This is a genomic window from Dactylosporangium salmoneum (assembly GCF_039532525.1).
GTDB classification, from domain to species: domain Bacteria; phylum Actinomycetota; class Actinomycetes; order Mycobacteriales; family Micromonosporaceae; genus Dactylosporangium; species Dactylosporangium salmoneum.
The window spans coordinates 1-112,357 of sequence record NZ_BAAARV010000006.1; the positions used below are offsets into that span (position 1 = coordinate 1).

General features: G+C 71.1%; 99 protein-coding genes and 4 pseudogenes (1 of these 103 cut by a window edge). 52 read left to right on the forward strand and 51 right to left on the reverse strand.

The window, feature by feature from the left end; translation table 11 throughout:
• Positions 1 to 157 precede the first annotated feature (157 nt).
• Positions 158 to 901 carry an aminoglycoside adenylyltransferase domain-containing protein gene (locus ABD352_RS04865; protein WP_344610982.1) on the forward strand — a complete coding sequence of 248 codons (744 nt, stop codon included), beginning with the start codon at positions 158 to 160 and terminating at the stop codon, positions 899 to 901.
• Positions 902 to 942: 41 nt separating this feature from the next.
• On the opposite strand, the gene ABD352_RS04870 is transcribed toward ABD352_RS04865, so the two are convergent.
• The 4 genes from ABD352_RS04870 to ABD352_RS04885 all read right to left on the reverse strand — a co-directional run bounded on the left by ABD352_RS04870 (position 943) and on the right by ABD352_RS04885 (position 5,158).
• A complete protein-coding gene (locus ABD352_RS04870; protein WP_344610983.1) occupies positions 943 to 1,677 on the reverse strand; it encodes a class I SAM-dependent methyltransferase in 735 nt (244 codons plus the stop codon).
• A gap of 49 nt (positions 1,678 to 1,726) precedes the next feature.
• Positions 1,727 to 2,134 (reverse strand): hypothetical protein, encoded by a 408-nt coding sequence (locus ABD352_RS04875; protein WP_344610984.1) that lies wholly within the window; start codon positions 2,132 to 2,134, stop codon positions 1,727 to 1,729.
• Between the two features lie 814 nt (positions 2,135 to 2,948).
• Complete coding sequence (locus tag ABD352_RS04880; RefSeq protein WP_344610985.1) at positions 2,949 to 3,842, reverse strand: hypothetical protein; 894 nt, start codon at positions 3,840 to 3,842, stop codon at positions 2,949 to 2,951.
• A complete protein-coding gene (locus ABD352_RS04885) occupies positions 3,839 to 5,158 on the reverse strand; it encodes an ATP-binding protein (RefSeq protein ID WP_344610986.1) in 1,320 nt (439 codons plus the stop codon). Before ABD352_RS04885 ends, ABD352_RS04880 begins: the two co-directional genes overlap by 4 nt.
• A gap of 149 nt (positions 5,159 to 5,307) precedes the next feature.
• On the opposite strand from ABD352_RS04885, the gene ABD352_RS04890 reads away from it, so the two are divergent.
• Positions 5,308 to 6,909, forward strand: coding sequence for a tetratricopeptide repeat protein (locus tag ABD352_RS04890; RefSeq protein WP_344610987.1), 1,602 nt, complete (start codon positions 5,308 to 5,310; stop codon positions 6,907 to 6,909).
• Positions 6,910 to 7,171: 262 nt separating this feature from the next.
• On the opposite strand, the gene ABD352_RS04895 is transcribed toward ABD352_RS04890, so the two are convergent.
• Genes ABD352_RS04895 through ABD352_RS04905 form a run of 3 tightly spaced genes read right to left on the reverse strand, consistent with a single transcriptional unit; the run spans position 7,172 to position 10,277 of the window.
• The gene (locus ABD352_RS04895; protein ID WP_344610988.1) at positions 7,172 to 7,900 is read right to left on the reverse strand and encodes an ABC transporter permease; all 729 of its coding nucleotides are present in this window, start codon (positions 7,898 to 7,900) and stop codon (positions 7,172 to 7,174) included.
• The gene (locus ABD352_RS04900; RefSeq protein ID WP_344610989.1) at positions 7,897 to 9,372 is read right to left on the reverse strand and encodes an ABC transporter permease subunit; all 1,476 of its coding nucleotides are present in this window, start codon (positions 9,370 to 9,372) and stop codon (positions 7,897 to 7,899) included. The genes ABD352_RS04895 and ABD352_RS04900 overlap by 4 nt, the downstream gene beginning before the upstream one ends.
• Positions 9,369 to 10,277 (reverse strand): ATP-binding cassette domain-containing protein, encoded by a 909-nt coding sequence (locus ABD352_RS04905; protein ID WP_344610990.1) that lies wholly within the window; start codon positions 10,275 to 10,277, stop codon positions 9,369 to 9,371. The genes ABD352_RS04900 and ABD352_RS04905 overlap by 4 nt, the downstream gene beginning before the upstream one ends.
• A 65-nt stretch (positions 10,278 to 10,342) precedes the next feature.
• On the opposite strand from ABD352_RS04905, the gene ABD352_RS04910 reads away from it, so the two are divergent.
• Both ABD352_RS04910 and ABD352_RS04915 read left to right on the forward strand, forming a co-directional pair.
• Complete coding sequence (locus ABD352_RS04910; RefSeq protein ID WP_344610991.1) at positions 10,343 to 11,005, forward strand: response regulator transcription factor; 663 nt, start codon at positions 10,343 to 10,345, stop codon at positions 11,003 to 11,005.
• A 1-nt stretch (position 11,006) separates the two neighbouring features.
• Positions 11,007 to 12,074, forward strand: a complete 1,068-nt coding sequence (locus ABD352_RS04915) for a sensor histidine kinase (protein WP_344610992.1) — start codon at positions 11,007 to 11,009, stop codon at positions 12,072 to 12,074.
• Between the two features lie 179 nt (positions 12,075 to 12,253).
• On the opposite strand, the gene ABD352_RS04920 is transcribed toward ABD352_RS04915, so the two are convergent.
• Positions 12,254 to 12,703, reverse strand: coding sequence for a hypothetical protein (locus tag ABD352_RS04920; protein ID WP_344610993.1), 450 nt, complete (start codon positions 12,701 to 12,703; stop codon positions 12,254 to 12,256).
• A gap of 138 nt (positions 12,704 to 12,841) precedes the next feature.
• Here ABD352_RS04920 and ABD352_RS04925 point away from each other — a divergent pair, with 138 nt between their 5' ends.
• Positions 12,842 to 13,648: a class I SAM-dependent methyltransferase gene (locus tag ABD352_RS04925; protein WP_344610994.1), complete on the forward strand. Its 807-nt coding sequence runs from the start codon at positions 12,842 to 12,844 to the stop codon at positions 13,646 to 13,648.
• On the opposite strand, the gene ABD352_RS04930 is transcribed toward ABD352_RS04925, so the two are convergent.
• From ABD352_RS04930 to ABD352_RS04940, 3 genes are all read right to left on the reverse strand, one after another.
• Complete coding sequence (locus ABD352_RS04930) at positions 13,593 to 14,201, reverse strand: hypothetical protein (protein ID WP_344610995.1); 609 nt, start codon at positions 14,199 to 14,201, stop codon at positions 13,593 to 13,595. The two genes, ABD352_RS04925 and ABD352_RS04930, sit on opposite strands and share 56 nt — an antisense overlap.
• Positions 14,202 to 14,237: 36 nt before the next feature.
• Positions 14,238 to 15,092 (reverse strand): hypothetical protein, encoded by an 855-nt coding sequence (locus ABD352_RS04935; RefSeq protein ID WP_344610996.1) that lies wholly within the window; start codon positions 15,090 to 15,092, stop codon positions 14,238 to 14,240.
• A 236-nt stretch (positions 15,093 to 15,328) separates the two neighbouring features.
• The gene (locus ABD352_RS04940) at positions 15,329 to 15,616 is read right to left on the reverse strand and encodes a YggT family protein (protein WP_344610997.1); all 288 of its coding nucleotides are present in this window, start codon (positions 15,614 to 15,616) and stop codon (positions 15,329 to 15,331) included.
• A 168-nt stretch (positions 15,617 to 15,784) separates the two neighbouring features.
• On the opposite strand from ABD352_RS04940, the gene katG reads away from it, so the two are divergent.
• Complete coding sequence (gene katG, locus ABD352_RS04945; RefSeq protein ID WP_344610998.1) at positions 15,785 to 18,028, forward strand: catalase/peroxidase HPI; 2,244 nt, start codon at positions 15,785 to 15,787, stop codon at positions 18,026 to 18,028.
• Between the two features lie 43 nt (positions 18,029 to 18,071).
• Here the strand turns inward: katG and ABD352_RS04950 are convergent, their stop codons facing one another.
• The gene (locus tag ABD352_RS04950; RefSeq protein WP_344610999.1) at positions 18,072 to 18,920 is read right to left on the reverse strand and encodes an NAD-dependent epimerase/dehydratase family protein; all 849 of its coding nucleotides are present in this window, start codon (positions 18,918 to 18,920) and stop codon (positions 18,072 to 18,074) included.
• A 74-nt stretch (positions 18,921 to 18,994) separates the two neighbouring features.
• On the opposite strand from ABD352_RS04950, the gene ABD352_RS04955 reads away from it, so the two are divergent.
• Complete coding sequence (locus ABD352_RS04955; protein ID WP_344611000.1) at positions 18,995 to 19,768, forward strand: mechanosensitive ion channel family protein; 774 nt, start codon at positions 18,995 to 18,997, stop codon at positions 19,766 to 19,768.
• Here ABD352_RS04955 and ABD352_RS04960 read toward each other — a convergent pair.
• Entirely contained in the window at positions 19,765 to 20,640 is an 876-nt protein-coding gene (locus ABD352_RS04960) for an RNA polymerase sigma-70 factor (RefSeq protein ID WP_344611001.1), read from the reverse strand. The two genes, ABD352_RS04955 and ABD352_RS04960, sit on opposite strands and share 4 nt — an antisense overlap.
• A 95-nt stretch (positions 20,641 to 20,735) precedes the next feature.
• Between ABD352_RS04960 and ABD352_RS04965 the strand changes: the two genes are divergently transcribed.
• Positions 20,736 to 21,488 carry an SDR family NAD(P)-dependent oxidoreductase gene (locus ABD352_RS04965; protein ID WP_344611002.1) on the forward strand — a complete coding sequence of 251 codons (753 nt, stop codon included), beginning with the start codon at positions 20,736 to 20,738 and terminating at the stop codon, positions 21,486 to 21,488.
• Here ABD352_RS04965 and ABD352_RS04970 read toward each other — a convergent pair.
• The 4 genes from ABD352_RS04970 to ABD352_RS04985 all read right to left on the reverse strand — a co-directional run bounded on the left by ABD352_RS04970 (position 21,460) and on the right by ABD352_RS04985 (position 26,359).
• Positions 21,460 to 21,924: a nucleotide triphosphate diphosphatase NUDT15 gene (locus ABD352_RS04970; protein ID WP_344611003.1), complete on the reverse strand. Its 465-nt coding sequence runs from the start codon at positions 21,922 to 21,924 to the stop codon at positions 21,460 to 21,462. The genes ABD352_RS04965 and ABD352_RS04970 overlap by 29 nt on opposite strands.
• Positions 21,925 to 22,286: 362 nt before the next feature.
• Positions 22,287 to 22,766, reverse strand: coding sequence for a hypothetical protein (locus ABD352_RS04975; RefSeq protein ID WP_344611004.1), 480 nt, complete (start codon positions 22,764 to 22,766; stop codon positions 22,287 to 22,289).
• Between the two features lie 79 nt (positions 22,767 to 22,845).
• On the reverse strand, positions 22,846 to 25,440 hold the full coding sequence (locus tag ABD352_RS04980; RefSeq protein WP_344611005.1) for a beta propeller repeat protein: 2,595 nt from the start codon (positions 25,438 to 25,440) through the stop codon (positions 22,846 to 22,848).
• A 235-nt stretch (positions 25,441 to 25,675) separates the two neighbouring features.
• On the reverse strand, positions 25,676 to 26,359 hold the full coding sequence (locus ABD352_RS04985; protein ID WP_344611006.1) for an SDR family NAD(P)-dependent oxidoreductase: 684 nt from the start codon (positions 26,357 to 26,359) through the stop codon (positions 25,676 to 25,678).
• A 104-nt stretch (positions 26,360 to 26,463) separates the two neighbouring features.
• On the opposite strand from ABD352_RS04985, the gene ABD352_RS04990 reads away from it, so the two are divergent.
• Positions 26,464 to 27,318: a helix-turn-helix transcriptional regulator gene (locus ABD352_RS04990; protein ID WP_344611007.1), complete on the forward strand. Its 855-nt coding sequence runs from the start codon at positions 26,464 to 26,466 to the stop codon at positions 27,316 to 27,318.
• 52 nt (positions 27,319 to 27,370) lie between these two features.
• Here the strand turns inward: ABD352_RS04990 and ABD352_RS04995 are convergent, their stop codons facing one another.
• Genes ABD352_RS04995 through ABD352_RS05005 form a run of 3 tightly spaced genes read right to left on the reverse strand, consistent with a single transcriptional unit; the run spans position 27,371 to position 29,881 of the window.
• The gene (locus tag ABD352_RS04995) at positions 27,371 to 27,880 is read right to left on the reverse strand and encodes a nuclear transport factor 2 family protein (RefSeq protein WP_344611008.1); all 510 of its coding nucleotides are present in this window, start codon (positions 27,878 to 27,880) and stop codon (positions 27,371 to 27,373) included.
• A complete protein-coding gene (locus tag ABD352_RS05000; RefSeq protein WP_344611009.1) occupies positions 27,873 to 28,757 on the reverse strand; it encodes an LLM class F420-dependent oxidoreductase in 885 nt (294 codons plus the stop codon). Before ABD352_RS05000 ends, ABD352_RS04995 begins: the two co-directional genes overlap by 8 nt.
• Positions 28,758 to 28,816: 59 nt before the next feature.
• Complete coding sequence (locus ABD352_RS05005) at positions 28,817 to 29,881, reverse strand: Gfo/Idh/MocA family oxidoreductase (protein ID WP_344611010.1); 1,065 nt, start codon at positions 29,879 to 29,881, stop codon at positions 28,817 to 28,819.
• Positions 29,882 to 29,930: 49 nt separating this feature from the next.
• Between ABD352_RS05005 and ABD352_RS05010 the strand changes: the two genes are divergently transcribed.
• Positions 29,931 to 30,356 (forward strand): HIT family protein, encoded by a 426-nt coding sequence (locus ABD352_RS05010; RefSeq protein ID WP_344611011.1) that lies wholly within the window; start codon positions 29,931 to 29,933, stop codon positions 30,354 to 30,356.
• 124 nt (positions 30,357 to 30,480) lie between these two features.
• Here ABD352_RS05010 and ABD352_RS05015 read toward each other — a convergent pair whose 3' ends face one another.
• Positions 30,481 to 31,095, reverse strand: coding sequence for a DUF2306 domain-containing protein (locus ABD352_RS05015; protein ID WP_344611012.1), 615 nt, complete (start codon positions 31,093 to 31,095; stop codon positions 30,481 to 30,483).
• A gap of 232 nt (positions 31,096 to 31,327) precedes the next feature.
• Between ABD352_RS05015 and ABD352_RS05020 the strand changes: the two genes are divergently transcribed.
• On the forward strand, positions 31,328 to 33,718 hold the full coding sequence (locus tag ABD352_RS05020; protein WP_344611013.1) for a glycoside hydrolase family 3 N-terminal domain-containing protein: 2,391 nt from the start codon (positions 31,328 to 31,330) through the stop codon (positions 33,716 to 33,718).
• Positions 33,719 to 33,981: 263 nt separating this feature from the next.
• On the opposite strand, the gene ABD352_RS05025 is transcribed toward ABD352_RS05020, so the two are convergent.
• The 6 genes from ABD352_RS05025 to ABD352_RS05050 form a co-directional block, all read right to left on the reverse strand.
• Entirely contained in the window at positions 33,982 to 34,836 is an 855-nt protein-coding gene (locus ABD352_RS05025; protein WP_344611014.1) for an amidohydrolase family protein, read from the reverse strand.
• Between the two features lie 66 nt (positions 34,837 to 34,902).
• The gene (locus tag ABD352_RS05030; protein ID WP_344611015.1) at positions 34,903 to 36,762 is read right to left on the reverse strand and encodes a ricin-type beta-trefoil lectin domain protein; all 1,860 of its coding nucleotides are present in this window, start codon (positions 36,760 to 36,762) and stop codon (positions 34,903 to 34,905) included.
• A gap of 60 nt (positions 36,763 to 36,822) precedes the next feature.
• Positions 36,823 to 37,878: an ABC transporter permease gene (locus ABD352_RS05035; protein ID WP_344611016.1), complete on the reverse strand. Its 1,056-nt coding sequence runs from the start codon at positions 37,876 to 37,878 to the stop codon at positions 36,823 to 36,825.
• A complete protein-coding gene (locus ABD352_RS05040; protein WP_344611017.1) occupies positions 37,868 to 38,872 on the reverse strand; it encodes a sugar ABC transporter substrate-binding protein in 1,005 nt (334 codons plus the stop codon). The genes ABD352_RS05035 and ABD352_RS05040 overlap by 11 nt, the downstream gene beginning before the upstream one ends.
• Complete coding sequence (locus tag ABD352_RS05045) at positions 38,869 to 39,852, reverse strand: ABC transporter permease (protein WP_344611018.1); 984 nt, start codon at positions 39,850 to 39,852, stop codon at positions 38,869 to 38,871. Before ABD352_RS05045 ends, ABD352_RS05040 begins: the two co-directional genes overlap by 4 nt.
• The gene (locus tag ABD352_RS05050; RefSeq protein WP_344611019.1) at positions 39,849 to 41,309 is read right to left on the reverse strand and encodes a sugar ABC transporter ATP-binding protein; all 1,461 of its coding nucleotides are present in this window, start codon (positions 41,307 to 41,309) and stop codon (positions 39,849 to 39,851) included. Before ABD352_RS05050 ends, ABD352_RS05045 begins: the two co-directional genes overlap by 4 nt.
• A 259-nt stretch (positions 41,310 to 41,568) precedes the next feature.
• Between ABD352_RS05050 and ABD352_RS05055 the strand changes: the two genes are divergently transcribed.
• The 6 genes from ABD352_RS05055 to ABD352_RS05080 all read left to right on the forward strand — a co-directional run bounded on the left by ABD352_RS05055 (position 41,569) and on the right by ABD352_RS05080 (position 47,691).
• Positions 41,569 to 43,098: a UxaA family hydrolase gene (locus ABD352_RS05055; protein ID WP_344611020.1), complete on the forward strand. Its 1,530-nt coding sequence runs from the start codon at positions 41,569 to 41,571 to the stop codon at positions 43,096 to 43,098.
• A gap of 34 nt (positions 43,099 to 43,132) precedes the next feature.
• The gene (locus tag ABD352_RS05060; protein ID WP_344611021.1) at positions 43,133 to 43,894 is read left to right on the forward strand and encodes an SDR family NAD(P)-dependent oxidoreductase; all 762 of its coding nucleotides are present in this window, start codon (positions 43,133 to 43,135) and stop codon (positions 43,892 to 43,894) included.
• Positions 43,891 to 44,643, forward strand: coding sequence for an SDR family NAD(P)-dependent oxidoreductase (locus ABD352_RS05065; protein ID WP_344611022.1), 753 nt, complete (start codon positions 43,891 to 43,893; stop codon positions 44,641 to 44,643). Before ABD352_RS05060 ends, ABD352_RS05065 begins: the two co-directional genes overlap by 4 nt.
• Positions 44,640 to 45,011 carry a heterodisulfide reductase-related iron-sulfur binding cluster gene (locus tag ABD352_RS05070; protein ID WP_344611023.1) on the forward strand — a complete coding sequence of 124 codons (372 nt, stop codon included), beginning with the start codon at positions 44,640 to 44,642 and terminating at the stop codon, positions 45,009 to 45,011. The genes ABD352_RS05065 and ABD352_RS05070 overlap by 4 nt, the downstream gene beginning before the upstream one ends.
• Positions 45,008 to 46,000 (forward strand): LysR family transcriptional regulator, encoded by a 993-nt coding sequence (locus ABD352_RS05075; RefSeq protein ID WP_344611024.1) that lies wholly within the window; start codon positions 45,008 to 45,010, stop codon positions 45,998 to 46,000. Before ABD352_RS05070 ends, ABD352_RS05075 begins: the two co-directional genes overlap by 4 nt.
• A gap of 311 nt (positions 46,001 to 46,311) precedes the next feature.
• Positions 46,312 to 47,691, forward strand: a complete 1,380-nt coding sequence (locus ABD352_RS05080; protein WP_344611025.1) for an amidohydrolase family protein — start codon at positions 46,312 to 46,314, stop codon at positions 47,689 to 47,691.
• Here the strand turns inward: ABD352_RS05080 and ABD352_RS05085 are convergent.
• Together ABD352_RS05085 and ABD352_RS05090 are read right to left on the reverse strand one after the other, a co-directional pair.
• Positions 47,672 to 48,592 carry a LysR family transcriptional regulator gene (locus tag ABD352_RS05085; RefSeq protein ID WP_344611026.1) on the reverse strand — a complete coding sequence of 307 codons (921 nt, stop codon included), beginning with the start codon at positions 48,590 to 48,592 and terminating at the stop codon, positions 47,672 to 47,674. The genes ABD352_RS05080 and ABD352_RS05085 overlap by 20 nt on opposite strands.
• Before the next feature lie 91 nt (positions 48,593 to 48,683).
• Positions 48,684 to 49,508, reverse strand: a complete 825-nt coding sequence (locus ABD352_RS05090; protein ID WP_344611027.1) for a PaaX family transcriptional regulator — start codon at positions 49,506 to 49,508, stop codon at positions 48,684 to 48,686.
• A 154-nt stretch (positions 49,509 to 49,662) separates the two neighbouring features.
• On the opposite strand from ABD352_RS05090, the gene ABD352_RS05095 reads away from it, so the two are divergent.
• The 10 genes and pseudogenes from ABD352_RS05095 (at position 49,663) to ABD352_RS05135 (ending at position 61,569) form a co-directional block, all read left to right on the forward strand.
• Positions 49,663 to 51,279, forward strand: coding sequence for an FAD-dependent monooxygenase (locus ABD352_RS05095; protein ID WP_344611028.1), 1,617 nt, complete (start codon positions 49,663 to 49,665; stop codon positions 51,277 to 51,279).
• Complete coding sequence (locus tag ABD352_RS05100) at positions 51,272 to 53,362, forward strand: acetate--CoA ligase family protein (protein WP_344611029.1); 2,091 nt, start codon at positions 51,272 to 51,274, stop codon at positions 53,360 to 53,362. Before ABD352_RS05095 ends, ABD352_RS05100 begins: the two co-directional genes overlap by 8 nt.
• Positions 53,359 to 55,494: a hydantoinase/oxoprolinase family protein gene (locus tag ABD352_RS05105; RefSeq protein ID WP_344611030.1), complete on the forward strand. Its 2,136-nt coding sequence runs from the start codon at positions 53,359 to 53,361 to the stop codon at positions 55,492 to 55,494. Before ABD352_RS05100 ends, ABD352_RS05105 begins: the two co-directional genes overlap by 4 nt.
• The gene (locus tag ABD352_RS05110; RefSeq protein ID WP_344611031.1) at positions 55,491 to 57,782 is read left to right on the forward strand and encodes a hydantoinase B/oxoprolinase family protein; all 2,292 of its coding nucleotides are present in this window, start codon (positions 55,491 to 55,493) and stop codon (positions 57,780 to 57,782) included. The genes ABD352_RS05105 and ABD352_RS05110 overlap by 4 nt, the downstream gene beginning before the upstream one ends.
• Entirely contained in the window at positions 57,779 to 58,696 is a 918-nt protein-coding gene (locus ABD352_RS05115; RefSeq protein ID WP_344611032.1) for a beta-keto acid cleavage family enzyme, read from the forward strand. The genes ABD352_RS05110 and ABD352_RS05115 overlap by 4 nt, the downstream gene beginning before the upstream one ends.
• A 339-nt stretch (positions 58,697 to 59,035) precedes the next feature.
• Positions 59,036 to 59,431, forward strand: a complete 396-nt coding sequence (locus tag ABD352_RS05120) for a hypothetical protein (RefSeq protein ID WP_344611033.1) — start codon at positions 59,036 to 59,038, stop codon at positions 59,429 to 59,431.
• 84 nt (positions 59,432 to 59,515) lie between these two features.
• Positions 59,516 to 59,866: a hypothetical protein gene (locus tag ABD352_RS05125; protein WP_344611034.1), complete on the forward strand. Its 351-nt coding sequence runs from the start codon at positions 59,516 to 59,518 to the stop codon at positions 59,864 to 59,866.
• Positions 59,841 to 59,945 (forward strand): annotated as a pseudogene (locus tag ABD352_RS57505) (hypothetical protein); the annotation flags it as partial. The gene ABD352_RS05125 and the pseudogene ABD352_RS57505, both read left to right, overlap by 26 nt.
• Positions 59,946 to 60,120: 175 nt before the next feature.
• On the forward strand, positions 60,121 to 60,471 hold the full coding sequence (locus ABD352_RS05130; RefSeq protein ID WP_344611035.1) for a hypothetical protein: 351 nt from the start codon (positions 60,121 to 60,123) through the stop codon (positions 60,469 to 60,471).
• Between the two features lie 9 nt (positions 60,472 to 60,480).
• A complete protein-coding gene (locus ABD352_RS05135) occupies positions 60,481 to 61,569 on the forward strand; it encodes a tyrosine-type recombinase/integrase (protein ID WP_344611036.1) in 1,089 nt (362 codons plus the stop codon).
• Between the two features lie 134 nt (positions 61,570 to 61,703).
• Here the strand turns inward: ABD352_RS05135 and ABD352_RS05140 are convergent, their stop codons facing one another.
• Positions 61,704 to 62,507: a class I SAM-dependent methyltransferase gene (locus tag ABD352_RS05140; RefSeq protein ID WP_344611037.1), complete on the reverse strand. Its 804-nt coding sequence runs from the start codon at positions 62,505 to 62,507 to the stop codon at positions 61,704 to 61,706.
• A 709-nt stretch (positions 62,508 to 63,216) separates the two neighbouring features.
• On the opposite strand from ABD352_RS05140, the gene ABD352_RS05145 reads away from it, so the two are divergent.
• From ABD352_RS05145 to ABD352_RS05155, 3 genes are all read left to right on the forward strand, one after another.
• Positions 63,217 to 63,852 (forward strand): ATP-binding protein, encoded by a 636-nt coding sequence (locus ABD352_RS05145; RefSeq protein WP_344611038.1) that lies wholly within the window; start codon positions 63,217 to 63,219, stop codon positions 63,850 to 63,852.
• A 28-nt stretch (positions 63,853 to 63,880) separates the two neighbouring features.
• A complete protein-coding gene (locus tag ABD352_RS05150; RefSeq protein WP_344611039.1) occupies positions 63,881 to 64,216 on the forward strand; it encodes a hypothetical protein in 336 nt (111 codons plus the stop codon).
• Between the two features lie 291 nt (positions 64,217 to 64,507).
• Positions 64,508 to 64,630 (forward strand): hypothetical protein, encoded by a 123-nt coding sequence (locus tag ABD352_RS05155; RefSeq protein WP_344611040.1) that lies wholly within the window; start codon positions 64,508 to 64,510, stop codon positions 64,628 to 64,630.
• A gap of 162 nt (positions 64,631 to 64,792) precedes the next feature.
• On the opposite strand, the gene ABD352_RS05160 is transcribed toward ABD352_RS05155, so the two are convergent.
• Positions 64,793 to 65,185 carry a BlaI/MecI/CopY family transcriptional regulator gene (locus ABD352_RS05160; protein ID WP_344611041.1) on the reverse strand — a complete coding sequence of 131 codons (393 nt, stop codon included), beginning with the start codon at positions 65,183 to 65,185 and terminating at the stop codon, positions 64,793 to 64,795.
• A gap of 108 nt (positions 65,186 to 65,293) precedes the next feature.
• Here ABD352_RS05160 and efeO point away from each other — a divergent pair, with 108 nt between their 5' ends.
• The 3 genes from efeO (at position 65,294) to ABD352_RS05175 (ending at position 70,365) form a co-directional block, all read left to right on the forward strand.
• Positions 65,294 to 67,216, forward strand: a complete 1,923-nt coding sequence (gene efeO, locus ABD352_RS05165) for an iron uptake system protein EfeO (RefSeq protein WP_344611042.1) — start codon at positions 65,294 to 65,296, stop codon at positions 67,214 to 67,216.
• Between the two features lie 397 nt (positions 67,217 to 67,613).
• A complete protein-coding gene (locus ABD352_RS05170) occupies positions 67,614 to 68,513 on the forward strand; it encodes a COG4705 family protein (RefSeq protein ID WP_344611043.1) in 900 nt (299 codons plus the stop codon).
• Between the two features lie 307 nt (positions 68,514 to 68,820).
• Positions 68,821 to 70,365 carry a tannase/feruloyl esterase family alpha/beta hydrolase gene (locus tag ABD352_RS05175; RefSeq protein ID WP_344611044.1) on the forward strand — a complete coding sequence of 515 codons (1,545 nt, stop codon included), beginning with the start codon at positions 68,821 to 68,823 and terminating at the stop codon, positions 70,363 to 70,365.
• Between the two features lie 157 nt (positions 70,366 to 70,522).
• On the opposite strand, the gene ABD352_RS05180 is transcribed toward ABD352_RS05175, so the two are convergent.
• A complete protein-coding gene (locus ABD352_RS05180; protein WP_344611045.1) occupies positions 70,523 to 70,696 on the reverse strand; it encodes a hypothetical protein in 174 nt (57 codons plus the stop codon).
• A gap of 82 nt (positions 70,697 to 70,778) precedes the next feature.
• Positions 70,779 to 71,549: an endo alpha-1,4 polygalactosaminidase gene (locus ABD352_RS05185; RefSeq protein WP_344611120.1), complete on the reverse strand. Its 771-nt coding sequence runs from the start codon at positions 71,547 to 71,549 to the stop codon at positions 70,779 to 70,781.
• A 263-nt stretch (positions 71,550 to 71,812) separates the two neighbouring features.
• Between ABD352_RS05185 and ABD352_RS05190 the strand changes: the two genes are divergently transcribed.
• Positions 71,813 to 72,772, forward strand: coding sequence for a carbohydrate kinase family protein (locus tag ABD352_RS05190; protein ID WP_344611046.1), 960 nt, complete (start codon positions 71,813 to 71,815; stop codon positions 72,770 to 72,772).
• On the opposite strand, the gene ABD352_RS05195 is transcribed toward ABD352_RS05190, so the two are convergent.
• The 6 genes and pseudogenes from ABD352_RS05195 to melA all read right to left on the reverse strand — a co-directional run bounded on the left by ABD352_RS05195 (position 72,753) and on the right by melA (position 78,700).
• On the reverse strand, positions 72,753 to 73,589 hold the full coding sequence (locus ABD352_RS05195) for a carbohydrate ABC transporter permease (protein WP_344611047.1): 837 nt from the start codon (positions 73,587 to 73,589) through the stop codon (positions 72,753 to 72,755). The two genes, ABD352_RS05190 and ABD352_RS05195, sit on opposite strands and share 20 nt — an antisense overlap.
• Positions 73,589 to 74,518: a carbohydrate ABC transporter permease gene (locus ABD352_RS05200; protein ID WP_344611048.1), complete on the reverse strand. Its 930-nt coding sequence runs from the start codon at positions 74,516 to 74,518 to the stop codon at positions 73,589 to 73,591. Before ABD352_RS05200 ends, ABD352_RS05195 begins: the two co-directional genes overlap by 1 nt.
• On the reverse strand, positions 74,515 to 75,837 hold the full coding sequence (locus ABD352_RS05205; protein WP_344611049.1) for an ABC transporter substrate-binding protein: 1,323 nt from the start codon (positions 75,835 to 75,837) through the stop codon (positions 74,515 to 74,517). The genes ABD352_RS05200 and ABD352_RS05205 overlap by 4 nt, the downstream gene beginning before the upstream one ends.
• A gap of 90 nt (positions 75,838 to 75,927) precedes the next feature.
• Complete coding sequence (locus ABD352_RS05210; protein WP_344611050.1) at positions 75,928 to 76,806, reverse strand: SIS domain-containing protein; 879 nt, start codon at positions 76,804 to 76,806, stop codon at positions 75,928 to 75,930.
• Positions 76,807 to 76,975: 169 nt separating this feature from the next.
• Positions 76,976 to 77,359, reverse strand: a pseudogene (locus ABD352_RS05215) (transposase family protein); the annotation flags it as partial.
• Between the two features lie 33 nt (positions 77,360 to 77,392).
• Positions 77,393 to 78,700 carry an alpha-glucosidase/alpha-galactosidase gene (gene melA, locus ABD352_RS05220; RefSeq protein ID WP_344611051.1) on the reverse strand — a complete coding sequence of 436 codons (1,308 nt, stop codon included), beginning with the start codon at positions 78,698 to 78,700 and terminating at the stop codon, positions 77,393 to 77,395.
• Positions 78,701 to 78,805: 105 nt separating this feature from the next.
• Here melA and ABD352_RS05225 point away from each other — a divergent pair, with 105 nt between their 5' ends.
• Positions 78,806 to 79,585, forward strand: a complete 780-nt coding sequence (locus ABD352_RS05225) for a DeoR/GlpR family DNA-binding transcription regulator (RefSeq protein ID WP_344611052.1) — start codon at positions 78,806 to 78,808, stop codon at positions 79,583 to 79,585.
• Positions 79,586 to 79,699: 114 nt separating this feature from the next.
• Positions 79,700 to 80,107: pseudogene (locus ABD352_RS05230) on the forward strand (IS6 family transposase); the annotation flags it as partial.
• 270 nt (positions 80,108 to 80,377) lie between these two features.
• Here the strand turns inward: ABD352_RS05230 and ABD352_RS05235 are convergent.
• The 5 genes from ABD352_RS05235 to ABD352_RS05255 all read right to left on the reverse strand — a co-directional run bounded on the left by ABD352_RS05235 (position 80,378) and on the right by ABD352_RS05255 (position 84,481).
• A complete protein-coding gene (locus tag ABD352_RS05235; protein WP_344611053.1) occupies positions 80,378 to 81,052 on the reverse strand; it encodes a response regulator in 675 nt (224 codons plus the stop codon).
• Positions 81,049 to 82,356: a sensor histidine kinase gene (locus tag ABD352_RS05240; protein ID WP_344611054.1), complete on the reverse strand. Its 1,308-nt coding sequence runs from the start codon at positions 82,354 to 82,356 to the stop codon at positions 81,049 to 81,051. Before ABD352_RS05240 ends, ABD352_RS05235 begins: the two co-directional genes overlap by 4 nt.
• The gene (locus tag ABD352_RS05245; RefSeq protein WP_344611055.1) at positions 82,353 to 83,207 is read right to left on the reverse strand and encodes an ABC transporter permease; all 855 of its coding nucleotides are present in this window, start codon (positions 83,205 to 83,207) and stop codon (positions 82,353 to 82,355) included. Before ABD352_RS05245 ends, ABD352_RS05240 begins: the two co-directional genes overlap by 4 nt.
• Positions 83,204 to 84,130 (reverse strand): ABC transporter ATP-binding protein, encoded by a 927-nt coding sequence (locus ABD352_RS05250; protein ID WP_344611056.1) that lies wholly within the window; start codon positions 84,128 to 84,130, stop codon positions 83,204 to 83,206. Before ABD352_RS05250 ends, ABD352_RS05245 begins: the two co-directional genes overlap by 4 nt.
• 192 nt (positions 84,131 to 84,322) lie before the next feature.
• Complete coding sequence (locus ABD352_RS05255; protein ID WP_344611057.1) at positions 84,323 to 84,481, reverse strand: hypothetical protein; 159 nt, start codon at positions 84,479 to 84,481, stop codon at positions 84,323 to 84,325.
• A 228-nt stretch (positions 84,482 to 84,709) separates the two neighbouring features.
• Here ABD352_RS05255 and ABD352_RS05260 point away from each other — a divergent pair, with 228 nt between their 5' ends.
• From ABD352_RS05260 to ABD352_RS05280, 5 genes are all read left to right on the forward strand, one after another.
• The gene (locus ABD352_RS05260; protein WP_344611058.1) at positions 84,710 to 85,225 is read left to right on the forward strand and encodes a SigE family RNA polymerase sigma factor; all 516 of its coding nucleotides are present in this window, start codon (positions 84,710 to 84,712) and stop codon (positions 85,223 to 85,225) included.
• Positions 85,222 to 86,463, forward strand: coding sequence for a rod shape-determining protein MreC (locus ABD352_RS05265; protein ID WP_344611059.1), 1,242 nt, complete (start codon positions 85,222 to 85,224; stop codon positions 86,461 to 86,463). The genes ABD352_RS05260 and ABD352_RS05265 overlap by 4 nt, the downstream gene beginning before the upstream one ends.
• A 345-nt stretch (positions 86,464 to 86,808) precedes the next feature.
• The gene (locus ABD352_RS05270; RefSeq protein ID WP_344611060.1) at positions 86,809 to 87,033 is read left to right on the forward strand and encodes an IS3 family transposase; all 225 of its coding nucleotides are present in this window, start codon (positions 86,809 to 86,811) and stop codon (positions 87,031 to 87,033) included.
• Positions 87,034 to 87,601: 568 nt separating this feature from the next.
• Entirely contained in the window at positions 87,602 to 91,780 is a 4,179-nt protein-coding gene (locus ABD352_RS05275; protein WP_344611061.1) for an AAA domain-containing protein, read from the forward strand.
• On the forward strand, positions 91,773 to 92,591 hold the full coding sequence (locus ABD352_RS05280; RefSeq protein WP_344611062.1) for a hypothetical protein: 819 nt from the start codon (positions 91,773 to 91,775) through the stop codon (positions 92,589 to 92,591). The genes ABD352_RS05275 and ABD352_RS05280 overlap by 8 nt, the downstream gene beginning before the upstream one ends.
• Before the next feature lie 534 nt (positions 92,592 to 93,125).
• Here ABD352_RS05280 and ABD352_RS05285 read toward each other — a convergent pair.
• The gene (locus ABD352_RS05285) at positions 93,126 to 93,692 is read right to left on the reverse strand and encodes a DUF5994 family protein (protein ID WP_344611063.1); all 567 of its coding nucleotides are present in this window, start codon (positions 93,690 to 93,692) and stop codon (positions 93,126 to 93,128) included.
• A 748-nt stretch (positions 93,693 to 94,440) separates the two neighbouring features.
• Between ABD352_RS05285 and ABD352_RS05290 the strand changes: the two genes are divergently transcribed.
• Both ABD352_RS05290 and ABD352_RS05295 read left to right on the forward strand, forming a co-directional pair.
• Entirely contained in the window at positions 94,441 to 95,322 is an 882-nt protein-coding gene (locus ABD352_RS05290; RefSeq protein ID WP_344611064.1) for a sigma-70 family RNA polymerase sigma factor, read from the forward strand.
• A gap of 14 nt (positions 95,323 to 95,336) precedes the next feature.
• Positions 95,337 to 96,263 carry a nitroreductase family protein gene (locus ABD352_RS05295; RefSeq protein ID WP_344611065.1) on the forward strand — a complete coding sequence of 309 codons (927 nt, stop codon included), beginning with the start codon at positions 95,337 to 95,339 and terminating at the stop codon, positions 96,261 to 96,263.
• A 233-nt stretch (positions 96,264 to 96,496) separates the two neighbouring features.
• Here ABD352_RS05295 and ABD352_RS05300 read toward each other — a convergent pair whose 3' ends face one another.
• Both ABD352_RS05300 and ABD352_RS05305 read right to left on the reverse strand, forming a co-directional pair.
• Complete coding sequence (locus ABD352_RS05300) at positions 96,497 to 97,642, reverse strand: response regulator (RefSeq protein WP_344611066.1); 1,146 nt, start codon at positions 97,640 to 97,642, stop codon at positions 96,497 to 96,499.
• A 298-nt stretch (positions 97,643 to 97,940) separates the two neighbouring features.
• On the reverse strand, positions 97,941 to 98,144 hold the full coding sequence (locus ABD352_RS05305; protein ID WP_344611067.1) for a cold-shock protein: 204 nt from the start codon (positions 98,142 to 98,144) through the stop codon (positions 97,941 to 97,943).
• A gap of 538 nt (positions 98,145 to 98,682) precedes the next feature.
• Between ABD352_RS05305 and ABD352_RS05310 the strand changes: the two genes are divergently transcribed.
• A complete protein-coding gene (locus ABD352_RS05310; protein WP_344611068.1) occupies positions 98,683 to 98,856 on the forward strand; it encodes a CsbD family protein in 174 nt (57 codons plus the stop codon).
• Positions 98,857 to 98,987: 131 nt separating this feature from the next.
• Positions 98,988 to 99,137: pseudogene (locus tag ABD352_RS05315) on the forward strand (inorganic diphosphatase); the annotation flags it as partial.
• A gap of 184 nt (positions 99,138 to 99,321) precedes the next feature.
• On the opposite strand, the gene ABD352_RS05320 reads toward ABD352_RS05315, so the two are convergent.
• The gene (locus ABD352_RS05320) at positions 99,322 to 99,819 is read right to left on the reverse strand and encodes a DUF5994 family protein (protein WP_344611069.1); all 498 of its coding nucleotides are present in this window, start codon (positions 99,817 to 99,819) and stop codon (positions 99,322 to 99,324) included.
• A 452-nt stretch (positions 99,820 to 100,271) separates the two neighbouring features.
• On the opposite strand from ABD352_RS05320, the gene ABD352_RS05325 reads away from it, so the two are divergent.
• The 7 genes from ABD352_RS05325 (at position 100,272) to ABD352_RS05355 (ending at position 108,424) form a co-directional block, all read left to right on the forward strand.
• Positions 100,272 to 101,654: an AI-2E family transporter gene (locus ABD352_RS05325; RefSeq protein ID WP_344611070.1), complete on the forward strand. Its 1,383-nt coding sequence runs from the start codon at positions 100,272 to 100,274 to the stop codon at positions 101,652 to 101,654.
• A 301-nt stretch (positions 101,655 to 101,955) separates the two neighbouring features.
• Positions 101,956 to 102,243, forward strand: a complete 288-nt coding sequence (locus tag ABD352_RS05330; RefSeq protein ID WP_344611071.1) for a DUF4193 family protein — start codon at positions 101,956 to 101,958, stop codon at positions 102,241 to 102,243.
• A gap of 926 nt (positions 102,244 to 103,169) precedes the next feature.
• On the forward strand, positions 103,170 to 103,322 hold the full coding sequence (locus ABD352_RS05335) for a hypothetical protein (RefSeq protein WP_344611072.1): 153 nt from the start codon (positions 103,170 to 103,172) through the stop codon (positions 103,320 to 103,322).
• Between the two features lie 398 nt (positions 103,323 to 103,720).
• Positions 103,721 to 104,284, forward strand: a complete 564-nt coding sequence (locus ABD352_RS05340) for a hypothetical protein (RefSeq protein ID WP_344611073.1) — start codon at positions 103,721 to 103,723, stop codon at positions 104,282 to 104,284.
• A 793-nt stretch (positions 104,285 to 105,077) separates the two neighbouring features.
• Positions 105,078 to 105,788, forward strand: a complete 711-nt coding sequence (locus ABD352_RS05345) for a hypothetical protein (protein ID WP_344611074.1) — start codon at positions 105,078 to 105,080, stop codon at positions 105,786 to 105,788.
• Between the two features lie 367 nt (positions 105,789 to 106,155).
• Entirely contained in the window at positions 106,156 to 107,277 is a 1,122-nt protein-coding gene (locus tag ABD352_RS05350) for a ferredoxin reductase (protein ID WP_425553471.1), read from the forward strand.
• Positions 107,278 to 107,299: 22 nt separating this feature from the next.
• The gene (locus ABD352_RS05355; RefSeq protein WP_344611075.1) at positions 107,300 to 108,424 is read left to right on the forward strand and encodes a fatty acid desaturase family protein; all 1,125 of its coding nucleotides are present in this window, start codon (positions 107,300 to 107,302) and stop codon (positions 108,422 to 108,424) included.
• A 197-nt stretch (positions 108,425 to 108,621) separates the two neighbouring features.
• Here the strand turns inward: ABD352_RS05355 and ABD352_RS05360 are convergent, their stop codons facing one another.
• From ABD352_RS05360 to ABD352_RS05370, 3 genes are all read right to left on the reverse strand, one after another.
• Positions 108,622 to 109,908, reverse strand: coding sequence for an ABC transporter substrate-binding protein (locus ABD352_RS05360; RefSeq protein WP_344611076.1), 1,287 nt, complete (start codon positions 109,906 to 109,908; stop codon positions 108,622 to 108,624).
• The gene (gene fucP, locus ABD352_RS05365) at positions 109,905 to 111,248 is read right to left on the reverse strand and encodes an L-fucose:H+ symporter permease (protein WP_344611077.1); all 1,344 of its coding nucleotides are present in this window, start codon (positions 111,246 to 111,248) and stop codon (positions 109,905 to 109,907) included. The genes ABD352_RS05360 and fucP overlap by 4 nt, the downstream gene beginning before the upstream one ends.
• 587 nt (positions 111,249 to 111,835) lie before the next feature.
• Positions 111,836 to 112,357, reverse strand: partial view of an RNA polymerase sigma factor gene (locus ABD352_RS05370; protein ID WP_344611078.1) — the 3' portion only. It continues 63 nt past the right edge of the window; 522 of the gene's 585 nt are visible here — the last part of the coding sequence; its start codon lies off the right edge, out of view; it ends in the stop codon at positions 111,836 to 111,838.

Below are 112,357 nucleotides of genomic sequence, written 5' to 3' on the forward strand. Positions count from 1 at the left end.
CCGCGCCGCCCCTCACGCGCCGCGCCGCCCCTCACGCGCCGCGCCGCCCCTCACGCGCCGCGCCGTCGCCAGTCGCGGGCAGCCGACGATCGGCACCGCCAGCGGGTCGAGCCATACCATTGACTGTCAGGGTGACGTCGGCGGTTATCGTGGCGGCATGCGCCTCGACGGCTACCTCGGTGCGGTCGTGTACCGGCTGCAGGGCATCTTCCGCGGGCGGCTGGTCGGCGTGTACCCGGCCGGCTCGCTCGCCTTCGACGCGTTCCAGCCCGGCCGCAGCGACATCGACCTGCTCGCGGTGGCCGAGGAGCCGACCGCGGAGGAGATCGACGCGGTGGTGGCCGCGCTCGGACACGACGCCCTGCCGTGCCCGGCCGCCGGCCTCGAGTTCGTCCTCTACGACCGCGCGACGCTGGCCGGCCTGGGCACCGAGGCCGGGTTCGCGCTCAATCTCAACACCGGGGCGGAGCTGCCGTACAAGGCCGAGACCGACCCCGGCGACGGGCCCACCTTCTGGTATCCGATCGACCGGGACATGGTCCGCCAGCAGCGGCGCGCGCTGATCGGCCCGCCGTTCACCGACCTCGTCACCCGGGTGCGGTCGCGGCAGCTGCTGCCGGTCGTGGCCGAATCGGTCGCCACGCAGCTGGCGGCGCTCGGGGACCACGGCGACAATGCGGTCCTCAACGGGTGCCGGGCGCTGCGGTACTGCGTGGAGCGCACCTGGTCGCCCAAGCGCGTGGCCGGGGCGTGGGCGGCCGAGCACCTGCCGGAGGAGGCGGAGCTGATCCGCGCCGCCCTGGACAGCCACGCCCGCGGCCGCGAGGCGGGCCAGGAGCTCGACCGCGAGGCGGCCGCCGCCTTCCTGACCCGCGTCCACGAGCTGCTGACGACCGGATAGCGGCTACCCGGCGGTGTCCGGCGCGGGGCCGGCGGCTCGGGTCAGTCCTTGCGGTACACCGAGACATGGCTGCGGCTGCCGGGCCCGAACGGCTCGCGGTGCCAGTTCGCGTACCTGGCCTCGAGCGTCAGCCCGGCGCCGGCGGCCAGCTCGTCGATCTGCTCCGGCCAGCGGTAATGCATGCCGAACGGCTTGAGCCGCACGCCCTCGTTGGTGAACGTCACGGTCTGCCGCACGAACGTCTGGGCCTGACGGTCGTACTGGTGCAGCCGGATCGTCACCGCGTCCTCGGTCACCGACCGGACCTGGACCTGCTGCTCGTCCCGGTCGAAGTCGGCCGGGTCGGGGACGAAGGCCTCGACGACGAACCGCCCGCCCGGGGCCAGGACCCGCGCGACGTTGCGGAAGCAGTCCTCCTGCCGGCCCTCGCCGGTCAGGTTGAACAGCGTGTTGAACACGAGGTAGACCAGCGGATAGGGGCCGGGGAGACCGACGTCGGCCATGTCGGCGACGAGCACCGGGATGCCGTCGCCGCCGGGCTTGGTCCGCATCAGCTCGACCATCTCCGGCGAGGCCTCGATGCCCTCGACCGGCACGCCGTGCGCGGCCAGGGGCAGGGCGACCCGGCCGCTGCCGATGGCCAGCTCCAGCGCGGGGCCGCCGCCGGCTAGGCCGGCCAGGAACTCGGCGCAGGGGCCGGGGTCGGGGTTGTCGGTGGAGTCGTAGGTGGCCGCCCATTGGCGCCCGAACAGTCCAGGATCGTCGAGTATCGCCATGGCCTCACCACAGCAGAGGTCCGTCGATTCCGCCACCGCAATTGCTGATTCACGGTCGTCGACGCAGCAGCAGGGTGGTACCGCTGACCGCGGCGATCCGGCCGTCGGCGAGGCGCAGCAGCGCGGTCGGCACGCCGTGGCAGCCGAGCGGCTCGGGGACCCAGGCGTGTTCGTCGCGGCGCCACGCAGTCGCGCAGTCCTGGCCGGCGGCGGGGCCGACGGCGTAGATCGCCGGCGGGGGCGCTGGCGGTCCGCCGAGCACCTGCGTCGCGTCCGGGTCGGTCGGTGGGCGCAGCGCGAAGACGGCCCGGAACGGCGGCGCGTCGTCCGGCACGGTCCGCCGGTCCGGCGCCCAGCCCGCGCCGCTGTCCGACGTCAGCACCCGGGCGCTGCGGCCCGCCGCGCCGACGGCCACGAACGCCGAACCATCGTGGACCACGCCGGTCAGCTCGGTCACCCCGGCCGGGATGTCCGCGGACCATTCGGCGCCGCCGTCCCCGGCTGGTCCACATGACCGCCTTGTCGGCGGACCGGCCGACGGCGACGGCCGGGCCGATGTCCTCGACGGGGCGCCGGGTGCCGGACTCCAGCCGGTACCTGCCGGGGGCGCCGGCTACGGCGAGCGGCCGGACGTCGTCGCCGGCGTTCGGGGGCAACGGCAGCGGGCGGTCGTCCCACGGTCCGTAGCCGGGGGAGAGGTACACCGTCGGCGCTTTCCCGTGCAACCCGACCACGGCGAACTGGCCGCGCACGACACCGACCCCGGCCGGCACGTCCCCGGCGGCGTCCCGCGGCGTGCGCAGCTGGCCGGCCTCCCAGTGCTCCGGCGTGCCCTTCACCGTGGCGCCCCAGGCGGCGTCCCCGGCGGTCGTCGCGGCCACGGTCAGCCAGCCCTGCGGCCCCTCGGCCGCGCCGACGACCGTCTCCCGCTCGGTGATCTGCGGCGACGTCGGGGGCAGCTGCACCGGCCACTCCCGACGCACCGTGACACAGTCGCCGGTGCCCTGCCACGAGCCGGTCCACCGCCGCCGGCCGGCCTCGACCGGCCCGACGGCCCAGAAGCACCCGCCGGGCGCCGGCATGAGCAGGGTCGCGGTGGCCGTGGCCCCGGCCGGCACGGTGAACGCGTCCGGATACGCCCGCCAGGCCGCCGCGCCGTCGCCCTCGCCGGTCGCCGCCCCGCAGGCCGCGACCGCGGCGCCGGTCAGTGCCAGCAGCGCCAGCGCGCCCGGCCGCCACCGCCCGGTCCGCATCACCCCGACGCTACATGATCAACCACCGGTCGTGACCGGAACCGGGGTTCCCTGCTGTACCTCCAGCACCGCCCGGTCGCCGAGGGGCTTCGCCAGGTCGACGGTCGTGCTGCGCGGGGCGCCGATGGCCGTACAGGCCTCACCCGGGGCGTGCGGGTGCTCCACGACGATGACGACCACGGCGTTGTCCGACTCGACGGCCTCGGCGGTGTAGTCCGAGCCGCAGGGCTGGTCGCCCCCGCGTGGGGCGCCGGTGAACTTCACCGTCAGCCGCTTGCCGTCCGCACTCGCCGTCGCCGACTCGATGGCCATGCCGCCGGGCGCGTTGTACGGGTCCCACGACGGTGGCACCACCTGAACGGCGGCGGACGCGGCCACGGCCACCCGGGTCACCAGGACCGCGGAGCCCTTGATCGTGTACTGCCACGCCGGCGCGGTCGCGTCGCCGCGCGTGGTCCGGATCGCGGTCGTGCCGAGGCGGGCGCCGGTGACCTCCAGCGGCCGGCAGTTGCCGCAGTCGCCGGGGGCCGCGGCGGCGACCAGCTGCCGGAGGGCCTCGCCGGCCGAGATCAGGGGCAGCGTCTGCCGGGCGCCGGCGGCCCAGATCACCTCGCCGGTCGGCTGCGGCGCCTCCGGCAGCGTCGCGGCGGTGATCACCCTGCCGGTCAGCAGCGCCGCCTTGCCGTCCTGGATCTGCGCCTCCCAGTCGCCGACCTGGCCGGTCAGCTCGCCGACGGGCGCGAAGCGCTGCGTGCCGCCGGCGTCGGCGACGGCCTTGTCGTAGCGGGCCAGGGCCTCGTCGGCCTGCCGCCGCAGCCGTTCCAGCCCCTCCTCGCCCGGCCCGGCCCCGCCGCCCCTGGCGCAGCCGGCCAGCACCACGAGGACGACGGCGAGCAGCGATGCGCGTTTCACAGCAGCCGGTTCCGTTTCAGGTAGGCGACCAGGTCGTCGTACGCACCGCCCTCGTTGGCGAAGAGCGCGACGTTGCGCGCCGTGGCGAACCACGGCCCGGTCGAGGACCGTACGTCGGGCAGCGCGCGGTCGAAGTCGCGCTGCTCGATCATCCGCACCTCGCCGCTGCGGATCGAGTCGGCCATCGCCAGCTCGGCCGCGCTCTCGCACAGATGGGCCAGATCGGCGCCGGAGAAACCGGCCGTGGCGGCCACCAGCTTCGGCAGGTCGATGCCCGCGATCGGCCGTTCCCGCACGTGGTACCGCAGGATCGCCTCCCGGGCCGGCCCGTCCGGCGGCAGCACCAGCGCGATGCGGTCGAGGCGCCCGGGCCGGCGCAGCGCCGGGTCGACGTCCCACGGCGCGTTGGTCGCGGCCAGCACGAACACGCCCTCGTTGTCGCCCTCGAGGCCGTCGAGCTCGGCGAGCAGCTGGTTGCTCAGCGTGCGCATCGCCGACGAGCCGAGCTGTCCGCGCTTGTGGCCGAGCGCGTCGATCTCGTCGAGGAACAGCACGCAGGGCGCGTTGCGGCGGGCCGCCTCGAACAGCTCGTGCAGGTTGCGCTCGGAGCTGCCGATCCACATGTCGAGAACGTCCACGATGGACAGCGACATGAACTGGGCACCCAGCTCGCCGGCGACCGCTCGGGCGAGGAAGGTCTTGCCGCAGCCCGGCGGGCCGTAGAGCAGGAGGCCGCCGCGGAGGCTCTTGCCGTACAGGCGGCGCAGTTCCGGGTATTGCATCGGCCCGAGGAACGCGAGCTCCAGCCGCTGCTTCACCTCGGCCATGCCGCCGACGTCGGCGAGCCTGACGGTGGGGGCCTCCACGTCGAACACGCGGTCGGCCGGGCCCCGGACCGGATCGGGCTCGCCGCCGGTGCTGAATCGGGGCGGCAGCAGGTCTTCGAGCTCGCGCTCGTACGCCGCGAGCGGGTCCTCCGCCCGCCCCTGCCGGGCCGGCGCGGCCCTCGGCGGTTCGCCGGCCGGCACTGCTGTGGGTGGTTCGCCGGCCGGCACTGCCGGGGCCGGTTTGCTGGCTGGCGCTGCTGTGGGCGGTTCGCCGGTCGGCGACCGGTCGGGCTCGAGGCAGCGGCGCATCAGGGCGAGGGCCTCGGGGTTGGCCGGTTCGCTGGTGAGGACGTGGCCGACGTGGGCGATCGCCTCGGGGCGGCGCCCGGCGTCCAGCAGCAGCGCGGCGAGGTGCAGCCGCAGCACGGCGTCCCCCGGCCGGGCCTCCACGGCGGCCTGCAGCGAGGCGATCAACGGCGACTCGGTCATGCACTCTCCCCGATGTGTACGGCGGCAGTCTATTTCGCCCGCGGCCGCCTCCGGAACGCCGTGACGCATCGTGGTTGATCGAATCGCGGTGGGTAACGGGCAGCGCGGTGGGACGGAAAATTGTCGGTGGCGGCGTCTACCTTGGACCCGTGATCGAGCCGGGGTGGCAACAGCAGGAGATGTTGAAGGCCGCGGCGCTGCTGGAAGTGGGGCGCGCCGCGGCGGCGAGACAGCGCGCGGCCGCGGTGCTGGCCGACGATCCGGACAACGTCGAGGCGTGGTGCCTGATGGCCCGCGCCCACCACGCCGACGACGACTTCCCCGCGATGCGCGCCGCCGCCGCGCGGGCCGTCGCCGTCGCGCCGGATCAGGCCGCGGGCCACGTGCTGCTCGCCTTCGCCTGCGTCGGCCTGCAGGAGGGCGAGCCGGCCCGCACGGCGGCGCTGGAGGCGGTCCGGCTGGCACCGCACGACTGGCGCGCGCACACCGCCCTGGGCCTGGCCGAGCTGGGCACCGGCCACCCGCGGCGCGCCTTCCGCTCGGCCGGCCGGGCCGTCGCGCTCGCCCCGGACGAGTCCGCGCCGCACCGCATCCGCGCCATGATGCTGCAGGCCGTCGGCCTGACCATGCCGGCCTCGAAATCGTTCCGCAAGGCCCTGGCCCTCGACCCGCAGGACACGACGGCGCTGGTCGGCCTGGCCCGCGCCGCCATCCGGTCCGGCCGCCTGGTCACCGCCGCCCGCCACCTCGGCGCCGCCCTGTCCTTCGCCCCGACCGACGGGGATGCCCGCACCCAGCTCGACCGCCTCCTCATCGGCGCCGTCGGCGGCTGGACCGTCGTCGTGGTGTGGTGCGCCGGCCTGCTCGGCGGCTTCGCGATGCTCCCGTGGATGTGGCCGGCCCCGCCGCTGCTGATCGCCCTCTGGGCCGGCGCCGCGGCGAGGGTGTGGGGCGCGCTGTCGCCGGGGCTGCGGGCATACGCGGCGGCACAGCTGCGCACCGACCCGCGGGCCCGCACCCGTGTGGCCGCCGCCGCCCTGTGCCTGGCCACGGGTGCCGCCCTGACCGTGGACGCCGCGCGCCAGGACCCGGCGGGCACCCTGACCGCGGCGATGGCCGTCCTGTTCGGCGTCCACATCCTGGCGCTGCTGCTGTCGGGCGCCGCCGTCATGATCGCCGACCGCCTGATCGCCGGTCCGCCCCGCGCGGGGACCACGCCGTCCGGCGCGGCCACCGGCACCGATCTGCTGGCCGAACACCGGGAGGACTCGTTCGCCGGGAGGTGGGCGCTGCGGGTGACGCGGGTCGGCGCGCTGTGCGCCGCGGCGCCGTGGGTGATGAGCGTCGACCCGCCGCGGGCGTGGCCGGACCGTGCGCTGGCCGCCGCCGCCGGGCTCGTGGTCCTGGCCGGTCACGCGGTGTGGTCCCGGCGGCGCCTCATCCGCCGCCCTGGGCCGCCCAACGCGGTGCTCGGGGTGCTGCTGCTGCCGCTCAGCCTGGCCTTTACGGCCGAGGTGGTCACCATCGCCGCCGCCGCGATCCTGCCGACGGGGTGGCTGCCGCTGCCCGACGTCATCGCGGTGCCGGGCTTCGTGTCCATCGTGGGCGGCGTGCTGGCGTGGCTGGGGTGGCTGGCGTGGTTGCCGTACGCGGCAGTGCGCCACCTGGTGCCATCGCGCCGGCCATCGTCTCCCGGCGCCGGGACGAGCCCGGGCCCGGGTTCCGCGTGGGGTGAGGCCATGCCGCCGTAGCGCGACGCGGGGTGCCGGGTGGGCCTGCTGCGTGCAGAGCGGCTCGTCCGTGTCGGCCACGGACCTCGTTGGCGGACATGCCAGCCTCCGGGGGTCCCAGTTCAGCCCCGGAGGCTGGCATCCGCCGGCGACGCCGGTCGCGCGGTGCGGGCCGGTCGCGTGGCGGGGGCCGGTCGCGTGGCGGGGGCCGGTCGCGTGGCGGGGGCCGGTCGCGTGGTGCGGGCCGGTCGCGTGGCGGGGGCCGGTCGCGTGGCGCGGGCGGTCAGGCGTCGCGGCGCAGCAGCAGGAGCCAGCCCGCCAGCATGCCGGCCAGGGCCCACAGGGACAGCACGCCCAGGCCGGACCACGGGGCGATCGGCAGGGACGCGAGGTCCCGGGTCGCCTGCACGGCGGTGCCGGCGCTCATCGGGCCGATCTGCTCCAGGCGCCGCGACCACGTCGGGTCGGTCACCACGCGGGCCACGACCGGCCACGCGTAGAGCAGGCCGAGCACGATGCCGACCGCGGTGGCCGGCTGGCGGGCCGCGGTCGCCACGCCCAGGCTCAGCAGGGCGATCAGCTCCAGGTACAGCACCGACCCCACCGCGGGCCGCCAGAGGAACCCGTGCGCGGGCAGCAGCAGGTGACCGGTCAGCACCGAGCCGGCCACGCCGAGGACCGCGGCGGCGAGGACGACGGCCGACGTGACGACCGCCTTGGCCAGCAGCAGGCGGGTGCGGCGGGGCACGGCGGCCAGGCTGACCCGGACCATGCCGTTGCTGTACTCGTTGCCGATCGCGAGCACCGCCAGGATCGCGACCACGGCCTGGCCGAGCTGGACGCCGGTCAGGGAGACCTTGGTGAGGTCGGCCGCGCACTCGCCGCGGCAGGAGATCGCCGCGGCCGCCCCCGCGCTCAGCCCGATCGTCGCCGCGACCACCCCGGCCAGCAGCCACCAGGTGCCGGGGGACGTGCGCAGCTTGGTCCACTCGGCCAGCAGGGCCCCCTTCACGCGTCCCTCCGGCGCAGCGCGACGGCGGCGCCGCCGAGCACGGCGGCGATCCACAGGGCGAGCACCGCGAGGCCGCCCCAGGCGCTCAGCGGGAAGTACCCGTCGGCGGGCGAATAGACGGTGTCGATCTGCGCCCATCGCGGCTCGGCCTGCTGCAGCGCGAAGGCCGCCGCCGGGGTGACCCGCAGCAGCCAGTCGGAGGCGCGCAGCGGCAGGACGGTGACCGACAGCAGGTACGGCAGCACGATCACCACGATCGACACGGTGACGGCGGTGACGCCCCGGCGCAGGAGTGCGCCCAGCCCGACGGCGAGGACCGCGCAGCCGGCCAGGAGCGCGGCCGTGCCGACGATCATCCGGGCCTCGGTCGTGGCGGGGACCGGGGCGACGTGCACCCCGTTGTCCCGCAGGACGCCGACGCCGAACTTCACCACGATCCACGCCGCGACCAGGCCGGCGGCGAAGGCGGCCGCGCCGATCACGAGGGCCTTGGCGGCGAGCACCCGGGCGCGGTGCGGGCCGGCGGCGAAGGTGGTGCGGATGAGGCCGCGGCGGAACTCGGCGGTGACGGACATGGCCCCGACGACCACCATGAAGATGAGGCCGACGAAGGTGCCGATGAGGGTCTGGCTGAGGCTCACGCCGCCGCCGCCCGCCGTCGAGGGGGCGATGTCGCCGGAGCCGGTGATCGTCCAGCCGTCGGCGGTCTGTTCGAAGCCGGCCATGTCGCGGGCGGCGGGGCCGGTCGGCGCGCCGAGGACGGTCCCCTCCCAGGCCGGGGACCACGAGCCGGCCGTGGCCAGGTGGTCGAACGCGGCCGTGGCCTGGCTGGGGCCGCCCTGGATGCCAGTGAGCACCACGGCCTGGTTGACCTGGTTGGCGTACTCCGGGGAGGTCACGAACAACCCGGCCGTCACGGTCTGCGGCAGCCCGGGCAGCCGCGCGGTCCCGACCGTCGTCCACGCCGAGCCGTCGGCGGACTGCTCCGCCTTGATGACGTCGCCGGTGCGGGTCAGGCGCAGCCACGCGGCCCCGCCGGCGGAGGCGCCCGCCTGGTCGTGCGTGTAGTCGTACTGCAGCCGCACCCCATGCTCGCCGGTGCGCATGACTGCCGCGTACGCCGAGCCCTGGGTCGTGCCGTCCTTCACGATGAGGCCGGCCTTGGCCCACGGGGCGAGCTTGTCGCCGCCCTCGAACAGCTTGCCGCTCATGTCGGCGACCCGGGCGGTGATGGTGCCGTCGCCGGTCAGGGTGCGGTGCACGAACGTGAACGAGTCCGTGACCTCGCCGCCCTCGGGGCCGTGCACCGGGGTGCAGTCGGAGTCCGGGCCGTGCTGGCCGCAGGAGCCCTGCCGGCCGGGGGCGAGGCCGAAGGCGAGGATGACCAGGCCGCCGGCGAGCAGCCCGATGATCCAGCCGCGCACGGTGCGCAGCTTCGTCCACTCGGCGCGCAGCAGACGCAGGAAGCTCATCGGGCGGCCCCCCGGAACTCGACAGCGTCGCGGGTCAGCTCGAGGTAGGCGTCCTCCAGGGTGGCCCGGTGCGCGGCGACCTCGGAGAAGGGCACGCCGGCCTTGCCGAGCGCGGCGACGACGTCCTCGGCCGCCGGTCCGGCCACGGTGAGGGTGCCGTCGCCGTTGCGGGTCACGGTGGCGCCGGCTGCCCGCAGTACATCTGCGGCATCGTCGATCGCCGAGGAGCGCACGGTGATCCGGCCGTTGGCGGCGCCGGCCAGCAGCTGCGCCACGCTCGCGTCGGCGATCACCCGGCCCCGCCCGACCACCACGACGTGGTCGGCGGTGCCCTGCAGCTCGCTCATGAGGTGGCTGGAGACGAGCACCGCCCGGCCGTGGGCGGCCAGGTCGCGCAGGAAGGTGCGCATCCAGATGATGCCCTCCGGGTCCATGCCGTTGAACGGCTCGTCGAGCATGAGCGCGGGCGGGTCGCCGAGCAGGGCGGCGGCGATGCCGAGGCGCTGGCGCATGCCGAGGGAGTAGCCCCCGGCCCGGCGGCCTCCGACGCCGCCGAGGCCGGTCAGCTCCAGCACCTCGTCGACGCGGCGGCCCGGCAGGCCCTGCGAGTGAGCGAGCCACAGCAGGTGGTTGCGGGCCGTGCGGCCGGGCTGCAGGGCGGAGGCGTCCAGCAGCGAGCCGAGGTGGCACAGCGGCCGGTCCAGGGTGCGGTACGGCTTCCCGCCGACCAGCGCCGTGCCCTCCTCGGCGGCGTCGAGGCCGAGCACGACCCGCATGGTGGTGGACTTGCCGGCGCCGTTCGGGCCGACGAACCCGGTGACGTGCCCGGGGCGGACGGTGAACGTCATCCCGTCCAGCGCGAGATTGGGCCCGAACCGCTTGCGCAGGCCCTCAACCGTAATCATGGTGTCCGGTCTACGCGCCGGTCGGTGACACCACGGTGTCACCGCGCGTTTGGCATGGTGGAGCCATGCGCGTGCTCGTCGTGGAGGACTTCGGAATCCTCGCCCGGACCATCGGCACCGGCCTGCGCCGGGAAGGCCTGGCCGTCGACGTGGTGCTCGACGGCGCGGACGCGCTGGAGCGCCTCGCGGTCACCCGGTACGACGTGGTCGTCCTCGACCGGGACCTGCCCGGCGTCGGCGGCGACGACGTCTGCCGCCACATCGTGGCCGCCCACCCGGCCAGCCGGGTGCTCATGCTGACCGCGTCCGGCACCGTGCGTGACCGGATCGAGGGCCTGGGCCTCGGCGCCGACGACTACCTGCCCAAGCCGTTCGACTTCGACGAGCTGGTGGCCCGCATCCGGGCCCTCGCCCGGCGCCCGTCGACCGCGCTGCCCCCGGTGCTCACTGCCGTCGACCTCACCCTCGACCCCGCCCAGCGCGTCGCCACCCGGGCCGGGCGCCGCCTGGAGCTGACCCCCAAGGAGTTCGGCGTGCTGGAGTGCCTCATGGCGGCCGGCGGGCGTCCGGTGTCCGCCGAGGAGCTGCTCGAGCGGGTCTGGGACGAGGCCGCGGACCCGTTCACGACCACGGTGAAGACGACGGTACGGCGGCTGCGCGCCCGCCTGGGTGACCCGCCCGTCGTGCACACCGTCCGTGAGGCCGGCTACCGGATCGGGGAGGCCTGACGTGGCCCGCCGCACGACGCTGCGCCGACGGCTCACCCTCCTCTACGCCGGGCCGTTCCTCGTCTCCGGCGCCGCCCTGCTCATGGTGCCGCTGCTCGGTGTCAGCCGCACGAGGCCCGCGGAAGGCCAGGGCGGCCCGCCGCTGCCGGGGCAGGGCACCGAGGTCGGCAACCACCTGCTCGGGGTGACGGCCATCGCCTTCGCCGCCATGGTGCTGATCTCGATCGTGCTCGGCTGGGTGATCGCCGGCCGGTTCCTCCGCCCACTGCGGATCATGATCGACACCGCCCGGGACATCTCGGCCACCAACCTGCACCGCCGGCTCGGCCTCACCGGCCGCCGCGACGAGTTCGCCGAGCTGGCCGGCACCCTCGACGATCTGTTCGGCCGCCTGGAGGCGTCGTTCGTGGCCCAGCGGCGCTTCGTGGCCAACGCCTCGCACGAGCTGCGCACCCCGCTCACCGCCCAGCGCACCCTGCTGCAGGTCGCCCTGGCCGACCCGGCCGCCTCCGCCGAGACCCTGCGCGAGGCGGGCCGCGAGGTCCTGGCGCTGGGCGAGACGCAGGCGCGGCTGATCGACGCGCTGCTGACCCTGGCCACGGGCGAGCAGGGCATCGAGCGCCCCGCGCCGTTCGACCTGGCCTCGGTGACCCGGCGGGTGGTCGGTGCCCGCTCGGAGGAGCGCGTCCCCTTCGTGCTGTCCCTGGCGCCGGCGTCCGTGACCGGTGACGAGCAGCTCGCCGAGATCCTGGTGACCAACCTGGTCGACAACGCGATCAAGCACAACGTCGACGGCGGGCGGGTGGACGTCACCACCGAGGGCTCGACGCTCACGATCGCCAATACGGGTCCACCGGTACCGCATGAGGAGCTCGACCGCCTCTTCCAGCCCTTCCAGCGCCTCGGCACCCAGCGGGTCCGCACCGGCGCCGACGGCTACGGCCTCGGGCTGGCCATCGTGCGCGCGATCGCCCAGGCCCACGGCGCCGAGGTGCGCGCCAGCCCACTCGCCGGCGGCGGCCTGAGCGTGACCGTCACGTTCCCGGATCGCCGTACCGCTGGCCCGTGACCGCGGCGCGGCGGGTGGGCGGCGCCCATCGCCTGATCCGCGACGCGTGGGACGCCACGGCCGCCGTCCGCCGCGAGAACTGGCGCCTGATCCTGCTCTCCCCGCCTGACCCACACCACCGTCCCGGACCGCTCCGCAAGGGCGGACAAGCGCCCGGGCGTGCATTAGTACGACGCCGATCAGCCGATGCGTAGCAGGAGTACCTCGTCGTCGGAGAGCCTCGCGATGGCGTCACGCAGCAGCGACAGTGTTTCCTCCATCGCGTAGCGGGCTTCCTCGTCGTCCAGTTCCAACTCGATCGAGCCATCGAGCAGGTCGCCGGGTTCGTGGGCGGCCGGGTCGAGGCGGTCGAGGTACGCCTTGGCGTCGCTCGTGATCAGCGTCGTGTAGCCGTGGTCCTTGTTGAGGGCCGCGGATGCTTCGTGCAGGCCCGGACTCTCCAGCAGGATGTTCAGCGTGTCCAGGCTCTCCAGGACGTTGAGCATGACATAGCCGGACCAGCCGTACTCCTCGTCGAGTTCCGCACCGAATCGGTGGACCGCCTCCCAGGTGCGTCCCGAGCCAGCGGCGCTGATGATCGCGGGCAGGTCGCTGGTCTGGACGACATGGAGCGAGGCGATGGACGACACCGGCGGATCGTACCGGTCGGCCGGCCGCAGCCGGCGTCCTGCGGCGCGCCAACGGGCCTGATCCAGCACCATCGCCGTCGGCGGGGCCGGCGGCATATTCAGTGGTACCCGCTGCATCGCCGTCAGTACGGTCGGCGGATGGACAGCTTCGAGCGGCTGGTGGCCGAGGCCGTCGCGGTACCGCTGCAGGGTTGGGACTTCAGCTGGCTCGACGGCCGCGCCGAGGGCTCGCAGCCGTCGTGGTCGTACCCCGCCCTGGCCCGCGAGCTGCTGCGGGACTGCGCCGCCCTGCTCGACATCGACACGGGCGGCGGCGAGTTCCTGGCCTCCCTGGCCCCGCTCCCGGCCCGCACCACCGCGATCGAGGGCTGGCCGCCGAACGTGCCCGTCGCCCGCGACCGGCTCGCCCCGCTCGGCGCCGAGGTGCGCTTCGCCCCCGGCGCGACGCTGCCCGTCGAGTCCGGCTCCGTCGACGTCGTCCTCAACCGCCACGGCCGCCTCGACCCGCAGGAGGTCGCGCGCGTCCTCCGGCCCGGCGGCACGCTGCTCACCCAGCAGGTCGGCAGCGACGACTGCGCGGCGATCAACGCTGCCTTGGGAGCCCCGACCACCCACGGTACGGCGTGGAATGCCGAAACGGCGGCCCAGGCGCTGACGGACGCCGGTCTCACCGTGACCGGCGTGCGCGAGGAGTGGCCGCCGTTCACCTTCTTCGACGTGGGCGCGCTGGTGTACCAATTGCGCGCCGTGCCCTGGCAGGTCCCGGACTTCACCGCCGACCGGTACGACGCCGCCCTGCGCCGCATCGACCAGCGGATCCGCGCCGAGGGCGCCTTCCGCGTCCACGCCCACCGCTTCCTCATCCAGGCCTCGCGCCCGGACCCGGGGATCAATCGTCCGGCGAGCCCGGCGCTCGGGGCAGGCCCAGGTGGTCGAGCAGGGTGAAGTACAGGTCCTCGGCGACTTCGTAGCGGGCCGACGGGAGCCGCAGCCGGCCGCCGAGGCCCGGGCGGCGCGCGGTTCGCAGAAGCCGCCGGATCGGGGCGGGCGGGACCCGGTAGCCGGCCTCGGCCGCCCAGTCGACGGCGTGACGGGTGGCCTTCGCGGGCGGGCAGCCGAAGCCGGCGATCATGTCGCGGGCCCGCCGGCGGGCGGCCGCGCGGGAGGCTCCGGACATCACGTGGTGGTCGCGCTCGAAGGCGTACGCGGTCTGCCGGTCGAGCCAGACGCCCCACGGGTCGCCGTGCGGACTGGCCGCGATGACCTGGCCGTGGTCGCTGTCGGCGATGTAGGCGGTGAGCACCGGGCTCGACGTGGCGGCCACCAGGCCGAGCAGCGGGTCGAGGGAATCGCCGAGCAGGTTGTCCGGGATGCCGAACACGCGCCAGCCGTCGCCGCGGCGGGCGCCCTCGTGGTCGCGGACCACCGCGCCGTGGGCCTCGAGGGCCGGCGGCAGGCGCTCGGCGCGGGCCGTGATCAGCGTGCCCCAGAAGCCCATGGCCGAGAACTCTAGACAGGCCGTGTGATGGGGGCGTCACGGTCGTGGGGGTACGTGCTCCCCGACGGCTTCCATCGCTTCGACCGCCCACTCCGGCAGGGGTGGCGGCCAGCTGTCGGGGTCCCAGCTCATGAGGATCAGGCGAACCCGGCAGTGGGGGCCCGTCCTGGCCATCGCGCGGAGGCAGTGGCGGGCGGCGGGCGGGTCGTCGAAGGCGTACACGAACTGGGCGACCAGGCTTTCCAGCAGGTCGGCGGCTTCGTCGTGCATGAGCCGCGCCAGCGCGTCCACGATGTGGTCCAGGCGGGGTGGTCTGGTGTCCGAACGGAGCACGTCGCACAGCACCGGGGCCACGTCGGCGAGGTCGGCCGCAGTGGCCATGCGCACGACCGTCTCGAAGTCCTCCCAGCGCCGCTCGCCGGCGAGCCGGCGCACCACCGCGGGGGCGGACGCCTCGAACTCGGGGATTTGGGCGCACGCGAGGACGTGCTTGGTCAGGAGGTCCGTCGCTGCCGGGTCCGGCACCGATCCGTCGAACGGCCTGGGGCCGAGGACCTCGCATGGTGGATCGCCCCAGCCGTCCTCGACCAGCCACCGGATGTGGCGCCATGGCGGCTCGATCTTGCCGGCGGCGATCAGGGCGCGCGACTCGCGGTTGTTGCGGGCCGCCAGCGGTATCACCGACAGCGGCAGGTCCTCGCCCGTCGACCGCGAGCGGGCGCGTCTCGGCCTTCTCCCGTGCCGCGGCCCGGGGCCATGGGCCATCCACTCGGCCAGCGGATATTCGTCCTCGACGTCCTTCCAGTAGTAGTTGTCGAACACGGCAATGACGTCGTCGGGAGCCCGGTCCATCAGCAGGGGGCCCGGAATGGTGATGGGTGCGGGGGACACGGCGTCCAAATAGGGCCGGTTGCTCACTCGTCCGCTGACCCTTCGGTGTGGGTTACCTGGCGACCGGGCGGGCGGAGCACCACGCCGCCGGCCAGGTAGCCGATAAGCTCAGCCAACGGGGCGTCGCGCAGGGCCGCGACGGCCGTGTGGTGCGCGGACGTAGCCGGGAAGCGTCAGGACGGCTCCCGGCCCGTTCGTGCGGCGACGGCGCGGCGAATATGAGCCGGCGGCGGGGGTTAGTACAGAGCGCCGATCACCGCGCGAAGCAGGATGATGGCCAGGAAGACCACGATGAACGCCAGGTCCAGGGAGACGCCGCCCATGCGGACGGGTGGCAGGGCGCGGCGCACCGGGGCCAGGACCGGCTCGGTGATGGCGCGCACGCCGACGGCCAGGCGGTTGCGCACCGAGCCGGCGGCGGCCGGGCCGGCGAGCACGAAGCTCCAGTCCAGCGCGACGCGGGCCAGCAGCAACACCTGGAACGCCAGCAACGCCAGGCTCACGAGCCAGAGCACAAGACCCATCTGGTACCTCCAACAAACCGTCGAGACCCTGCAGCCAACTGTGCGTCATGACGGTGTGAATTCGCTGAGTGCCAGCTGAGAGCCCGCTCGAGTGGGGGAAGCGGGCAAAAGTTGAACGCTTCCAGAAAATCGGCATATGGTTCGTTATGTGACTTCGGAGGGACTGAGATGAGCGATATCAAGGACCAGAATGCGGCCGGGTGTCCGGTCGCGCACGACTCCGTAACCGCACACGGCAGTGACAGTGAGAACCCGGCGATCGACTCGCCGACGCCCCCGCCCGGTCGGCGGGCGCACACGAACCGGGACTGGTGGCCCAACCAGCTGGACCTGTCGGTGCTGCGCGCCCACGGGGACAAGAGCAACCCGCTGGGCGAGGGCTTCGCCTACGCCAAGGAGTTCGCGAAGCTCGACGTGGACGCGCTCAAGCGCGACATCGTCCAGGTGCTCACCACGTCGCAGGACTGGTGGCCGGCCGACTTCGGCCACTACGGCGGGCTCATGATCCGGATGAGCTGGCACGCGGCCGGCACGTACCGCATCTCCGACGGCCGCGGCGGGGCCGGCGACGGCGCTCAGCGCTTCGCCCCGCTCAACAGCTGGCCCGACAACGCCAACCTCGACAAGGCGCGCCGGCTGCTGTGGCCGGTGAAGCAGAAGTACGGCCAGAAGATCTCGTGGGCCGACCTGCTCGTGCTCGCCGGGAACGTGGCCCTGGAGTCGATGGGGTTCAAGACCTTCGGCTTCGGCTTCGGCCGCGTGGACGTGTGGGAGCCCGAGGAGATCTTCTGGGGCCCGGAGGACGCCTGGCTCGGCGACGAGCGCTACGTGAGCGACCGCGAGATGGTGCCGGACGTCGGCGCCACCGAGATGGGGCTCATCTACGTCAACCCCGAGGGGCCGCGCGGCAGCGCCGACGCGCGGGCGGCGGCCCACTTCATCCGGGAGACCTTCGGCCGGATGGCGATGAACGACGAGGAGACCGTCGCCCTCATCGCCGGCGGCCACACCTTCGGCAAGACCCACGGCGCCGGGGTCGCCGACGACCACGTCGGGCGCGAGCCGGAGGGCGCCCCGATCGAGGCGCAGGGCCTGGGCTGGCTGAGTGACTACGGCACCGGCAAGGGGGGCGACGCGATCACCAGCGGGCTGGAGGTCACGTGGAGCGACCGGCCGACCCAGTGGAGCAACCGGTTCTTCGAGATCCTCTTCGGCTACGAGTGGGAGCTCACCACGAGCCCCGGCGGCGCGAAGCAGTGGGTCGCCAAGGACGCCGAGGCGATCATCCCCGACGCGCACGACCCGTCGAAGAAGCACAGGCCGACGATGCTCACCACCGACCTGTCGCTGCGGGTGGATCCGGCGTACGAGAAGATCTCCCGCCGCTTCCTGGCGAACCCCGACGAGTTCGCGCTGGCCTTCGCCAAGGCCTGGTACAAGCTGCTGCACCGCGACATGGGCCCGGTCAGCCGCTTCCTCGGGCCCTGGGTCCCCGAGGCCCAGCTGTGGCAGGACCCGGTGCCGGCGGTCGAGGGCGACCTCGTGGGCGACGCCGACATCGCCGCCCTGAAGGCCAAGGTGCTCGAGTCCGGCCTCACGACCGCCCAGCTGGTCTCGACCGCCTGGGCCGCGGCCGCGAGCTTCCGCTCCACCGACAAGCGCGGCGGGGCCAACGGGGCCCGGCTGCGCCTGGAGCCCCAGCGCTCCTGGGCGGTCAACCAGCCCGAGCGGCTCGCCCCGGTGCTGCGCACCCTCGAGGGCATCCAGCGCGAGTTCAACGAGGCCGGCGGGGCCAAGATCTCGCTGGCCGACCTGATCGTGCTGGCCGGCTCCGCGGCGGTGGAGAAGGCGGCGCGCGACGCCGGCGTCGACGTGACCGTGCCGTTCCACCCGGGCCGCACCGACGCCACGCAGGAGCAGACCGACGTCGAGTCGTTCGCGGTGCTCGAGCCGCGGGCCGACGGGTTCCGCAACTGGGTGCGGGCCGGCGAGAAGCTCCCGCCGGAGACGCTGCTCGTCGACCGGGCCTACATGCTCGACCTGACCGCGCCGGAGATGACCGTCCTCGTCGGCGGCCTGCGCGGCCTCGGCGCCAACGTCGGGGACGCCAAGCACGGCGTGCTCACCGAGCGTCCCGGCCGGCTCACGAACGACTTCTTCGTCAACCTGCTCGCCCCGGGCACCCGCTGGAAGGCGTCGGCGTCCGAGGAGAACGTGTACGAGATCCGGGACGTGAGCACGGACGAGCTGAAGTGGACGGCCACCGCGACCGACCTCGTCTTCGGCTCCAACTCCCAGCTGCGGGCCCTCGCCGAGGTCTACGCCAGCCAGGACGCCCGCGACAAGTTCGTCGCCGACTTCGTCGCGGCGTGGACGAAGGTCATGGAGCTGGACCGCTTCGACCTGCAGTAGCGCCGGCGCGGCCGCGGCCACCCGAACGGTGGCCGCGGCCGCGTCACAGCGGCGGGACGTCGAGCAGCCGGGTCGCCCCGAAGCCGAGCAGGCGCTCGATGGCGCCGGTGTCGATCGGGGTGGCGCGGCCCGGGATCGGGCGGCGGACCTCGGCGCCGGGGTGGAACTCGGCGATGAGCTCGGCCGTCGGGCGCGGGTCCAGGGTGCGCGGCGCGGCCAGGAACACCGGGTGGAAGCCGCTCACCGGCCGGGTCAGGGCCAGCCAGGCGGCCTCGGCGGCGTCGTCGATGTGCAGGTACGACCACGAGTCGGCGGCCATCCCGGCCGGGTCGTCGCGGCTGGCGCGGGCCACTCGCTCCAGGTCCGGCCAGTCGACGGTGAACGGCAGCCGCAGCGCGACGACGTCCATGCCGTAGCGGCGGTGCATCATCGCCGCGGTCGCCTCGTCGACCTGCTTCGACAGCGAGTACGGGTCCTCGACCTGCAGCGGGGTGGCCTCGTCGATCGGGTAGTACGCCGGGTGCAGCACGTGCGGGGCGAAGCGCAGCCCCAGGATCGAGTAGCTGCTGGCGATCACGGCGCGCCGCACGCCCCGCCGGGCCGCCTCCTCCAGCACGACGAACGTGGCCCGCGTGTTGCCGGCGAAGACCTCCACCGGCGAGCCGAGGTCCGGGCTGCGCAGCGCGGCCAGGTGGACCACGGCGTCGACGCCGCCGGCCAGCGCCCGGCCTACGGTTTCGGGGTCGCCCGCATCGCCGACGACGACGTGGGAGGCCGCGGGGAGCGGGGCATCATCCAGTACCAATGCGGCAATGTCGGCTCCTTCGGCGGCCAGCCGGGCGCAGACCGCACGCCCGATGCTGCCCGCGGCGCCGGTGACGAGGACGCGCACGGTCGAACCATAACCCCGAAACGGACCCGGGTATGGTCACGAACGGTGCCGGATCGGACGAAGGAGGAGCGGCTATGGTTTGGCGGGCACGGCGCGTGGGCGAGCAGCACCACACCGCGGCAATGGACGCGTGGCGGGCGATCGACCTGCGGGTGCGGCCCGACTTCCGCAAGACCGTGGTCTTCGGCACACTCGCCCTGGCCACCCTCGTCACCGGCCACGACATCGGCGGGGTGCACGCCGAGTCCCTCCGCGTCCGGCTGGTCGCCTACGGCTGCGCGCTGCTGACCGTGCTGCTCGGGCTGGGCGCCACCCGCAGCGCGGCCCGCGAGGTGCGCCGGGTCACGATGGCCCGAGCCGGCGACGCGGCCGCCACGCCGCTGCGGCTCATGGTGCTGCTGGCCGGGTACCTGATCACCGCCCTAGCCGTCTGCGACCTGCTCGGCGTCCAGCTGCGCCAGGTGCTGGTGGGCGGGGCGATCACCGGCATCGTGGTCGGCCTGGCGGCGCAGCCGGTGCTCGGCAACCTGTTCGCCGGCCTGGTACTGCTCTTCGCCCGCCCCTACGTGCCGGGCCAGCAGGTGCGGGTCATGTCCGGCGCCATCAACGGCCCGCACGTCGGCGTCGTCGTCTCGGCGGGCCTGCTGTACACCATGCTGGAGACCGCCGACGGGCCGCTCAACATCCCGAACTCGGCCCTGCTGGCCGCGGCGGTCGGCCCGGCGCCCAAGGACGCCGACGAGCCCGCCGCGGACCCCGGCGGCATCGCCCCGCCCGACGAGGGCGCCGCGCTCGCCACCGTGATCGCCGGCGCCGAGTCGGGCGAGGAGCCCAAGCCCGTCCGTTAGCGGCTCAGCGCCGTCTCGCCGCCGATGAAGGCGAGCTTCTCGGGATTGCGCACCGCATAGACGCCGGCGATGCGGCCGTCCTCCACGTGCAGCGCGAGGACCGTGTCGATCCGGCCGCCGATGCGCAGTACCAGCGCCGGGTGGCCGTTGACCTCGACCGGCTCGAGGATGCCCTCGGCGGCCATCCGGCCCGCCCCGGCGGCCAGGATGCGGGCCACCTTGGCGGCGCCCTCGATCGGCACCGGCACGGCCTTCACGACCCCGCCGCCGTCGCCGAGGAGGACCACGTCGGGCGCGAGGATGTCGAGCAGCTGCTGCAGCTCGCCGGTCTCGACCGCCCGCTGGAACGCCGCGAGCGCGGCGCGGGTCTGTGCGGCGGTCACGGTCCCGCGCGGGCGCCGGGCGGCGACGTGGTCGCGGGCCCGGTGCGCGATCTGGCGGACCGCCGCCTGGCTCTTGCCGACGGCCTCGGCGATTTCGTCGTACTCCAGGCCGAACACCTCGCGCAGCACGAACACGGCCCGCTCGGTCGGCCCGAGGGTCTCCAGCACCAGCAACATGGCCATCGACACGCTGTCGGCCAGCTCGACGTCCTCCGCCACGTCGGGCGCGGTCAGCAGCGGCTCGGGCAGCCAGGGCCCGACGTAGGACTCCTTGCGCCGGCGCAGGGTGCGCAGCCGCATGAGGGCCTGCCGGGTGGTGATGCGCACCAGGTACGCCCGCTGGTCCTGCACGGTGCCGAGGTCCACGCCCACCCACCGCAGCCACGTCTCCTGCAGGACGTCCTCGGCGTCGGCGGCCGAGCCGAGCATCTCGTACGCGACCGTGAAGAGCAGGTTGCGGTGAGCGACGAACGACTCCGTGTTGGTCATACCCACTCAGATGCCGGAAGCCGGGCGCCTGTGACAGGCGCGGGTGGTGGCCTGCATCACGTCACAGCCAGGGACGCGTCGGCATCTTCAAGGGCATGACCGAGTACACCACACCGCAGAAGGTCGCGCTGGTCACCGGCGCGAACAAGGGACTGGGCCGGGCCGCCGCCGCGCGGCTCGCCGCGCTGGGCATGACCGTGCTGCTGGGCGCCCGCAACCCCGCGCTGGGCGCCGAGGCCGCCGCCGCGATCGACGGCGACGTCCACGCGGTCACCTTGGACGTCACCGACCCGTTCTCGATCGAGGCCCTGGCCGGCCTGGTCGAGCAGCGCTACGGGCACCTCGACGTGCTCGTGAACAACGCCGGCATCTCCGGTTCCGGCCCGGTCGACCCGGTCAAGGCCGTGGACCAGCTGCCGAGCACCGTCGACGTGGACATGGTCCGCCGCGTCTTCGAGACCAACGTCTTCGGCGTGATCTCGGTGACCAACGCCATGCTGCCGCTGCTGCGCCGCTCGCCCGCGCCGCGGATCGTGAACATGAGCAGCCACGCGGGCTCGCTGACCATCTGCAGCAGCCCGGCCTTCGCGGGCCTGCCGCAGTCGGCCGCCTACTCGCCGTCGAAGTCCGCGCTCAACGCGCTGACCGTGCAGTACGCCAGTGAGCTGCGCTCGTCGGGAATCAAGGTGAACGCGGCGGCCCCGGGCTACTGCGCCACCGACAGCAACAACCACACGGGCACCCGCACCCCGGACGAGGGCGCCGCGATCGTGGTCGAGCTGGCCACCCTCCCGGACGACGGGCCGACCGGCGGCTACTTCAGCGACGAGGGCCCGATCCCCTGGTGACGGAGTTGCCGAGCTCCACCTGCCGCCGCACGTCGGTCAGGAAGGGGGAGCTCAGCAGCTGTACCCAGGGAAGGAACAACGGCTCGGGAAGGTGCTCGAACCCGAACCACCCCTGGTCCACGAACTTGGCGGGCTCCAGGATCTCCGGCTCCCCGTCCGGGCACTCGCCGACCATCCACACCGTCACGTAGTGGCGCCCCTCGGCGGCAAAGACGTCGTTGGTGACCGCGGCGACGCGCAGGCCGCCGACCTCCAGGCCGGTCTCCTCGACGACCTCCCGGGCCGCGGCATCCTCGAACGACTCGCCGTACTCGAGGTGCCCGCCCGGCACGGACCACGTCCCGGCCCCGTGCGCCCCGCGCCGCCGCCCCATGAGGAACTGCCCGTCCCGCACCACGAACACCCCGACCCCGACCCGCGGCTGCCCCTGATCCATGCCACCCAGTGTCCCCGAACGGAGAACAATCGGAGGCATGAGGCGGCGGTGGCTGTTCGCGGACCAGCTGGGGCCGCACTTCCTCGACGACGCCGGCCGGCCGGTCCTGATGGTGATCTCCAGGGCGGTTTTCCGGCGTAAGGCCTACCACCGGCAGAAGGCGCACCTCGTGCTGTCCGCGCTGCGGCACCGGGCGGCGGAGCTCGGCGACCGGGCCGAGCTGGTCACCGCCGAGCGGTACCGCGATGTGGTCGGCCGTGAGCCGTTGGAGGTGTCGCATCCGACGTCCCGCGCGGCGCGGGAGCTGGTCCGGTCGCTGCCGGACGTGCGGATGCCCGCGCCGCGCGGTCCCGGCGCCGCCGCTACTGAGCGGCCCCGGCGAGGACCCGGACCGGGGCCGGTCGGTGGAGCAGGGCGCGGTAGGCGGCGAGCCGGCGCAGCACCATGCAGGCGACGGGGAGCGTCGCGACGTACACCGCGCAGGGCACGGCGAGCAGGTGGAGGCGCGACATCTGCGTGGCGCAGGTGGTGGCGGCCGCCACGTTGGCGGCGACGTAGCACCAGGCGAGGGCCCGGGCCGTGCGCAGGGCCCACGGGCGGTACGAGCGCAGCCCCCGCCAGACGGCGAACGTCACGAGGGCGAGCAGGGGCGAGACGCAGTTGTCCGCGATCCAGAGGGCCGAGGCGGCGTCCTCGCCGATCGCCGGCGACGACAGGTAGGCGACCGGCCCCAGCAGCGGCGTCACGGTCAGGAACGTGGCGAGCCAGAGCAGCCCGCGCAGGAGCACCGAGCCGATCAGTCCGGCCAGCAGCCAGGTCGCGGCCGTTCTGTACTTGAACACGTTCAAATGATGCGCGCGGGCTTGGGGTCTTGGCAAGAGGCGGGGGCGCGGAAGACACTTCCGCGCCCCCGGTAGCGGGTCAGCCGAAGAGCAGAAGCTGCCACAGGTCGTAGGAGCGGATGCCGCGGCCGTGGGTGGCGGCGTACAGGCGGAGGCCCTGCAGGCCGGTGCGCAGTTCCATCGTGGTGGTCGTGGGCAGGTTGCGGCCGAGGACCTTCCAGCCGGTCTGGCCCGGCGCCCGGTACAGCACGCCCAGGTCGGTGCCGACGATCAGCCCGCCGCCCCAGATGACCTTGACGGCGTTGGCCGGGATGTCGGGCAGGTTCGCGGAGATGTCGGTCCAGTGGGCGCCCGCGTCGCGGGACTCGAAGACGTGGCCGACGCCAGCGCCCGGGCCCTCGGTCCACTTGCGGGAGTAGCCGTTCATGGCCACGAAGACGTGGTTCGGGTTGGCCGGGTCGACGTCGAAGCCGGAGACGTACCGGTTGGGAACGACGCCGTCGACCGGCAGGCTCAGCTGGTGCCAGCCGGTCCCGTCGGCCTTGCCGACCGCGATGCCGCGGGTGAAGCCCTGGTTGTTGCAGGGGCCGCACCAGCCGGCGTAGACCATGCCGCCGGAGATCGCGACGCCGGTGGCGACGTGGCCCGCGCCGAGGTCGAACACGTTGACCCAGTCGGCGCCCGACTGGATGTCGAAGCCCTGGTGCTGGACCCACACGTGGGTGCCGCCGGCCACCCAGTCCTTGCCGTCGGCGGCGATCGGCGCGATGAACCTGGCGCCGGCCGAGCCGAGGGCGTTGTCGGGCGGGGCGATGTTGCGGCTGGAGACCTTGCTCGGGTCGGTCATCCAGGAGCCGTCGTTGACGGCGCAGTTGTTGGTGACGGACAGGGCGAGGTACACGTACTCGGCGGCGATGTTGCAGCCGTTGGCCGGGTCGACGATGGTGTCGCCGCCGTCGCCGCCGAAGTTGGAGCCCATCACCCGGTCGCCCGGGCGCAGGATCGACTGGCCGTTGTCCTGCAGGCCGCCGCTGATGGCCAGGCCGGCGGTGCGGCCCTGCCGGTCGGCGCCGACGCCCACCGAGTAGTACTGCAGCACGTCCATGCTGCCGTCGTTGAGCGACGCCCAGTCGGTGGCGTGGCCGGACGCGTCGGCCTTGCCGTTGACCGGCCGCCGGTAGATGCCGCCGTCGTCGCCGACGATCAGGTACGGCTTGCCGCCGTTGCTGCCGATGGCGGCGGCGTGCTGGTCGGCGTGCACGGTCTGGTGGCAGTCACCGGTCTGCTTCGACGGGTCGATGCTCCAGCACGGGAAGTTGAAGTTCCAGTACGGGCCCGGCGTCGTCCACGTGGCCCCGGCGTCCTTGGTCTCGAAGACCTCCTCGAGCCCGATGTACAGGTGCCGCGGGTCCTTCGGGTCGACCTGGAGGAACTGGTTGTACCAGGCCTGGATGCCGGGCATGTAGCCGGGCGCGGTGTTCGCCGAGCCGGACGCGGCCAGCTTGTGGTAGTCGGCGGCCAGTCGCCACGGGCCGAACGGCGAGCCGGTGTCGGAGACGAAGACGCCGTACAGGTTGCTGTCGCCGTTCGTGGCCAGCATTTCCGGGGACTGCTCGATGGCGTAGTACTTCGAGCCGTCGGCGGAGCGGCCGAACGTGACCGCGCCGACGTTGTCGGGGTCGCTGGCGATGTCGCCGGCGAGCGTGATCTTCTGCCAGGCGCCGCCGACCTTGGTGTAGAAGCCGTTGTAGTCGTCGCCGCTGCGCCAGCCGACGGCGAGCACCACCTTCGACGGGTCGCGCGGGTCGATGGCGACGTCGTTGGTGATGTTCTTGTACGGGGCGTCCTCGTCGCCGGCGTCCGCGCCGCCCGGCAGGAACGTCGGGTTGGGCGCGAACTCCAGGTGCCACGGCCCCGCGAGGTTGGTGGTGGAGTGCGTCCACACGCCGCGGCTGGTGGCCGCCCACACGGTGTCGCCGCCGAAGCGCAGCGCCCGGATCGTGGTGTTCTCCAGCTCCGTGCCGCCGACCCGGTCCGACGGGGAGAACTCGCCGTGGCGGGGGTCGCCGAGCACGTACACGCCGGTGCCGACGAAGCTGGTCGAGCTGGTGTTGGCCTCGCCGGTGGCGAACCACAGCCGGCCGCGCCCGTCGAGGCGCAGGTCGCCGGTGGCCGGCGCGGGCAGCCTGTCGGAGATCGGCTGCCAGCGCCCGCCGCCGGTGGTGGAGCGCCACACGCCGCCGTTGGCCGAGCCGGCGTACACGTAGCCGCGGTCGTCGGCGGCCATGCCCACGACCCGGCCGGTGACGTTGCCGGCGCCGCCCGACGAGTTGGAGTTGATGTCGCGGTACCGCGGGTCGTCCGAGTTGTACGGCAGGCCCGTCTCGTCGACCCAGCGGCCGCCGGTCCGCGGCAGCGACTGCAGCTGCGCCCACGCGGCCGAGTAGGCGCCCGGCGCGACGATGCCGGGAGCGCTGCGGGCCTCGTTCCACTGGTCCGCCTGCTCCATGATGTCGCTGGTGCCCTCTTCGTCGTCGTCGCCCGGCGCGAAGCCGCGCACGGTGCCGTGGCGATGCGCGGTGGCCGCCCGGTCCCCGGCGTGCACGGGCCGGGGCGATCCCGGCGGCGCCGCGCCGGCGGGCAGCCCGCCGAGGATCAGGACCGTCGCCGACAACCCGGCGACGAGAGGTACACGTCGGTGCATGCTGGGCCGCAATGCCCGCTCCCTCCGTGACGAGCGCCGGCCGCGGGAGGACGGCGCACTCACGCCTGATCGTTCATGCGGCGCATTCCCGCGCAATGCAAACCGATCAATACCGGAATGGCAGAGGGTGCGGGAAAGGGTAGAACGATATCAATTTCCTACACCATGACGTGAAAGTGATTGGTTGAGGCGTTCCCAGGCGCCGTCACCAGCCCAGCTCCGCGTCGTCCTCCTGGAACGTGCCGGTCGGGCCGTCTGGGCCGATGGTGGCCACGCGCACGACGGTCCGCGCGCTCACCTCGACCGGGCGGCCGTGGCTGTTGTCCACGCCGCCGAGGCCCGTGTTGGTGTAGCCCGGCTCGACCGCGTTGAACTTCACCTCGGGGACCGCCCTGGCGTACTGCACGGTCAGCATCGACACCGCGGCCTTGCTGGCGCCGTAGACGATCGCGGCGACCTTCGACGCCGGGCGGGCCGGGTCGTGGTTGGCCGCGAAGGAGCCGAGCGCGCTGGAGACGTTGACGACGACCGGGTTGGCCGAGCGCCGCAGCAGCGGCAGCGCCGCCTCCGTGACGCGCACGACCGAGACGGCGTTGGTGTCGAAGACCTCGAGCGCCTCCGGGCCGTTGAGCCCGAGCTTGGCGATGCCGGCGTTGTTGACGAGCACGTCGAGGCCGCCGTCGGCGTCGATCCGCGCGATGGCCGCGGCGACGGAGGCGTCGTCGGTGACGTCGAGCCGCACGAACCGGGCGCCGAGCTCCTCCGCGGCCGCGGGGCCGTTGGACTCGTCGCGGGCGCCGACGTACACGATGTGCCCCAGGGCGATCAGTTGCCGGGCCGTTTCCTTGCCGAGGCCTCGGTTGGCCCCGGTGATCAGCGTGGTTGTCATGGTTTCGAGCCTGCGGTACCGCGCAGTCGCCAGGCAGTCGTCGGGTTTTCGTAGGAATGACAGGGCCAGGACAACGGCCGCGGACCGCGCGCAGACTGGGTGGCATGGAGTCGTGGGAGTTCGGGCGGGCCGTGCGCCGCTGGCGTGACCGCGTCGCCCCCGACACCGTCGGCCTGCCGGTCGGCCGCCGCCGCCGGGCCAGCGGGCTGCGCCGCGAGGAACTCGCCGGGCTCGCCGGGATCTCGGCCGACTACCTGACCCGCCTCGAGCAGGGCCGCGCGACCGCGCCGTCGGCCCAGGTCGTGGAGTCCCTGGCGCGCGCCCTGCGCCTGTCCGACCAGGAGCGCGACCTGCTGTTCCGGCTGGCGGGCCACGCCGCGCCGGGGCTGGACGTCGTACCGTCGCGGGTCACTGCGAGCGTGCAGCGTCTGCTCGACCGCCTGTCCCACACACCTGTGGTGGTGTACGACGCGAGCTGGACCCTGGTGCTCGCCAACGCCCCGTACGACGCCCTCATGGGCGAGACGACCTCGTGGCGCGGCCTGGAGCGCAACGCCGTCTGGCGCAACCTCGCGGGGCCCGGCAACCGCACGGTACACACGCCGGAGGAACAGGCGGACCACGAGGCGCGCCTGGTCGCGGACCTTCGCCTGACCGCCGCCCGGTACCCAGCCGACCGCGCGCTGCGCCGGCTGATGGGCGAACTGGCCGCGGCCTGCCCGCGCTTCACCGAGCTGTGGGAGTCCGACACCCCGCCCCCGCTCCCGGACCCGTCGAAGCGGAAGGTCATCGACCACCCGGCCGTCGGGCGCATCACGCTCGACTGCGACACGCTCATCGTGGCCCTGGACGACCTGCGCATCACGGTCTACACGGCCGAGCCCGGCACCGAGGACGCCGACCGCCTCGCCCTGGCCGTCGTGCTGGGCACCCAGACGCTGGTGGACCGGAAGGCTTAGCCCAGGTCGAGTGCGAGTGCGAGGGTCTCCCGAGCCGGCTGCCGGACGCGCGTCAACCGCCGTCCTGGGCGCGGCCCTCGTCGACCGCCGCGCCGAGCAGGTTCCGGGCCTCGGCGTCGCCGTTGAGCTGGCGGTTGACCCGGTGGGTGACCTGCCAGCCCTGCGCGGTGCGGACGAACTCCCAGCGGTTGACGCCCGTGCGCCAGATCCGGAAGCTGTCGGTCGCCTCGTCGCGAAGTACCAGCTGCGAGTAGGCGGTGGCGACGGCCCGGTCGCCGTCCACCTCCAGGTGCGGCAGGCCCTGCAGGTGGGCGGCGCCGGCGTGGATCAGCCGCTGGTGCAGCTCGCCGGACACCATGCCGGCGATCGCCGCACGGCCGTGCAGCACCGCCGGAAAGGTGTCGTAGACGCCGTCGTCGGTCCACAGCCGCGCGGTCGGGGCCGCCGAGCCGCTGTCCACGGCGGGGCCGTACGTGGCGAGGATCTGCATGAGGGCGAGCCGGTCCTCGAGGTCCTGCACCCGGCGCTGCAGCTCGGCGATCGCGTGGTCATGGTCAGGCATGCCGTACCTCCTCGAATGTTGACCAGTCCGCCTGGGCGAAGAGTCGCCGGAAGGCCGTGAGCTGTTCGACGCAGTGCTCCGCGCTGCGGTGGCGCAGGACGATGTTCATCATCGTGGCCCCGGCCGCGTGCAGCCGCTCGACGTGGTGGCGTGCGCCGTCCGGGTCGGCGATCGGGTCCAGCGGCGGCGGCGTGAGGATCACGTCGAAGCCCTCCGGCCGGTCGACCGCGGCGAGCATGGCGGTGATCTGCTCGGGCGGCAGGCCGAACGGGACCCAGGCGTCGCCCAGCTCGACGGCCCGTCGCAGCGAGCGGTTGGTGTACCCGCCGATCCACAGCGGTACCCGCGGCCGGGTCGCGTGCGGGTCGATGAGGAAGTCCCGGAACCGGTAGTGGGTGCCTTCGTACTCGGGCAGCGGCTGTCCCCAGGCGGCGCGAAGCGCCCGGATCGCGTCGTCGGCGGCGGCGCCGCGGCCGTCAAAGTCGGCGCCGAGCAGGGCGAACTCCTCTTTGAGGCTGCCCACGCCGAGTCCGAGGACCACCCTGCCGCCGCTGAGCCGGTCGAGGGTCCCGTAGCGCTTCGCGATCTCCAGCGGGTGGTGGTAGCCGAGCACGAGGACGTGGGTGGCCAGCCGGATGCCCGTCGTGCGCGCCGCGAGGAAGCCCAGGGTGGCCAGCGGGTCCCAGTAGGTGCCGCCGCGCCCCGCGGCGATCCTGGCCGGCACGCCGACGTGCTCGCTGCAGGTGAGGTGGTGGTAGCCGAGCCGGTCCGCCGCCTCGGCGACCTGGACCAGCTCGGGCGTGTCCGCGCCGGTCTCCCACTCGCTGAACTGTCCGGGCGGGCGGAAGACGATGGGACTGAGGATGCCGAATCGCATGTCTTAACGTACCAAGCGCTTGCTTGGTACGTTAAGACCTCAAGCGTGCGAGCCCTCGATCAGATGGACAGGCGGACGATCTCGCCGCGCTCGGCGGACTCGCGGGCGGCCTCCAGGACGCGCAGGGCGGCGATCGGGCCGGCGGGGTCCACCGGGGCGGGGCCGCCGTCGCGCAGGGCCGCGGCCAGGCCGGCGTAGAAGTCCTGGTACGCGCCCGGCTCGGTCGGCACCGTGCGCTGCCCGCCGTCGTAGTCCGTGAGCACGCCGTACTGCGCCGGGTCCTCCTCGCCCCAGCCGGGCTCCGTCGGGCGGCGTCCGGCGCGCAGGGCGTCCTCCTGGACGTCGAGCCCGTACTTCACGTAGGCACCCCGGTCGCCGAGGACCCGCAGCCGGGGGCCGGGGGCGGCGGCCAGCGCGCTCATCCACAGGTGCGAGCGGGCCTCGCCCTCGTGGCGCAGCGCCACGAAGACGTCGTCGTCGACGGTCAGGCCGGCGCGGCGGGTGAGGACCTCGGCGTACACCTCGGTGGCCGGGCCGAGCAGCTGCAGGGCCTGATCCACCAGGTGGCTGCCCAGGTCGTACAGCAGGCCGCCCACCTCATCGGGGTCCCCGCTCTCGCGCCAGCCGCCCTTGGGGACCGGGCGCCAGCGCTCGTAGCGCGACTCGAAGCGCAGCACGCGGCCGAGGTCGCCGTTGCCGGCCAGCTTCCGGGCGGTGAGGAAGTCGCCGTCCCAGCGCCGGTTCTGGTACACGGTCAGCAGCAGGCCCCGCTCGGCGGCCAGGGCGGCCAGCTCGGCGCCCTCCGCGGCCGTGCGGGTCAGCGGCTTGTCGACGACGACGGGCAGCCCGGCCTCCAGCGCGGCGCGGGCCAGCGGCACGTGGGTGCGGTTCGGCGAGGCGATGACGACCGCGTCGAGCTCGTCCGGGGCGGCCCACAGCTGCTCGGCCCGCTCGACGAGCCGGGCGTCCGGGTAGGCCTCGGCGGCGCTCGCGCGGCGCCCCGGGTCGGCGGTGACGATCGCGGCCAGCCGAAGGCCCGGCGTGGAGCTGATCAGCGGCGCGTGGAACGCGGAGCCGGCGAGGCCGTAGCCCACCAGGCCCACGCGGAGGGTGGTGTCGCTCATGCCCCCAGTCTTCAGCACGATCACCCCGTCGATGCGTAGGGTGGGCCCCATGAGCACCGTCTTCTCGAAGATCATCGCCGGTGAGCTGCCCGGGCGCTTCGTGTGGCAGGACCCGGACGTGGTGGCCTTCCTGAGCATCGCGCCGCTGCGGCCGGGGCACGCACTCGTGGTACCGCGGCGGGAGATCGACCAGTGGACCGCGGCCGGGGACGGGCTGTTCGCGCGGTGCACGGCCGTGGCGCAGCACGTCGGGCGGGCCGTCCAGCGGGTCTGGGACGCGCCGAGGGTCGGCCTGATCGTGGCCGGTTTCGAGGTACCGCACATGCACCTGCACGTCTTCCCGACCTGGGGCATGGAGGACTTCGACTTCGGCCGCGCCGACCACAACCCCGACCCGGCCGCGCTGGACGACGCCGGCGACCGCATCCGCGCGGCGCTGCGCGACCTGGGCCACGGCGCCGAGGTGCCCGCCTGATCACCGGCCACGGCGCCGAGCTGCCCGCCTGATCACCGGCCACGGCGCCGAGGTGCCCGCCTGATCACCGGCCACGGCGCCGAGGTGCCCGCCTGATCACCGGCCACGGCGCCGAGCTGCCCGCCTAGATCACCACGGGCCGGCGTCGGATGAGCCGCTCGGCCACGATCAGGTTGATGATCCAGCCGAGCGTCTGACCGATCGGGATCATCCCGGGTGCGCGTTCGCCGATCGATCCCGGTTCGGCGCCACCGAACGGGATCTGGGCCAGCAGGAGCACGGGGACGAGGACGCGCGCGGTGACGGCGAGGAACGTCAGCGCGTAGTTGCGCATCATCCACGCCCGGTGGGCGGCGAAGTCGCGCCGGCGGGCCGCCCGGTACGCGAGGCCGCCCGTGACCAGCCACAGGGCGGCCGCGGTGGTCAGGCCGACCTGCGTGAGGAGGTGTCCGGACCACATCGCGACCGGGACCGCGGCAAGCGCTGACGGCAGCACCCCGGCGAGGAGGTAGGTCCGGCCGAGCGCGCGGTGGAGCCGCCGGCGCGCCCGCACCTTCGGCGCGAACTGCAGCGGGCCGAGCACGAGCGCCACCGTGGCCGTGAAGACGTGCGCCACCAGCACGGAGTACTGCAGGCCGCCGTGCACGTCGATGCGGCTGCTGGCGGCGTCGAGACCCAGGTACGGGTACGCGAGCACCAGACCGAAAACGATCGCGACGATCAGGAGCAGTCTCTGCATTCCTCGATCATCCGCAGTAGGGCCCGAGCCCGGCGTCAACCGCGCAGAGGCTCGGACGTACGCAAATCTGCGTAGCTGGAATACGATTCCGTCCTTCGAAGGACTGCTGCAGGCCGTCCGTAACTGGGCGCGTGTGAACGTTACACCGCCCACACCGGCCTGACCTGGGCCCGCGCGCCGGTCCGCGGCGGCCGGCGGAAAACTGTCATACCCCCGCCCTACCGTCTGCAGCATGCGCCGCCTCCTCGTCACCATCGCCGTCCTCGCCGCCGCCACACTCTCCGGCGCCCGGCCGGCGGCGGCCGCCGAGCCCTACCTCGACCCCAGCCTGCCCGTCCCGCAGCGGGTCGCCGACCTCATGTCGCGCATGAGCCTGGACGAGAAGCTCGGGCAGATGACGCAGGCCGAGCGCGGGTCGGCGAGCGCGGCCGACGTGACGCAGTACCGGCTGGGTTCGATCCTCTCCGGCGGCGGCTCCGCCCCCTCGCCGAACACCGCCGCGGCCTGGGCCGACATGACCGACGGGCTGCAGCGCGGAGCCCTGGCGACGCCGCTGAAAATCCCGTTGCTGTACGGCAGCGACGCCGTCCACGGGCACAACAACGTGGTCGGCGCGACCATCTTCCCGCACAACATCGGCCTCGGCGCGACCCGCGACCCGGCCCTGGCCCAGCAGGTCGGCCGGGTCACCGCCGACGAGGTGCGCGGCACCGGGGTGCAGTGGACGTTCTCGCCCTGCCTGTGCGTGGCCCGCAACGACCGGTGGGGCCGCACCTACGAGTCGTTCGGCGAGAAGCCCGAGCTGCCCGTGTCGATGGCCACCATCATCGACGGCTACCAGGGCGGCGGCGTGCTGGCCACGGCGAAGCACTACGTCGGCGACGGCGGCACCACCGGCGGCGTCGACCAGGGCGACACCCAGATCTCCGAGGCCGACCTGCGGGCCATCCACCTGCCGCCGTTCCAGGAGGCGATCCGGCGCAACGTCGCCTCCGTGATGATCTCCTTCTCGTCCTGGAACGGGCAGAAGATGCACGGCAACGACTACCTCATCAACGGCGTGCTCAAGGGCGAGCTCGGCTTCACCGGGTTCGTCGTCTCCGACTGGAACGGCATCGACCAGATCGAGGGCGGCGAGGGCTTCACCGCCTCCGAGGTGCGCCGCGCGGTCAACGCCGGCATCGACATGGTGATGGTCCCGACCGCGTGGAAGTCGTTCATCACCACGCTGCGCGGCGAGGTCCAGGCCGGCCGGGTGACCCAGGCCCGCATCGACGACGCGGTGCGCCGCATCCTGACCAAGAAGTTCGAGTACGGGCTGTTCGAGCGCCCCTTCGCCGACCGGACGCTCACCGGCACCGTCGGCAACGCCGCCCACCGGCAGGTGGCCCGCCAGGCGGTGCGCGAGTCCCAGGTGCTGCTGAAGAACACCGGGGTGCTGCCCCTGGCCAAGTCCGGGCGCATCTTCGTGGCCGGCAAGAGCGCCGACGACATCGGGCTGCAGAGCGGCGGCTGGACCGTGAGCTGGCAGGGCGCCGCGGGCAACACCACCCCGGGCACGACGATCCTGCAGGGCATCCGGGCCGCGGCGCCGGGGGCCACGGTGACGTACAACGCGAGCGGCTCCGGCATCGACCGCTCCTACGGCGTGGCCGTCGCCGTGGTGGGGGAGACGCCCTACGCGGAGGGCCAGGGCGACCGGCCCGGCTCGCTCGGCCTCGACGCCACCGACCTGCAGACCCTGTCCACCCTGAAGGCCTCCGGCGTCCCCGTCGTCGTGGTCCTGGTCTCCGGCCGCCCCCTGGACATCGCCGCCCAGCTGCCCGACTGGAGCGCCCTGCTCGCCGCCTGGCTGCCCGGCACCGAGGGCTCCGGCGTCGCCGACGTCCTCTTCGGCGACTACGCCCCGACCGGCAAGCTGCCCGTGACGTGGATGCAGAGCGCCTCGCAGGAGCCGATCAACGACGGCGACGGCAAGCCCTCGCTGTTCCCGTACGGCTTCGGCCTCACCTACACCACGACCCCGCCGGGCGCCCCCGGCCAGCCCGGCACCCCGGTGGTCTCCGCGGTGACGTCGACGTCGGCCACGCTGACCTGGACCGCCCCGACGAGCGGGACGGCCGCGGCGACCTACCGCATCGACCGGTCCGGCACGCCGGTGGCCACGGTCCCGACGACCTCCTATCAGCTGACGGGCCTGACGCCGGGCTCGACGACGACGTACACGGTGACGGCCATCGACGCCGCCGGCAACGCGGGTCCCGCCTCGGCGGCGGTCACGGTGACGACCCCGTCCGCGCCCTCGTCGTCCTGCGCGGTCACCTACGCGGTGAACGACTGGGGCGGCGGCTTCACCGGCAGCGTGACCATCAAGAACACCGGCTCCGCGACGCTGAGCAGCTGGACCCTCGCCTTCACGTTCCCGGGCAACCAGCAGGTCACCCAGGGCTGGTCCGCGATCTGGTCGCAGTCCGCCGCCACCGTGACCGTCCGCAACGAGTCGTACAACGGCACGCTCGCCCCGGGCGCCACCGTCACGGCCGGCTTCAACGGCAGCTACTCCGGCGCCAACCCTCGCCCGACGGCCTTCACGCTGAACGGCGCCACCTGCACGCTCGCCTGACCGCAGCGCCCCGCTTGCCGTGGGCCGTCCCGCCTGACCGGAGCCGGCCCGCGCGCCACCGCAACAACCCTCAGTAGCCGGAGGTCCCAGCGTCGTGCTCAGGCACGTTCTCCCAGGTCGCCTCAAGCATGAACCGGCCGGGTAAAGGGTCCACGCATCGCGGCTCAAAACGACGTCCGTAGTCCGAGCCGGAAACTGCGGGACAAGCTGGACGGCACGAAGCGCGATGTACGCAGTGTGGATGGCATGTAGGACATGACGGGCTACAGCAGCACGTCGAGGCCGTAGACGCGGGCCGCGTTGCCGCCGAAGAGCTGGTCGAACTCGGCCGGGCTCAGGGCGGGGAGGGCGGCCGTCAAGCCGTCCAGCACGTCCTTGTAGGAGCCGGCGAGCAGGCAGACGGGCCAGTCGGAGCCGAAGAGCAGGCGCCGGGGCGTGAACCAGTCCACGACCCGCTCGACGAACGGGCGTAGGTCGTCCGGCGTCCACCCGGCCCAGTCGGCCTCGGTGATCATGCCGGAGAGCTTGACCGACACGTTCGGCTGCGCGGCGAGCTCCGGCATGGCCCGCGACCAGGGCTCGTCGCGGCCGCCGGCGATGCGCGGCTTGGCGGTGTGGTCGAGGACGAACGGCAGCCCGGGCAGGCGCCGTACCACCTCGATCGCCGCCGGCAGCTCCCGGGCCCGTACCAGCAGGTCGTAGGCGAGGCCGCGGCTCTGCACGGCGGCCAGGCCGCGCCGGACGTCGTCGCGGCGCAGCCAGTCCGGGTCCGGCTCGTCGTGGACCTGGTGGCGTACGCCGACCAGCCACCGGCCGGCGGGCCCGTCGAGCAGTTCGTCGAGGTCGTCGCCAACCGCCGGGGAGGTCAGGTCGACCCAGCCCACGACACCGCGGACCGTGTCGGTCGCGGCCGCCACAGCCAGGAACTCGCGGGTCTCGGCGAGGCTGGACAGCGTCTGCACGAGGACGGTCGCGTCGATGCCGGCCGCGTGCAGGGCCGGCCGCAGGTCGTCCGGGCCGAACGCGCGGCGTACGGGGTCCATGGCTGCGCCCGCCATCCAGGGATAGGTGTACCGGGCCGGGTCCCAAAAATGCTGGTGAGCGTCGATGCGATGCATGAATGCCTCCTGGGGACGGCACGACCGGCCGCAGCATAGATCGTGCCGCCGCGGCCGGTCGATGCGCTACACGAGCAGGTCGAACTCTTCCCACGGGCCGACGGCGGTGCGGTTGGCGATCAGCGGCTGGGCGCCGGCCGACTCCGCGGTCACGAGTCGGCCGTTGACACGGGCGCGCAGGCTGATGCTGCCGTCGGTGTTGTAGACGACGTCGAACGACTGGGCCGCGTCGATGACGGTGGAGTCGGCGATGAGCGAGGACGCGCCGCCGTTCGGGGCATCGACGTAGCGGTTGTTGGCGTGCGCCCGCAGGCTCACGCTGCCGTCGGCGTTGTCGATGAGGTCGAACGTTTCCCAGCCGTCGACGACCGGCCGGTTGGCGATCAGTGGCTGAGCGCCGGCCGACTCGGCGGTGACGATCCGGCCGTTGGCGTGGGCGCGCAGGCCCACCGACGAGCCGAACTGCCGCCACTGCTGGTTGGTGCCGGTGCCGCAGGCCCACAGCTGCAGGTTCCGCGTGCCGAGATCGGCGTCGAGGCACAGGTGCGAGTCGACCCCGCGGATGGTGCCGTCGGAGAAGAGGCGCCACTGCTGGTTGGCCCCGCCCAGACAGTCGTGGATGACGACGCGGGTGCCGTTGGTCTTGCCGAATCCGAAGGCGTCCAGGCACTTCGTGCCGTTGTAGACGGTGATCGTCCCGTTGGCCTGGCGGGTCCAGCGCTGGCTGGTGCCGTTCTGGCAGGCCAGCACCTGGAGCTGCACGTCGTTCGCCTGCGAGGAGCCGGGCACGTCGAGGCAGGCGTTGAAGCTGGCGTTGCGCAGCTCGGTCGTGGCCGAGCCGAGGGAGCCCCAGGAGTACTGGAGCCGGTCCACGGCAGTCGTGTTGGGCGTCCACAGCGGCACGTTGCCCGATCCGCCGGGGAAGGCGCTTGCCAGCCGCTGGTTGTTCAGGGTGTCGTGGTCGGGGGTCGTGGTGCGCCCGCCGATGGTGTGGCACCAGATCGTGCCGAGGTGGTACTGGCGGGCGACGTCAGTGACCGCCCGCAGGTACGCGACCTCCTTGTCGGTCGTGCCGCTGGGCTGCGCGTTGAAGTCGACGCCGGTGTCCGCCGATGCGCCGAACTCCTCGATGACCGTCCGCGAGGCACAGTTACCGAAGAGGCTCGTGATGTCGCTGACCCACTGGGCGTACGTCCGCGAGCCGTACGGGAAGGCGTAGCGGTGCATGGCGAGGTACACCCCGTTGAAGCGGGCGTCGTTGCACAGCGGCCGCAGGTCGCTGCCCCAGCCGCCGCCGTCGAGCTGGGCGCCCTCGATGAACAGCCGGTCGTTGGTCAGGCCGTCCGCGTTCATGCGGGCGATCCAGGTGGCGGCGAAGTCCAGCCACTGCGTCGTGTTGAAGCCGATGGGCTCGTTGATCGGGTCGAAGTAGATCAGCGGGTTGCCGCGGTAGCGGGTGGCGAGGGTGTCCCACATCTGGTTCCACGCCGGCAGCAGGCTCGCGGGCACCATGTTGGTGCCGTCCTGGGACCAGTAGCAGAGGATGACCTTGAAGCCGCGGGCGGTGGCGGCGTCGATGACCCCGTTGTACGTGTTCCAGCTGGTGGTCGCCGGGTTGATCGGCAGCCGGACGGTGTTGGCGCCCAGGCCGCTGGCGAACGCGGCGAACATGGCGTCGGCCTTGCTGCGGGCGGCGTTGTAGTCGTCGCTCGCCGAGAGCCCCTGCAGCACGAGCCGGTCGGGGCTGAAGTTGTCCCCGAGGCGCGACCAGTGCACGCCGTGGAACTGGCTGGGGTCCAGCGGCGCGGCGGCGGCCGCCGGGGCGGCGGCGGTCACCACCGTCAGCGCGGCGGAGGTGAGCGCGGTGAGCACGGCGGCCGCGAAGCTCAGCAGTCTCCGTTTGCGGCCATGCGTTTTGACGGCCATGGCTTTCCTTTCCGGTAAGGCGGATTCAACCGGTCGGAAATGAAGCTAGCGACGTCTCCCTTATGCGTCGATCGCGTCTTTCGGAATTGACCGATCTGTATGACGAATGCGCCGGCGCCACCACCCGAACCCGTTGGCCGCGGCGGCTACGAAAATGAATGCACCGGTGACCATCTGTTGATCGAAGCTGGGCAGTCCGAGAAGGCTCATCCCATTGGACAGGAACCCGAGGAACAACACGCCGATGCCGGTGCGCAGCAGGCTGCCGCGGCCGCCGGTGAGGCGGGTGCCGCCCAGGACGACGGCGCCGACGATGTTGAGCAGCAGCGGGCCGCCCATGCTCGCCCCGGCCCCGGCCAGCCCCGAGGTCAGCACCAGGCCGGCGATCGCCGAGCAGAGCCCGGCGGCGGCGTAGACGGAGATCCGGATGCGGGCGACGTCAACGCCGCTGATGCGCGCGACCTCGGCGTTGGCCCCCACGTGCAGCACCCGGCGGCCCCACGCGGTGCGTGTCAGCGCGACCTGGGCGACGACGTACAGCACGAGGGCGAGCCAGACGGCGCCCGGCACGCCGGCCGGGCCGTCGATGCTGAAGCGGATGAAGCCGACGGGCACCGGCGCGATCGTCCGGCCGTGGCTGAGCAGGGTGGTGGCGCCGCCGACGACGTAGAGCGCGGCGAGCGTCACGGCGAACGGCACGACCCCGAGCCGCGCCACGACGAGCCCGATCAGCGCGCCGATCGCGGTCCCCGTCGCCAGGCCGGCGGCGACGCCGGCGGCCAGGCTGCCGGTGCCGACGAGGACCGCGGCGCCGGCGACCCCGCCGGCCCCGATCACGCTGCCCGTCGACAGGTCGATCCCGCCGGTCAGGATCACGAACGTCGCGCCGATCGCCGCGATGGCGACGACCGCCGACTGGCTCAGCACGTTGATCAGATTTGAGGGCGTGAGCAGGCCGTCGGTGACGACGCCGAGGACCGCGACCAGGCCCAGCAGGGCGGGCAGCATCGCGAGGTCGGCGAGCCACTCGGGGCGGGCGCGGCCGCCCCGAGTGGCGGGGGCCGCGGCGGAGGGCTCCACGGCGGAGCCCTCCGTGCGGGTGGACTCAGGACGCACAGCCCCACACCTGTGCGCTGGTCGTGGCGTAGTTGGCCTGGTTGAGGGTGAGCCCCTTGGCCTGGACGCTCTTCGGGTCGATCGGCTTGCCGCCGAGCGCCGTGGTGACCGCCGCGACGGCCTGCTTGCCGAAGTCGTCGACGGGTGTGGCGATGTCGGCGTCGAGGGTCTTGGCCCGCATGGCCTTGCAGCCGTTCTGGTCGCCGTCGATGGTCACCAGGAAGACGTGCTTGGGGTCGCCGATCGGCGCGAGCCGGCCGGCCGCGATCAGCGCCGACTGCACCGAGGGCAGCAGGAAGTCCGACGGCGAGTAGATGGCGTTGATCGTGGGGTCCTTCTGCAGCGCGTTCGAGGTGCCGTCGAGGGCCTGCTCGGGCTTCCAGTCGGTCGGCACCTGGCTCACGATGGTGACGCCCGTCCCGGCGGCGATCGCGGCGTTGAACCCGTCGCGGCGGCCGATGGCGTTCTGGTCGGTGAGGCCGCCGACCAGCTCGAGCACCCGCAGCGGCGTGGTCTTCGCCGCGGCGAGGAACTCGGCGGCGACCAGCTTGCCGTCGGCCACCGCATCGCCGGTGATCTGGAACGTGATGTTCTGCTGGTCGGCGACCGCGCGGTCGATGGCCAGGAACGGGACGTTGCGGGCCTTGGCGAGGCTGGCCGACGAGGCGATCTGCTGGCCGTCCTGCGCGATGACGACGACCGCGTCGACCTTCTTCGTCTGGATGAAGTCCTGGATCTGGGCGGCCTGCTTCTGGGCGTCCTGGTCGGCGACGGCGAACTCGACGGCGTATCCGGCGGCGTCCGCGGCCTTCTGGATCGATGCCTTCTCGGCCTGGCGGATCGCATTGAGCAGGTCGAAGCTCACCCCAATGGTGCGCTTCTTCCCGGCCGACCCGTTGGATGAGCCCGAGTCCTTGGCGGAGCCGCAGGCGGCGAGCAACAGCGACGCGGCGGCGGCCGCGGCCAGGAGGGGTGCTACGCGGAACCGTTTCACGACAACTCCAATGCGACGTTGGGGGAAGGGGGTGCGGGGGAACGGCGCCGGCGCGTCCAGCGGGCGCCGGCGGCGAGGACCGCGGCGAGCAGCACGCCGCCGCGGACGATGTCGAAGACGTACGGCGAGGCGCCGGAGAACACGAGGCCGGTCTGCACGGTCGTGAGCACGAGCGCGCCGAGGACGGTGCCGCCGATGCTGCCCCGCCCGCCGAGCAGGGTGGTGCCGCCCAGGACCACGGCCGTGATGACGGTCAGCTCGTAGCCCTGGCCGATCGACGGCTGCACGGCGCCGAGCCGGGCCGTCTGGGCGAGCGAGGCGACCGCGGCCAGCAGGCCGGCCACCGCGTACGCGCCGACGAGGACCCCGCGGACGGGCAGGCCGGCGTTGGCGGCCGCCTCCGGGCTGGAGCCCACCGCCTGGACGTACCGCCCGAACGTCGTACGACCGAAGACGAACACCCCGGCGAGCGCGACCGTCGCCGCGAGCAGAACCGGCACCGGCACCCCGAGCACGACGGCGGTGCCGATGCCCCGCAGCCCCGCCGGCAGGTCGATGTTCTGTTGCCCGGTGACGTGGCCGCCCGCGCCGCGGAACACCTGCATCGTGGCGAGGGTGACGACGAGCGCGGGCACCCGGGTAAGGGCGACGGCCAGCCCGTTGAGCAGGCCCATGGCGACGCCGGCGACCGCGACGACGGCGAAGACCACGGCGGCGGGGCGGCCGGCCAGGCCCCCGCCCGTCTCGATCGCCGCGGCGAGGAACAGCATCGACCCGACGGACAGGTCGATCCCGCCGGTCATGATCACGAAGGTCATCCCGACCGCGGCGACGATCAGCGGGCTCGCCTGCACGGCGATGTTGCGGACGTTGGCCACGGTGGCGAACTCGTGGTACGCCAGCGACAGCCCGATCAGCAGCACGACCAGCACCGGCAGCAGCGGCTCGCGCCGCACCGCGGCCCACAGGCGGGCGCTCATGCGGTGCCCCCGGTGGCGAGCCGGATGACGGCGTGCTGCGTGGCCCGGGACCCCTCGAGGATGCCGGCGAGGCGGCCGTCGTGCATGACGCCGACGCGGTGGCTGAGCCCCAGTACCTCCTCCATCTCCGAGCTGATGAGCAGGATCGCGGTGCCGTCGCGGGCCAGGTCGACGAGCAGCCGGTAGATCTCGGCCTTGGCGCCCACGTCGATGCCGCGGGTCGGCTCGTCGAGGATGATCACGCGCGGCCGGCGCACCAGCCATTTGGCCAGGACGACCTTCTGCTGGTTGCCGCCGCTCAGCGAACCGCCGCCGGCGCCGAGGCCGCCGCGGGCGACCAAGCGGACCCGGCCGGCCAGCTCCTCGGTCAGGCGCCGCTCGCGGCCGCCGTCGAGCCAGCCGAGGCGGCGGGACCGGCAGACCGCGGGCAGGTCGACGATCGACAGGCTCTCGCGGATCGGCCGGTCCAGGAACAGCCCCTCGTGCCGGCGGTCCTCGGTGACGAACGCCAGGCCGGCCGCGATGGCGGCGCGGGCGCTGCCGCGCCGCAGCGCCCGGCCGCCTACCTCGACTTGCCCGATCGCGCCGGCCAGGCCGAAGACCGCCCGCGCCACCTCCGTGCGGCCCGAGCCCATCAGGCCGGCCAGGCCGAAGATCTCTCCTTCGGCGACGTCGAACGAGACGCCGGCGACCCGGGCGCCGTCGCCCAGGTCACGCACCGACAGCGCCGTCGCCGCCCGCGGAGGCGCCGGCACCGGGTAGCCCCTGGCGAGCTCCCGGCCCACCATGAGCGACTCGAGCGCGGCCCGGTCGAGCTCGCGCGTCGGGCGGTCGGCCACCACGCGCCCGTCGCGCATGACCACGACGCGCTGGCTGAGCCGGGCTATCTCCTCCAGGTAGTGCGAGATGTAGAGGACGGCGACGCCGTCGGCGCGCAGCTGCTCGACGATGCCCATGACCAGCTCGCGCTCGACAAGGTTGAGCGAGGCGGTCGGTTCGTCGAACACGATCGCCCGCGGGCCGGTGGCCAGCGCCTTGGCGATCTCCACCAGCTGGCGCTGCCCGGCCGACAGGTCGCGCACGACCGTCTCCGGTCCGAAGCCGGCCCCGACGCGGCGGAGCACGGGCGCGGCCGCCCGGCGCAGGCGGGCGGGGCGGACCGTCGCGCGGCCGGCCTCGCGCAGCCGGTCGATGAACACGTTCTCGGCGACGGTGAGGTCGGGGAACAGGCTGGTCTCCTGGTGTACCGTGGCGACGCCGGCGGCGTGATGGACGTGCCCGGCGTCGGGTCGCAGCGTCCCGCCGATGATGTTCTTGATGGTGGACTTGCCGGCGCCGTTCTCCCCGACCAGCGCGACGACCTCGCCGCCGGAGACGGTGAACGAGACGCGGTCCACGGCGGTGATGCCGCCGAAGGACTTCGACACGTTGCCGACCGAGATCGCCGGCTCGGACATCTAACGCCTCCCGCTACAATTTCGAATTGGCTGAATCGGGCTCAAGGTGCCGCTGACGCTACGCCCGGCGATCATGCCGGTGAAGCGCATGTTTCGGCACGCGATCATCCGGAAATCGGATCGCCGCAGCATTCGCGATACGGATCGCGCCGTTTCGTTACTCACGCTTCGCTGCGGGCCCGCGCAGACCTATGGTCGACGGCATGACGCAGCCGCAGGCGATTCCAACCACCGGTTCCGGTTCCGAAAGAGTGCTTTCATGACGACGACCGCGCCGGCCGGCGTCGTGGAACCGCTGGTGCCCCGGCCCGGCGTCGACGACGTCGGCCTCGTCCTGGCCGACGTCGAACGGGGCACGCCGGTGCGCACCGCCGCAGGCGTGGTCGCCGCGGCCGACGACATCCCGGCGGGGCACAAGGTCGCCGTCCGGGCCGTCGCCGCGGGCGCCCCGGTGCGCAAGTACGGCGAGGTGATCGGCACGGCCCGGCGCGACATCCCGGCCGGCGCCCACGTCCACGTGCACAATCTTGGCATCGGGCCGCACGCCGGCCCCGGCGCGGCGCACCGCGCCGGCGGGTCGTGGCGGCCGCCGGCCGCGCCGACCCGCGAGCACTTCCTCGGCTACCGCCGACCCGACGGCCGGGCGGCGACGCGCAACTACATCGCGGTGCTGCCGACCGTCAACTGTTCGGCGACGGTCGCGCGCCTGGTTGCGCAGGCCGCCAATGCCGCGCACGCGGGCCTGCCCGGCCTGGACGGTGTGATCGCGCTGACCCATGGCCTGGGCTGCGGGCTGGCCGAGGGCACGCCGGGGGACGAGATCCTGCGCCGGACGCTGCGCGGTTACGCCGCGCACCCCAATGTTGCCGCGGTCCTTCCGATCAGCCTCGGCTGCGAGATCAACCAGCCGGAGCACGTCTTCGGCGCGACGGTCCCGGCCGAGACGCTCGGCATCCAGGAGCTGGGCGGGACGGCGGCCACCGTCAACGCCGCGCTGGAGCGCATCGCGGGGATGGCCGGAGAGGTCGCGGCGCTGCGGCGCGAGCCGATCCCGGTCGCCGAGCTGACGCTGGGGCTGCAGTGCGGGGGCAGCGACGCGTACTCGGGCCTGACCGCGAACCCGACGCTCGGCGTCGCTGCCGACCTGCTCGTCGCGGCCGGCGGGCGGGTCGTGCTCGGCGAGACCCCGGAGATCTACGGTGCCGAGCACCTGCTGCGCGACCGGGCCGCGACGCCGGAGGTCGCCGGGCGCATCGACGAGCTGATCCGGTGGTGGCAGGAGTACACGGCGCGCAACGGGGCCGCGCTGGACAGCAACCCGTCCACCGGCAACAAGGTCGGCGGCATCACGACGATCTGGGAGAAGTCGCTGGGTGCCGTCCTCAAGGCCGGCACCAGCCCGCTCAACGACGTGGTCGCCTACGCCGAGCGGGTTACCGCCGCCGGGCTGACGTTCATGGACACTCCCGGCTACGACCCGGTGTCGGCGACCGGCATGGTGGCCGGCGGGGCGAACCTGCTGGCGTTCACCACCGGGCGCGGCTCCGTGTTCGGGTCCCGGCCGGCTCCGTGCCTCAAGATCAGTACGACGTCGCAGTTGTTCGAGCGCATGCGCGGCGACATGGACTTCGACGCCGGGCCCGCGATGTCGCGCGACGAGCAGGTCCACTTCGGCATCCGCCTGTTCGAGGCTCTCGTGGACCTCGCCTCCGGCGCCCCGAGCAAATCCGAGGCGCTGGGGTTCGGCACCGACGAGATCGTGCCGTGGCAGATGGGGGCCGTCCTGTGAACATAGTTCTTCCGATCGGCACGAGAGGTACACGATGAGATTCAGCGACAAGGTCGCGGTCGTCACCGGCGCCGACTCCGGCATCGGCCGGGCCACGGCGACGCGGCTGCTGACCGAGGGGGCCACGGTCTTCGCCGTCGACGTGCGGCACACCGACCCGTGGCCGGAGGCGGTCGCGGAGCGCCTGCACACGGTCGAGCTCGACGTCGCCGACCCTGCCGCCCCCGAGCGCCTGTCGGCCCGGCTACGCGCCGAGGCCGGGCGGGTCGACGTGCTGGCCAACGTCGCCGGGGTCCTGCACATCGCGCCGTTCCTGGAGGTGACGCGCGAGGACTGGGACCGCGTGCTCGCCGTGAACCTGGCTGGGGTCTTCTTCCTGAGCCAGGCCGTCGCCCACATCATGGTCGGCACGCGAACCCCGGGCCGGATCGTCAACGTCTCGTCGGTGCACGCCGTGGTCTCCGAGCCGAACGCGGCGCCCTACACGGCGACCAAGGGCGGCCTCGAGGCGATGAGCCGCACGATGGCGTCCGAGCTCGCGCCGCACGGCATCACCGTGAACTGCGTGCGCCCCGGCGCCACCCGTACCGGGATGAGCGCGCCCATCTACACCCCGCAGATTGTGCGGGCCCTGGAGGCGAAGATCCCGCTGGGCAAGATCGCGCCGCCGGAGTGGGTGGCCGCGGCCATCTGCTACCTCGCCTCCGACGAGGCGTGCTACACGACCGGCGCCTGCCTCGACGTCGACGGCGGCTACGCCATGGACGGCTCGCTGCCAGGGACGGCGTACTCGTGAGTGCCGTCGCCGTCGTGACCGGCGCCGCCTCCGGCATCGGCCGCGCCGCCGCCGTGTCGCTGGCCCGCGACGGTCACCGGGTCGCCCTGGTCGACCTCGACGTCGCCGGGCTGGCCGAGACCCGTGCCCGCATCGAGGGCTTCGGCGGCAAGGCGCAGGAGTTCGAGCTCGACCTGTGCGACCCGCTCGCGGTCGGCTCGGTCACCCGGGAGATCGCGGTGACCTTCGGCGCCCCGGAGGTGCTGGTGAACGTGGCCGGCATCGGCGTGGCCGCGACCGTGCTGGAGACCAGCGACGAGGACTGGGGGCGGGTGCTGGCGGTAAACCTCACCGGCCCGTTCCTCACGACGCGGGCGACGCTGCCGCTGATGCTCGACCGCGGCCGGGGCGTGATCGTGAACATCGCGTCCGTCGGCGGCCTCGTCGGGCTGAGCCGCCGGGCCGCGTACTGCGCCTCCAAGGCCGGCCTGATCGGGCTCACCCGGGCCATCGCCGTCGACCACGCCCGCGACGGCATCCGGTGCGTGGCGATCTGCCCCGGCACCGTGGAAACCGAATGGGTCGGCAAGATCCTCGCCGGCGCGCCCGACCCGGAGGCCGCCCGGGCGGCGATGGCGGCCCGGCAGCTCGACGGACGCATGGGCACGCCGGACGAGATCGCCGCCATGGTGTCCTTCGTCGCCGGGCCGGAGGGCCGGTTCATCAACGGCGCCGCCCTCGTCGTCGACGGCGGGATGACGGCGGTATGACCGCGCTCGCCGCCGACCTCGGCCGCATCGTCGGCGCCGCCAACGTCGAGGTGCGGCCGCCGCCGGGCCCGATCCGCGTCGGCGGCCGGCCGGCCCGTCTTGGCCTGCAGGACTCCTGCCAACTGTGCGACGGCGTGGGCGACTGCTGCGGCGCCGCCGGCACCTGTGCCATCCTGCGCCCGCGCGACAGCCGCCGGATGCTCGCCCCGAAGCTGGCCGCGCTCGCCGAACTGGATCTAGACTTCCTGGTCGTGGTGAACCCCGGCTGCCAGCGCCAGCTCAGCAGCGCGGCCCGGCGCGTCGGGCTGCGCACTCGGGTCGTGCACTTTGCCGAGCTGGTCGTGGCGGCGCGGGACGGCCGCCGATGAGCGCGCCCGAGGAGCCGGAAGATCTCGATGCGATCGACCTCGCGCCGCGTGACCCGCGCGACGCCATGTCGCTGCAGACGGCCTGGCTGCGCAGCTTCCTTGCGGTGGCGGACCGGGGCGGCTTCGGTGCCGCCACCGTCGCGCTGCACCTGTCGCAGTCGCGGGTCAGCGCCCACATCGCGGCGCTGGAGCACGCGCTCGGCGTGACCCTGTTCGACCGTAAGGCCCGGCCGATCCGCACGACCGCGGCCGGCGAGCTGTTCCGCGGCCACGCTATGGCGGCCATGCTGGAGCTGCAGCGCGGCGTCGAGGCGGTGCGCAGCACGCTCGACAACATCGTCGCCCACGTGACCATCGGCAGCTATCCCAGCGTCAGCTCGGCGTACCTGCCCGGCGTGCTGCAGCAGCTGCAGGCCCGCCACCCCGGCGTCACCGTCGAGCTGCACGAGGGCACCGCCGCAACACTGGAGGAGATGGTCGCCGGCGGCACCGTCGACCTCGCCTTCCGGCCGCTCCTGCCGAAGATGCGCGAGACCACGCTGTGCCATCGCACCATCTGGCACGAGGACATCGTCGCGGTCATGCGTGAGCACGACCCCTTGGCCGCGCTGGCCACGGTGAGCGTCGAGGACGTCCTGGCCCGGCCACTCATCGGCAACCCGGCCGGCACCGAGGAGGAGGGCGGCGGGTTCGACGTCCGCAACACGCTCGGCGAGGCCGCCGGGCGGGCCAACATCGTGTACCTGACCGACCAGCCGACCACGCTGGTGGCGCTGGTGCGCGCCGCCTTCGGCATCGGTGTCATCAACCGCCTCGCCCTGGCGACCACCAGCACCGAGGGCCTGACGATCCGCACCATCGACTCGGTGACCGCGCACCGCCACGTCGCGCTGTTCTGGCTGCGCCGCCGGGCCGACAGCGCCGTCGTGCAGGCGTTCCTCGACGCCCAGGAGCGCGCGCCGCTCCCGCCCGGCGTGCTGCCGATCTAATCGAGCCGCAGGGCAGGCAGCCCGGCGCCGAACGCGGCGAGCATGCGTTTCGCTCGCCTCAGCGGCGACGACGCCGACCTCGTCGAGTTGGCGTTGCAACACCGCGAGTTGGTGGCGCAACGACACCGCCTCCGAACCAGGTGACCGTGACCGGAGAGACGGCGACGATGACGCAGATCAGGAGGAACTCCCGGCCGCGGCGTCCAGTGATAGGTAGCGCCTCCTAAACGCGCTCGAACAGGTCTTGGACCGAGGAACCTGCGCGGGGTTTGACTGTGCATGCCGAAACAGGCAGCGACAAGGAGGTTGTCATGCCCGATCGCATCCTAATTCGCAACGGCCTCGTGCTGACGATGGAACCCGGTGACCGGCCGCGCCGCGCCGATGTACTGGTGGAAGGAACTCGCATCGTCGAGGTCTCCGACCACATCCCTTCCGCGGACGCCGACATCGTCGACGCGACACGCTGCATCGTCATGCCCGGAATGGTGGACACGCATCGCCACGTCTGGCAGACGCAGCTGCGTGGTGTCACGTACGACTGGTCACTGAAGGACTACATTCGCTCGATCCGCTTCCAGGCCGCCGTGCACTACCGCCCCCACGACATGTATGTCGGGAACTACCTCGGCATGCTCGAGGCCATCGATGCCGGTGTCACCACCGTCCTCGACTTCTCGCATTGCATCAATACCCCGGAACACGCCGACGCGGCGCTGCAGGGGACCAGGGAGTCCGGCATCCGGTCCATGTTCGCGCTGGGGCTCAACGACGTGCCGGTGGCGGACGTCTACTTCAATACCCTCGCCCAGCGCATCGAACACGCCCGCAAGTTGCGCACCAACGAGCTGTCGTCTGACGCTGGTCTCGTCACGATGGGCATCAGCCTCAGCGATGTGCTCGTGGCGGGCATCGAGCGCGTCACGCAAGAGGTCGCCACGTCCCGGAGCCTCGGCCTGCGGATCACCTTGCACGCCAACGCGGTGATGTTCCCGCAGCCGGTGTCGGAGGTCGCCTTTCTGGAACAGGAGGGCCTGCTCGGACCAGACCTGGTCTGGGTGCACATGAACCAGACAACCGACGACGAGTTGCGGCGCGTCGCCGATACCGGCGGATCCATCTCCACCACGCCGGAGACCGAAATGCAGATGGGCATGGGGCACCCGGCGCACGGGCGGTTCATGGCCGTCGGCGGCGAGTGCACGTTCGGTTGCGACGTGATCTCCAACAACTCCGGCGACCTGTTTCCACAAGTCCGCCTTGCCCTGCAGACGGAACGGATGCTGCGCAACGATTCGGAGCTCGCGCGATACCACGGTCCGGACCTGATCAACCCGTCCGCGTTGTCCCACCTGGAAGGCGCGACCATCAACGGCGCGCGGGCACTGGGGCTCGATTCCCGAGTCGGCACCCTCACCGCCGGCAAGGAAGCCGACATCATCGTGATCCGCGGCGACGCGCCCAACATGCTGCCCGTCAACGACCCGGTTGCCGCCGTCGTCATGCACGCGCACGCGGGCAACGTCGACACCGTCATGGTCGCCGGCCGCGTTCTCAAGCGAGACGGCCGCCTGCTGGCAGACCCGGCTGCGCGGTTGCGGCTGATGGACGAGTCGCACGCGCACCTGTTCGAGGCGATCGAGCGGACCGGTGGGCTCATCCCACAGCCGCCTACGCCGCTGCCCTGGTGACGGCCAGCCCCGGATCCAGCCATCCGCACCGATCTGCGGCCGCGCGAGCCGCGGCGCGCATGGCGGTGACCGCGGGGCGGCTCGCGGCATCCCGCCGCCAGACGAGTTCCCACTCGAACACCGGCGTCGGCTCGACCAGCCGCCGTACGACAAGGCCGAATCCTGGGTCAGGGCAGGACACCGGCCAGGCGGACACGCCATCCAGCTCGCTGACCTGCTCGAGGATGGCCGACAGGGGCACCTGGGAACACCGCACCGGTCCGGGGTCGACGCCCGCTTCCTTCAGGAAGCCGACCACGAAATCCACCCAGTCGGGGGTGTGCTCGGTACTGCCGAACACCCAACGTGCCGAGCCGAGCGCGGCGACCGGCAGGGGATCCCGGGCCGCCAGAGAGGAGTCCGCGCGCATGACCACCCGTACCGGATCGAATCGGACGAGTTCGCCGGCGAGGCCGACCGGCAGCCGGGTACGCCGTCCGAGCGCGACATCGAGCCGGTCTGCCTCGACCTCGGCGAGCTGCCGTGGCATCCCCGCGATGCCCTGCGCCACATCCAGCTGCGGATGCAGGCGGCGCATCTCTCGCAGGATCTTCGGAAGGGTGTCGAGGCCGTCGACGATGGTCGCGACGCGGACCGGTGCCGGCGCGGTCGCGGCACGCAGCGCCTCGCTCGCGGCGGCCAGCAGTTGCCGCGCCGGGGCGAGGAAAAGGGCACCGGCCGGGGTCAACTCGACGCGGCGGGTGGTGCGAACCAGCAGCTGGGTGCCCAGCAATTCCTCGAGGTGGCGGATCTGGGCGGAAAGCGACGGTTGCGCGATGTACAGACGCGCAGCCGCCCGGCCGAAATGAAGCTCTTCGGCAACCGCCACGAAGTAGCGGACCAGACGCAGGTCAAGGTCCATGTGGGGAGTGTAGAAGGCCATGTTGGCGCTCCGGGTCATTCATTCAGCGCGGATTCCGGGTCGCGGCGATCACCGCGACCCGGAAGCTTGGTTATTCGTCCAGAACTGTGCGAAACCAGGCACCGGACTCGGCGCCGAGCGCTCGGTAGGCGGCGATGAATTCGGACCATGCCGTGTCTCCGTGCCAGGGGTGCGGCAGCAGTTCGGCAGGAAGCCCCGGGTCGGCGAACGGGAACCGCCGATAGCTTCGCACCAGGTTGACCCGGGTGACGAGGGCGTCCGAACCACGGCTGGCACCCGAGTGCACACGCGGGAAGGTGGGCCGCCAGTCGGCGAGCCAGTCGCGGTACTGGCCGTTCAGTTCCGCCAATTGCCAGCAACGATGTGCCATCTCGCGATCGCTTTCCCGGCTGCCGGTGCGCGCCGTCAGCTGGGTCAGGTGCAGGCCCGGCTCGTCTGCCGTCAGTTCGTTCGCCAGTGCCGTGACACGGTCGGCGTGATCGCGCGGCGACACCCAGGTCGCGGGGGCCAGAGCGCCGTACCCCAGGAAGGCCAGGCGCTTGCGAAGCACGTCCCGGACGCTGCGTCGGTCCTCGGGCACCTGGTAGGTCACCAGGTGCCAGGTGCCGTCCCATGCGGCGTCGTCACGGTTGAAGATTCGCTCGCGACCCTCGTCCAACATGGACAGCCCCTTTGGGGTGAGCGAGTACATGACCGTGCGGCCGCTGCGCTCGGAGCTGAACCAGCCCTCCGTGCGCAGCCGCGTCATCGTTGCCCGAGCCGCGTCGGGTTGCACTTCGAACGGCGCCAGCAGCTGGCACAGCTTCGACAGGCCGATTGCCCCGCCCTCGTAGCGGATGAAGTCGCCGAACAGGTCGAAAACGACAGATCGCGTATTGCGTGCCGCATCGGTCATCACGGCAGCCGTAGGAGGGGTCGGATCGGCCGCGGGCCGCGACCTCGAGTATTTGTGACAAATCTCTGACGCACACATCAATGTTGTCACACGTTGCGCCGGCTGGCCAGGGACCTGGCGCCCCTGGCCATGAACGACGCGAGAAAGGCAAGGCATGAAAGTCGCTATCGCCGGCGGTGGTCCCGGGGGGCTGTTCCTCGCGATCCTGCTGAAGAGGGCGCGTCCCGACATCGAGGTCGTGGTGTGGGAACGCAACCGCGCCGAGGACGCGTTCGGCTTCGGCGTCGTCTTCTCGGACACGACCCTGGCTTCGATCAATGACGCCGACCCGGTCCTCCAGCAGGCCCTGGTCGACCACGGCGCGCGTTGGGACACCATTGAGGTCCGGATGAAGGGGGAGCGCTGGACGGCCGGCGGCAACGGCATGGCGGCCGTGGGCAGAAAGACGCTGCTGGCTCTCATGCAACGGCGCGCCATCGAGGCCGGCGTCAATGTCCGCTTCCGTACCGAGGTGGGGCTGGCAGACACTGCCGGCTTCGACGTCGTCGTCGCCGCCGACGGCGCCAACTCCAGGCTGCGTACCCAACTCGCCGAGCACTTCCGACCCAGCTGCGAGCAGGCCACCGCGAAGTTCATCTGGCTCGGCACCACGCATGCCTTCCCGGGGCTGACATTCCTGCACGAGCAGAGCCCGGACGGTGTCTTCGCCGTGCACGCCTACCCGATCGACGCGCGCACCGGAACCTTCATCGTGGAGACCGACGAGGCGTCATGGCGATCGGCTGGCCTCGACGAGTTCGACGTCGAGCAGCCTCCCGGCCCCAGCGACACCAAGTCCAGAAGGTATCTGGAGAAGCTCTTCGCCGAGCACATCGGCGCAACGCCCTTGCTGGTCAACAACTCGCGGTGGGCGAACTTCCGCACCCGCCGGGCGGCCACCTGGCGGCACGGCAACGTGGTGCTCCTGGGCGATGCCGCCCACACGGCTCATTTCTCGGTCGGCTCCGGCACCAAGATGGCCATGGAGGACGCCATCGTGCTGGCCGACTGCCTGACCACCGTCGACGACCTCGACGAGGGGTTGGGTCGCTACGAAGAGCGCGCCCGGCCGTCGGTGGAGAAGATTCAGCAGTCGGCCGCGCCCAGCCTGGCCTGGTGGGAGCACTTCGGACGGTTGTACCAGGCGTTGGATCCTTGGCAGTTCGCCTTCCACTTCTTCTCCCGCACCCTCCCGGTGGACCGCCTGGAACGGCGCGATCGACGCTTCGTCGAGGCGGTCCGTGGGCGATGGGCCGGCGAACACGGGGCACCGCCATTGCACAGCCCGGGTCGGCTGGCTCACGAAAGCGTTGCCGGCCGCGTCCTGCCGACCGACCCGGGCGGTGTGCTGGCGCCCTGCGCCTCTGGACAGACCCTGCGGCTGCCGCTGCACGCGGCTGCGCCCGCGTCCAGGTCATCGAGCGCGCCATGGGCGCTTCGCACCACCGCCCCTGACCGCACCACCGAGGTCGCCGACGCGGCGGCCCAGGCGGCCTCCGCCGCCGCTCAGGCCGCCCTCGTCGTCGTCGACGGCGGAACCCGTTTCACCCGTGCGCTGCTCAGCGAGGAGCTGCGCCTCGCATACGGGGCGACCACCGCGATCGTGGTGAACGCGGGGGAGCCCGAGGTCGCCGAGACGGCCGTCCTGTCCGGGCGCGCAGACTTCGTGGTCATCACGAGCGAGGATCTGCCCGGGTGGGCGCGGTCAGGAGACGGAGACCAACGTGGCTGAGACCACCGCGATCGAGCGGGCGGGACTCGACGCGCTCTTTGCCCCGCGGCGTTGCGCGGTGCTGGGCGCGTCCCGACAGCCGGGCAAGCTCGGTGCCGTGATGGGCCGCTCCCTGGCGGCCGCCGCCGGCGGCGTGGCGCTGATCAACAGCCGCGCCCCCGACCCTCGGGCCGGCATCTCCGGCGACCTGCGTCAGGCCATCGACGTGGGCGGACCGATCGATTTCGCGGCGATCTGCCTGCCCGCGCCGGCCTGCCCCGATGCGGTCCGTGAGGCGGGGGCCGCCGGGGTCCGGGCCGTGCTGGTCTGTGCGGGCGGATTCGCGGAGAGCGGACCATCGGGCCTCGCGTTGCAGGACGAGCTGCGCCGCGCGGCAGTCGAAGGAGGTGTTCGGCTCCTCGGACCGAACACGTCCGGCTTCGTCGTTCCCGGCCGACGTCTCGTGGCCAGCTTCGTACCCGCAATGAGCCACGTGCTCCCGGGACGGATCGCGGTCGTGGCGGCGAGCGGCGGCGTGCACCACACGATCGCCCTCATGCTGGCCGCCCATGGCCACGGCATCAGCTTGGGGGTGGGTCTGGGCAACGCGGTCGATGTCGGCACCGCCGACGTGCTGGACTACCTCACTCGGCACGAGGAGACGGCGGCGGTCGCACTGCATGTCGAGTCGATCACCGACGCCGCCGCGTTGCTGCCGACGGTGGAGCGTCTCGTCGCCGACCGGCCGGTCGTTGCCTCGATCGTCGGCCGCCACGACATCGGCGCGTTCGCCCAGTCGCACACCGGTGCACTGGCCACATCGTGGCGTACCGCCCGGGCCGCACTCCGCCAGGCCGGTGCGGTGCTCGTCGACGACGAGCGGGCACTGATCGACGCCGTTGTGGCGTTGTCCCGCACGCGGCTGCGCCCTTCCCCGCGTCCGGGCATCGCCCTCGTCACGGCGCAGGCCGGCCCGGGCTTGATCACCCTTGACCAGCTACGTGGGCGCGGCGTCCACCTCCCCGAACTCGCCGCCGCCAGCCGCGAGCGCCTCGCCGCCGTGCTTCCCCCACTGACCTATCAAGCCAACCCGGTCGACACGGGGCGCCCCGGTCCGGGCTTCGCGGACGTCATCGACATCACCGCCGAGGACCCCGGCGTGGACCTTGTCGGGGTGTACGCCCTCATCGAGCCCGGCGCCGTCGACCTGCCCGCGGCGCTGGCCGCCCGGACATGCCCGGAGTCAGCGCCCGTGATCGTCGGCATCGGCGGCGCCGGTGACGACGTCTCCGATACGGCGCGCCGCCTGCTCGACGCGGGAATCGTCTGCGTGCCGGGGCCGACAGCCCTGGCCACGGCGCTGGCCGCGCTGGCCGACGACGCGAAGGCGCGCGACCGGTTGCGTCGCGTCCCCGACCGCGACGCCAGCCGCGCGTCGACGATCGGGTTCGGCGCGTCCCGCGGCTGGGACGAGCAGCAGATCAAGATCGCTCTTGCCGGGCTGGGCCTGAACGTTCCGCCAGGACACCGCTGCGCTTCCCGCGACGGGGCCAGGCAAGCGCTCGCCGCGCTGGCCGCGCCGGTCGCGGCGAAGATCCTGCGGCCGATCATCGCGCACAAGACCGATGCGGGCGGTGTCCGCCTGAACCTGCACACCGATGCGGACATCGTCGCCGCCTGGGACTCACTGGCCGCCATCGGCGCCAGTGAGGTGCTCGTCGAAGCCATGAGTCCGCCCGGGGTCGACCTCGTTGTCGGCGCCCGTCGCGACCCGGCGGTGGGGCCGATCGTCCTGGTCGGTCTCGGCGGCACCGCGGCGGAGGTGCTGGGCGATGTCGCCGTCCGTCTGGCGCCGCTCTCCGTCCGGGAGGCCGCCACCATGGTCGAGGACCTGGCCGGTCGCGCGCTGCTCAACGGCTACCGCGGCGGCCCCGTGCTCGCGGTCGGAGAACTCGCGGAGACGTTGGTGTTGCTCGGCGACATCCTCACCGAGCATCCCGACGTGTCGGACATTGAGATCAATCCCCTTCGACTCACCCACGACGGACTGTGGGTGCTCGACGCCCTGATCACACATCTGGACCAAGGAGGGCATACACCGTGACAACCTTCGCGCGTACCGGCGGCGAGCAGCCGGCGCGGGCTGCTGAGCAAGGGTGGATCATCGGCACCGATGTCGGGGGAACCTTCACCGACCTCTGGGCGCGCTCACCGGACGGACGGTCGTACGTCTGCAAGTCGCCGACCACGGCCGACGTCGTGACAGGCGTCGTCAACACCGTGCACCTGCTGGCCGAACGGGTCAAGATGACGCCCGCCGACCTGTGCCGCCAGGTGACACGGTTCGGGCACGGCACCACGGTCGGCCTGAACGCGTTGCTGACCGGAGCGTCGGCGCGCGTCGGCCTCATCACCACGCTGGGCTTCGGCGACGTGCTGGAGATCGGCCGGCTCCGCCGCGGCACGGCGGGTCTGCGCGGTCTCGACCGCGGTGACTACTTCCTGCGTGGCCGGACCCCGCCGCTCGTACCCCGGGAACTGGTCATGGAGGTCGAGGAGCGGGTGGGCCCGCAAGGGCAGGTCCTCGTCCCGTTGCGGAAGGAGTCGGTACGGGCCGCGCTACGGACTCTCGCGGATGCTGAGGTCGAGGCGGTCGCGGTCTGCCTGCTGTGGGCAACCGAGAACCCCGCGCACGAGAACGCGGTTCAAGACCTGGTGACGGAGCTGATGCCGGATGCGTTCGTCAGCCTCTCGCACGTCGCGGCGCCCGCCGTGGGCGAGTACGCCCGCGCGTCCACGACTGCGGCCAACGCGGCGCTGGGGCCGATCGCCGGCCGGTACCTGCTCCGTCTGCAGCGGGAACTGCAGGCGTTGGGCATGCGTGCACCGATCATGATGACCACGAACGCCGGTGGCGTCGTGCCGGCCGTCGCGCTGACGCAGAAGCCGGTGCAGGGCCTGCTCAGCGGGCCGGCGTCGTGCGTGGTCGCCGGTCAGGCGCTGGGCGCCGCGCTGGGCCGCTCCAATGTGCTGACCCTGGACGTCGGCGGCACCAGTTTCGATGTCGGCGTCGTGGTTGACGGCGCGCCGCTGCTGCGCGACGACGTCACGTTCGGCGGGGCGGACATGCTGGTGCCCAGCGTGGACGTGGCCAGCATCGGCGCGGGCGGCGGTTCGGTGGCTGTGGTTGCCGACGGCATGCTCACCGTCGGCCCGCGCAGCGCGGGCGCCGTTCCGGGTCCGGTGTGCTACGGCAAGGGCGGGACCGAGCCCACGACCACCGACGCTGATCTGCTCCTGGGCGTCCTGGACGCCGCGCGGTTCGACAGCGGGGGAATCCGGCTGGACATCGATGCGGCCCGCGATGCGATCCGAGAACGCATCGCATCGCCCCTCGGGCTGAACCCGACGCAGGCCGCCCTCGCGATCCGCCAGGTCTTCGACGCCGCGATGGCGGACCTGCTGCGTGCGGTCACGATCGAGCGGGGCCATGATCCGCGCGAGTTCGTCCTGGTAGCCGGCGGCGGCAGTGGCCCGTCGCACGCGTGGGCCCTGTGTCGTGAGCTGGGACTGGACGGCTTCGTCGTGCCGCCGACCGCCACCGCGCAGTCGGCTTACGGGGCCGGTACGAGCGACCTGCGCACGACCGCGTCGCGTACCTGTTATCTGCGTCTGGCCGCCGGCGTCGAGCCGGGCGACGCCCACGCGGCCGCGCTGCGCGCCGGTCTGACCGATGCGCACATGCAGGCAACCTTGGTACTGCCGGACGACGCCGGTGAATCCCACACGCGCTACACGGCCGCCGTCCGCTACCACGGCCAGGCCCATCATCTCGATGTCGACATCGACGAAGTGCCGGATGCCGAAGCCCTGTCCCGACTGCTGGTCAGGTTCGAAGCCGACTACGAGAGGCTGTTCGGCAAGGGCGCCGGCTTCCGTGAAGCCGGCTTCGAGATCCTCTCGGTGCGCGCCGTCGTGACGGCACCGGCCCCCCTGCCGACCGCATCCGGGGCCGGCGACGTCTTCGAGTTCAGCGGTACGCGCCCGGTCGTCTTCGACAACGCCGACATGCCCGCGGACACCGCGGTCTACGCGGCCGAACGTCCGGCCGCCGAGCAGACCATCACCGGACCGAGCCTGCTCCAGCTGCCCGGGTGCGTCGTGGTCGTACCGCCCGATGCGACGGCGACCACCGACGGCGCCGGAGTCATTCACGTGAGGATGAGAACGCCATGAACACCATGCCCGCCCGCCCGGACGATGACCCGGTGCTCGACCAGATCGTCCGCAGCCGGCTCGTGGCCATCACGGACCATATGCGGCTCGCCCTCCAAGCGGTGAGCGGCAGCCCGACCGTCACCGAGGCGAGCGACTTCTTCACCGGCCTGTACCTGCCGACCGGTTCGTTCGCGACGATGGGCCACCAGGTCACGTTCGAGGCGCCGCCCGTCGGCGCGCTCATCCGGCACCTGCTCGCCAACGGCACCCGGCTGCGTGACGGTGACCGCATCATCGGCAACGACCCGTTCGTCGGTGCACTCCACCAGAACGACCTGCAGATGTGCGCACCGCTGTTCGTCGACGGCCAACTCGTCGCGTGGGCCGGGGTCATGGCACACGAAACCGACATGGGGGGCATGGACTTCGCCTCCTGGTCTCCCAAGGCGCGCGAAGTCTGGCAGGAGGGGTTGCGCATACCTGCTGTCAAGCTCGTTGACGGCGGCGAGCTGCGCGACGACGTGCTCGCCATGATCTTGGCCGCGACTCGGCTGCCCGCCCAGGTGGGCCTCGACATCCGGGCTTTCATCGCCACCCTCAACGTTGCGGCTGAGCGGCTGGTCGAACTCTGTCACCGCTACGGCGTCGGCACGGTTCAGCGTGCCATGGCCGGCATGGTCGACGACGCGGAGCGAGCCCTGCGGGAACGACTGCGCCAGATGCCCGACGGCGTCGTGCACACCCGGGACTTTCTCGAGCATGACGGGCACAGCAACCGGCTGTATGTCGTCGATGTTGTCGCCACCAAGCGGGGCGACCAGCTCACCCTTGACTTCTCCGGGTCATCTCCCCAGGCGCCCGGCTTCGTCAACTGCTCGCGAGCCGGCCTGGTGGGTGGCGTCGCCGGAGCGCTGATACCCACCCTGGGCTTCGGCATCGCCTGGAACGACGGCCTGCTCAAACCGGTCACGGTTGTGGCACCCGACGGCCTGATCTGTACGGCGGTAGCGCCGGCGCCCGTTGGCAGCGCGACGGTCGAGACGGTCTGGGTGGTCAGCAACGTCGTCGCCGCGGCCCTGAACCGGCTCCTGGCTGCCACGCCTCTTTTCGCGCACCGTGCCCAGGCGGTCAGCAGCGGCACGATGGCCACCTTCAACCTGAGCGGACACAATCAGTACGGCGAGCGCTTCGGACTGCACCTGATGGACCCCCTCGCCGGCGGCTTCGGCGCGTTCGTCAGCCATGACGGGCAGGACGCCGCCGGTCCGATCAACACACCATGCCCGTCCATTGCCGATGTCGAGGTCAACGAGCAGAAGACGCCACTGCGATACCTGTACCGGCGACTAGCCCCGGACACCGGTGGCGCCGGGCGGCGACGGGGCGGTGTCTCCGTCGAGGTGGCGCTGACCGTAACGGTCAGTTCGACCGAAGCACTGATCATGACGCACGGCGCGGAGGTACCCAATGCCACCGGACTCTCCGGCGGGCTACCCGGGAGCACCGTGCGGCAGACATTCGCCCGTGGCCTGCTCGACGGGCCGGCGGGATTCGAGCACGCCGTGGCCGGTCTCGCCGCGCACTCGACTCGCCTCGCCGGCTCGGTGCTCGACGCCGCGGCGATGGAGAACCTCGGACCCAAGCCAGGCGCGCGTACGCTCCGCGACACCGACGTGTTCACGGTGACCTGGCAGGGCGGCGGGGGTGTCGGCGACCCGATCGACCGCAAACCCGAGCACGTCGTGGCGGACGTACGGCGGGGCGTGGTCAGCCCGGCCGCGGCGTTGGACACCTACGGTGTGGTGCTGGCAAGAGGCGCAGCCGGCGTACCGGAAGGCTGGCACGAAGAGCGGACCCGCCAGACTCGCCGAGCGATCCGGGCAGCGCGGCTGGGCTGCCCGGTCGAGGCGGTTCCGGACACCACCCGCGAGCCGGATCCGTCGACGCCGCCCGCGGGCCTTGCCGACGGTGAACGCTGGTTGCGGCTCACCGATCGGCTGGCCGCGATCTGTGGGGTCGACGGCGGTTGGCGGGTCGAGACCATCGACGGCGCACTGCTGAGCGTCGGGTCGACCCGCTGGCGTGAAGGCGCTCGATCCTTCCCGATCCAACTGCCCGCCCGTGCCGGTGCGACCCTGCACGAACAGCTCACCACGACCGGCTGGCTGTGCCCCCTCACCGGGTACCTGCTCGCGGTCGACGTACACCTCCGCGACGAAACCCCGCCGCATGACCTTGACCTCTTCCTGCCCGGTGAGGGTCAGACCGGTGAACTCGTACCCCAGCAGGCGAGGACATCATCATGAGCACGACGAAGGTCATCGTGACCATCGCGCCGACCGGTGGGATGGCGAGCAAGAAACAGAACCCCAACCTGCCGACTCAGCCGGCGCAGATCGCCCGGGACGTGTACGACTGCTACAACGCTGGCGCCAGCGTTGTGGCCGTGCATGCCCGCCGTCCGGACGACCAGGCGACCTGCGACCCGGACACGTACCGTGACATCAACGAACGGATCCGGTCCCGCTGCGACATCGTCATCAACAACTCGACGGGCGGCGGCGTGAACGGCGATCTCGTCGCGCGGGCCGACAACGGCTACCTCGAGATCCTCTGGGAGGAGCGCATCAAGGGCATGGACGCCGGCGCCGAGATGTGCACGCTTGACGCGACGACCATCAATGCCATGTTCGACGGCTCCGAGATCCTCATGAACACCAACCCGTCACGTTGCCGCGCCCTGGCGGAGGGCATGTGGGAGCGCGGCATCAAGCCCGAGTGGGAGGTGTTCAGCCCAACCCACCTCATACAGGACGTGTCCACGTTGATCGACGCCGGCCTGGACCGGCAACCGTTCGTGAACATCGTCCTCGGCGCGCACCGTGGCTTCCAGAACGCGATGCCCTACTCTCCCCGGATCCTGCAGCAGATGGTCGATCTTCTGCCCACCGGTGCGACCTTCTGCGTAAGCGGCATTGGCCCGGCTCAGCTTCCGTCGGCGATGAACGCCTTGCTGCTGGGCGGGCACGTGCGTACCGGCCTCGAGGACAACCTCTACTACCGCCAAGGCGAGCTGGCCACCAACGTGCAGCTCGTTGAGCGCCTCGTGCGCCTGGTCACCGACATGGGGTTCGAGCCCGCCACGCCGGCAGAAGCCCGCGAGATCATCGGCCTGCCGTTGGCAGGCGCACCATCCCGGCCCGAATTCGCACTCGGATAGTGGAGCCGAGAGCCTCCGGCGGACGAAAGGCCCTTGGACCGAGCCGACCAGCCATACCGATATGCTGGCGGCGCTCGGCGCCGGAGGCGTCGGCCTGACCTGGTCGTGCCGATCGGGTACGCCATGGCCAGGGATTGGCCGACCGTCCTATCGTTGACCTGACCCGCGAGCGGATCAAACGCCGACCCGTGCTCGGCGGATTCGTCAGCGAGCACGAACGAGCTGCAGAGAAGCCCAACAGACCCAGCTGACAGGATTTTGGAACCTCACTGGGTGGACCACGTGGGAACGCGGTACTCGTCAACAACTGACGGCCGGCGCGAAGCGGAAGGAACCAGCATGACGGGACGCACGGTAGTCGGAGCATCGATCTGGCGTCCCGTCGTGCTCGCCGCGGGGGTGGGCTTCGTCCTGCTCGCCCCCGCGGCGGGCGTGCTGTTGCATCAGGAGCGGAGCAACTCGGAACGGTTCGACTTCTGGCCGTTGCTGGAGTTGCTCGCCTACCTGCTGCTGGTCCTGCCATGGTTGGGGCCGCTCGTGCTGCGGTTGCTCGGTGTGCCGTGGACCGTCGGCCTACTCGGCGAAGTGCTGATGCTTCCGATCTACCTGGCGTTCTACCGCCCCGGCGGCGTCAACCATTCCTGGTGGGTCTACGGACTCCAGGCCGCATTTGCATACGGCCTGGCGGCAATAGGGTCGGCGCTTTTCGGAAGGTCGCCTGCTCGACCGAAATGACGACAGGAACTAGTGATATTTGCGCAACGTGAATCGCACCATGTGGCTGCCGGTCGTCATCACAATATTCAGCCAGCCGGCGTCGTGGCCGATCTGATCGGATGGGTGATTCGCCTTCAGCGCGTCAGGCAGACCCTCGCCGAGCAGGTCGTGAGCGCCGTCGTCCTGAACGCACCGGTGCGTCGCATCCTCGCCCTCGTCGTGCCGGTGGCCGCAATGCTCGCTGGGGTGGCCGCCTGCAAGCGTCCGGAGGCGCCGGCCGGGCCGGTCGAGGGAGGCGGGCGTCCCCGGCGGACAGCTGATCGCGGTCCGTCGGCAACTGGTCGGCCGGGCCGGCGGACGGCTGCTGCTGAGCACATCGCGGCGCAACCGGTCAGCGCCGCTGGGCCCGTCCAGCTGGTCGAAGATCGTGACCGGGCTGGCACGACGCGCTGAGGTCCCCCGGCTGTCACCGCACACCTTCCGGCATCAGCGTCTGACCGACCTCGCCCGCGCGGACTGGACGCTGGACGAGATCGCCCAGTACGCCGGGCACCAGGACCTGTCCACCACATTGCGCTACATCCACCTCAGCGGCCGCGAGTTGGCGGCACGGTTCCACCGCGCCAGCCAGTCCGTCACCGCCGACCGGGAACGGCTCCTGGCCTCGCTGGCGCAAGCTGGCCCGTCAGGAGTCCAGCACTGCCAAGGTGATGTTCTCTACGATCTGCATCGCCGGCCGATGGACGGCCGAGAAGCATCCCGAGGCGATCAGCCCGGATCTGTGGACCAGAGACATCGCCGCGGAGTACGTCGCCGACACGATGCACGCCAACTGCGGCGACTGGGCCGGCCACAACCACAACAAGACCAGCTACGGCCGCCCGCTCGCGGCGTCCGGGATGGCCAACCGCGTCGACAGCATCCGCGGCTTCTTCTGCGACCTGATCGAGTTCGAGTGGATCGAGGCGAAGTTCGACCCCCGCCGGGTGCTCACCCTGCCTATCTCGCTGCGCGCCCAGATGAAACCGAACCCGCGAACTATCGACGACGCGTCCTGAGCCAAGCTCATGGCCGCCGGGCTCACCCTCAACAGCGAGGACCTCAAGCCCTACGGCACCCCAGCTTCGAAAGCCAAGGGCCAGCTCAGCACCTACTACCCGATCGAGATGCTGCGCGCCCTGGTCGGCGTCTGGCTGTTCGCCGGCTGCCGCATCGACGAGATCCACCGCCTCGAACTCGACTGCATCATCTGGGACACCGGCACCGACCCGGACACCGGCGAACAGTTCACCAGCTGCCTGCTACGAGTCCCGGCGAACAAGACCTCGGGCCCCTTCACCAAACCGGTCGACCCGGTCGTCGGGCAACTCGTCGATGCCTGGAAGCTGGTCCGTCCCATCCAACCTGACCTGCCCGACCGCAAGACACGTCAACCGCGACAGCACCTGTTCACCTGGCGCGGCCAGCTGATCGGCAAGGCCTACCTCAACGACCGGATCATCCCGGCGCTCTGCAGCAAGGCCAACATTCCCGAATCCGACTCCCGCGGCGCACTCACCAGCCACCGCGCTCGCGCCACCATCGCCACCCAACTGCTCAACGCCCGGGAACCACTCACCCTCGCCGACCTGCAGCAATGGCTCGGCCACAAACACGCCGCCAGCACCCGCTACTACGGCGAAATCTTGCAACGCACCCTCAGCGCCGCCTACCGCAAAGCCGACTACTTCACCCGCAACGTCCGCACCATCCAGGTCCTCATCGACCGCGAGTCCATCCTCACCGGCACGGCCGCCGGCGGCGAACAGCCCTGGAAGTACTACGACCTTGGCGACGGCTACTGCAGCTACGACTTCTTCGCCAAGTGCCCACACCGGCTCGCCTGCGCCAAGTGCTCCTTCTACCTGCCCAAACAGTCCAACGCCGGCCAACTCCTGGCCGTCAAAGACGGGATCGATCAAATGCTCGAGCAACTCGACCTCACCGACGACGAACGCGCCGCACTCGAAGGCGACCGAGAGGCCCTGACCGCCCTCGCCAACCGACTCGCCGACGTCGCAACTCCATCCGGCCCGACACCGAACGAACTCGGCAACGGCACGGCCTTCATTCCGCTCACCGCCCTGCGCGCCAGCCTCCGGGAGGGCCCTCCGTGACGAGAGCGCCTCGCACAGAATCTCGGACGCCCCGTGCGATCAACCTGCACGGGGCGCCATTGTTGCCCTTCAACCAGTTCCCCGGCAGGGGCACGAGCGCTGTGCTGAGTTCAACCGCCAGTGGTCGAAGCGATTCACCGGACTCGTTGGGCGATCCTCAGCTCCGTCAGGTAGCGCTTGACAATTTGCCCCCCGTAGTCCGCGTCGATCAGCCGCGCGATGGAGTTCAGCAGTGCGTTCCGCTGCACGTCCGGCAAGGCACGGTGTCCAGAGTAGGTCAACAGCAGATCCAGGTAGTCAGCTGTCGAGTACGGCAGTTCCCACTCGTATCGGTAGAACTTCGCAGGCCCGAATCGCCCCGACGAGGTGAGCTCCCGATCGTCCTCGACGATGTCACGAGCGGTCTCAAGACGCAGACCCGGTGAGGTCGACGGATCGAAGCGCTCGTAGCACTTCTGGATCTCAACGAAGAATGCCTCGGTCCAGGTACCGCCAGCGATGTGGTGGGTTCCCACGGTGGCCAGCAGGCCACCGAGACGCAAAGCGTCAGCAGACTTCGACACCCGCACCGCGGGGTCGATCCAGTGAAACGCGGTAGCGGAGAACACCACGTCGAACGGTTCACCGGGCAAGGGCCACTCCTCGAACGCCGCCGTAACGACCTCCACCGCGTCGAACGCGGCAAGATTTCGCCGAGCCACAGCCGCCATCTCCGCGCCCAACTCGACAGCCACGATGCGGCAGCCCCGCTCGGCCAGCGGCACGGTCGCCTGCCCGGTGCCACAGCCGATCTCCAGCACCCTTGCCCCAGGCGCTACCCCGGCCGCAGCGAGATCATCAAACATCTGCACTGGGTACCGAGGGCGGGCACGGTCATAGCGTGCAGCGTCCTCGTTGAAGGTCTCTCGCAACCTCACGTAGTCATTGCTATCGCTCACCAACAGAGAGTACGAGCGCAGCTCCTACGACAGGCACCCAATTCTCGATGCCAGGCACGGCAGGGTGGAGCCGCTAGCCCGCCCGCCGATCGTTACTGGAAATTCGCAATAACGTGCCTGTTCAGGGCGGTGGAGGCTGACCGGGTCTCGATCATCCACGCCTGGAACGCCTCGATGTGCTTCAGCCTTGACGCATGTCGGCCCGGCGTCGAAACCATGTCGGCACTATTCGCCAGATCTTCAAGCCTGACCGTAGGTCTTCTTGACTCATGGCAATTGTGCGATCACGAGGAGTTGTGCGGTGGTGGGCGCGTCGCCGAGCTGGCGTTCTACAGTTCTGGCGTGATCTCGGCTACCGTGCCTTCGCCCGGCAATCTCCCGTCCCAGATCACGTCCTTCGTCGGCCGGCGTCGTGAGGTGGCGGGGTTGCGGACGACCCTGCGCCGACACCGGCTCGTCACCGTCGTCGGTCCCGGGGGAGCGGGCAAGACCCGCGTGGCCCTGGAGGTCGGTCATCAAGTGGCTAGATCGGTGCCCGGTGGTTGTTGGTTCATCGACCTGGGGCGGCATCCCGCCCGCCGGGCCATCGTCGACCAGGTCGCCTCGGCGCTGAGGCTGACCCGGGAGAGCGGGCCCTGGACCATCGATGATCTCGCGGCCCGGCTCGAGGATCGCGAAACCCTGCTGATCGTCGACAAACTGCGAGCATGTGGTCGACGAGGTTGCCGAGCTGGTTACGGGACTGCTGCGAGCCACCCGCGCCGTGACGGTGCTGGCCACGAGCCGACAGGCGCTCGGGATCCAGGGTGAGCAGCTCCTGCATCTCGACGGGCTCTCGTTCCCGCTGCCCGCTGATCGCTCCTCGCCGGCCGACCTGGCGGGCTACGAGAGCGTCGTGCTCTTCATCGAGCGGGCGCGGTCCATCGTCCCCGGGTTCGATCTGACCGGCGAGAACGCCGCCGCGGTCGCCGACATCGCCCGGAGGCTGGACGGCCTCCCCCTGGCTATCGAACTGGCAGCCGGGCGACTCAGGGTGCTCTCGCCTCAGCAGATCTCCAGCCGTCTGGAGAATCAGTTCCGGCTGTTGTCCGGATCCAAGGGATCCGATGAACGGCTCCACACGCTGCGAGCCGCCATCGAGTGGAGCTACGAGCTCTGCTCGCCGTCGGAACGGTTGTGCTGGGCCCGGCTCGCCGCTTTCCCGGCCGACTTCGACATCGAGGCTGCGGAGGCGGTCGCCTCGGGTGGTGAGCTTGGGGTGGAGGACATTTTCGAACTGGTCGGGGCGCTCATCGAGAAATCGGTTCTCCGCTCCTCCCACGCATCGCAGGAGCATGTGCGCTGAGGCACCGCACGGCGTCACTGCGCCCTACATGCAGACCTACCCGACCTCGGAGGCGGACTTCCAGAACTTCGAACTGCCCGCCGAAGACATCCTCGAGGGCAACCCACGCACCGAGGTGGCGGTCCACTACCAGAAACCGGACGGCTCGGTCATGGTGGGCGTCTCCCGATTCACCGAGGGCAAGTACCGCTACCGGCAGACCGCCGACGAGATCAACTACGTCACGGCCGGCAAGATGATCATCACCTCGGACCGGCGGCCACCGGCGAGATCGACTCGCTGGGCTCATACACGAAAATGCCCAGGCCGGCATGAGGTGACCGTAGTTTCGGGGCCCCACGGGGTCGCTGCGGAGGCGGCGTAGATCATCACCGTGTACCAGGCGGCGGCGCAGACGTTGGCCGGGCGGCGTCTGTACGTCGCCGAGGGGATCGACCTGGTGAGTCAGGTCGTACCTGTCCAAGATCAGGCGGGTGATCGGGACGGCAGGTCGACATAGCGGGGGATCTGGCTGGCGATCCGGGCCAACGAATACCACTCAGCACGACGCACACTTGATTTCGGTCAAGTGGCCGCCGGGCAATTCATGGCATAACGGGCATTCAATTGCCCAATTTGAGCACTTTCGCCCAACTTGCTTGATGGAGGCGCCGGCGTGCGCCCCGGCGACCGGGCGGAACGGGTGGACCATTACGCGGTGCTGCGCACCATCGAGGACGCCTACGGTCTGCCACCGCTCGGCGCGGCAGCGCAGGCCGTGCCTTTGCGCGTGCCCTGAACGTTCCGGACCGTCCGCTGGCGGGCGGCAGCGCATCTCGGCCTCCGGCATGCCGGCCAAGCGGCTGACGCCGAGCCGGCTGCGTACGTGCGTCCGGGTCGGTAGGAGGTATCCGGGCGCGGGTGGGCTCGACGAACGGCGCCAGCAGTGAGGCCTGCCCGGTCATGCAGGATTGTCCCGGACTGGGACGAGGAACGCCCGCAGCACCGCGGCGTCGGCCGGATCGAGCTCGGCGGTGAACTCGCGCAGGACCGCCCGACGGTCGCCGGGCCCGTCGAGCAGTGCACGCATCTGCTGCGCGACGACGGCGGCGGTGCCGTAGGTGGGCCAGTAGACGTGTCGGCGCCCGCCCTGCGGGCTCGGCCCGCGCTGCGTCAGACCCTTCTCCAGCAGGCGGGTGAGGATCGTCTGGACGGTGTTGTATGCCGCGGCTCTGTCGAGGCCCTCCAGTACCTGGGCAGGGCTGAGCGGCTCGGCGGCGGCGCGCAGCACGGCCAGTACGTCCGCCTCGAGCGAGCCCCACGGCCGCCGCTCGGCGCTTTCCTGCCGGGTCACGTCCCGACGGTACCGGCTCTGCCCGCGGCATTCACCCTCCAGCTTGACACCGACCTACAACTTGTAGGACTTTGACAAGGCTAACCTAACCTGACTGGGGAGTGGTCCGTGTTTTTCGCCAGCCTGCTCATCGGCCTGCGGGACGGCCTCGAGGCGTCGCTCGTCGTGGCGATCCTGGTCGCGTTCCTCACCAAGGCCGGGCGGCGCGACTGCCTCCGGTACGTCTGGGCCGGCGTCGGCGGCGCGGTCGTGGTGTCCGCCGCGGTCGGGGTGCTGCTGACGTCGGCCGCTGCGTGGCTGGGCGCCGGCACGCGGCTGGAGCTGTTCGAGGCGGTCACCTCCCTGGCCGCCGTCGTCCTCGTCACGTGGATGATCTTCTGGATGCGCCGCACGGCACGGACCATGCGCGGCGAGCTCACCGGCCGGCTGGAGAACGCGATGCGCGTCGGCGGCTGGGCGGTCGCCGCGATGGCGTTCTTCGCCGTGGTGCGCGAAGGCGTGGAGATGGTGCTGCTGGTGTTCGCCGCCGCGGAGGGGGCCGGCAGCGCCGGGGCGGCGCCGCTGGCCGGCATGCTCACCGGCGTCGCCGCCGCCGTGGGGCTCGGCTGGGCCGTGTCCACCGCCACCGCCCGGATCAACCTCGGCCGCTTCTTCACATGGACCGGCGCGCTGCTCATCCTGGTTGCCGCCGGCATCCTCAAGTACGGGGTGCACGGACTCCAGAGCGCCGGCGTGCTGCCCGGCGGCAACCGGATCGCGTTCGATCTCGGCGGCCTGTTCGATCCGACGTCGTGGTACGCCACCGTGCTCGCCGGCACCGTCAACCTCACCCCGCGCGCGAGCGTGCTCGAGATCGGCGCCTGGCTGGCGTTCGCGATGATCATGCTGGCGCTGTTCTTCCGCCCCGCGCACGCACCGGCGCGGCCCCGCACTCAGGCGGTCGCGGTGCTGGGCGCCGTCGCCGCCCTCGCCTCGTGCGGCGGCCCGCAGCAGGCGCCCGCGGACACCGGCTCCATCGCCGTCACCGCCACGGACACGGAATGCCGCCTGAGCGCGGACCACGCCGCGGCCGGGCCGCGGGTCTTCGACGTGCACAACCAGGGCAGCAAGGTCACCGAGTTCTACGTGTATGCGCCCGGCGACCGCATCGTCGGCGAGGTCGAGAATGTCGCGCCTGGCCTCACCCGCAGCCTGCACGTCGACCTGCCCGCCGGCGCCTACACGGCCTCCTGCCGTCCGGGCATGACGGGCGCCGGGATTCGCGCCGCGTTCACGGTTTCGGGACCCGGCAGTGGTACATCCAATGCCTCCTCGGCCGATCCGGCGCTCGCCGCCGCCGCGGCAACCTATCAGGACTACGTGCGGCAGCAGGCGGCCGCGTTCGTCGAGCAGACCACGGCGTTCGTCGCCGCCGTGAAGGCCGGCGACCGCGGCAAGGCGCAGGCGCTCTACGCCGCGGCCCGAGCACCCTACGAGCGGATCGAGACCGTTGCCGAAAGCTTCGGCGACCTCGACCCGAAGATCGACGCCCGCGACGGCGACCTCGACCCGGGCGCCGCCTGGATCGGCTACCACCGCATCGAACAACAGCTGTGGAACGGCGGCGACCTGACCGCCGTCGCCGGCGTCGCCGACCAGCTCCTCACCGATGTCACCGAGCTGCGCACGCGTCTCGGCGGCGTCACGCTGACCGCTCTGGAGATCGCCAACGGCGCCAAGAGCCTCCTCGACGAGGTCGCCACGAAGAAGGTCACCGGCGAGGAGGACCGCTACTCGCACACCGACCTGTCGGACTTCGCCGCCAACGTCGAGGGCTGCCGCGCCGCGATCGCTGTGCTCAGACCCGCCTACGACGCCCACCTCGACGACCAGTTCGCCGCCGTCGACGCGGAGCTCGCCAAGTACCGGCAGGGCAACGGGTACGCCGCGTACGACACTCTGCAACAGGTCCAGGTGCAGCGGCTGGCCGCCGTCGTCAACGCGCTCGCCGAGAAGGTCAGCGCCGTGCCGGCCGCCATCGCCCACCGCTAACCATGCTGGCGACCACCACACCATCCCGGCTCGCCGCCGCGCCACGGTCAGCCGGGCGGGCCCAGCCCGACGTCGCCGGCGGTGAGCACGGCCGGTCCCTCGGGCGCACTTCGGCGCACGAGCACCCCAGCCTGACCTGGAGCACTATGGAGCTGAACCAGAACCTCCTCATCCTTCACGGGCGGCACCCCCCATGCGATCAACCTTTGATCGACCGCTCAAGCCTGCTCCTCTCCGATGAAGGAGACCCTGAGAGCACCGCTCACGGCTGACCGGGGTCCGCGAGATTCGCGGGGGTCACCCCCGCATTCAGGCGGTTCTTATGTGGCTTGGCATAGGTTTGTCCAGATTTGCCATACCTCGCCGAGCCGGGCGCCCGACGGCGCAAGGAGGTCCCATGACGCATGCCGAGGACGCCACCACAGCAGGGCCGGCCCGCGGGGGCCGGTACGCCATGCGAAAGCTGCCCGACGTCACCCTCGCCTTCTGGATCATGAAAGTTGCCGCCACAACGCTCGGCGAGACTGCTGGAGACCTGTTCGCCCAGACCCTCAAGCTGGGGTACTTCCTCACCACCATCGCCCTGTTCGGCATCTTTGTCGTCACGCTGCTCGCGCAACTGCGCTCCCGCCGCTACAACCCTTTCTGTTACTGGACCGTCATCCTCTCGACGAGCATGGCCGGCACCACCATCTCGGATTTCATGAACCGCGACGCGACCGCCAAATACCTTCCCGTCGGCGCCGCGACCCTCGGCTGGGGGCCGCAAGGACTGGGGCTTGGCTACCCTGCCGGAGCGGCAATCCTCGTCGCACTGCTGATGGCCATCTTCGTCGCGTGGCGGTACACCGGGCTTACCTTCGCGATCCGCGACATCGACACGTTTCGAGGCGAGGCGCTCTTCTGGGCGGCGATTCTGGTGTCCAACACGCTGGGCACGTCGATGGGCGACTTCCTGTCCGACAGTTCCGGCCTCGGCTACGGCGGCGGCGCGCTCCTCATCACCGGCGCGCTTGCGGCCCTGCTCGCCCTGAAATACATGCCAGCCGTCCCGAACGTTGCCCTGTTCTGGGCGGCTTTCGTACTGACCCGGCCGCTGGGCGCCACGACCGGTGACTTGCTCACCAAACCGACCGCCAAGGGTGGCGTGGACCTGGGCACATTCGGCTCGTCCGCGGTCCTGCTCACCGTGCTGTTCGCGCTCATGGCGTACGCCCACGTCAAGGACCGCAAGCAAGGCCCACGTCTCCACGAAAACGGTGCAGGAACCGCCACCTGCCTACGCGCAGATGGATGAACGGCAGAATGCAAGGCCACCAGGGGTGCTGCGCAGGGCCGGGCGGCCCGTGTAGCGCGGTTCGCGCGCTATCGTTCGGACTCACGCGGTTGAGCCGCGGTGATCTCTGACCCGCACGGCACGCCGTGCCCGCGCTGTCGTGATAATCGACAGCGTCGGCCGGCTCCGATTGGGATGATCCATCGACTGGGTGCCGAACATCTGGCCCGGCGCCGTTCCTCCCGCGGGAGCGTGGCGCGGGCCGCGGCGGGTAGACACGGGGTGTGGATGCGCGTCCACCAACGCGATCGTTCCTTCCGGAGCAGCGATGCGAACGCCTCTGGTGATCATCGGCGCACTCCTGCTGCCGGTGGCGCTGACGTTGTCCGCCGCCGTCAGCGCTGTGCTGCTCGCCGGTCACGGTGCGTGTCCGGGCCCGTCCCGACCGCACGTGCCCGGCGCACGGATACTTGCCATGTCCGTGGTCGGCCACCCGGACGGGATGGGCGGCCGCGCCCTGATCACCGGGGTCCCGGCGTTCTGTGACGTCACGATCGTCCTGACGCACCCGCCGCTTCGTGACCGGGTCCGGATTGAGGTGTGGCTGCCACGATCGACGTGGAACGGCCGATTCCAGGCGACCGGCGGAGGAGCGTTCGCCGCGGGTGAGTTCGAGCGCGCCCTCGTCCCGGCGGTCCGGCGGGGCTACGCGGCGGCGTCCACCGATGCCGGTGTGCCGGGCCGTCCCGGGGGCCCGCCCGTCTGGGCTCTGCGCCGTGACCGGACGGTCAACGAGGGGCTGTTGGCCAACTTCGCCTACCGCTCGGTGCACGACATGAGCCGGATCGGCAAACAGGTGGTCGCAGGGTTCTACGGCCGGCCGCCCGCCTACTCATACTTCACCGGCTGCTCCACCGGCGGCCGGCAGGGTCTGATCGAGGCGCAGCGCTACCCCGGCGACTTCGACGGCATCCTCGCCGCCGCGCCCGCCGCCGACTGGAACCGTCTGACCCTGGCTCAGTTCTGGCCGCAGGTCGTCATGAACGAGGCGGGTGTCTACCCGACCGCATGCGAGTTCGCCGCCTTCAACCGCGCCGCGATCGCCGCGTGCGACGGCGACGACGGCCGCCGCGACGGGATCATCGGGCGGCCCGACGCCTGCCGGTTCGACCCCGGCCAGCTTGTCGGCACGAGCGTGCGCTGTCACGGCCGGACGATCCGGATCAGCCGGGCGGACGCCGACATCGTCCGCAGGATCTGGGCCGGCCCGACCACCCGCGCGGGCAAGCGGCTCTGGTACGGCCTGCCGCGCGGCGCGTCCTTCAGCTGGCTGGCCGGCACAACCAAGCCCCTGCTCGGCGCGCGGCGCGGCGCGCCGCTCCCCGTCGCCGCGGACTGGATCCGCGACTTCCTGCTGCGGCAACCCCACGCGGACGTCTCCACCATCGGCTACGCCGAGTTCGAGCGCCTGTTCGACGAGTCCCAGGCCCGCTACGACGCCGTCATCGGCTCCGACAATCCCGACCTGTCCGCCTTCCGCGCCGCCGGCGGCAAAATGATCACCTGGCACGGTCTGGCCGACCCGGTAATCTTCCCGCAGGGCACGGTCGACTACCGCCGCCGAGTCGAATCCGCCATGGGCGGCGCCGCGGCCACCGACCGGTTCTACCGCGTCTTCCTCGCCCCGGGCGTGGGGCACTGCTCCGGCGGGTCCGGACCCGTTCCCACCGACCCGCTCGCGGCGCTCGTGGACTGGGTCGAACACGGCCGCGCGCCCGACACATTGCCAGCCGCCACCGGCGCGCATCCGAACATCAGCGGCGACCTGTGCCGCTACCCGCAGCAGGCCGCCGCCGATCGCCACTGTCACTGACGGACCCGCCGGTCGCCGACCGCCTACGGATGCTCGTTCTTACAGTTACGGGGGTCGATTTCCGGCCTCCTGTGCCAACGCATTGCTCTACAGGGCTGCTGGCCACGCCCGACCAGACGGTTGCGAGGCGAGGATGGTGGCGTCGCCGGTGTGCTGGTCACGGCCGTTCGCCGTAGCAGCGGCTGAGGTCGGCGCCCAAGCTCGCCACGTTCAGGCCCTTGCCGCCGGGGCGTTCGTCGACCGCGCTCTCCCGGTGCGTGGTGTGTGGCCGTAGCTCGTCGACGGTGTACGTCAGGTCGAGCGCCGGGTTCAGCGTCACGGTCAGGATCACGCGGGACCTCCGGCGACCGGGTGCGGGCGGCGCCGGGATCCGGGATTGCCGGAGCCGGTGCCGCCCGCGTGGAACGGCTGGGTCAGCAGGCGTCGTACTTGTAGGTGCCGCTGCCGGGTGCGGTGACGTTGAGGTCGCGCAGCACGATCGACAGCGACGGGCCGTAGCCGTTGCACGCCTTGGTGAAGGCGTTCTTCGTGTACTCGATGACGATGACGTTGTTGCCGTAGACCGAGGTGTAGGCGTCGCACTCGTTGTAGCGGCCGCACTCCTCGGCGATCGCGAAGTCCAGGCCGGCGTTCTTGCCCGCGGTGCCGAGGGCGGTGGTGTTCTTCTGGGCGATGGCCAGCCCCTTGTCGTGCGCGTGAAGGGCCAGCAGCTGCAGCAGTGCGACGGCGTTGGCCTTGGTGAGCAGGCCCCCCGAGCGTTCGTAGGAGTCGATGTTGTCCGGCTCCACGGCCTTGAAGCCCTTGCTCGCGCAGCCGTCGATCCAGCCGTTGACGATCGCCGCCACCGCTGTGCGCTTGGCCGGCGTCGAGACGTCGATGAGGTTCTCGCCCCAGGCGCCGTCGACCACGTACTTGCCGGACGAGTCCTTCAGCAGCAGGTCGTTGTGGTTGGTCTGCCACCAGGAGATTTCGTCGGGCTGGGTCTGGAACACGTTGACGTAGCAGATGTTGTAGAGACCGGCCGCCGGTGTGGCGGTCCGGTCGCGGCTGACCACCGTGACCCCGGACGGCGGCGTGTACGCGGCGCCGATCTGGTAGTCGAACTTGGCGTTGACCGGGGGCAGGGTGTAGGTGGTGGGTTCGGCGGCGCCGAAGCCGAGGCCGATGACGGCAAGGACCGCCAGGGCAGGGACGCCGATGCGGCGCAGGACGGGAATCACAGGGAGAACTCCGAAAGGGATCGGGATCTGCCCCGCCTCGGGTGCATCGCACCCTGGCGACCTGTGTGCCGGACTCGGGAAGGCTTCCGCTACCGGCTGGGCTCGACCGTTGCCACGGATTCAACTGTGCGAACAGAAGGCTGTCAATAGTTGTTTCTGCGTAGAAAGACGCAGTATTCGCACACTCGGGCAACTGATACTGTCCATACGAACAATGAGGAGGAGCGATGCAGCTCGACGTGCTCGTGGTCGGCGACGCCAACCCCGACCTGGTGCTGCGCGGCGACGTGCGGCCCCGGTTCGGGCAGGAGGAGCAGCTACTCGACGCCGCCGACCTGGTGCTCGGCGGCTCGGCCGCGATCACCGCCGCTGGCTGCGCCCGCCTGGGGCTGCGCACGGGGCTGCTCGCCGCCGTCGGTGCGGACGTCTTCGGCGCCTTCGTCCGGGAGCGGCTCGCCGAGCGCGGGGTGGAGCTGTTCGTGCCCGGGTCCGCCGGCGCGACGCCGACCGGGCTGAGCGTGATCCTGTCCGCGCCCGGCGACCGCGCGATCCTGACGCTGCCCGGCACGATCCCGGCGCTGCGCCCCGCTGACGTGACCGACGAACTGCTGGCCGCGGCCCGTCACGTACACGTGGCGTCGCTGTTCCTGCAGCCCGGGCTACACGCGGGGCTGGCCGGCGTGTTCACCCGGGCCCGGCGGCTGGGAGTCGGGACGTCGCTGGACACGAACTGGGACCCGTCGGGCCGGTGGGCGGCGCTGGAGGAGATCCTCGCCGTCACCGACGTGTTCCTGCCCAACGCGGCGGAGCTGCTCGCGGTGACCGGCGGCGACCCGGCGGCCGCGGACGGGCCGGACGAGTTGCTCCGGGAGGCAGCCGTCGCCGCGGCCGCGGCCCGGCTGGTGTCGGCCGGGACCACGGTCGTGCTCAAGGACGGGGCCCGGGGCGGCCGCGCCTGGTGGCCGGGGGACGGGTTCACCGCCGCGCCGGGGCTGCCGGTCGACGTGGTCGACACCACCGGCGCTGGCGACAGCTTCAACGCCGGCTTTCTCGCCGCCCGACTGGCCGGCCGGGACGCGCCGGAGGCGGTGGCCTGGGCCGCGGTGGCGGGCTCGCTCAGCACCCGGGCCGCGGGCGGCACGGCGGCCCAGGCGACGATCGACGAGATCACCCTTTCAGCCCGCTGAAGGTCATCGTTGCGATGAACCGCCGCTGCGCCACCAGGAACGCCACCACCAGCGGCAGGGTCGCGACCACGTTGCCGGCCATCAGCTGCGACCACGCGGTGCGCCGCGTGCCCTGGAAGCTGGCCAGGCCGACCTGCAGGGTGTAGCGGTGGTCGTCGCTGATCGCCACCAGCGGCCACAGCAGGTCGTTCCAGCTTGACAGCAGCGTGAACACGGCGAGCGTCGCCAGGGCCGGGCGGGCCAGCGGCAGCACGATACTCACAAAGGTGCGCAGCGAGCCGCACCCGTCGATCCGGGCTGCCTCCTCCAGCTCCACCGGCAGCGACAGGAAGAACTGCCGCATCAGGAAGATGCCGAACGCCGAGGCGAGCCACGGCACGAACGCCGCCGCCAGGGTGTCGACGATGCCGAGGCGGGCGAACATGAGGTACGTCGGGATCATCAGCAGCTGGGTCGGGATCATCACGGTGGCGACGATGGCCACGAACGCGACCCCCCGTCCGGGGAAGCGGAGCCGGGCGAACCCGTAGCCGGCCGCCGAGCACAGCACCAGGTGCGACACGACGGACACGGCCGAGACCAGGACCGTGTTGCCCAGCCACAGCAGGATGTGCGACTGCGCGAACAGCTGTCGGTAGCCGTCCAGGTGCAGCCCGCTGGGGACGAGCGTGGGCGGGAACCGGTTGATCTCCCGCGTGGTCATGAACGACGTGAGGACCATGTGTACCAGCGGCAGCACGAACAGCAGGGCCGTCGGCATGAGCACCAGGTGCCAGGGGCTGAACGGCAGCCATCGGCGCCGCTTCACGGTGTACATCAGAAGGCCTCCTCGCCGCTGCGCCGGCTGCGCCAGATCGCCAGGGCGGTGAGCAGCAGCGTCACCGCGAACAGCAGGTACGCCACGGCCGCGCCGTAGCCGAGCCGGCGGGTCTGGAAGGCCAGTTCGTAGATGTAGTAGACGACGGTCTGAGTGCTGTTCATCGGCCCGCCGCGGGTGGTGGTGTAGATGAGGTCGAACAGCTGCAGGGCGGTAATGGTCTGCCAGACCGTGGTGAACAGCGTGACCGGGCGCAGTTGCGGCAGCGTGACGCTGAGCAGGATCCGCCACCGGCCGGCGCCGTCCATGGTCGCCGCCTCGACCAGTTCCCGCGGCACGTCCTGCAGCGCCGCGAGGTACACAACCGTGGTGAACCCGACCTCGCCCCACAGCGCGATGACGCAGACGACCAGCAACGCCTGCCGTGGGTTCTCCAGGAACTGCTGGGTGGGCAGCCCGAGCCGGCGCAGCGCGTCGTTCGCCACGCCGAACTGCGGGTTGAACACGTAGCCGGCGAGGATGCCGGTCGCCGCCGCGGAGGCGACGTAGGGCACGAAGATGCAGGTCCGGTAGAACCCGATCAGCCGGATGCGCTGGTTCAGGGCGATCGCGATGAGCAGGCCCAGCGCGATCGACGCGGGCACGAACAGCGCGGTCAGTACGAGCGTGTGCTGGGCGGCCGCGGCCAGGTCCGGGTCCTGCGCGAGGCGTTCGTAGTTGCGCCAGCCGATGTCCTGCGGGTCGGCGATGCCGTTCCACTTGGTGCGGGAGATGAAGAACGCCCACACGGCCGGGAAGAGCGACAGCCCGACCACGACGAGGGTCGCCGGCCCGGCGAACGCCCATCCGGTGAGCGTGCGCCGGACGGCCCGCCCGGAGGCCTGGCGCTTGGCGACCGTGCGGCCGGAGACCGCGAACGTCAGCGTCACTCGAGGGCCCCGGCCGACTTCTTGGCCGCCTCGTCGAGCGCCTCCTTCGGCTTCGCGGCGCCCTGCAGCACCTTGGAAATGGCGTCGCCGACGTTGCGCGACATCTCCTCGTAGCCGGCCAGGGTCGGGCGGCCCTGCTTGGCGTTGGCCAGGTTGTCGAAGAACTTCTGGCCGCCGGGGTACTCCTTGACGTACGCCGCGAACTCGGGCGTGCCTTGCTCGCTGGAGCGCAGCGGGAGGTTGCCGATCGCGAGGTTCCACTTCGCGTCGACTTCCTTGCTGGTCAGCCACTTGATGAAGTCGCGCGAGGCGCCGGCGCGGTTGGCGTCGCCGTGGTCGAACAGCACCCACAGGTCGGGCCCGGAGACCGTCTGGTGGTCGCCGTTGTAGCCGGGCAGCTGCGCGACACTGTAGTCGAGCCCGGCCTCCTTGAGGTCCAGCAGCGCCCACGGGCCCGACATGACCATCCCGATGTGGCCGTCTTTGAACAGCGGCAGGTACTTCTCGTCGGTCTGGTCGAGGTACATCGACTTGTCGTCGACCGCCATCGCGCGCAACAGCTCCAGGGCGGAGACCCCGGCGTCGGAGTTGAACGCCGGCTTCTTGCCGTCGAGGATCTTCCCGCCGCGCTGCCACAGCATCGGCCAGAGGTGCCAGGTGGTGTCCTCGCTGCCCGATACGGAGTACGCCGAGCCGTACACGTTCCGCGCCGGGTTCGTGAGCTTCTTCGCCGCCGCCCGGTAGTCTTCCCACGACCACTGGTCGGTCGGGTACGCCACCCCGGCGTCGTCGAAGAGCTTCTTGTTGTAGATCAGTGCGAGGTTGTCGACCAGCGCCGGCACGCCGATGACCTTGCCCTCGTAGGTTGCGGTGTTGCGGGCCGCCTCGGGGATCTCCTGCCAGCCGAACGACGGGTCCGCGACGAACTTGGCGAGGTCCTGCGTCTTGCCGCTGGTGGCCAGTTCACCGGCCCAGCTGCCGTACGCGTAGGAGATGTCCGGGTAGCTGCCGCCGGTGAACCCGGCCGAGAGCTTGGTGAGCAGGTCGTCGGTGGTCGAGGCGCCGGCCGACGTCTTGATCGTGACGTTGGGATGCGCCTTGCTGTACTCGGCCGCGAGCTGCTCCGCCTGCACCTCGGCGTCGGTGGTCTGCCCGGTCCACCAGGTGATGGTCACCCGGGCGGACGGGTCGTATCCCTCGGCCGCGTCCTTGCCGTCGCCGGTCGTGGACCCGCCGCCGCACGCGCCGAGCAGCAGGGCGACGCCGGTTACGCCGGCGAGCAGCCTGGTCCGTCGATTTCCTGGGGTATGGATCGTCATCGCTGCACCTCATTCACTGGGGGTTGCCGAGAGGCTGTCTGGTGCCGGGCGGGGCACAGGCGGGCCGGGACCTGCCGGGCCCGGGCGGGGTCAGGCGAGCACGACCGACCGGGTCAGCAGGCGGGGGTGGTCGGGGTCGAGGCCCCGGTGCGCGGCGAGCGCGACGGCGAAGCGCTGGGCCAGGACCAGTTGGGCGAGCGGGTCCCGGTCGTCGCGGTACGGCAGCGCGCCGGCGGCGCGCACCACGTCGTCGAGCGATGCCGGCACCGCCCCGAACGACCAGACCAGGCTGCGCGGGCCGGCGACGGCAACCGGGCCGTGCCGGTAGTCCATCGCCGGGTACGACTCCGACCAGGCCTGCGCCGCCTCGCGTACCTTGAGCGCCGCCTCGTGGGCGAGCCCGACGGTCCAGCCGGTGCCGAGGAACACGAGGTGGTCGATAGCGGCCGGGTCGGCCGGCAGGTCGGTGGCCAGCGCGGCCTCCCCGTCGGCGACGAGGTGGCCGAGGTCCTCGCCGAACGCGGCCCGGGTCATCGCCAGCAGCGTGGTCGGGAAGCGGGTCTGCACCACACTGCGCTCGTCGGCGAAGTCGAGCAGGATGCGGGTGTCGACGAGGTCGTCGACCGGTTCGCCGTCGACGGCGGTGACCGCCACCCGGTGCACCCCGGCCGGCAGCCGGCGCAGCGCGTCGAGCACCTCGGTCGACGTGCCCGAGCGGGTGATGGCCACGACCCGGTCGTACCGGCGGCGCGGGACGAACTCCGACGCGCACACGGCGTCGGTCTCGCCGAGGCCGGCGGCCTCCCGGAGCTCCGCCAGGCTCTGGGCCATGAACCACGAGGTTCCGCAGCCCAGCACGAGCGTGCGTTCCCCGGGTGCGGCGAGGGCGGCGCGGGCCTCCCCGGCCAGCGCGAGCCCGTGGGCCCACACGGCCGGCTGACTGGCGATCTCGAGCACAGTGTCGTTCATGCACGAACGCTATGCGCGTTTACGTTTGATACACAAGGCTACTGCACAAGTGGACATTCTGGATTGCGCATTTGGCTGTACGCAGCAGCGTTCGTGATGTCTGGTAAGCCGGATAAGTCCAGACATAGAGCGTCCGAACTTATCCGACTTAGAGAAACCGTCAATTGGATCACTTGAGGCGGCGGGTGATGGGCCTGGCTGACCAGCGATACCGGGTTCGAGCCTTGCGGATGAGTGCACGGACGGTGACGAAGGCGGCGGCGAGATAGAGGAAGAAGTCCACGATCTTGCCGTCGCGGTCAGTGCAGCGGCGCAGCTTGCCGTAACCGTTCATCCAGGCATGCGTACGCTCGGCGACCCACCGTTTGCCGACCTGCACCGGCGCGGGGGCACCCTTGCGGGCGATCTCGCCGTGCAGACCCAGTTCGTCGAGCAGGGTGCGGGTGACGTTCGAGTCGTAGCCGGCGTCGAGATGGACGGTGATGTCGTCGGGCCAGTGTGCACCGACCTGGTCGGTGGCCGCCTGCACGGTCGGGCCGAGCAGGGGTGAGTCGGACCCCGGGGGAAGCCAGGTCCCTGCGACTGGTCAAACGGTGACGCGGCCGCGCAGCGACTCCGGCAGCAGGTCGCCGTGCGCCTCGGTCAGGTCGTTGCACAGCGCCCAGATCTGCTCGACCGTCAACGTCGCGGCGGTGTTCGGGTCGACCATCGCCGCCTGCCGGACCAGCCTCGGGTCGCCGTCGAGCGCGGCGCGCACGGTCAGCTCGCCCACGCTGACGAACCCGCGGTTGACCGCGGCGCACTGCGGCGGCAGCGCGCCGACCCGCTCCGGGCGTACGCCGAGGCGGTCGACCACGCACGGTACCTCCACCGCGAAGTCCTCCGGCAGGTTGCTGACCAGCCCCCGGTTGGCCACGTTGGCGTGGATGCGGCGCAGGGTCCCGGTCTCCATGCTGTGGATCACCTGCGGCGCGTACTCCGTCGCGTCCCGGTGCAGGTCCAAGGGCTTGCCGGCGAGGACCGCGGCGCGGGTGGCGGCGTAGTCGGCGAGGTTCGCCTCGCTGATGCGCACGTACTCGCCGACCGGGATTCGCAGCCGCTCCACCTCGCTGTCGTGGTGCAGGTACCACGGCACGTACTCGGCGGAGTGTTCGCTGGTCTCGGTCGGGAAGTAGCCGAGCCGGCGGTACATGTCCATCCGCACCCGGCGGCGCAGCTGCGGGTCCTCGGCGAGGCGCGCGTCCAGGCGCGGGTACAGGCTCTCGCCGCGATGCTCCCAGCGCAGCAGCCACGCCTGGTGGTTGACCCCGGCGGCGCGGTAGTCGACCTCGTCGAGCGGCACGCCGACCAGTGCGCACAGGTCGTGCACGGTCCAGAAGACCGAGTGGCACAGGCCCACGACGTTGAGGTCGGGGGCGATCGCGGCCAGATAGGCGACATTCATCGCCATCGGGTTGGTGTAGTTGAGCAGCCAGGCGTCCGGGCACACCGCGCGCATGTCGGCCGCGATGCCGGCCAGCACCGGGAAGGTGCGCAGGGCACGGAAGATGCCGCCGACGCCGACCGTGTCGCCGATGGTCTGCCGCAGCCCGTATCTGGCCGGTACCTCGAAGTCGCGCACCGTCGCCGCGTGCATGCCCACCTGGATGGCGTTGATGACGTACGTGGCGCGGTCCAGTGCGGTCCGCCGGTCGAGGCTGGTGGTGATCTTCGGGGTCGCGCCGAGCTGGTCGGCGGTGCGGCGGGCGATCGCCTCGGCGGTCGCCAGCCGCTCCGGGTCGATGTCGTGCAGGGCGAGCGTCACCCCGCGCAACTCGTCGAACGAGAGCAGGTCGGCGAGCAGCTCACGGGTGAACACCACGCTGCCCGCGCCGAGGAACGTGATCACAGTCATGCTTCGGATTGTCAGCACGCAACGCAGAACCGCACAAGGTTCTTTGACGTCTCGCGCGCAAACGAACTATCATGATTGCGCGTTTGATCATCGATCGGAGCCTGCATGCCCCAGAGTTCGCTGCGCCGGGCCGACCGTATGTCGGCCATCCTCGAGCGCGTGTCCCGGCAAGGCTCCGTCGATGCCGGCGTCCTCGCCGAGGAGTTCGTGGTCTCGACGGCCACGATCCGCCGCGACCTGCAGGTGCTGGAGGAGCAGCGGCTGCTCTCGCGCACCCACGGTGGCGCGGTCGCCGTCGACGTGGCCTACGAGCTGCCGGTGCGCTACCGGGTCGGGCACCACCGCGAGGAGAAGGCGCTGGTCGCCCAGCGGGCGGCCGCCCTGCTGCCCCGCGGGCCGCTGACGCTCGGCCTCACCGGCGGCACGACCACGCTCATGCTGTCCCGCCTGCTCGCCGAACGGGTCGACCTCACCGTCGTGACGAACGCCCTCAACATCGCGGCCGAGCTGGCCCTGCGCCCGCGGCTGAAGCTGATCATGACGGGCGGGGTCTCCCGGACACAATCGTACGAGCTGGTCGGCCCGATCGCCGATCAGGCGCTGTCCGGCCTCAACATCGAGGTCGCCGTCGTCGGTGTCGACGGCATCAGCGCCCGGGGCGGCCTGACCACACACGACGAGATCGAGGCGCACACCAACGGGGCGATGATCCGGCGCGCCGACCGGGTGATGGTGGTCGCCGACGGCTCGAAGGTCGGCCGCAACTGCCTGGCCCGCATCTGCGCCATCACCGACGTGGCCGTGCTGGTGACCGACGCCAGCGCCGACCCGGAGCACGTGGAGGCGATCCGCCGGGCCGGCACCGAGGTCGTGGTGGCAGCGTGACAGCCGCACCGGTGCGCCTGTTGGTCGTGTGCGCGGGCGGAGTCCGTTGCGTTGAGCGTTGTCCTGGTCAGGCAGGCTTGGACGGTGAAGCTCTCGAACCGTCGGCGTCCATCACTGCCACCGCGGTCGGCGTTCGCCGGGTACCGGTTCCCACCCGACGTCATCGTGGTCGCGGTCAGTCTCTACCTGCGGTACAACCTCTCCTACCGTGATGTCGAGGAGTTGCTGCTTGAGCGTGGTGTCGAGGCCGACCACGTCACCGTCTTCCGCTGGGTGCAACGCTTCACCCCACTACTGGCCGACGCGGCCCGGTTCTGTCGGCACGCACCCGGTGACAGGTGGTTCACGGACGAGACCTATGTGAAGGTCAACGGCATCTGGCGGTACGTGTACCAGGCCGTCGACCAGGACGGCCAGGTCATCGACGTGCTCGTCTGCACCCGCCGCGACGCGGCCGCGGCACGGCGGTTCTTCATCGAAAACCGCGTCCATCACGTGCGGGACGTGACGTTCCGTGAAGACCTACACCAAGCTCGAACCGGCACCGGACCTGCCGTCCTCGCACCCCTGCGCAACACCGCGATCGGCTACCACCGCACCAACGGCGACACCAACATCGCCCGCGCCACCCGCCGCCCACACGACCTCATCACCGCTGTGACCAGCGGTTAACCGACAACGTAATGGTCCTGGCCGCGACAGTGGGCGCGACGGGCCGCAAGAGCACCACCACCGACCTGTGCCGCTACCCGCAGGTGTACTGACCGGGGCACCGCGCGGACACCACCGCGGTCATGCGCCGGTGTTCGGCCGGGTGAGTCCCTGGTCGTAGGCGAAGATGACGGCCTGTACGCGGTCGCGTGCGCCGATTTTGGCCAGGACCTTGCCGACGTGGGTCTTCACGGTGGATTCGGACAGCACGAGCCGCTCGGCGATTTCCCGATTGGTCCAGCCGGTGCCGATCGCCACCAGGATCTCGCGTTCCCGGTCGGTGAGGCTGGCCAGGCGCGGGTCGGTGCGGCCCGGCGGCGGGGCGTCGGCGGCGAGGTGGCCGGCGAAGCGGTCCAGCAGCCGCCGGGTCAGCGCAGGCGCGATGACGGCGTCGCCGTCCGCGACCGCCCGGATGCCGGCCAGCAGCTCCTCGGGCCGCGCGTCCTTGAGCAGGAAGCCGCTGGCCCCGGCACGGAGCGCGGCGTACGCGTACTCGTCCAGGTCGAACGTGGTGAGCACGAGCACCCGGGACCGGTCGCCGGCCGCGACGATGCGGCGGGTGGCCTCGATGCCGTCCATGCCCGGCATGCGTACGTCCATGAGAATCACGTCGGGGCGCAGCTGCTCGGCCCGGCGCACCGCCTCGGTACCGTTGCCGGCCTCTCCGACGACGTCCGTGTCCTCGTTGCTCTCCAGCAGCATGCGGAAGCCTAGGCGCTGCAGGGGCTGGTCGTCGACGATGAGTACGGTGATCATGGCCGGCCTTCGGGTTCGGTGAGCGGGGTCAGGTCGAGGATCGCCCGTACCGTCCAGCCTCCGCCGGGGCGCGGGCCGGCCTCGACAGTTCCGGCGTAGAGGGCGGCGCGCTCGCGCATGCCGGCGAGTCCGTGCCCGGGCCTCGCGGCCGGCGGGGGCGGGTGGTCGGGCGGCTGCGGGCCAGTGTCGTGCACCGTGATCTGCAGGCGCTCGCCGCCGGCGGCGAGACCGACGTCGAGCGCGGTGCGGGGCCCCGCGTACCGTAGCGCGTTGGTCAGCGCTTCCTGCGCGATCCGGTACGCCGTGAGCTGAACCCCGCGGTCGAGGGCGTCGACGTCGCCGGCGGTGCGGTAGACGACGTCGGGTCCCGCCGCCCGGATGCGCTCGCAGAGGGCGCCGATCTCGGCGATGCCGGGCTGCGGGTGCAGTTCGGCGGCCTCGGTCTCCTCGCGCAGGACGCCGAGCACCCGGCGCAGCTCGGCGAGGGCCTGCCGGCCGGTGTCGCCGATGAGCTCGAGTGCCTCGCGGCCGCGTTGCGGGTTGCCGCCCACCGCGTACGAGCCGCCGTCGGCCAGTGAGATGATTACCGACAGGCTGTGGCCGACGATGTCGTGCATCTCTCGGGCAACCCGGGTGCGTTCGGCGGCCGCCGCGAGCCGGCTGCGCTGGTCGCGCTCGATCTCCAGGCGCTGCGCCCGGTCGCGCAGCGCGGCCAGTTGGGCCCGGCGGATGCGGATGGCGAAGCCCAGGGCGGCGGCCGCGGTCGCGGCGCTGTAGAGGAAGAACAGCGCGTCCCACGGCGACACCACGGCGGAGACCCGCCACGCAACCAGCCCCAGCGCCGCGGCGACGGTCAGCCCGGCCCACGGCAGGCGTGCCGGATGCACCCGCAGCACAAGGCTGTAGACGGCGATGACCAGCGCGACGTCGGCGCGCAGCAGCACGCCGAGCCACCACTGCACCACGAACACGGCGGCGATGGCGTAGAACGCGGCAGTGGGTGCCCTCCGACGCCAGAACAGCGGCAGGACCAGGCCGAGTTGCAGGGCGACCGTGCCGGCCAGCGACGGGTGGTACAGCAGCATCTGCAGGTCCCGCCCATCGTCGTTGTGGCGGATGAAGTCGGGCGCGCAGAACACCAGCAGTACCGCGGCGACCACCGCCGCGTCGAACAGCCATGGCCGCCGGGCGTCGAGCCGCCGCAGCCGCTGGCCGAGGCCGGAGAGCCGGTCGACCAGCGGGTGGGCGGCGAGGTGGTCGGTGCCGGCGGAGCTCATCGTCACCGACCCTTCTGCGATCGTCATGCGTCCTTGCGTACCAGGCGGTAGGCGCCGCCGGCCAGCGCCAGGACGGTCCAGCCCACCAGGACCAGCGCGCCGGTGCCCGCCGACAGCATGCCCGGGTCGTGCTGCAGCGCGTACAGCGACTCACCGGCGTTGCTCGGCAGGTACGGGCCGATGTTGTCCTGCCAGGAGGTCGGCAGCAGCGACAGCAGCCCGGGCACCAGCAGCAGCGTGGCGACGAGCACCGAGATGCCCCCGGCCACCGAGCGCATCAGCATCCCGAGCGCGGCTCCGATCACCCCGACGAGGCTCAGATAGAGACCGGCGCCGAGCAGCGCCCGGGCGACGCCGTTGTCCGACAGGGACATGTGGGCCGGGGTGCCGGACACGACGGCGTCGACGATCAGGAACCCGCCGAACGCGCCGGCGACACCGACGACGAAGGCGACCACGCCGTACACGGCGGCCTTGGACCACAGCACCGGCAGTCGGCGCGGCACCGCGGCCAGCGTCGAGCGGATCATGCCCGTGGAGTACTCGCCCGCGGCGAACAGCACGCCGAGCACGCCGAGCGCCAGCTGGCCGAACCGCACGCCGAACAGCGTCAGGGTCACCGCGGTCGCGTGGGCGAACTCCCCCGAGCCCACCCGGGTGCCGCCGGCGGTGGTCAGCGACTTGTACCGCACCGCCGCGATGCTGCCGAACACCAGCAGCCCGGCCAGCCCGAGGCCGAGCCCGATCCAGGTGGAGCGCAGCGTCCACAGCTTCGCCCACTCCGAGCGGAGCACCCGCCGCCCGGTGACCTTGTATGCGGGCCGCGCCACCGGCCCGGCGCCGGCCCCCGCCGTGCGGGTGTCCGTGATCGTGCTCATGCTGCCGTCCCACTCGTCACGCCGCCGTGGTACTCCACGGCGTCCCTCGTCAGATCCATGAAGGCCTCCTCCAGCGATACGTGCTTCGGGGTGAGCTCGAACAGCGCGATGCCGTGCTCGGCGGCCACGAGCCCGATCTGCCGCGCCGGCAGGCCGGTCACCCGCAGCTCCTCGGAGCCGGCCCGCCCGGTGATCTCCACGCCCGGGCCGGCGAGCGCGGCGCGCAGCCGGGCCGGGTCCGCGGTGGCCACGACCACGGTGTCGCCGCCGGCCTCGCGCACCAGGTCGTGCACGGTGGTGTCGGCGAGCAGGCGCCCGCGCCCGACGATGATGAGGTGCTCGGCGACCAGCGCCACCTCGGTCATCAGGTGCGACGACACGAACACCGTGCGACCCTCGGCGGCGAGCCCGGCGAGCAGGTTGCGGATCCACAGCACGCCCTCGGGGTCGAGGCCGTTGACGGGCTCGTCGAGCATCACCGTGGCCGGGTCCCCGAGCAGCGCGGCGGCGATGCCGAGCCGCTGCCCCATGCCGAGCGAGAACGACCCGGCGCGCTTGCGCGCCACGGACTGCAGCCCGGTCAGCTCGATCATCTCGTCGACCCGCGACCGCGGGATGCCGTGCGTGTGGGCGAGGACCATCAGGTGGTCGAACGCGGTGCGACCCGGGTGGATCGAGCGCGCCTCCAGCAGCGCTCCGACCTCCTGCAGCGGTGCCGTGTGCCGCGCGTACCGCCGGCCATTGACGGTCACCGACCCGCCGGTCGGCGCGTCCAGCCCGATGATCATGCGCATGGTGGTGGACTTCCCCGCGCCGTTCGGCCCGAGGAACCCGGTCACCATGCCGGGCTTCACGTCGAAGTCCAGGCGGTCGACCGCCGTCTTCTCGCCGTACCGTTTCGTCAACTGCCGTGCCTCGATCATCAGCCGTTCCTCGCCTCGACCCCGCCGCACTTCCGGCGTCCCGTCGACGACGCTAAAGCCCGAACGACCTCCGGCGGCGGTACCGCGGAACGATCTCACCGGTGCGGCGTAGTACCGCGGTACGAGACCGGGGCGACGGACCGGCCGAGATCCTCAGCCGGTATCGACTTTCACGGCGATCCGGGTACCGGATCAGCCGCCACCCGACGGCGACGGCGACGGCGCGACCGTGCCGGACGGGCTCGGGTCCGCCGACGGGCTGGCATCCGCGGGCCCCTCGGATGCATCGGTATCGACATCCCGGACAGCGAAGAGTCGATAGTCCGGTCTGGATCGCAGTTCGATCTGCATCCTGTCACCGCTGTCGGGTGGTGCCCCGCGGCGGGGCACGACATGCCGGTCACGGAACGATTGTTACCGCGAACTCGTCACCGGTAGCAGCGTGTCATCACGGGTCAGTCGCAAGCACCACGACGCCGATGCGCATCGCGCGATCGTGCGTAAGAGACGTGGCAACCTTCTGCTGTACGTCGCGGGTATGGAGACTGACCAGGTTTCGGTGGCCGATCGGGGGCATGGGTGGACCGCGACAGCGAGCTCGACTTCCGCGACTTCGTGCTGGTCGCCTATCAGGGGCTTACGCGTACCGCGTATCTACTGTGCGGCGACCGGCACGAGGCTGAGGACCTCGTCCAGACCGCGCTCGCCCGCGCCTCGCTGGCCTGGCACCGGCTCGACGCAGCACCGGATGCGTATGTGCGCAAGATCCTCGTCAACGTGTTTCGTAGCAGCCGGAGACGTCGCTGGCGGCAGGAAATCCCGGTCCAAGCCGTCCCTGACCGCGGCCTGGCCGATGCCGCCTCGACGATGGACGACCGCGATGTGCTGCGACGGGCCCTCGCCGAGCTGCCGCCGCGGCAGCGCGCGGCCGTCGTGCTGCGGTTTTACGAGGACCTGTCCGAGCACCAGACCGCTGCCCTGCTCGGCTGCTCGGTCGGCACCGTCAAAAGCCTGACCTCACGCGGGCTGCAGCGGCTGCGCCGCGACCTGCCCGCCGAGAAAACCCATGCGCAGCCCGCGGAGGTGGACCGATGACCGACAACAATGACCTGCTGCAGCAGCGGCTACACGATCTGGCCGATGAGCTCGGTCCGTTGCCGGTGCCGCACGAGGAGATCCGCCACCGTACCCGGCGGCTCCGCCGTTGGCGCCGGGCCGGCAGCCTGGCCGCGGCAGCCGCTGTCGCGGTCACGGTCGTAACCGTAAGTGTGGCGCTGGCGGCGCGGCCGACGCCGATGCCCGTCACCGCCCCCGACGGGCCGTTCCTCGGCTGGCCGGTCACCGGCAACGCCACCGGCACCGGCCTGCTGGCCGAGGCGGTACAAGTCTGGGACTCCACCCGAGCCTCGGGCCCGCACACCGACATACACGCCCTGCTCGTCGACCGCGACCCGGTCCTCCTCGGCCCCGTCGTGGTGCTCGAGGGCCGCGACGCGCAGGGCGAGCCCCGGCTGGCCATCCTGACCGGCACCGCCGAGGACCGCGACGCGCTGCGCCTGCGGGCCGACCGGCCGGCGCCGGACCCCGTCACCACCCGAGTGGTGAGCATGGTGAGCGGACGATTGAGTACCGCGACGGGCATCGAGCCGCTCGACTCCCGCCCCTCCGCCTGGCTGTTCGCGCTCGGCGCGCCAGGGGTGACCGGCTTCGGCTACCACTCGACTGCCGTGGACCAGGAACTGGTCGAGGGCGGCGGCCCGGACCTGGGCCGGCGGCTGCTCGTGTCGCTACCGCCCGGCGCGACACCGATCAACACCACCGTCATCGCAAGGCATGCCGGCGCCGTAGTCTTCCGCGGCCCGGCCGACGGCGGCGCCATCGGCGACGCGGTCGCCGTGCCGGCCACGGTCCTCACCCGATCATCCGACCACGCCCGAATCCAGGGCTCGCCACGCGCCCTCCTCCCGGGCCGACTCGTCGCGACGCCGGACGGTCTGCTCGGCCGAATCACCGCGGCGAGCGGCGAAGAGGCCGACGTGGAACTGGTGACCGCCGCCTCGTTCAGCATCGACGCGCTGACCGACATCACATACCGGCCGCTGCGAGTGGTCGGCACTGGCGGCAACGCCCGGCTGGACCAAGTGCCCGCGGACGCGAACGTGGTCGCCACGAACCGGATCGTGACCGTCGACCCGGCCCAGCACTCCGACCGGCTGGGCACGCTGACGATCGGCCGCGTCGGCACCACCGGCCACGACCTGGTCCCGGCAACGGCAACAAGCGACCTATCCCGGGTGTACGTCATGGTGGAGTACGAAGCCGCGAGCCGATGAGCCACCGCCTCCATGCCGCCCCGGGACGAGCGCGTCGTGCTACCGCCTGACGAGGTGACCGGCACCGGCGCTGCGCTGCGACCGGCCCTCAGGCTGACTCGCGGCGTGGGCCGTACGTCATCTGCGGCATCGAGCAGACGCTAGAAATGCAGGTCAACCGCTCGTCGATCTCTGCTCGCTATCTCAGATCCTGTTGGCCGCGGCGTAGAGCTCGTACCACATCACCCGCACCGAAATGCTGCTTGCGATGGCGGCGGTGAGCAGGGCCAGCCATGCCGAGCCGGCCGGCGGCGCGCTGTCACCGGCACCACCCGAGCCGGCCCGATTGACTGATGTGACGCGCTGATGGAGAACTTCTGGTCCACCCTGAAGATCGAACTCGTCTACCACACCTCATGGCGGACCCGCGACGAAGCCGAGAACGCGATCTTCGAATACATCGACACCTGGTACAACACCCGCCGCATCCAACGCAAACTCGGCTACCGCAGCCCCGACGAGTACGAGACCGCCTGGCACGACCAAACCGAGCCAGCTAACCTCGCCCCTGCCCCGACCCGAGGCAGGTAACCACCGCTCCATCAAAGCGGGGGAAGCTCAGATTCACCCGATCGAGGGCGCGGCGCAAGTCGGCGAGGCACCGTTCCCGCCACACGGCCACGATCGCCGATTTCCTTGCCAATCGGGTCGCTCCGCGCTCGCCGAGTGGCATCCACCCGAGGCGGACTACCGTTCGTTGGGCGAGGGCCGATGCGCGGCAACGGCGCATCGCAGACCAGCATTCATTCACGCTCGTCGCTATTGCCCTCCACGTCGAACCACGTGCATTCTGTGGTGTTGGGCGATGCGAGGGGGATCATTGTCGGAGTCAGTCTCACCGAGGGATCCAAGGGCCGTTCGACTGACACGCGCCTTGGTCTCATATCTACAGTCACTGATCCGTGATGGGCGACCGGTTCGGGATTCGATCCGGAAGAGCCATACTGCGTGCTGGCTCGAGGAGTTCGGCGAACATGTCACAAAGTCGGAGAATCCGATCCTGGTGCGTGTCGAGGATCCAGGGCCACCAGCCCCTCAGCCATCTCCGTCAGCCGCGCTGCGCCCGTGGCTGGACCCAGACGCCGAGTCAAACACGGACATGCCGCCACGGCTGATGGGCGTCGCACCTGGCGACGACACCGAAGTTTCCCGAAGCCTGTCGACGACATCGATCACCGCGCTGTTCGAGGAGTATCTCGGACGATGGCAGGACTGGGCCGAGCAGGAGCGCTTCCGAGCGAAAGTCGCTGAGCAGCACAGCTTCCTGGAGGACCTACGTCGTGCGGCGGCCCAGCGGGCGGACACGCACGAACTGATTGTCGGCGTCGGCCTCATCGCAGCCGAGGACGCGGGCAGGTCACCGATCTACCGGCACCTGCTGACCGTGGACGTCGGCATTGAGCACGATCCGGACGCCGACGCGCTGCAGGTTGTGATGACCGACGAGGTGCAGCTGCGGTTGGAGGACCGCAAATTCCTAGAGGCCTCGGACGGCTTCTCGTTCAACCGCAGCGCACCGGCCCTTGCTGAACCCGACCGGCTTCGCTTCCACCCGTTCTCGCCGGCAGCCGCAGCTTGGTTGGAGGAGTGGAAGCGCCACAGCTGGACCGGACCTTTGGACATCACCGCTGCAGACTGGGCAGCTCCAGACGATACCGGCGCGTCGCGCCTGACGCTGTCGCCGGCCCTGCTCCTACGCGACCGCGACCGCAGCAGTGTCGCAGAGTTCTACCAGCACATCGCCGATCAGCTCGACCGGCCGGACGCGACCGCTCCGCTGGGCCTGGCGCAGTTGGTGCTGCCGCTGGAGCCCGCGGACCGGGTGCGTTGGCTGCGTCGCTCCACGAACACCACGACGACCGACGGTATCCAGCCACTGTTCCCGCTGGCGGCGAACCGCGAACAGCAGGAGATTCTCAACCATCTACGGGGCGACAACGGTGTCGTCGTTCAGGGGCCGCCCGGCACGGGCAAAACCCACACCATCGCCAACCTCACCGCCGCGCTCCTCGCCGACGGGCAACGAGTGCTGATCACCAGTGAAAAGGAACGGGCACTACACGTCCTGCGGGACAAGTTGCCGCCAGGTTTGCGCGAGTTGTGCGTATTCATGTCCAGCTTGCAGCGGCGTGGCGCGCAGCAGCTTGAGGACAGCATCAACGACCTGTCAGAGCTGGTCGCCACGGTTGACCCGGTCCGATTGGATGAGGAGATCGTGGCCCTGGATCAGCAACGTCAAGCGGTCATCGAGGACCTCGAGGAGGCACGACAGCAACTGCTCGTCACGCGCTCGCAGGAGCACTTCGTTCATCGCGACGTCGCCGTGGGCTATGAGGGGTCGCTCCGCGACCTTGTCAGAGCCGTTGAAGACGATCGAGCCAGTTTCGCATGGATCACGGCGTCGCGGCAGCCGCTCGCAGCGACGGCCCCGTTGACCGATGACGAAGCTATCGACCTGGTGTCCCTGCTCCGCACGGCAACGCCGCAGCGCGCAGAACGCGCAATCCAGGAACTTCCCGATCTGCGCAGTGTGCCGAGTCCGATGGCGATCACCGCAGCGATCGACGAGGTGACCGCCGCTGAACGTCTCTTCGAGCCCGACCATGGCCACTTGCGACCAGCGTTCATGGTCTTGGAACACCCCGCTAGAGCCGAACTCGAACGGCTGATGGAGGTGGCGATCACCGCGCTGAACGAATGCGGACTGAGCGAGCGGGCGCGTGACTGGGGTGTCGGGGACTGGCAGAGCGCGGCGGTTGAGGCGCTGCTGGACCGGCGTACCGCACCCCTCTGGGTGCCGCTGCTGGAAGACACCGTCGACCTGCACCGCTTCGAACACCTGACCGTGAACCGGGACGGGTCCAGCGTCGACCTGGACACCGCCGCGACGACCAGCCTGCAACGGCTGCTCGGCCAGGCCCGGCGGTTGCGACGGCATTTCGCGCGCGGCGGTCGCCTCCGACGCTACTGGCCCCCGCAAGCGCAGATCGACGCCATGGACCTACTCGAGTCGTGCACGGTCGACGGTGCCGCACCCGCCTCGGTGGCCGAGGTGAACCTCATCATCGGCGTCCTGGAGGCAGAGATCGCCGTTGCGGACGTCGCGAACGGCTGGGCGCAGGTCGGACATCCGCTCGTCCGCGGTCCGCTACGCCACCGCCTGCGCCAGCTGTGCGACCGGATTCCGGCCATTACGGCGATTCGCGCGTTCATCAGCGCCCGCGACATGTTCGAACAGAAGCTACGCCGCCACGATATCCGCTTCCAGATCAGTACGCCCCGCGCGTGGGATGACATCGTCATGTTGGTCCGCGCCGGCGTCAAAATCGCCCGGGCTAAGCGCGCCATCGTCTACCTCGAGCAGGTCGGCGCATCACTGTCCGACTGGGCCGATGCGCCTCGTGCCGCACCGGAAGTGACGCACCTCGCCGCCGCGGTACGTGACCGCGACGCGGACCGGTTCGGCCGGCTGCGACAGGAACTGGACCAAGCCGGCGCCGACCAGCGTGCCCAACGCTCATGCGATGTCCTACTCGATCGGCTGCATTCGGCCCACCCGGAGCTGGCCGAACGCATCACCGCCACCGTCGACGACCCGATCTGGGACACCCGGATGACACGGTTCGGCGCGGCCTGGGCGTGGGCACGAGCAGCGGACTACTGCACCAAACTGGACGCGACCGACGCCGAGGCAACCGACGAGGATCGCGTCGACGAGCACGAACTGCGACTACGCAACATCACCACAGACTTCGCCGCCAAGGTCGCACTGCGACACTGTGCCGCTCGCCTCAGCGCTCCCCAACGGCGAGCTCTGCAGTCGTACAAGGGCATCATCAACGACCTCGGCCGCAGCGGAGGCAAGCAGCACCAGAACCAACGGCACTTGGCCGATGCCCGTGGCGCCGTACAGGAGGCCGCTCCCGCGATCCCGGCGTGGATCATGCCGATCGACGCGGTCGCCCGAACGATCCCCGCCATCGCGGACTCGTTCGACGTCGTCATCGTCGATGAAGCCAGTCAAGCCACCATCAAGTCGCTGTTCCTCCTGTGGCTCGCACCCCGCGTCATCATCGTCGGCGACGAGAATCAGTGCCAGCCCGGCAATATCGAGGAGCACGACAGCGTTCAGGATCTCGTCGACCACTACCTGAGGGAGCTACCGGCCCATGCGCGGGCCGCGTTCAAACCCACCTCCAACCTGTACCGGTTGATGGCCGGCCTCTTCCCGCACGTCGTCAAGCTTTCCCAGCATTTCCGCTGCATGCCCGAGATCATCGGCTGGTCGTCCGGACAGTTCTACAAGGAACGACTCGTACCGCTGCGGCAGTTCGGCGCAGACCGCCTCGAGCCGCTGAAGGTTTTCCGGGTACCCAACGGCAAACAGACCGGGGAGGGTCAGTACGCCAAGAACAAAGCCGAAGCCGAAGCCATCTTCGAAACCGTCGAGAAGATGGTCAACGACCCAGACTACGCCGAGCGCAGCATCGGCGTCATCGCCCTGCAAGGCACCGGTCAGATCTCCGTCCTCGAGGCCGAAATGCGCCGACGACTCGACGACCGCACCATCAACCGCCACAACATACGCATCGGGCAACCCCAAGACTTCCAGGGCGACGAACGGGACGTGATCCTGCTGTCGATGGTGGTCGACCGCGCCCGCAAGGCGATCACCAGCAGACGCGAAGGACACCGCTACAACGTCGCCGCGAGCCGCGCGAAGGACCAAATGTGGCTGTTCCTTTCATTCGATGAACCCTCCACGCACGACGACGATCTTCGACGCTCGCTGCTCACCTACATGAAGTACCCACCGGCGGCGCTGACGATCGACCCCCTCCTGGACCACGTGCCGGCCGACCGGCGCCGACCACCGTTTCGCTCGCTGCTACAGCAGCAGCTGTTCCTCGAGCTGCGCGCGTGCGGATACGCGGTCATCCCGCAGTACGAGATCAGCAAGGATCAAGTCATCGACCTGCTCGTCGTCGGTGAGCAGGGGCAACTCGCGATCGAATGCGACACCCCGGAATGTCCGATCACCTCCGAGCACCTCGAACAGCGATTGCGCTGGGAAGGCGAGCTGCGCCGATCCGGCTGGCAGTTCCACCGCATGCGGCACAGCCTGTGGGCCAGCAACCAAGCCACCGCGCTCGAACCGCTTTGGCAACGCCTGCAACAGCTGCGCATCGAACCACGTTCCCTGCCCACCAGCGACCCGCAGCAGGTTCGCTGGACCCCCGTTCCGCTGCCCGACGACGATGGAGACGCCGATGCTTGAGAACGCCGACGACAACACCCTCGACGAAATCGCTCGTATCGCTTGCGGCGGTGGCGACCTGCCGGTCTATCGCAGCGCCCCCGACCTGGAGAAGCTCCTGCAGCAGGCTGGATGGAGCAACGTACCCCGCTTCCGCGGGGAGTCCCGACGCCGCTGGCTCACCGAACAACTCCGTGCCCGCCGCAACCAACCTGAGGCCATCGACAGCATCGTGCGGCGCCTCGCCGACCGGCGCGAATACGTCCACCGTAACGAACCCCTCGCCGCCGCCGAAGTCACCGAGCTCCTCAACACCGTCCTCGTCGTGGAAGGCTTCGAAGTCACCCACGCACTCGGCAAGCCGGCTATCCGCAAGTACGCCGAGCCGAAGCAGCACCAGGAGACACCGGACGTCGTGCTGCACGTCAACATGGCTGACCTCATCCGTGACCCAGAGCTTGCGGCGGTCCTGGAGCACCGACTCGCCGAGGCCCGCACCTGCGACCGAAACGGGGCCTACACCAGTGCCATCATCATGCTCGGCAGCCTCCTCGAAGGCGTCCTGCTCGATGCGCTCAAGGCTCGAGTCCCCAACCCCACCAAGCCACTGGACAAGTGGATGCTCCACGACTTGATCGACCTTGCCCACCGCGAACACTGGATCCAAGCCGACGTCTATCGCTTCGCCGCAACGGTGCGCCACTATCGCAACCTCGTCCACCCCAACGCGCAGGTGACGCTCGGCGACCTTCCTGACCAGGACACCATCAAGATGTGCTGGCCCGTCATCAACGCCGCCCTCAACGACCTAGCTGCATCCGCTATGCCGTAACAAGCCGGTGGTCGACTCGGAGCCCGCTCTCGGGAAAGATCACCGTACGGACGTTCGTGTCAAAGATGTGTCGCGATCGTCCATAGTGGACATTCGGATTGGGCGTATGAACCTCGGGGGTCAAGGTGTCGATCACGTAACGCCACGATCGCCGGAATCTTGCATAACGCCTGTTCAACAGCACTCTCGCTTCGAGTGCCTAGCCGGTCGTCACGGACCCTTGACTACCCAGCACAACCGCGGAGCCACGCAGCGAGGACGGCGGGATACCGCCACCCGCGCAAACAGTACGGCCGTACGGGCAAAATCGCGTGTCACGACACGAACAGAACATCGCGGTCAACAAAAAGGCCAGCTGAGCTGGCCTTTTACTATGTGGGGACGGTGGGATTCGAACCCACGACCCCTTGACCCCCAGTAGCCGAAGGCCCCAGCGACGTGCTCAGGCACGTTCTCCCAGGTCGCTGCAAGCATAAACCGGCCGAGTAAAGGAGTCCGCGTGTCGCCGTCCGAGCATTGAGCAAGAGTCCTGTGTCACCGGCCGTGGGTCACCTCGGCGCGTGAGTATTTGCCGAGCCCCTCCCGGGCGTCGTGGCCGCCTTCGTTGTCCCAGACGGTGGTCGCGTCGACGCCTTCGCTGCGCGCGACGGTCGGTGTGGTGCGGGATGCGGCGAGGATGACGGGAGCGCGCAGTTGATTGCTCGGGTCGGCGGCTGCGGCCATGGCGATGTCTGCGGTGGCGGCGGAGACCTCGGGTGGCACGACAAGCAGGTCGATCTGGTCGCCGCGCTCGGTGGTGGCAATCAATATGGCGGGGTCGACGGTGCTGAACCATCCGGCCCGCACCACGCGGGTGCCGACCGCGAGGCGCCGGAAGTGGCCGTCCCAGCTGTGGCCGTTGAGCATCAGCTGACGGATCGGTCCGTACCGTTCGTTCAGGGCCAGGATCAGTCCCGGCAGTTCTGCCACCGGGTCCCTGGAGCGGGGCCACCACCCGCCGTCGAGGACGGATCGTGTGGCGCGCACGGCGGTGAGCGACAGCCGCGGGTGGGTTGGTGGTTCCGGGGGAACGACGGTGGCGCGCTGTGCGGCGGTGAACATGGCTGGACCCCTCTCCCGACCTGCGGCTGCCACCGGACGACCGGCACGGGAGCCTGCAGCTTGCGTCGGCGCGAATCGAACCTTGCCGAGCGGGCTGTGGTCCGTCGGCGGTGTACGTATCGGTCACCGGGGTCTGAGGTGTCGAAGCCAACCCTACGCCCGCGAGGCCGAAACGATGCGCTCGGCCTACGCCGACGATCTTCCCCTGGACGACCACGACCGCCTGATCGCCCTCGGCTGAGACGATCGACGCGGATGAGGACCCGCAGGTGGCCGAGCTCGAGCGGCGGTGCGTGAACATCCACGCGGATCTGTGGTGTGCGCCGGGACGAGCCCGACCGGTGACGGCCGGCGCGCAATCGTGACCGCGCCGGTCACGGCGACAGGGCAACGGCGCCCGGCCACAACCTGGCGCGGCAGACGTGACCGCGGCGGCTGGCGTTTCTGAGGACCCGTATCGACCGGACGCCGGACCAGCATCACTGCTGGTGAGGCTACCTCACGCGTTCGGGACGACAACGACGGCGACGCGACCGATGAAGTCCGGGTCCGCTTTGAGGACGGCATGGATCAGCGTAAGGTTGGTTGCGGGATGCGATCTGCATCCCCGCGCCCGTCAGCCTTTGTGCCGAGCGCCTCTTCCGCCGCCTGGACCTCGCGGTGACGACCAGTGAGCCCGGCGCTTTAACAGAGGCGCCGTCCCTGCCGATTGCTGCGGCTGTCCCCTGATGGGGCGTGGACCATGACTATGCTCGCCGTGCCGACCCCGATCACCGAACCACCCCCGGAAGCCGAACGCACACCGCGGCCCGCGCCCATCCCTCCCGCGCCGCCGGCAACCGGCTCCAATGCTCCTGCCCTCACCAGGCTGCGCCTGCCCAGGGATACCCCGTTCCCGACGGAACAGCTGCTTCGCGCACGCGGCCGTCTGCCGCTGGAACACCCTGACCGTGATGTCCTGCGGGCCCGAGCCGTCGAGGACAACCTGCCGCTGGCCAAGCGGCTCGCCCGGCGCTATGCCGGTCGCGGGGAACGCTACGACGACCTGCGGCAGGTCGCCTCGCTGGCGCTGGTCAAGGCCGTCGACGGCTACGACCCGAACCGGACCACCCTGTTCGTCAGCTACGCCGCTCCGACCATCATCGGCGCGCTCAAACGGCACTTCCGCGACACCGCCTGGGCCATGCGCGTGCCCCGAGCCGTCCAGGAACTCCTCCTCGAGATACCGGCCGCCACTGAGCATCTCACGCAGCTGCGTGGCCGTGCACCGACGTCGGCCGAGCTCGCAGACCACCTCCACGTCGCCATCGACCTCCTGTGGGCGGCGGTCAGCGCCGGCCAGGTGTACCGCCTGCCGTCGCTCAACGAGTCCGTCACCGGCCACGACAGCGCCGAGCTCATCGACCTCACAGGCGCCGTCGATCCCCGCTATGGCGCCATCGACGACCACCTCACGCTCGGGGTGCTCGTCTCCGCGTTGCCGCCCCGGCAACGGCGCATCCTCACCATGCGGTTCTCCGAAGAGATGACCCAGGCCCGCATCGGTGCCGAGCTCGGCATCTCACCGATGCATGTCTCCCGCCTGCTACGGGAAGCCCTGGCCCAGCTCCGGGCCGGTTTGCGAAACTGAACGGAGGCGCAGCGATGAGTGAGATCCCGCACCAGGCGCCGTTGTCGGCCGAGGACGTGTTGTACGAGGCGGCCCATGTGGCCTGTCTGGCACCGTCGATCGAGGACTCCCAGCCCTGGCTATGGCGCATCCGCGGCACTGCACTCGAACTCCGCGCGAACCGGTCCCGTCAGCTGACCGGTGCCGACCCGCAGGACCGGCTGATGACCATCAGCTGTGGTGCCGTTCTGCACCACGCCACCGTAGTCCTCGCCGTTCTCGGGGCCGCGGCCACCGTCGAACGAATCGAGGACCCGGCCGACCCCGACCTGATGGCCGTGCTGAGGCTCACCGGTCCGCACCAGGTGACCGCCGAAGAGATGCGCCTGCACCACGCCCTGCGCACGCGCTGCACCGACCGGCGTCCCTTCCTGGGCGTCGCGGCGCTGCCGGAGGAGGTATCGGCGCTGCTCCATCGGGCGGCGGAGCCGTTCGCGGTGAACCTGCACGCGGTGGCGCCGTCGCCGAAGGCCGTCCCGTCCTTTGCGGCATGGTCAACTGACGCCCATCGCCCGGCCGGCTGGATGGGCTCTCGGATGCCGCCGGCTCGCGACGCCGTACCGACCAGGGCGGCAGTCCCGAAGATGACACGGACCGGACCGCTCCATGATCAGGGGTGGGGCGAGGACCGGTACACCACGTACCTGGCGTTCACCACCGCGCACGACACCCGGGCGGACTGGCTGCGCACCGGCGAGGCGCTCAGCGCGGTCCTGCTCACGGCCACAACCGTCGGGCTGGCATCGTCGGTGATGCACGACTCTGTCGAACCACTCGGCGGTGCACCGGCCGGACACCTGCAGCTGACCATCCGGCTCGGCGTCAACGAGAGCGCCCCCGCGGCACCCTCGACGCCCCGCCGACCGCGCGAGGAGGTCATCGAGGTGGTACCGGAGAACTGATCGGGCTGCCGTCACGGCGTCGGCGCCGGCGGTGGGACGTGTCCATCAACGAACACTCATCCACCAGGGTCAGGAGCAGCGCGGCCCACTCCACCCCTGTCCGTCCGATTCACCGAGGACGCGAGGGGCGAGCGTTGCCGCCGACTGTCAGGTGTCCCGGGGCGTCGACGCCGTGAAGGCCGCCAGACCGCATTGGGTCGGCGGATATGTGCTCAGGAATCCGTAGGAGATCGTCATCGCCGACGACCGGCCGGCCGGGGATCGGCATGGACGCAGCGGTTGCCGTTCATTGTTGGCATGAGACCCACCCTCGATGGCGGGTGCGGCGCCGGCCGGCGAGCACAGAATACTGGCCAGGTTGAATGCTTCCGCGTCGAGGAACTGGGCGACGGCCTACGCCGAGGCCGGCCGAATCGCAGAAGCCCGAGGTCGGTGAGATCGAGCACGATAGTGGCGACGACATTGGTGGCGGTGGCGTCTGTGGTGGCGGCGAGCAGGTGGTGGCAAGTGGTGAGGTCGAGGTTGCCGTGGGCGGCGATGGTGAGCGTGTCGTCGTTGGTGGCGACATCGAGGGTCAGGGGTGCTGTCATCCGGGCCGCTTGATGGTCGCCGGGGCCGTCTGCGGTAGGTGCAGGTTGCGCCGGTGGACGTCCTGGTGGGTGGCGGTGGTTGAGGTCGAGCACGATGAAGTCCGGGCGTGGCGCGGTAGTGTGAGCGCCGCGGCGGTAGATGAAGTCGAGGGCCTGCTCGCCGTCACGCGCCACGTGGAGAACAGTTTGCACGGCGTCGTCTTCGAACGCCTCGCGGGCCATCAGTTCGTCGCCGGGGTCGTCCTCGACGAGCAGGATCGGTGCGACGTCGGTCATGACCGGTTCTCCTTCAGCCGTGCCGCTCCTGGCCTGCGCAGTGCCGGCCGGTGAAGGAGAAGTCGCCCGCCGCCGACGGCCGCCGTAGGGCAGCTGGGATCGCAGACGAGACACGGATGCTGTCACCGTACCCGCTGCGCGTGGTCCCGGCGACAGACGCGACAACCTCGCCATCGGCGACCCGCCGCCCGCGGCCGAGCCGGTCGGAACAGATCCGGTGCGCGTCTCGCCGTACGGAGCGAGCCGGGCGCCGACCACGTGCCGGAAGTTCAGCAGTAGGGCGGAGGTCTGCTCGTCGCCGAAGCGCGAGACCGTCAGCGCGCGGACGGACTCTTCCGCCATCCACGCGGTGATCTGCTGGATGAAGAGCTGAATGCCGCGCACCCGCAGCACGAGTTCCTTGTCGCGGCCGACGGTGAGCAGATACAGCAGACAGGTCCCATGCTCGATGGGCGTGCGTCCCCATCGAAGGGTTGCGACATCGACCGATCGTCCACAATGCACAATAACCACTGCGGCACCATGCGGTCCTGCCGCGGCGGCGGGAGCCCGGTCTGCGATCAGCACCCGCGCCGGTCGGCGCCGACCCGGGCCCGCATGGAGAACGCCGCCGCCGAGGACCGGATGGGCGGTACCGCCGCGACGGCATCATCGCGGTCCGAATGTAGGAGGGCCGTCCCGCCCGGCGCAGACTGACCGTGTCGCGGGATGAGCGGAATCAAGGTGACACGCAGACGTCGCGGCAGTCCGGTTACGTGGTGCATCGACGCGGGCCGGCCGCCCGGCGGCCTGCCCGTGTCGATGAGGTGGTTCAGATGACGCGGATGTTCGCGGCCTGCGCACCCTTGGCGCCCTGTGCGATGTCGAACTCGACCCGCTGGTTCTCGCCGAGGCTGCGGAAGTCGTTGGAGGTGATCGCCGAATAGTGGGCGAACACGTCCGCGCCACCGCCGTCGGGAGCGATGAACCCAAAACCCTTGTCGGGGTTGAACCATTTCACTGTACCGGTCGTCATGTGATCTCCATCGAAGGCAGGATCCTGAGCCCGCTCGCCGGACCCGGCGTCGCGGCGGTGATCGCCCAGGTCTTGAGACGACCGAAAAACAAAAGAGCGCCCGGGGGATCAGATACCCACCAGGCGCTGGCCAAGTATTCGGTACTCACAACTGCAACTTTTTCACCGTACCACGGTCCTGCGTGCTGCACATCCGATGCGGGATTCCGGGGACGACCGCATCGGGCATCTTGTCCAGGCCGCGACCTCGGAGGACCCGACCACCTGACTGGCCCGCGGTCCCGTGGACTCACCCTGGCCGGGGAGGTTGGATGAGTCCGCTGCGTCTTCACCACCTCGTCACGCCCCACGACCACGCCAGGTTTCAAGCAAGCGCCAACGGCACGGGCGCCGGACGATCGCTCGGGCGCTGCGACGTAATAATTGATCACCGTGCCGTTTAGGGCCGGTCCGCCCAGGGCAAGTTCAGGGTGACAACGCGAACCACTGGCAGCGCCTCAGCCGAGACGCAGTGGTGGTGAGCGGGAGGGCGCGGAACATGGCACTCGACGACAAGGTCGGCAACAAGGTGGAAGAGACCGGCGGTCAGGTCAAGGAGACCGTAGGCAAGGCCACCGGCGACGAAGACCTGCAGGCCGAGGGCAAGGGCGATCAGGCGTCCGGCAATCTGAAGCAGGCCGGTGAGAAGATCAAGGACGCGTTCAAGAGCTGATCGAGCTCAGCGCAGGACGGGACCCCCTGCGGGGTCCCGTCCTTGCTCATATTCTCTACAGTGGACAGACCGTCGCGGCGGCTGCGGTCCGGCGCAGGCGGCGCCGCCGCCGAGAGAGCGGAGGGCCTGCCATGGAGTTCGACGTGACCATCGAGCTCCCCAGGGGAACGCGCAACAAGTACGAGATGGATCGCCGCACGGGTCGAATCCGGCTGGACTGGACGCTGTGCACCGCGACTCAGTATCCGGCCGACTACGGCTTCATCGAGGACACCCGGGGCGGTTGGACGAGGGAGAGGCCGTTGATAGATCGCTTTCGGGCCGACCGGAGCACGCCGCAGGCCGGACGCCAGGCACCGTTTTGCTGACCTTATCCGCGCATCCGGGGGAGGGCTCCCGGGCGCGTGTTGCGCCGTCCGGAAGCCTTTGCATGCCGGGCGCTCGTGCGGGGTCAAGCCCCGGCCGTCATCCGGCCGGGTCGTCAGCGACCGCCCGGTCTGCGTCGCCACCGCTGTGCTGACCCCGACCGTCCGGGATCGACAGGACGGCGAGGATTGCCGGAGCCGGCAGCCGATTGGCCGGATCCGCTGCCTTGTCCAGAGCGGCCCGGGCGGTGGCGGCCTTGACGCCGGGCGGTACGACCAGCAGGTTGATCTGATCGCCGGGCTCGGTGATCGCGACCAGCAGACTCGGCTCCGACGTGCTGAACCAGCGGACCGGAACCGGGCCGGAGCCGACCGCGGCGGGCTCCAGGCCGGTCCGCCAGACCCGGCTGTTGAGGATCAGTCGGCGGATCGGTCCGTACTGCTCGGTGAGCGCCGCAACCAGACCCGGCAGCTCGGCAGCGGGCTCCCACGAACGTGGCCACCAGCCGCCGTTGAGGGTGGCGTTGGGCATCCGCTCCCCGGCCAGCGTGAGGCGGGGCTGGACGGACGATTCAGGGGTTTGAGCGCCGGCAAGCATGGCAGGCCTTTCTGTCGACGTGTGTCCAAGTGGGGGAGTGGCCGTCCAAGGCCGCTGGATGCCACAGGGCAGCGCGCTCACCGGCGTCGGCCAAATCGCCACCGGTCATGGAACGTGGACGTATCTCCATGCTACGTCCGGCCGCGGGCCGCGAGCCGCGTCCGGTCATGCCGGGCGTCGTGATCGCGGATTCTTCAGGCGGGCAGGGCACGGGCCCATGGTGCCCAGGATCCGCATCGCGGTTTGTTGCGCTCATCGGCGGGTATCAGTGTGTGGGCCGTCTGGACTCCGCGGCACACGATCAGTCTCTCCGCTCGGCTGTCGCAACTACGTCATCGGCGCGGCGGGCTGCCTATCGCCCCGCCATCATCTGGCCGGGCTGCAGGCTCCGGCGATGCGCGTAGTGCACGACCCGGCGTGACCCCTGACTTCCCCAGAAGAGAGCTGCCGCCGTGAGCTGGCTGAGGCATACCCGTGACCGGGCGCAGATGCGCCTGATCGCCGCCCGTCGCGGCAGCACCCTGCCGCCGTTCATCGGCGGGGAGCCCGCCGGTCGGACCGCACCGGCGCTGATCGTCGAGGCGGCGCCGACCGTCGATGACGGTATTCCGCGAAGCGTCCGCATCGCCGGCGCCTGGTCGTGGCGGGTGATCCTGTTCGTGGTCGCCGCCTACCTGCTGCTGCGGGTGCTCGGCGTGCTCAGCGTCGTGGTGATCCCGGTGGCGGTGGCGCTGCTCCTGGCGGCGCTGCTCGAACCGGCCGCGGCCGCGCTGCGCAGCCGTGGCGTCAACCGCTCCCTCGCCGCCGGGACGGTGCTGGTCACCGGTCTGCTCGTGGTCGGTGGTGGCCTCACCCTGATCGTGCAGACGTTCATCAGCCAGTTCGACGCCTTGGCCACCCAGGTGGGTCAGGGCGTCGACCAGGTGCAAACCTGGCTCGGCCAGGGTCCACTGCACCTGTCCGACGCCCAGCTCAGCGGGGCGGTCGACGAGCTGCGGCAGACCGTCACCACGCATCAGGGCGCGTTGACGTCCGGCGCGCTGAGCACCGCGGCGACCCTCACCGAGGTCCTCGCCGGCTTCTTCGTCGTGCTGTTTACCCTGTTCTTCTTCCTGCGCGACGGCGGTCAGATCTGGCAGTTCCTGTGCCGCATGCTGCCGCGCCCGGCCCGGGTGCCGGTAGCGCGCGCCGGTCACTACTCGTGGCACACCCTGGTCTCCTACGTCCGCGCGACGGTTCTGGTGGCGTTCGTCGACGCGGTCGGCATCGGTATCGGCCTGGCGGTCCTGCGGGTCCCGCTGGCGGCCCTGGTATTCCTGGGCGCGTTCATCCCGGTCGTCGGCGCTACCCTGTCCGGGGGCATCGCCGTGCTCGTCGCGCTCGTCACCCACGGCCCGGTGACCGCGCTCATCGTGCTCGGCATTGTGGTCGCCGTCCAACAGCTGGAAGGCCACGTCCTGCAGCCACTCATCATGGGCCGCGCGGTCGCCCTGCACCCGCTCGCGGTCATCCTGGCCATCGCCACCGGCGTCGTCACCGCCGGCCTCGTCGGCGGCCTCGTCGCCGTGCCGCTGCTGGCCGTCGTCAATACCGCCGTGCGCTACCTCGCCGACCATCCCGCCGCGGAACCGACCCCGGACCGGGAACCTCCCGGCACTGAACTGACCGACCCCGACGAGGCCGCAGCACAGCACGCCGTCGCCGCCGCGGTCGAGGAGGCGGCCCCCGACGCGCCACCCGCCGAGGCCACTTCGGTAGAGCCGCATCCCGGTCGCGCCGACGTCGGAGCCGGCGCCGTCATTTCAGGCACCTGGACCCACCTGGACCGCGAGTAACACCCCGGGCAAACCCGCCGGTCCTGCTAGTGTGGGGCGGCGCCCATCGGACGATTCGACCGCAACCTGTCATCGAGCAGTGCGAGCATCGCTGGATGCTCCGAAGTTCCTCAAGGTGGCCGCGGGTCACCACCACGAGGGCACGCCCGAGCACCCATTCCAGCCGTGCCGGGATTCCGACCTCGGCGCGGCCTTCAGGCACAGCGCGTCCCGTCGGCGGCACCACCTGGCGCCCGCCCAAGACGATCGATCACCCTTCGGAGCGGACATGCGTGCAGCACACCCAGAGACTCGGCGGCGAATGAACGTCGACCACGACGCGGCCCGCCCGAGCCAGGCCGAGGCCACCGACGACGGGCTCGACGCACTCACGGGCTCGCACGCCAAGGGCCGGGCCGGCAACGCCGACGTCGACGACGTGGCCGGGCCGGTCTCGGCATCCGACCTCGAATCCACCGACGAAGAGATGTCCGTCCCCGTCGTGCCCATGCGTGGTGACGAGTTCAGGTGCGCACGATGCTTCCTGATCCACCATCGCAGCCGGCTCGCCGACGATCACGGCGTGCAGGTCTGCCGCGACTGCGCCTGAACGGCACGGCGGTCAGACGCGGGGCGGCACGTGCGGGGCGAGCAGCGCGGTATCGCGCTGTGGTCCTCGGCGCTCTCGCTCCGGCAATGTGTCGCGCTCGACCGCAGGTCGTTGCCTACTGCGACAGGCACGACCTGCCTGTCGGGGGTCAGGTCGCGGCGGGCGTTTGAGTCGGTGTCATCGCCGCGACAAGGGTGGCAAAGACGACGTCATGCGCGACCCGATGGTGGACCACAATGTCCAGAGCGCCACCTGGCCGTGCGATGGCGCCCGGATTTCTCACGCGAACGACGCCTGGCTCGCTCACCCGTCACCGGCGCCCTCGTCTCTCCCGGCGACCGCGCCGCAGCCGTCGGCGTGCCGCGCTCACTTCCGGACGGAGCCTGTCCCTTGCCGGTCGGCGAACCAGTAGCGAGCCGGTCCGCGGTGTGGTGGTGGAGCCGTCTGATCGGCGACTCATGGGCGGTCGGTGAGCTTCGCCGCGGCGTTCGGCCGGTAGCCGTCGGCGGCGCGGGCGCGTACGGTGTCTGTGTCACCCCGGTCCCCGGTGGCTGAGTCCTGCTGACATCGCGGCTCGCCGACCACCTTGGGGGTTCGCACGACCGGGTTTCTGCATTCGTTGTTCGTGGCCTGTCCGGCCGCTCCCCGGGCTGCGGTGGTGCCGTCGTGACCACGCCTGTCCGCATCGATGCTTTATTCGGAGGGGGAAGGTGGTATCCCGGACGGCAACCTGCCCGGGATACCACCACTCACGGCGCTGCAGCGCGGAGGCCGAGAGGCGGTGTCATCGCGGCGACCGGCAGCAGCCCACCGCACAGCAGATCTCCGACGCTCGTGCGCGACCAACTGGCCCTCGCGAAGGTGGAACTGGTCGAGAAGGGTAACCGGGGCCCGGGCTCGGCGGCGGGCTGTGCGGGGCAGGGACGATGCTGGCCTGGTTCGGGGTCGGGCTGCTGCTCATCCTGCTCGTGGCGGCGCTGGACCTGGTCTGGCCGCTGTGGCTCGCGGTACTGGTGAGGCGGTCGACGACGCCAAGCAGCGCCTCGGCGCCGCGGCGGAGCGGACACGCCGGACGGTGAGCGATACGGCGACGTGGTGGCGGACAAGGGTGGTACCGCGATGGGCCTCATGGCGGTCGACGTCACCGCGGCGCCGGAACTCCCAGAACGAATTTCGACTAGGAGCCGGGCTACCCTCGCGCGCTTGCGATAACCGTTGCGACCGCGGCGGTCCGGACCGGTGCCGCATGGTTCGGCTCCCCGAACGCCGCAACCCGGGCGCCGACCCTGGCGTTACCCGTACACCGGCCGGCGAGGGCACACCACCGGTTCGTGCGCCAGTAGCACGCGGCCGAAGCACGACGACATCGCGGTAGCAGCTCGGCAAGCGGCGTAGAAATCAACCCACGGGGCATCGAGTGTGTCAGGACCTGATGTCTGCAACGCAGACATCATCCGTACGCGTGAGGGAGAATGCCATGAACCAGGAACACACTCTGGTCCGGACGCTGCACGACGTCGGCGCCGCGGTTTGGCTGGGCGGATCGCTCATGGGCGCGGTCGGTCTCAACGGTGCCTCGAAGGACGTCACCGACCCCGACGACCGGACCCGGACAGCCGCCCGTGGCTGGGCCCGGTGGGCACCGGTGTCCGCGGCGGCGATCGGCGCGCACCTGCTCGGCGGACTCGGACTGCTCATCGCCAACCGCGGCCGCGTCCTCAGCCAGTCCGGCGTCACCGCGAACACTGTGGTCAAGACCGCGCTGACCCTCGCCGCGATTGGGACCACCGCCTACAGCGGCGTACTCGGCGTCAGGCTGGCTCGTGCCGGGAAGGTCCCCGCTGAAGGCGGTACCGTCCCTTCGGACGCCACCCCGCACGATGTCGCCGTCACACTGCAGCAGCTGCGGGCATTGCAGTGGGCCACTCCCGCCCTCACCACCGCGATCGTCGCGCTCGGCGCACAGCAGGGCGAACAGCAACGCCCCAGCCGGATGCTCGCCGGCATAGGCGCCAAGCTCGCCCGGGCCACCGGCCGATAATCACGCGTTCACCGACCGCGAGGGCGACCTACATGCGCCATGGCGTCACGGCACCGGCGTGTTCGCATTTGCCAAGGGGCTGCTGTACGCACACTGCGGCTGGCTGTTCAACCGCGAGGTCATCAACAAGCCCGCTTCGCTCCTGACTTGCTCGCCGACCGCGGCATTCGGGTCGTAAACCGGCGCTGGCCCGCCTCGCCGCCAAACGCGTGCTTCTGCGCGCCGAGCGCGGTGGCGAGGCGGGGATGCCCACTACAGGGCACGAAGCTGCTGCGCGGGGGCGACGGCGTCCGGGGTTTCGGCTGAGGGTGGTGCTGCCTTCAGCGGGGACTTTCCCGGCGCGGGCGATCCGGGTGCCGAGGACGCCGCTGTAGGCGGTGGTGCCGATCGCGGCGACGGTCAGTGGGTCTCCGCCAGGCCAGACTGCGGCACCGACGTCGTGCAGCGTGCGGACGAGTGTGTCTGCGTCTAGCCGGCGTTTGGTGTTTACCTCCGCACACGCGGGAAAGTGCAGGAGGTGCACATCGGCGCCATGCGGTCCGTCATGGCGAGCCTGGCGTCCGCGGCCCCTATACCCCCGCGGCCGGGCATGAGCTGGTTCGGGCCTTGGCGCGTACACCGACGGATCTGGTCCGCATACCCGCAACAGTGAAGGCACCGCGGGACCACGGATGCCGTTGTGGTGTGCGGGATGCGGCGTCCCTGCCGATCGTTCCGTCCAACAGTCGAGGTGGACGTTGGTACGTGGGCGGTCGCCGGACCAAGCGATCATCCACCATCTGTTGGAGGACTGATGAGCTACGAACGGGACGCATACGGAGCCGGTGCCGGGCGGAGAGACGAGCCCATGCCGGCTCGGCGTGACACAGGTAGCGCCCGTGACCGCGATCCGCGCTTCGATGGTGCAGAGCCGGACGACGGTGCCCGCTCGGTGCCCCCGGACCGGCACACGGTCCTCGACCGTGGGCAGGAGCGCTACGGCGGGATCAAGTGGGGTTCGGCATTCTTCGGCTGGCTCACCGCCATCGGCACCGCTGTCATCCTCACGGCGTTGCTCGCCGCCGCCGGCACCGCTGTCGGCGTGGCCACCGGTACCAACGCCACGAACGCCGCCAGCAAGGCTGGCCAGCAGACGACCACGATCGGCATCGTCGGGGGTATCGCGCTGCTGGTGATCCTGTTGGTCGCCTACTTCTGCGGCGGCTACGTCGCCGGCCGGATGGCGCGCTTCAACGGTATCAAGCAGGGCATCGCCGTCTGGGTGTGGTCGATTGCGATCGCCGTGATCATTGCCGTCATCGGGGCGCTGCTGGGCAGTAAGTACGACATCCTCAGCAAACTCAACGGCTTTCCCCGAATCCCGATCAACGAGGGCGACCTGACGACCGGCGGCATCATCGCCCTGGTCGTGGCCATCGTCGCAGCTCTGGTCGGCGCGGTGCTCGGTGGACTGGCCGGCATGCGGTTCCACCGCAACGTCGACAAGGCCGGTCTCGATCGTTGAGCACGGGTTACCCGGCTGCCGGAGGGAGCTGCGGAACAACGCCGACCCGCGCCTATGGGGCGCGGGTCGCTCGGTGGCAGGTCCGGGTCCGTAACGGGGTGCCATGGCTACTGCCGTCCGGCCGGCTGATTTCCGGCCCGGCAGGGCGAGGCGGGCTGTGGTTTCCAGACGCCGACGGTCAGGTGGGCGAGGGAGCCGGTGTTGTATCGGAACCCGAACCATTCGCAGAGGTCGCGGACTTTCAGGGCGATCTCGGCGTACCGGTTGCTTGGCCAACCGGGCGTCATCCGGTCGCTCAGCCGCAGGGCGAGGTTAGGTGCCGGTCGCGGCAGGGCAGGTGACAGTCCACGTGAAGGGGGTGCGCGGGTTGGCTCTTGCGTCCGAAGCCAAGACCGGGGCCACGGTAGAGGCGGTCAGGGGAGCAAGCCGGCTCAGCGTTCGCGACCGCCTGCTCGGGGCCGCCGCGTGGTTGACCACGCCGCTCCTGCCGGACGACTATCTCGGGTTACTCAATCCGCTGTGGTCGTCCCGGGAGGTGCGTGGGCGGGTCGAGGCGGTCGTGCCGGAGACCGTGGACGCGGCCAGCCTGGTGATCCGTCCCGGGCGTGGCTGGGGGCGGCACCGGGCGGGGCAGTTCGTACGGGTCGGCGTGGACGTCGGCGGGGTGCGGCATGCGCGCAGCTACTCGGTGTCCTCGCCGCCGGAGCGGGCCGACGGGTGTATCACGATCACGGTGAAGGCGGCCCGGGACGGGCTGGTCTCGCCCTACCTGGCGCGTCGGACGGCGCCGGGAACCATCGTCCACCTCGCGCCGGCGCAGGGTGAGTTCGTACTGCCGGAGCCATTGCCGGCCCGGTTGCTGTTCCTAACGGCCGGTAGCGGGATCACTCCGGTGGCGGCGATGCTGCGCAGCCTGGCCGCGCAGGGTGAGATGCCGGACGTGGTGCTGGTGCACTCGGCGCCGACCGCGCAGGACGTCATCTTCGGCGCGGAGCTGCGCGCCCTGGCCGCCCGGTTTCCGCGGTTGCGGTTGCACGAGCGGTACACCCGTGACGGCGGCCGGCTGACGATGGCGCAACTGCGCGGGATCTGCCGGGACTGGCGTCTGCGCGACGTCTGGGCCTGCGGCCCGGCCGGTCTGCTCGAGCGGGCCGAGCGGCACTGGCGACGCGCCGGGCTTGGCGACCGGCTGCATGTGGAGCGATTCCGGCCCGACGTGACGTCGGGCGCCTGCGGGGGCCGGGTGACGTTCACCGTGAGCGAGCGGCACGCCGACGCCGACGGCGCCACCCCGCTGCTGGTCGCCGGCGAGAACGCCGGGGTGCTGATGCCCAGCGGCTGCCGCATGGGCATCTGCTACACCTGCGTGGCCCGGCTGCGGGCCGGCCGGGTACGTGACCTGCGCACCGGTCGGGAGCACGGCGACGAGGGAGAGCTGGTTCAAACCTGTGTGTCGGCGGCCGCAGGCCCCGTCGAGATCGACCTGTAGCGACCAGTTGGGAGACCTTTCGATGACAGGTACCGCACCCGCGTCCGCCGGCCCGGCTGCCCATCTGTCCGAAGTCGACATCAAGGAGATCGGCCGCGAACTGGACCAGATCCGGGACAAGGTGATCGCTGACCTCGGCGATGACGACGCCCGATACATCCGCCGGGTCATCACGCTCCAGCGGGGCCTGGAAGTCGGCGGCCGGGCACTGCTGATGGCCTCGCTGTTGCCGCCGGTCTGGCTGGCCGGCACCACGTGTCTGGCCGTCGCGAAGATCCTGGAGAACATGGAGATCGGCCACAATGTTCTGCACGGGCAGTGGGACTGGATGCGTGATCCGCAGATCCACTCCAGCACCTGGGAATGGGACTTCGCGTCGCCGGCCGACATGTGGAAGCACTCGCACAACTTCGCGCACCACACCTACACCAACATTCTCGGCAAGGACCGCGACGTCGGCTACGCATTCCTACGGGTCAGCCCCGAGCAGTCGTGGCACCCGATCGACCTGGCCCAACCCCTCTCCAACGCGATCCTGGCGGCCGGCTTCGAATGGGGCATCGCAATCTACGACGTGGAGCTCGAACGGGCCTGGCGCGGCGAGAAGAGCTGGGCCGAGGTGCTCTCCCAGCTCGGCAGCGTCCTGCGCAAGGCCACCCGCCAGGTCGTCAAAGACTACGTCGCGTTTCCGCTGCTCGCGGGTCCGGCCTTCCTGCCCACTCTGCTCGGCAACCTCACCGCGAACGTCACCCGCAATGTCTGGTCGCATGCGGTCATCTTCTGCGGCCACTTCCCGGACGGCTCGGAGGTCTTCACCGAAGACCAACTCGAGGACGAAAGCCGCGGCGAGTGGTACATCCGCCAACTGCTCGGCTCGTCCAACATCGACGGCGGCCCACTGCTGCACATCATGACCGGCAACCTCAGCCATCAGATCGAACACCATCTGTTTCCAGATCTGCCCAGCAATCGGTACGCCGAGATCGCTCCCAAGGTCCGTGACCTGTGCCAGCGCTACGGGCTGCGGTACAACACCGGCTCTTTGGTTCGTCAGACCGCCAACGTCTGGAAGAACATTTTCCGTCTGGCGCTGCCTGGGCCGAAACCGCGCCCGGCGGACACCCCGCCGATCTCGGCGACCGCCTGATCAGCCAGGACACAGCCACGCTCCATTTGTGCATTGAACGGCCGTGACAGCGGCCCAGTGCTCATGGAGTCGCTACTGCCGGGGCGACCGCCCACTCGTCGACGTTCGACGCGTGTGCCCGTGGCGATCGTCCAAGCCGCGGGATAGCCTCGGCGACCTGCGGCTCCGCGCCGTGAGCGACAACGCCTGACAGTCAGTCAGCGTGGCGGAATCTTGTCCTTTGTGACCGCGTTTTCGAGATCTCGGGCGAAGGCGTCCGGATCGCGGGTACGCACGTAGGTCGACACGGCGTCGTAGAAGCCCTCCTGGAACTCCGGGCTCATGGCCTCGCCGTGGGCGATCGAAAGCAGCACCGACGAGCCCCAGAGGCTCTTCGAGGCATCCCGCTGGTAGGCGGACAGGGACGAGATATCGACGTTGCGGAGCACAGGTACCGACCCCTTCGCCTTGCTGAACGGAATCTGGGTCGCTGGCTTGCTGATGTCGGTGAGGAAGGCGAGGGCGTTCTTGGCGTTCTTGGCCCTGGTCGCGGCCACGAAGACGTCGACAACCGCGAGGAAGCTGTCGCCGGTGCCGGGAAACGCCACAGCTCCGAAGTCCTTGCCCTCCTGTGCGCCATAGGCGACCAGCTCGCCGTACGCCGAGTCGTTCAGGGACTCGAAGGCGCAACCACCGGTGGCGAGCTTCTTTGTCGCCGCGTCCCAGGTCAACGTGCCGGCCTCTGGATCGGCGTAGGCGAGGATGTCGCCGAAGGTCCGCAGCGCCGTCCGCACCTGCGCGCTGCGCCAATTGAGGCGGTCGCCGGCCATGTCCTGCCAGCCCTTCACCCCGATGGTGCTGAGGAGCACGTTCTCGAACAGCTCGACGGTGGTGAACGGGTCCTTGCCACCGAGACACAGAGGGGTGGCTCCGGACGCCTTGACCTTTTGCAGGCCGTCCAGGAAGGCGGCGAGGGAGTAGTTGCTGGAGGGCAGCGTGACGCCGGCTCGGTTGAGTAGCCCGGTGTTGAACCACAGCATGTTGCTGCGATGGGCACCCGTCGGCACCCCGTACGGCTTGCCGTCGTGCATGAGCGAACGCAGGATGGTCGGCTGCATCGTCGCGCGCAGGTCAGCATCGGTGAAGATCGACGCGACGTCGCGGATGACGCCGCGATCGGCGTAGCCTTGCACGGACTTGCCCGCGAAGGTCTGCCAGACGTCGGGTGGGCTGCCACTCTGTAGCCGCTTGGCCAGCGCCACGACCGCCTGTGACCCGGCGCCGCCTACGACCGCGGCGTTGATGACGTCGACATTCGGATTTGTCTGGTGCATGGCGGAGAAGAGCACGTTCAGCGCGGCGGCCTCCGACCCAGAGGTCCACCACGACACGACCTCGAGCTGCTTGGTGTCAGTTGTGGCGCTCGTCGGCTTCTGCGCGCCGCAGCCGGCCACGGCGAGCGCCATGGCCGCGACTGCCGCGGCCGCGCGGCCCCAGCGGCTCATGCCGCGCCTCCGGGCAGGCCCGGCCCGGTGCTCCTGCGGATGGACTCGGGCGCGGCCCTGAGGTCGTAGAGGGCGTAGAGCCCGACGACGGCGAAGCAGGCGGCCGGGACGACGAAGGAGATCGCCGCGCTCGTCTTGTCCACGAGTTTGCCCTGTACGAGCGGCATGATCGCGCCGCCCACGATGGCCATCACGAGGCCGGCGGCGCCGAACTTGGTCGCCGGCCCGAGTCCTTTGAGGGCAACGCCGTAGATCGTCGGGAACATGAGCGACAGACAGAAGGACAGGGCGACCACGGCGAGGACCCCGGCGAGGTTAGGACTCGAGATCGCGAACATGCAGAGCCCCACCGCCAGGAAGGCCAGCACGGCGAGCACTTTGGTGGCGCGCACGCGACCGATCACCCACGTCATCAGGAAGCGCGCTCCGAGGAAGACGAGCAAGCTGGCCTGAAGGTAGGCGCCGCCCTTCTGCAGGCTGCCGCCCAGTGCCTGCTGCACATACTGGATCAGAAACGTCCAGGTGCACACCTGAGCCGCGATGTTCGCAAACTGGGCGATCACCCCGAGGCGGTACCGCTTGCTGCGCCACAGCACGCCGAACAGGTGGCCGATGCCGCCGGTGCGCGGGCCGGCATCGGGAAACTCCTCGACGATCGGCGCCTTCTGGCTCGCGATGGCGACCGCGATGAGTACGAGGAGGACGGCCAGCCCCAGGTAAGGCGCCATCACGGCGCCGAGCTCGGCGGCGCGGATGGCGTGCAGCTGGTCCTGACTCAGCGACGCGATGTCCACCGGTTCCGCGAGTTTGGGCAGGATGAGCGTCGAAGCAAGCAGCACACCGATGTTCGTTCCCACCGGATTGAATGCCTGGGCGAAGTTCAGCCGCCGGGTCGCCGTCTCTTCCGGGCCGAGCGACATGACGTACGGGTTCGCGGAGGTCTCCAGGATCGAGCACCCGGCGGCCATCGCAAACAAGGCAAGCAGGAACGCCTCGTACGTCATGATCTTGCTTGCCGGATAGAAGAGGAAGGCGCCCAACGCCGCCAGCCCCAGTCCGGTGAGGATTCCCGTCTTGTAGCCGAAGCGCTGGTTGATAAAGGCCGCTGGGAGCGCGAGCAGGAAGTAGGCGCCGAAGTAGGCCAACTGGACGAGCGACGCCTGGAAGGTACTCATCTCGAAGATGCGCTTGAAGCCCGCCACCATCGGCGTGGTCAGGTCCTGCGCGATGCCCCAAGCGGTGAAACAGCCGACCAGAGCAATGAAGAGCAGTAGCATCCCACGGCCGAGCAGCGGCGGCCGCTTTCCCTGCTCGTCTTCATCCGCTAGTGGCGGCGCCATGCTGGCCGTTGGCACTCCTTCCGTGCATCGCGCGTACCGGTGTGCGTGTCACCTGTGCGCCGTAATCCGGCCCGCATGGCACGGGTACGACCTAGCATGGAGGCAAGCCTGCACGGTTGCGCCGCCACGCGGGGCGCAAACCCTGGAAATCGCCCGGATCCCGCTGGCCCCATCGCCGTATTCGCCAGGCTGAGCTTCCCCCGCTTTGATGGAGCGGTGGTTACCTGGCGCCGGTCGGTGCTGGAGAGAAGGTTGTAGGTTCCGGCGGGTCGGCCTGCTGGGTAAGCCAGGCGGTCTCGTCGGTCCCCGCGGCCCGGGCGGCGGCCAGCCACGTCCTCGTGCAGGGCAGCGACCGATCCGGTCGCTCAAGACGATGATCCGTAGCCTGACCCGCAGAACGTCGCTTCAACCCAGGGGACGTGCTGATCAGGCTCATCCAGATCCTGAACGGCTGGGCACTTCGTCTGGTGGCTCGCCGTGCTGCATCGCTGGAGATGGAAGAAGATCCGCAGACGCTTCACCGACCACGGAGGAACAACCGCGCCACCACGGACAGGTCCAGGCTCGGGACGGGGGTTGACGCACGGTCACCTCCAGTCGTGCAGCCTGGTGGCGAGCGTGCGCCGGGCGCGGTACAGGTGGCTGCGGATCGCCGGCACGGTGCTGTGGGTGATCTCAGCGATGTCGTCGTAGCTGAGTCCCTCGAACTGGTACAGGACCAGCGCGACGCGCTGGGCGGCGGGCAGCTCGGCGACGGCCTCGGTGACCGCGGCGGCGGCCAGGTGCTCTTCGGCCTGCTCCGCGGGGCCGCGTGCTGGATCGGCCGGTTCGGCCACCGCGTCGAGCGGCCGGGTCCGGGCGGTGCGAGTGCGCTTGTTCAGCGCCCGGGTGGTGACGATGCGGTACAGCCAGGTGGCGAAGCTGGCCTCGCCCCGGAAGGTGGGCAGGGCCAGCCACGCGGCCAGCAGCGCCTCCTGGGTGACGTCCTCGGCGTCCTCGCGTCTTCCCAGCAGTCCAAGGGCGACCCGGTAGGCGCGCGGGGCATGGCGTTCGACGAGGGTGCGGTAAGCGTCGAGGCAGCCGTCCCGCGCGCGTCGCACCAGCAGCGT

What these genes read in the sequence shown, in the direction of transcription:
- ABD352_RS04865 (WP_344610982.1), top strand. Translation starts at nt 158, where the DNA reads ATGCGCCTCGACGGCTACCTCGGTGCGGTCGTGTACCGGCTGCAGGGC.
- ABD352_RS04870 (WP_344610983.1), bottom strand. Translation starts at nt 1,677, where the DNA reads ATGGCGATACTCGACGATCCTGGACTGTTCGGGCGCCAATGGGCGGCC.
- ABD352_RS04885 (WP_344610986.1), bottom strand. Translation starts at nt 5,158, where the DNA reads ATGACCGAGTCGCCGTTGATCGCCTCGCTGCAGGCCGCCGTGGAGGCC.
- ABD352_RS04900 (WP_344610989.1), bottom strand. Translation starts at nt 9,372, where the DNA reads ATGAGCTTCCTGCGTCTGCTGCGCGCCGAGTGGACGAAGCTGCGCACC.
- ABD352_RS04905 (WP_344610990.1), bottom strand. Translation starts at nt 10,277, where the DNA reads ATGATTACGGTTGAGGGCCTGCGCAAGCGGTTCGGGCCCAATCTCGCG.
- ABD352_RS04910 (WP_344610991.1), top strand. Translation starts at nt 10,343, where the DNA reads ATGCGCGTGCTCGTCGTGGAGGACTTCGGAATCCTCGCCCGGACCATC.
- ABD352_RS04925 (WP_344610994.1), top strand. Translation starts at nt 12,842, where the DNA reads ATGGACAGCTTCGAGCGGCTGGTGGCCGAGGCCGTCGCGGTACCGCTG.
- ABD352_RS04930 (WP_344610995.1), bottom strand. Translation starts at nt 14,201, where the DNA reads ATGGGCTTCTGGGGCACGCTGATCACGGCCCGCGCCGAGCGCCTGCCG.
- ABD352_RS04940 (WP_344610997.1), bottom strand. Translation starts at nt 15,616, where the DNA reads ATGGGTCTTGTGCTCTGGCTCGTGAGCCTGGCGTTGCTGGCGTTCCAG.
- katG (WP_344610998.1), top strand. Translation starts at nt 15,785, where the DNA reads ATGAGCGATATCAAGGACCAGAATGCGGCCGGGTGTCCGGTCGCGCAC.
- ABD352_RS04955 (WP_344611000.1), top strand. Translation starts at nt 18,995, where the DNA reads ATGGTTTGGCGGGCACGGCGCGTGGGCGAGCAGCACCACACCGCGGCA.
- ABD352_RS04960 (WP_344611001.1), bottom strand. Translation starts at nt 20,640, where the DNA reads ATGACCAACACGGAGTCGTTCGTCGCTCACCGCAACCTGCTCTTCACG.
- ABD352_RS04965 (WP_344611002.1), top strand. Translation starts at nt 20,736, where the DNA reads ATGACCGAGTACACCACACCGCAGAAGGTCGCGCTGGTCACCGGCGCG.
- ABD352_RS04970 (WP_344611003.1), bottom strand. Translation starts at nt 21,924, where the DNA reads ATGGATCAGGGGCAGCCGCGGGTCGGGGTCGGGGTGTTCGTGGTGCGG.
- ABD352_RS04985 (WP_344611006.1), bottom strand. Translation starts at nt 26,359, where the DNA reads ATGACAACCACGCTGATCACCGGGGCCAACCGAGGCCTCGGCAAGGAA.
- ABD352_RS04990 (WP_344611007.1), top strand. Translation starts at nt 26,464, where the DNA reads ATGGAGTCGTGGGAGTTCGGGCGGGCCGTGCGCCGCTGGCGTGACCGC.
- ABD352_RS04995 (WP_344611008.1), bottom strand. Translation starts at nt 27,880, where the DNA reads ATGCCTGACCATGACCACGCGATCGCCGAGCTGCAGCGCCGGGTGCAG.
- ABD352_RS05000 (WP_344611009.1), bottom strand. Translation starts at nt 28,757, where the DNA reads ATGCGATTCGGCATCCTCAGTCCCATCGTCTTCCGCCCGCCCGGACAG.
- ABD352_RS05005 (WP_344611010.1), bottom strand. Translation starts at nt 29,881, where the DNA reads ATGAGCGACACCACCCTCCGCGTGGGCCTGGTGGGCTACGGCCTCGCC.
- ABD352_RS05010 (WP_344611011.1), top strand. Translation starts at nt 29,931, where the DNA reads ATGAGCACCGTCTTCTCGAAGATCATCGCCGGTGAGCTGCCCGGGCGC.
- ABD352_RS05015 (WP_344611012.1), bottom strand. Translation starts at nt 31,095, where the DNA reads ATGCAGAGACTGCTCCTGATCGTCGCGATCGTTTTCGGTCTGGTGCTC.
- ABD352_RS05020 (WP_344611013.1), top strand. Translation starts at nt 31,328, where the DNA reads ATGCGCCGCCTCCTCGTCACCATCGCCGTCCTCGCCGCCGCCACACTC.
- ABD352_RS05025 (WP_344611014.1), bottom strand. Translation starts at nt 34,836, where the DNA reads ATGCATCGCATCGACGCTCACCAGCATTTTTGGGACCCGGCCCGGTAC.
- ABD352_RS05030 (WP_344611015.1), bottom strand. Translation starts at nt 36,762, where the DNA reads ATGGCCGTCAAAACGCATGGCCGCAAACGGAGACTGCTGAGCTTCGCG.
- ABD352_RS05045 (WP_344611018.1), bottom strand. Translation starts at nt 39,852, where the DNA reads ATGAGCGCCCGCCTGTGGGCCGCGGTGCGGCGCGAGCCGCTGCTGCCG.
- ABD352_RS05050 (WP_344611019.1), bottom strand. Translation starts at nt 41,309, where the DNA reads ATGTCCGAGCCGGCGATCTCGGTCGGCAACGTGTCGAAGTCCTTCGGC.
- ABD352_RS05055 (WP_344611020.1), top strand. Translation starts at nt 41,569, where the DNA reads ATGACGACGACCGCGCCGGCCGGCGTCGTGGAACCGCTGGTGCCCCGG.
- ABD352_RS05060 (WP_344611021.1), top strand. Translation starts at nt 43,133, where the DNA reads ATGAGATTCAGCGACAAGGTCGCGGTCGTCACCGGCGCCGACTCCGGC.
- ABD352_RS05070 (WP_344611023.1), top strand. Translation starts at nt 44,640, where the DNA reads ATGACCGCGCTCGCCGCCGACCTCGGCCGCATCGTCGGCGCCGCCAAC.
- ABD352_RS05075 (WP_344611024.1), top strand. Translation starts at nt 45,008, where the DNA reads ATGAGCGCGCCCGAGGAGCCGGAAGATCTCGATGCGATCGACCTCGCG.
- ABD352_RS05080 (WP_344611025.1), top strand. Translation starts at nt 46,312, where the DNA reads ATGCCCGATCGCATCCTAATTCGCAACGGCCTCGTGCTGACGATGGAA.
- ABD352_RS05085 (WP_344611026.1), bottom strand. Translation starts at nt 48,592, where the DNA reads ATGGACCTTGACCTGCGTCTGGTCCGCTACTTCGTGGCGGTTGCCGAA.
- ABD352_RS05090 (WP_344611027.1), bottom strand. Translation starts at nt 49,508, where the DNA reads ATGACCGATGCGGCACGCAATACGCGATCTGTCGTTTTCGACCTGTTC.
- ABD352_RS05095 (WP_344611028.1), top strand. Translation starts at nt 49,663, where the DNA reads ATGAAAGTCGCTATCGCCGGCGGTGGTCCCGGGGGGCTGTTCCTCGCG.
- ABD352_RS05110 (WP_344611031.1), top strand. Translation starts at nt 55,491, where the DNA reads ATGAACACCATGCCCGCCCGCCCGGACGATGACCCGGTGCTCGACCAG.
- ABD352_RS05115 (WP_344611032.1), top strand. Translation starts at nt 57,779, where the DNA reads ATGAGCACGACGAAGGTCATCGTGACCATCGCGCCGACCGGTGGGATG.
- ABD352_RS05120 (WP_344611033.1), top strand. Translation starts at nt 59,036, where the DNA reads ATGACGGGACGCACGGTAGTCGGAGCATCGATCTGGCGTCCCGTCGTG.
- ABD352_RS05135 (WP_344611036.1), top strand. Translation starts at nt 60,481, where the DNA reads ATGGCCGCCGGGCTCACCCTCAACAGCGAGGACCTCAAGCCCTACGGC.
- ABD352_RS05150 (WP_344611039.1), top strand. Translation starts at nt 63,881, where the DNA reads ATGCAGACCTACCCGACCTCGGAGGCGGACTTCCAGAACTTCGAACTG.
- ABD352_RS05170 (WP_344611043.1), top strand. Translation starts at nt 67,614, where the DNA reads ATGACGCATGCCGAGGACGCCACCACAGCAGGGCCGGCCCGCGGGGGC.
- ABD352_RS05175 (WP_344611044.1), top strand. Translation starts at nt 68,821, where the DNA reads ATGCGAACGCCTCTGGTGATCATCGGCGCACTCCTGCTGCCGGTGGCG.
- ABD352_RS05190 (WP_344611046.1), top strand. Translation starts at nt 71,813, where the DNA reads ATGCAGCTCGACGTGCTCGTGGTCGGCGACGCCAACCCCGACCTGGTG.
- ABD352_RS05195 (WP_344611047.1), bottom strand. Translation starts at nt 73,589, where the DNA reads ATGTACACCGTGAAGCGGCGCCGATGGCTGCCGTTCAGCCCCTGGCAC.
- ABD352_RS05205 (WP_344611049.1), bottom strand. Translation starts at nt 75,837, where the DNA reads ATGACGATCCATACCCCAGGAAATCGACGGACCAGGCTGCTCGCCGGC.
- ABD352_RS05210 (WP_344611050.1), bottom strand. Translation starts at nt 76,806, where the DNA reads ATGAACGACACTGTGCTCGAGATCGCCAGTCAGCCGGCCGTGTGGGCC.
- melA (WP_344611051.1), bottom strand. Translation starts at nt 78,700, where the DNA reads ATGACTGTGATCACGTTCCTCGGCGCGGGCAGCGTGGTGTTCACCCGT.
- ABD352_RS05225 (WP_344611052.1), top strand. Translation starts at nt 78,806, where the DNA reads ATGCCCCAGAGTTCGCTGCGCCGGGCCGACCGTATGTCGGCCATCCTC.
- ABD352_RS05235 (WP_344611053.1), bottom strand. Translation starts at nt 81,052, where the DNA reads ATGATCACCGTACTCATCGTCGACGACCAGCCCCTGCAGCGCCTAGGC.
- ABD352_RS05240 (WP_344611054.1), bottom strand. Translation starts at nt 82,356, where the DNA reads ATGACGATCGCAGAAGGGTCGGTGACGATGAGCTCCGCCGGCACCGAC.
- ABD352_RS05245 (WP_344611055.1), bottom strand. Translation starts at nt 83,207, where the DNA reads ATGAGCACGATCACGGACACCCGCACGGCGGGGGCCGGCGCCGGGCCG.
- ABD352_RS05250 (WP_344611056.1), bottom strand. Translation starts at nt 84,130, where the DNA reads ATGATCGAGGCACGGCAGTTGACGAAACGGTACGGCGAGAAGACGGCG.
- ABD352_RS05255 (WP_344611057.1), bottom strand. Translation starts at nt 84,481, where the DNA reads ATGCAGATCGAACTGCGATCCAGACCGGACTATCGACTCTTCGCTGTC.
- ABD352_RS05265 (WP_344611059.1), top strand. Translation starts at nt 85,222, where the DNA reads ATGACCGACAACAATGACCTGCTGCAGCAGCGGCTACACGATCTGGCC.
- ABD352_RS05270 (WP_344611060.1), top strand. Translation starts at nt 86,809, where the DNA reads ATGGAGAACTTCTGGTCCACCCTGAAGATCGAACTCGTCTACCACACC.
- ABD352_RS05275 (WP_344611061.1), top strand. Translation starts at nt 87,602, where the DNA reads ATGCCGCCACGGCTGATGGGCGTCGCACCTGGCGACGACACCGAAGTT.
- ABD352_RS05280 (WP_344611062.1), top strand. Translation starts at nt 91,773, where the DNA reads ATGCTTGAGAACGCCGACGACAACACCCTCGACGAAATCGCTCGTATC.
- ABD352_RS05285 (WP_344611063.1), bottom strand. Translation starts at nt 93,692, where the DNA reads ATGTTCACCGCCGCACAGCGCGCCACCGTCGTTCCCCCGGAACCACCA.
- ABD352_RS05290 (WP_344611064.1), top strand. Translation starts at nt 94,441, where the DNA reads ATGCTCGCCGTGCCGACCCCGATCACCGAACCACCCCCGGAAGCCGAA.
- ABD352_RS05295 (WP_344611065.1), top strand. Translation starts at nt 95,337, where the DNA reads ATGAGTGAGATCCCGCACCAGGCGCCGTTGTCGGCCGAGGACGTGTTG.
- ABD352_RS05305 (WP_344611067.1), bottom strand. Translation starts at nt 98,144, where the DNA reads ATGACGACCGGTACAGTGAAATGGTTCAACCCCGACAAGGGTTTTGGG.
- ABD352_RS05310 (WP_344611068.1), top strand. Translation starts at nt 98,683, where the DNA reads ATGGCACTCGACGACAAGGTCGGCAACAAGGTGGAAGAGACCGGCGGT.
- ABD352_RS05320 (WP_344611069.1), bottom strand. Translation starts at nt 99,819, where the DNA reads ATGCTTGCCGGCGCTCAAACCCCTGAATCGTCCGTCCAGCCCCGCCTC.
- ABD352_RS05330 (WP_344611071.1), top strand. Translation starts at nt 101,956, where the DNA reads ATGAACGTCGACCACGACGCGGCCCGCCCGAGCCAGGCCGAGGCCACC.
- ABD352_RS05335 (WP_344611072.1), top strand. Translation starts at nt 103,170, where the DNA reads ATGCTGGCCTGGTTCGGGGTCGGGCTGCTGCTCATCCTGCTCGTGGCG.
- ABD352_RS05340 (WP_344611073.1), top strand. Translation starts at nt 103,721, where the DNA reads ATGAACCAGGAACACACTCTGGTCCGGACGCTGCACGACGTCGGCGCC.
- ABD352_RS05345 (WP_344611074.1), top strand. Translation starts at nt 105,078, where the DNA reads ATGAGCTACGAACGGGACGCATACGGAGCCGGTGCCGGGCGGAGAGAC.
- ABD352_RS05355 (WP_344611075.1), top strand. Translation starts at nt 107,300, where the DNA reads ATGACAGGTACCGCACCCGCGTCCGCCGGCCCGGCTGCCCATCTGTCC.
- ABD352_RS05360 (WP_344611076.1), bottom strand. Translation starts at nt 109,908, where the DNA reads ATGAGCCGCTGGGGCCGCGCGGCCGCGGCAGTCGCGGCCATGGCGCTC.
- fucP (WP_344611077.1), bottom strand. Translation starts at nt 111,248, where the DNA reads ATGGCGCCGCCACTAGCGGATGAAGACGAGCAGGGAAAGCGGCCGCCG.